The 112,994-nt window shown below is 65.2% G+C and carries 111 protein-coding genes and 3 pseudogenes (2 of these 114 running past the window's edge); 47 read left to right on the top strand and 67 right to left on the bottom strand.

From position 1 onward, the window contains the following. Both ACQP1G_RS39100 and ACQP1G_RS39095 read left to right on the top strand, forming a co-directional pair. Positions 1-732 carry the 3' portion of a M14 family zinc carboxypeptidase gene (locus ACQP1G_RS39100; RefSeq protein ID WP_433194709.1) on the top strand. Its footprint begins 429 nt before the window's first position, so the window shows 732 of its 1,161 coding nt (coding positions 430-1,161); its start codon lies beyond the left edge, outside the window; it ends in the stop codon at positions 730-732. Positions 733-944: 212 nt separating this feature from the next. Next, on the top strand, positions 945-1,241 hold the full coding sequence (locus tag ACQP1G_RS39095) for a hypothetical protein (RefSeq protein ID WP_433194708.1): 297 nt from the start codon (positions 945-947) through the stop codon (positions 1,239-1,241). Here ACQP1G_RS39095 and ACQP1G_RS39090 read toward each other — a convergent pair. The 3 genes from ACQP1G_RS39090 to ACQP1G_RS39080 form a co-directional block, all read right to left on the bottom strand. Next, positions 1,238-1,570 (bottom strand): hypothetical protein, encoded by a 333-nt coding sequence (locus ACQP1G_RS39090; RefSeq protein ID WP_433194707.1) that lies wholly within the window; start codon positions 1,568-1,570, stop codon positions 1,238-1,240. The genes ACQP1G_RS39095 and ACQP1G_RS39090 overlap by 4 nt on opposite strands. Positions 1,571-1,642: 72 nt before the next feature. Beyond that, positions 1,643-1,810, bottom strand: a complete 168-nt coding sequence (locus ACQP1G_RS39085) for a hypothetical protein (protein ID WP_433194706.1) — start codon at positions 1,808-1,810, stop codon at positions 1,643-1,645. 93 nt (positions 1,811-1,903) lie between these two features. Further along, on the bottom strand, positions 1,904-3,337 hold the full coding sequence (locus ACQP1G_RS39080; protein ID WP_433194705.1) for a purine-cytosine permease family protein: 1,434 nt from the start codon (positions 3,335-3,337) through the stop codon (positions 1,904-1,906). Positions 3,338-3,525: 188 nt separating this feature from the next. Here ACQP1G_RS39080 and hutC point away from each other — a divergent pair, with 188 nt between their 5' ends. Further along, positions 3,526-4,281, top strand: coding sequence for a histidine utilization repressor (gene hutC, locus ACQP1G_RS39075; protein ID WP_433194704.1), 756 nt, complete (start codon positions 3,526-3,528; stop codon positions 4,279-4,281). An 11-nt stretch (positions 4,282-4,292) separates the two neighbouring features. Here the strand turns inward: hutC and ACQP1G_RS39070 are convergent, their stop codons facing one another. From ACQP1G_RS39070 to ACQP1G_RS39040, 7 genes are all read right to left on the bottom strand, one after another. Beyond that, positions 4,293-5,015, bottom strand: a complete 723-nt coding sequence (locus ACQP1G_RS39070) for a Mut7-C RNAse domain-containing protein (protein WP_433194703.1) — start codon at positions 5,013-5,015, stop codon at positions 4,293-4,295. A gap of 43 nt (positions 5,016-5,058) precedes the next feature. Next, positions 5,059-5,682 (bottom strand): hypothetical protein, encoded by a 624-nt coding sequence (locus tag ACQP1G_RS39065; RefSeq protein WP_433194702.1) that lies wholly within the window; start codon positions 5,680-5,682, stop codon positions 5,059-5,061. Positions 5,683-5,684: 2 nt separating this feature from the next. Continuing rightward, positions 5,685-6,188 (bottom strand): F0F1 ATP synthase subunit B, encoded by a 504-nt coding sequence (locus ACQP1G_RS39060; RefSeq protein WP_433194701.1) that lies wholly within the window; start codon positions 6,186-6,188, stop codon positions 5,685-5,687. Positions 6,189-6,194: 6 nt separating this feature from the next. After that, positions 6,195-6,452: a F0F1 ATP synthase subunit C gene (locus ACQP1G_RS39055; RefSeq protein ID WP_040687366.1), complete on the bottom strand. Its 258-nt coding sequence runs from the start codon at positions 6,450-6,452 to the stop codon at positions 6,195-6,197. A gap of 86 nt (positions 6,453-6,538) precedes the next feature. Beyond that, positions 6,539-7,327: a F0F1 ATP synthase subunit A gene (gene atpB / locus ACQP1G_RS39050; RefSeq protein ID WP_433194700.1), complete on the bottom strand. Its 789-nt coding sequence runs from the start codon at positions 7,325-7,327 to the stop codon at positions 6,539-6,541. Beyond that, positions 7,324-7,683, bottom strand: coding sequence for a hypothetical protein (locus tag ACQP1G_RS39045; RefSeq protein WP_433194699.1), 360 nt, complete (start codon positions 7,681-7,683; stop codon positions 7,324-7,326). Before ACQP1G_RS39045 ends, atpB begins: the two co-directional genes overlap by 4 nt. Positions 7,684-7,990: 307 nt before the next feature. Next, positions 7,991-9,469 carry an FAD-dependent monooxygenase gene (locus ACQP1G_RS39040; protein ID WP_433194698.1) on the bottom strand — a complete coding sequence of 493 codons (1,479 nt, stop codon included), beginning with the start codon at positions 9,467-9,469 and terminating at the stop codon, positions 7,991-7,993. 92 nt (positions 9,470-9,561) lie between these two features. On the opposite strand from ACQP1G_RS39040, the gene ACQP1G_RS39035 reads away from it, so the two are divergent. After that, on the top strand, positions 9,562-10,215 hold the full coding sequence (locus ACQP1G_RS39035; RefSeq protein ID WP_433194697.1) for a TetR/AcrR family transcriptional regulator C-terminal domain-containing protein: 654 nt from the start codon (positions 9,562-9,564) through the stop codon (positions 10,213-10,215). A 9-nt stretch (positions 10,216-10,224) separates the two neighbouring features. On the opposite strand, the gene ACQP1G_RS39030 is transcribed toward ACQP1G_RS39035, so the two are convergent. The 6 genes from ACQP1G_RS39030 to ACQP1G_RS39005 all read right to left on the bottom strand — a co-directional run bounded on the left by ACQP1G_RS39030 (position 10,225) and on the right by ACQP1G_RS39005 (position 14,761). Further along, positions 10,225-10,677 (bottom strand): hypothetical protein, encoded by a 453-nt coding sequence (locus ACQP1G_RS39030; protein ID WP_433194696.1) that lies wholly within the window; start codon positions 10,675-10,677, stop codon positions 10,225-10,227. Between the two features lie 12 nt (positions 10,678-10,689). Continuing rightward, entirely contained in the window at positions 10,690-11,409 is a 720-nt protein-coding gene (locus ACQP1G_RS39025) for a metallophosphoesterase family protein (protein ID WP_433194695.1), read from the bottom strand. Positions 11,410-11,430: 21 nt separating this feature from the next. Further along, positions 11,431-11,682: a BON domain-containing protein gene (locus ACQP1G_RS39020; protein ID WP_433194694.1), complete on the bottom strand. Its 252-nt coding sequence runs from the start codon at positions 11,680-11,682 to the stop codon at positions 11,431-11,433. After that, the gene (locus ACQP1G_RS39015) at positions 11,683-12,246 is read right to left on the bottom strand and encodes a nucleotidyltransferase family protein (RefSeq protein WP_433194693.1); all 564 of its coding nucleotides are present in this window, start codon (positions 12,244-12,246) and stop codon (positions 11,683-11,685) included. A 68-nt stretch (positions 12,247-12,314) separates the two neighbouring features. Continuing rightward, positions 12,315-13,118 carry an SAM-dependent methyltransferase gene (locus ACQP1G_RS39010; protein ID WP_433194692.1) on the bottom strand — a complete coding sequence of 268 codons (804 nt, stop codon included), beginning with the start codon at positions 13,116-13,118 and terminating at the stop codon, positions 12,315-12,317. 386 nt (positions 13,119-13,504) lie between these two features. Beyond that, the gene (locus ACQP1G_RS39005; protein ID WP_433194691.1) at positions 13,505-14,761 is read right to left on the bottom strand and encodes a serine hydrolase; all 1,257 of its coding nucleotides are present in this window, start codon (positions 14,759-14,761) and stop codon (positions 13,505-13,507) included. Positions 14,762-14,848: 87 nt separating this feature from the next. On the opposite strand from ACQP1G_RS39005, the gene ACQP1G_RS39000 reads away from it, so the two are divergent. The 4 genes from ACQP1G_RS39000 to ACQP1G_RS38985 all read left to right on the top strand — a co-directional run bounded on the left by ACQP1G_RS39000 (position 14,849) and on the right by ACQP1G_RS38985 (position 16,830). After that, the gene (locus ACQP1G_RS39000) at positions 14,849-15,178 is read left to right on the top strand and encodes a plasmid stabilization protein (protein WP_433194690.1); all 330 of its coding nucleotides are present in this window, start codon (positions 14,849-14,851) and stop codon (positions 15,176-15,178) included. A gap of 84 nt (positions 15,179-15,262) precedes the next feature. Beyond that, positions 15,263-15,538, top strand: coding sequence for a DUF2277 domain-containing protein (locus ACQP1G_RS38995; protein WP_433194689.1), 276 nt, complete (start codon positions 15,263-15,265; stop codon positions 15,536-15,538). 96 nt (positions 15,539-15,634) lie between these two features. Continuing rightward, positions 15,635-16,240, top strand: a complete 606-nt coding sequence (locus ACQP1G_RS38990) for a ClpP family protease (RefSeq protein ID WP_433194688.1) — start codon at positions 15,635-15,637, stop codon at positions 16,238-16,240. Then, a complete protein-coding gene (locus tag ACQP1G_RS38985; RefSeq protein ID WP_433194687.1) occupies positions 16,237-16,830 on the top strand; it encodes a ClpP family protease in 594 nt (197 codons plus the stop codon). Before ACQP1G_RS38990 ends, ACQP1G_RS38985 begins: the two co-directional genes overlap by 4 nt. Here ACQP1G_RS38985 and ACQP1G_RS38980 read toward each other — a convergent pair. From ACQP1G_RS38980 to ACQP1G_RS38970, 3 genes are all read right to left on the bottom strand, one after another. Then, positions 16,827-17,378: a phosphatase PAP2 family protein gene (locus tag ACQP1G_RS38980; protein ID WP_433194686.1), complete on the bottom strand. Its 552-nt coding sequence runs from the start codon at positions 17,376-17,378 to the stop codon at positions 16,827-16,829. The two genes, ACQP1G_RS38985 and ACQP1G_RS38980, sit on opposite strands and share 4 nt — an antisense overlap. A gap of 13 nt (positions 17,379-17,391) precedes the next feature. Beyond that, positions 17,392-17,760 (bottom strand): helix-turn-helix domain-containing protein, encoded by a 369-nt coding sequence (locus ACQP1G_RS38975; protein WP_433194685.1) that lies wholly within the window; start codon positions 17,758-17,760, stop codon positions 17,392-17,394. A gap of 112 nt (positions 17,761-17,872) precedes the next feature. Further along, a complete protein-coding gene (locus tag ACQP1G_RS38970; protein ID WP_433194684.1) occupies positions 17,873-18,142 on the bottom strand; it encodes a hypothetical protein in 270 nt (89 codons plus the stop codon). Between the two features lie 341 nt (positions 18,143-18,483). Between ACQP1G_RS38970 and ACQP1G_RS38965 the strand changes: the two genes are divergently transcribed. Then, positions 18,484-19,185, top strand: a complete 702-nt coding sequence (locus tag ACQP1G_RS38965; RefSeq protein WP_433194683.1) for a TetR/AcrR family transcriptional regulator — start codon at positions 18,484-18,486, stop codon at positions 19,183-19,185. After that, positions 19,182-20,036 carry a 3-hydroxyacyl-CoA dehydrogenase gene (locus ACQP1G_RS38960; RefSeq protein WP_433194682.1) on the top strand — a complete coding sequence of 285 codons (855 nt, stop codon included), beginning with the start codon at positions 19,182-19,184 and terminating at the stop codon, positions 20,034-20,036. The genes ACQP1G_RS38965 and ACQP1G_RS38960 overlap by 4 nt, the downstream gene beginning before the upstream one ends. A 78-nt stretch (positions 20,037-20,114) precedes the next feature. On the opposite strand, the gene ACQP1G_RS38955 is transcribed toward ACQP1G_RS38960, so the two are convergent. Continuing rightward, positions 20,115-20,894: a glutamate racemase gene (locus ACQP1G_RS38955; protein ID WP_433194681.1), complete on the bottom strand. Its 780-nt coding sequence runs from the start codon at positions 20,892-20,894 to the stop codon at positions 20,115-20,117. Between the two features lie 282 nt (positions 20,895-21,176). On the opposite strand from ACQP1G_RS38955, the gene ACQP1G_RS38950 reads away from it, so the two are divergent. Beyond that, the gene (locus ACQP1G_RS38950) at positions 21,177-21,704 is read left to right on the top strand and encodes a hypothetical protein (protein ID WP_433194680.1); all 528 of its coding nucleotides are present in this window, start codon (positions 21,177-21,179) and stop codon (positions 21,702-21,704) included. Here the strand turns inward: ACQP1G_RS38950 and ACQP1G_RS38945 are convergent. The 3 genes from ACQP1G_RS38945 to ACQP1G_RS38935 form a co-directional block, all read right to left on the bottom strand. Beyond that, positions 21,701-23,026, bottom strand: coding sequence for a DUF5933 domain-containing protein (locus ACQP1G_RS38945; protein ID WP_433194679.1), 1,326 nt, complete (start codon positions 23,024-23,026; stop codon positions 21,701-21,703). The two genes, ACQP1G_RS38950 and ACQP1G_RS38945, sit on opposite strands and share 4 nt — an antisense overlap. An 81-nt stretch (positions 23,027-23,107) precedes the next feature. Then, on the bottom strand, positions 23,108-23,233 hold the full coding sequence (locus ACQP1G_RS38940; RefSeq protein ID WP_433194678.1) for a hypothetical protein: 126 nt from the start codon (positions 23,231-23,233) through the stop codon (positions 23,108-23,110). Then, on the bottom strand, positions 23,230-23,877 hold the full coding sequence (locus ACQP1G_RS38935; RefSeq protein WP_433194677.1) for a response regulator: 648 nt from the start codon (positions 23,875-23,877) through the stop codon (positions 23,230-23,232). Before ACQP1G_RS38935 ends, ACQP1G_RS38940 begins: the two co-directional genes overlap by 4 nt. Positions 23,878-24,213: 336 nt before the next feature. Here ACQP1G_RS38935 and ACQP1G_RS38930 point away from each other — a divergent pair, with 336 nt between their 5' ends. Further along, on the top strand, positions 24,214-24,654 hold the full coding sequence (locus ACQP1G_RS38930; RefSeq protein ID WP_433194676.1) for a pyridoxamine 5'-phosphate oxidase family protein: 441 nt from the start codon (positions 24,214-24,216) through the stop codon (positions 24,652-24,654). Between the two features lie 24 nt (positions 24,655-24,678). On the opposite strand, the gene ACQP1G_RS38925 is transcribed toward ACQP1G_RS38930, so the two are convergent. Next, on the bottom strand, positions 24,679-25,518 hold the full coding sequence (locus ACQP1G_RS38925) for a DUF1460 domain-containing protein (protein ID WP_433194675.1): 840 nt from the start codon (positions 25,516-25,518) through the stop codon (positions 24,679-24,681). A gap of 716 nt (positions 25,519-26,234) precedes the next feature. Between ACQP1G_RS38925 and ACQP1G_RS38920 the strand changes: the two genes are divergently transcribed. After that, the gene (locus ACQP1G_RS38920) at positions 26,235-26,864 is read left to right on the top strand and encodes a hypothetical protein (RefSeq protein WP_433194674.1); all 630 of its coding nucleotides are present in this window, start codon (positions 26,235-26,237) and stop codon (positions 26,862-26,864) included. A 255-nt stretch (positions 26,865-27,119) separates the two neighbouring features. Here ACQP1G_RS38920 and ACQP1G_RS38915 read toward each other — a convergent pair whose 3' ends face one another. From ACQP1G_RS38915 to ACQP1G_RS38900, 4 genes are read right to left on the bottom strand one after another with little or no spacing between them, the layout of a single operon-like run. Beyond that, a complete protein-coding gene (locus ACQP1G_RS38915) occupies positions 27,120-28,208 on the bottom strand; it encodes an ABC transporter ATP-binding protein (RefSeq protein ID WP_433194673.1) in 1,089 nt (362 codons plus the stop codon). Between the two features lie 13 nt (positions 28,209-28,221). Beyond that, positions 28,222-29,088 (bottom strand): carbohydrate ABC transporter permease, encoded by an 867-nt coding sequence (locus ACQP1G_RS38910; protein WP_433194672.1) that lies wholly within the window; start codon positions 29,086-29,088, stop codon positions 28,222-28,224. Continuing rightward, positions 29,085-29,930, bottom strand: a complete 846-nt coding sequence (locus ACQP1G_RS38905; RefSeq protein WP_433194671.1) for a carbohydrate ABC transporter permease — start codon at positions 29,928-29,930, stop codon at positions 29,085-29,087. The genes ACQP1G_RS38910 and ACQP1G_RS38905 overlap by 4 nt, the downstream gene beginning before the upstream one ends. Before the next feature lie 2 nt (positions 29,931-29,932). Then, entirely contained in the window at positions 29,933-31,282 is a 1,350-nt protein-coding gene (locus ACQP1G_RS38900) for an ABC transporter substrate-binding protein (protein WP_433194670.1), read from the bottom strand. A gap of 246 nt (positions 31,283-31,528) precedes the next feature. On the opposite strand from ACQP1G_RS38900, the gene ACQP1G_RS38895 reads away from it, so the two are divergent. Both ACQP1G_RS38895 and ACQP1G_RS38890 read left to right on the top strand, forming a co-directional pair. Then, on the top strand, positions 31,529-31,750 hold the full coding sequence (locus tag ACQP1G_RS38895; RefSeq protein WP_433194669.1) for a hypothetical protein: 222 nt from the start codon (positions 31,529-31,531) through the stop codon (positions 31,748-31,750). Continuing rightward, complete coding sequence (locus tag ACQP1G_RS38890) at positions 31,750-33,036, top strand: hypothetical protein (RefSeq protein ID WP_433194668.1); 1,287 nt, start codon at positions 31,750-31,752, stop codon at positions 33,034-33,036. The genes ACQP1G_RS38895 and ACQP1G_RS38890 overlap by 1 nt, the downstream gene beginning before the upstream one ends. A gap of 376 nt (positions 33,037-33,412) precedes the next feature. Here the strand turns inward: ACQP1G_RS38890 and ACQP1G_RS38885 are convergent, their stop codons facing one another. Next, positions 33,413-33,916, bottom strand: a complete 504-nt coding sequence (locus ACQP1G_RS38885; RefSeq protein WP_433194667.1) for a hypothetical protein — start codon at positions 33,914-33,916, stop codon at positions 33,413-33,415. Between the two features lie 659 nt (positions 33,917-34,575). Between ACQP1G_RS38885 and ACQP1G_RS38880 the strand changes: the two genes are divergently transcribed. Continuing rightward, positions 34,576-35,454 (top strand): alpha/beta fold hydrolase, encoded by an 879-nt coding sequence (locus ACQP1G_RS38880; RefSeq protein WP_433194666.1) that lies wholly within the window; start codon positions 34,576-34,578, stop codon positions 35,452-35,454. A gap of 53 nt (positions 35,455-35,507) precedes the next feature. Continuing rightward, complete coding sequence (locus ACQP1G_RS38875) at positions 35,508-36,551, top strand: GlxA family transcriptional regulator (protein WP_433194665.1); 1,044 nt, start codon at positions 35,508-35,510, stop codon at positions 36,549-36,551. Here the strand turns inward: ACQP1G_RS38875 and ACQP1G_RS38870 are convergent. Continuing rightward, on the bottom strand, positions 36,505-37,833 hold the full coding sequence (locus ACQP1G_RS38870; protein ID WP_433194664.1) for a lipase family protein: 1,329 nt from the start codon (positions 37,831-37,833) through the stop codon (positions 36,505-36,507). The genes ACQP1G_RS38875 and ACQP1G_RS38870 overlap by 47 nt on opposite strands. 200 nt (positions 37,834-38,033) lie before the next feature. Between ACQP1G_RS38870 and ACQP1G_RS38865 the strand changes: the two genes are divergently transcribed. From ACQP1G_RS38865 to ACQP1G_RS38850, 4 genes and pseudogenes are all read left to right on the top strand, one after another. Continuing rightward, the gene (locus tag ACQP1G_RS38865; protein ID WP_433194663.1) at positions 38,034-38,510 is read left to right on the top strand and encodes a MerR family transcriptional regulator; all 477 of its coding nucleotides are present in this window, start codon (positions 38,034-38,036) and stop codon (positions 38,508-38,510) included. Between the two features lie 177 nt (positions 38,511-38,687). Then, positions 38,688-39,434, top strand: a pseudogene (locus ACQP1G_RS38860) (alpha-hydroxy acid oxidase); the annotation flags it as partial. Between the two features lie 141 nt (positions 39,435-39,575). Then, on the top strand, positions 39,576-41,132 hold the full coding sequence (locus tag ACQP1G_RS38855) for an amino acid permease (protein WP_433194662.1): 1,557 nt from the start codon (positions 39,576-39,578) through the stop codon (positions 41,130-41,132). A gap of 191 nt (positions 41,133-41,323) precedes the next feature. Then, positions 41,324-41,545: a hypothetical protein gene (locus ACQP1G_RS38850; protein ID WP_433194661.1), complete on the top strand. Its 222-nt coding sequence runs from the start codon at positions 41,324-41,326 to the stop codon at positions 41,543-41,545. 36 nt (positions 41,546-41,581) lie between these two features. Here the strand turns inward: ACQP1G_RS38850 and ACQP1G_RS38845 are convergent, their stop codons facing one another. Then, complete coding sequence (locus ACQP1G_RS38845; protein ID WP_433194660.1) at positions 41,582-44,026, bottom strand: hypothetical protein; 2,445 nt, start codon at positions 44,024-44,026, stop codon at positions 41,582-41,584. Between the two features lie 2,859 nt (positions 44,027-46,885). On the opposite strand from ACQP1G_RS38845, the gene ACQP1G_RS38840 reads away from it, so the two are divergent. Next, positions 46,886-47,758 (top strand): hypothetical protein, encoded by an 873-nt coding sequence (locus ACQP1G_RS38840; RefSeq protein ID WP_433194659.1) that lies wholly within the window; start codon positions 46,886-46,888, stop codon positions 47,756-47,758. Positions 47,759-48,124: 366 nt separating this feature from the next. Here ACQP1G_RS38840 and ACQP1G_RS38835 read toward each other — a convergent pair whose 3' ends face one another. Then, the gene (locus ACQP1G_RS38835) at positions 48,125-49,879 is read right to left on the bottom strand and encodes an ABC transporter ATP-binding protein (RefSeq protein WP_433194658.1); all 1,755 of its coding nucleotides are present in this window, start codon (positions 49,877-49,879) and stop codon (positions 48,125-48,127) included. Continuing rightward, positions 49,876-51,471: an ABC transporter ATP-binding protein gene (locus ACQP1G_RS38830; protein ID WP_433194657.1), complete on the bottom strand. Its 1,596-nt coding sequence runs from the start codon at positions 51,469-51,471 to the stop codon at positions 49,876-49,878. The genes ACQP1G_RS38835 and ACQP1G_RS38830 overlap by 4 nt, the downstream gene beginning before the upstream one ends. Positions 51,472-52,361: 890 nt before the next feature. Between ACQP1G_RS38830 and ACQP1G_RS38825 the strand changes: the two genes are divergently transcribed. Further along, positions 52,362-53,126 (top strand): hypothetical protein, encoded by a 765-nt coding sequence (locus tag ACQP1G_RS38825; protein WP_433194656.1) that lies wholly within the window; start codon positions 52,362-52,364, stop codon positions 53,124-53,126. Between the two features lie 316 nt (positions 53,127-53,442). On the opposite strand, the gene ACQP1G_RS38820 is transcribed toward ACQP1G_RS38825, so the two are convergent. Further along, entirely contained in the window at positions 53,443-54,465 is a 1,023-nt protein-coding gene (locus ACQP1G_RS38820) for an NADP-dependent oxidoreductase (protein ID WP_433194655.1), read from the bottom strand. A 385-nt stretch (positions 54,466-54,850) separates the two neighbouring features. Between ACQP1G_RS38820 and ACQP1G_RS38815 the strand changes: the two genes are divergently transcribed. Beyond that, on the top strand, positions 54,851-56,005 hold the full coding sequence (locus tag ACQP1G_RS38815; protein WP_433194654.1) for a serine hydrolase domain-containing protein: 1,155 nt from the start codon (positions 54,851-54,853) through the stop codon (positions 56,003-56,005). Positions 56,006-56,159: 154 nt separating this feature from the next. Here the strand turns inward: ACQP1G_RS38815 and ACQP1G_RS38810 are convergent, their stop codons facing one another. From ACQP1G_RS38810 to ACQP1G_RS38780, 7 genes are all read right to left on the bottom strand, one after another. Then, complete coding sequence (locus ACQP1G_RS38810) at positions 56,160-56,369, bottom strand: TOBE domain-containing protein (RefSeq protein ID WP_433194653.1); 210 nt, start codon at positions 56,367-56,369, stop codon at positions 56,160-56,162. Positions 56,370-56,480: 111 nt separating this feature from the next. Then, entirely contained in the window at positions 56,481-57,530 is a 1,050-nt protein-coding gene (locus ACQP1G_RS38805; protein ID WP_433194652.1) for an ABC transporter ATP-binding protein, read from the bottom strand. Further along, positions 57,527-58,342: a molybdate ABC transporter permease subunit gene (gene modB, locus ACQP1G_RS38800; protein WP_433194651.1), complete on the bottom strand. Its 816-nt coding sequence runs from the start codon at positions 58,340-58,342 to the stop codon at positions 57,527-57,529. Before modB ends, ACQP1G_RS38805 begins: the two co-directional genes overlap by 4 nt. Next, the gene (modA, locus tag ACQP1G_RS38795) at positions 58,339-59,118 is read right to left on the bottom strand and encodes a molybdate ABC transporter substrate-binding protein (RefSeq protein ID WP_433194650.1); all 780 of its coding nucleotides are present in this window, start codon (positions 59,116-59,118) and stop codon (positions 58,339-58,341) included. The genes modB and modA overlap by 4 nt, the downstream gene beginning before the upstream one ends. A gap of 11 nt (positions 59,119-59,129) precedes the next feature. Then, positions 59,130-59,528, bottom strand: a complete 399-nt coding sequence (locus ACQP1G_RS38790; protein ID WP_433194649.1) for a TOBE domain-containing protein — start codon at positions 59,526-59,528, stop codon at positions 59,130-59,132. A 333-nt stretch (positions 59,529-59,861) separates the two neighbouring features. Next, positions 59,862-60,563: an esterase/lipase family protein gene (locus tag ACQP1G_RS38785; RefSeq protein ID WP_433209180.1), complete on the bottom strand. Its 702-nt coding sequence runs from the start codon at positions 60,561-60,563 to the stop codon at positions 59,862-59,864. Positions 60,564-60,613: 50 nt separating this feature from the next. Then, positions 60,614-60,802, bottom strand: a complete 189-nt coding sequence (locus ACQP1G_RS38780; RefSeq protein ID WP_433194648.1) for a hypothetical protein — start codon at positions 60,800-60,802, stop codon at positions 60,614-60,616. A gap of 279 nt (positions 60,803-61,081) precedes the next feature. On the opposite strand from ACQP1G_RS38780, the gene ACQP1G_RS38775 reads away from it, so the two are divergent. Further along, positions 61,082-62,242 carry a cytochrome P450 gene (locus tag ACQP1G_RS38775; protein ID WP_433209177.1) on the top strand — a complete coding sequence of 387 codons (1,161 nt, stop codon included), beginning with the start codon at positions 61,082-61,084 and terminating at the stop codon, positions 62,240-62,242. A 13-nt stretch (positions 62,243-62,255) separates the two neighbouring features. On the opposite strand, the gene ACQP1G_RS38770 is transcribed toward ACQP1G_RS38775, so the two are convergent. Next, entirely contained in the window at positions 62,256-63,455 is a 1,200-nt protein-coding gene (locus ACQP1G_RS38770; RefSeq protein ID WP_433194647.1) for a styrene monooxygenase/indole monooxygenase family protein, read from the bottom strand. A 128-nt stretch (positions 63,456-63,583) separates the two neighbouring features. On the opposite strand from ACQP1G_RS38770, the gene ACQP1G_RS38765 reads away from it, so the two are divergent. Further along, positions 63,584-66,175, top strand: a complete 2,592-nt coding sequence (locus tag ACQP1G_RS38765; RefSeq protein ID WP_433194646.1) for a helix-turn-helix transcriptional regulator — start codon at positions 63,584-63,586, stop codon at positions 66,173-66,175. A gap of 37 nt (positions 66,176-66,212) precedes the next feature. Here ACQP1G_RS38765 and ACQP1G_RS38760 read toward each other — a convergent pair whose 3' ends face one another. Beyond that, entirely contained in the window at positions 66,213-66,773 is a 561-nt protein-coding gene (locus ACQP1G_RS38760; RefSeq protein WP_433194645.1) for an SUKH-4 family immunity protein, read from the bottom strand. A 219-nt stretch (positions 66,774-66,992) separates the two neighbouring features. Between ACQP1G_RS38760 and ACQP1G_RS38755 the strand changes: the two genes are divergently transcribed. Further along, positions 66,993-70,025, top strand: a complete 3,033-nt coding sequence (locus ACQP1G_RS38755) for an alpha-mannosidase (protein ID WP_433194644.1) — start codon at positions 66,993-66,995, stop codon at positions 70,023-70,025. A 13-nt stretch (positions 70,026-70,038) separates the two neighbouring features. On the opposite strand, the gene ACQP1G_RS38750 is transcribed toward ACQP1G_RS38755, so the two are convergent. Further along, the gene (locus tag ACQP1G_RS38750; RefSeq protein WP_433194643.1) at positions 70,039-71,043 is read right to left on the bottom strand and encodes a heme/hemin ABC transporter substrate-binding protein; all 1,005 of its coding nucleotides are present in this window, start codon (positions 71,041-71,043) and stop codon (positions 70,039-70,041) included. Positions 71,044-71,474: 431 nt separating this feature from the next. On the opposite strand from ACQP1G_RS38750, the gene ACQP1G_RS38745 reads away from it, so the two are divergent. The 3 genes from ACQP1G_RS38745 to ACQP1G_RS38735 are packed head-to-tail and all read left to right on the top strand — an operon-like array spanning position 71,475 to position 73,156. Beyond that, positions 71,475-71,870, top strand: a complete 396-nt coding sequence (locus ACQP1G_RS38745) for a hypothetical protein (RefSeq protein ID WP_433194642.1) — start codon at positions 71,475-71,477, stop codon at positions 71,868-71,870. Positions 71,871-71,901: 31 nt separating this feature from the next. Next, positions 71,902-72,420, top strand: coding sequence for a DUF2505 domain-containing protein (locus ACQP1G_RS38740; protein WP_433194641.1), 519 nt, complete (start codon positions 71,902-71,904; stop codon positions 72,418-72,420). Beyond that, a complete protein-coding gene (locus ACQP1G_RS38735) occupies positions 72,410-73,156 on the top strand; it encodes a thioesterase II family protein (RefSeq protein ID WP_433194640.1) in 747 nt (248 codons plus the stop codon). The genes ACQP1G_RS38740 and ACQP1G_RS38735 overlap by 11 nt, the downstream gene beginning before the upstream one ends. A 115-nt stretch (positions 73,157-73,271) precedes the next feature. Here the strand turns inward: ACQP1G_RS38735 and ACQP1G_RS38730 are convergent. Both ACQP1G_RS38730 and ACQP1G_RS38725 read right to left on the bottom strand, forming a co-directional pair. Further along, positions 73,272-73,457: pseudogene (locus ACQP1G_RS38730) on the bottom strand (nitronate monooxygenase); the annotation flags it as partial. Positions 73,458-73,589: 132 nt separating this feature from the next. Then, complete coding sequence (locus ACQP1G_RS38725; protein WP_433194639.1) at positions 73,590-74,327, bottom strand: DJ-1/PfpI family protein; 738 nt, start codon at positions 74,325-74,327, stop codon at positions 73,590-73,592. Between the two features lie 233 nt (positions 74,328-74,560). Between ACQP1G_RS38725 and ACQP1G_RS38720 the strand changes: the two genes are divergently transcribed. The 7 genes from ACQP1G_RS38720 (at position 74,561) to ACQP1G_RS38690 (ending at position 83,424) form a co-directional block, all read left to right on the top strand. Then, a complete protein-coding gene (locus tag ACQP1G_RS38720) occupies positions 74,561-74,848 on the top strand; it encodes a hypothetical protein (RefSeq protein ID WP_433194638.1) in 288 nt (95 codons plus the stop codon). 67 nt (positions 74,849-74,915) lie between these two features. Further along, positions 74,916-75,392 carry a hypothetical protein gene (locus tag ACQP1G_RS38715; RefSeq protein WP_433194637.1) on the top strand — a complete coding sequence of 159 codons (477 nt, stop codon included), beginning with the start codon at positions 74,916-74,918 and terminating at the stop codon, positions 75,390-75,392. A gap of 36 nt (positions 75,393-75,428) precedes the next feature. Next, entirely contained in the window at positions 75,429-78,209 is a 2,781-nt protein-coding gene (locus ACQP1G_RS38710) for an AAA family ATPase (protein WP_433194636.1), read from the top strand. Positions 78,210-78,568: 359 nt separating this feature from the next. Beyond that, the gene (locus tag ACQP1G_RS38705) at positions 78,569-79,762 is read left to right on the top strand and encodes an alpha/beta hydrolase (protein WP_433194635.1); all 1,194 of its coding nucleotides are present in this window, start codon (positions 78,569-78,571) and stop codon (positions 79,760-79,762) included. A gap of 815 nt (positions 79,763-80,577) precedes the next feature. Beyond that, the gene (gene cbiM, locus ACQP1G_RS38700) at positions 80,578-81,675 is read left to right on the top strand and encodes a cobalt transporter CbiM (protein WP_433194634.1); all 1,098 of its coding nucleotides are present in this window, start codon (positions 80,578-80,580) and stop codon (positions 81,673-81,675) included. After that, a complete protein-coding gene (gene cbiQ, locus ACQP1G_RS38695; RefSeq protein WP_433194633.1) occupies positions 81,672-82,619 on the top strand; it encodes a cobalt ECF transporter T component CbiQ in 948 nt (315 codons plus the stop codon). The genes cbiM and cbiQ overlap by 4 nt, the downstream gene beginning before the upstream one ends. After that, positions 82,603-83,424, top strand: coding sequence for an energy-coupling factor ABC transporter ATP-binding protein (locus ACQP1G_RS38690; protein WP_433209174.1), 822 nt, complete (start codon positions 82,603-82,605; stop codon positions 83,422-83,424). Before cbiQ ends, ACQP1G_RS38690 begins: the two co-directional genes overlap by 17 nt. Positions 83,425-83,438: 14 nt before the next feature. Here the strand turns inward: ACQP1G_RS38690 and ACQP1G_RS38685 are convergent, their stop codons facing one another. After that, positions 83,439-83,642 carry a zinc transporter Slc39a7 gene (locus ACQP1G_RS38685; RefSeq protein WP_433194632.1) on the bottom strand — a complete coding sequence of 68 codons (204 nt, stop codon included), beginning with the start codon at positions 83,640-83,642 and terminating at the stop codon, positions 83,439-83,441. Between the two features lie 417 nt (positions 83,643-84,059). Between ACQP1G_RS38685 and ACQP1G_RS38680 the strand changes: the two genes are divergently transcribed. Further along, positions 84,060-84,587: a Fur family transcriptional regulator gene (locus ACQP1G_RS38680; protein ID WP_433194631.1), complete on the top strand. Its 528-nt coding sequence runs from the start codon at positions 84,060-84,062 to the stop codon at positions 84,585-84,587. A 316-nt stretch (positions 84,588-84,903) separates the two neighbouring features. Next, positions 84,904-85,671: a methyltransferase domain-containing protein gene (locus ACQP1G_RS38675; protein ID WP_433194630.1), complete on the top strand. Its 768-nt coding sequence runs from the start codon at positions 84,904-84,906 to the stop codon at positions 85,669-85,671. Positions 85,672-85,750: 79 nt separating this feature from the next. On the opposite strand, the gene ACQP1G_RS38670 is transcribed toward ACQP1G_RS38675, so the two are convergent. The 3 genes from ACQP1G_RS38670 to ACQP1G_RS38660 all read right to left on the bottom strand — a co-directional run bounded on the left by ACQP1G_RS38670 (position 85,751) and on the right by ACQP1G_RS38660 (position 87,159). Continuing rightward, positions 85,751-85,978, bottom strand: a complete 228-nt coding sequence (locus ACQP1G_RS38670) for a DUF6400 family protein (RefSeq protein WP_433194629.1) — start codon at positions 85,976-85,978, stop codon at positions 85,751-85,753. A gap of 274 nt (positions 85,979-86,252) precedes the next feature. Then, entirely contained in the window at positions 86,253-86,672 is a 420-nt protein-coding gene (locus ACQP1G_RS38665) for a hypothetical protein (protein WP_433194628.1), read from the bottom strand. Positions 86,673-86,724: 52 nt separating this feature from the next. Next, positions 86,725-87,159 carry a hypothetical protein gene (locus tag ACQP1G_RS38660; RefSeq protein WP_433194627.1) on the bottom strand — a complete coding sequence of 145 codons (435 nt, stop codon included), beginning with the start codon at positions 87,157-87,159 and terminating at the stop codon, positions 86,725-86,727. A gap of 400 nt (positions 87,160-87,559) precedes the next feature. Between ACQP1G_RS38660 and ACQP1G_RS38655 the strand changes: the two genes are divergently transcribed. Then, positions 87,560-88,465 (top strand): aromatic prenyltransferase, encoded by a 906-nt coding sequence (locus ACQP1G_RS38655; RefSeq protein WP_433194626.1) that lies wholly within the window; start codon positions 87,560-87,562, stop codon positions 88,463-88,465. Here ACQP1G_RS38655 and ACQP1G_RS38650 read toward each other — a convergent pair. Beyond that, positions 88,460-88,636, bottom strand: coding sequence for a hypothetical protein (locus ACQP1G_RS38650; protein WP_433194625.1), 177 nt, complete (start codon positions 88,634-88,636; stop codon positions 88,460-88,462). The two genes, ACQP1G_RS38655 and ACQP1G_RS38650, sit on opposite strands and share 6 nt — an antisense overlap. An 8-nt stretch (positions 88,637-88,644) precedes the next feature. Continuing rightward, entirely contained in the window at positions 88,645-89,703 is a 1,059-nt protein-coding gene (locus ACQP1G_RS38645; protein WP_433194624.1) for a zinc-dependent alcohol dehydrogenase family protein, read from the bottom strand. 264 nt (positions 89,704-89,967) lie between these two features. On the opposite strand from ACQP1G_RS38645, the gene ACQP1G_RS38640 reads away from it, so the two are divergent. Together ACQP1G_RS38640 and ACQP1G_RS38635 are read left to right on the top strand one after the other, a co-directional pair. Next, a complete protein-coding gene (locus ACQP1G_RS38640; RefSeq protein ID WP_433194623.1) occupies positions 89,968-91,209 on the top strand; it encodes a methyltransferase domain-containing protein in 1,242 nt (413 codons plus the stop codon). Then, positions 91,206-91,685 (top strand): thioesterase family protein, encoded by a 480-nt coding sequence (locus ACQP1G_RS38635; RefSeq protein WP_433194622.1) that lies wholly within the window; start codon positions 91,206-91,208, stop codon positions 91,683-91,685. Before ACQP1G_RS38640 ends, ACQP1G_RS38635 begins: the two co-directional genes overlap by 4 nt. 399 nt (positions 91,686-92,084) lie before the next feature. Here ACQP1G_RS38635 and ACQP1G_RS38630 read toward each other — a convergent pair whose 3' ends face one another. The 5 genes from ACQP1G_RS38630 to ACQP1G_RS38610 form a co-directional block, all read right to left on the bottom strand. Further along, positions 92,085-93,752, bottom strand: coding sequence for a tetratricopeptide repeat protein (locus ACQP1G_RS38630; protein ID WP_433194621.1), 1,668 nt, complete (start codon positions 93,750-93,752; stop codon positions 92,085-92,087). A gap of 442 nt (positions 93,753-94,194) precedes the next feature. Further along, complete coding sequence (locus ACQP1G_RS38625) at positions 94,195-94,890, bottom strand: hypothetical protein (protein WP_433209172.1); 696 nt, start codon at positions 94,888-94,890, stop codon at positions 94,195-94,197. Positions 94,891-96,232: 1,342 nt separating this feature from the next. Beyond that, positions 96,233-96,934: an alpha/beta fold hydrolase gene (locus tag ACQP1G_RS38620; protein WP_433194620.1), complete on the bottom strand. Its 702-nt coding sequence runs from the start codon at positions 96,932-96,934 to the stop codon at positions 96,233-96,235. Beyond that, a complete protein-coding gene (locus ACQP1G_RS38615; protein WP_433194619.1) occupies positions 96,931-97,587 on the bottom strand; it encodes an alpha/beta fold hydrolase in 657 nt (218 codons plus the stop codon). Before ACQP1G_RS38615 ends, ACQP1G_RS38620 begins: the two co-directional genes overlap by 4 nt. Further along, the gene (locus tag ACQP1G_RS38610; protein ID WP_433194618.1) at positions 97,544-98,122 is read right to left on the bottom strand and encodes an ester cyclase; all 579 of its coding nucleotides are present in this window, start codon (positions 98,120-98,122) and stop codon (positions 97,544-97,546) included. Before ACQP1G_RS38610 ends, ACQP1G_RS38615 begins: the two co-directional genes overlap by 44 nt. A 141-nt stretch (positions 98,123-98,263) precedes the next feature. On the opposite strand from ACQP1G_RS38610, the gene ACQP1G_RS38605 reads away from it, so the two are divergent. Further along, complete coding sequence (locus ACQP1G_RS38605; RefSeq protein WP_433194617.1) at positions 98,264-98,875, top strand: TetR/AcrR family transcriptional regulator; 612 nt, start codon at positions 98,264-98,266, stop codon at positions 98,873-98,875. Positions 98,876-99,111: 236 nt separating this feature from the next. On the opposite strand, the gene ACQP1G_RS38600 is transcribed toward ACQP1G_RS38605, so the two are convergent. Genes ACQP1G_RS38600 through ACQP1G_RS38575 form a run of 6 tightly spaced genes read right to left on the bottom strand, consistent with a single transcriptional unit; the run spans position 99,112 to position 105,985 of the window. Further along, the gene (locus ACQP1G_RS38600) at positions 99,112-100,008 is read right to left on the bottom strand and encodes a PaaX family transcriptional regulator (RefSeq protein ID WP_433194616.1); all 897 of its coding nucleotides are present in this window, start codon (positions 100,006-100,008) and stop codon (positions 99,112-99,114) included. A 52-nt stretch (positions 100,009-100,060) separates the two neighbouring features. Next, entirely contained in the window at positions 100,061-100,966 is a 906-nt protein-coding gene (locus ACQP1G_RS38595) for an acyl-CoA thioesterase (protein ID WP_433194615.1), read from the bottom strand. A 4-nt stretch (positions 100,967-100,970) separates the two neighbouring features. Then, positions 100,971-103,418: a bifunctional salicylyl-CoA 5-hydroxylase/oxidoreductase gene (locus ACQP1G_RS38590; RefSeq protein ID WP_433194614.1), complete on the bottom strand. Its 2,448-nt coding sequence runs from the start codon at positions 103,416-103,418 to the stop codon at positions 100,971-100,973. 7 nt (positions 103,419-103,425) lie between these two features. Then, positions 103,426-103,911, bottom strand: coding sequence for an acyl-CoA thioesterase (locus ACQP1G_RS38585; RefSeq protein ID WP_433194613.1), 486 nt, complete (start codon positions 103,909-103,911; stop codon positions 103,426-103,428). Further along, complete coding sequence (locus tag ACQP1G_RS38580; RefSeq protein WP_433194612.1) at positions 103,908-105,524, bottom strand: AMP-binding protein; 1,617 nt, start codon at positions 105,522-105,524, stop codon at positions 103,908-103,910. The genes ACQP1G_RS38585 and ACQP1G_RS38580 overlap by 4 nt, the downstream gene beginning before the upstream one ends. Before the next feature lie 56 nt (positions 105,525-105,580). Then, complete coding sequence (locus ACQP1G_RS38575) at positions 105,581-105,985, bottom strand: RidA family protein (protein WP_433194611.1); 405 nt, start codon at positions 105,983-105,985, stop codon at positions 105,581-105,583. A 154-nt stretch (positions 105,986-106,139) separates the two neighbouring features. On the opposite strand from ACQP1G_RS38575, the gene ACQP1G_RS38570 reads away from it, so the two are divergent. Then, the gene (locus tag ACQP1G_RS38570; protein WP_433194610.1) at positions 106,140-107,012 is read left to right on the top strand and encodes a fumarylacetoacetate hydrolase family protein; all 873 of its coding nucleotides are present in this window, start codon (positions 106,140-106,142) and stop codon (positions 107,010-107,012) included. Continuing rightward, entirely contained in the window at positions 107,009-107,449 is a 441-nt protein-coding gene (locus ACQP1G_RS38565) for a cupin domain-containing protein (RefSeq protein ID WP_433194609.1), read from the top strand. The genes ACQP1G_RS38570 and ACQP1G_RS38565 overlap by 4 nt, the downstream gene beginning before the upstream one ends. Positions 107,450-107,658: 209 nt before the next feature. Here ACQP1G_RS38565 and ACQP1G_RS38560 read toward each other — a convergent pair whose 3' ends face one another. Continuing rightward, positions 107,659-109,410 (bottom strand): amidohydrolase, encoded by a 1,752-nt coding sequence (locus tag ACQP1G_RS38560; protein WP_433194608.1) that lies wholly within the window; start codon positions 109,408-109,410, stop codon positions 107,659-107,661. Positions 109,411-109,452: 42 nt separating this feature from the next. On the opposite strand from ACQP1G_RS38560, the gene ACQP1G_RS38555 reads away from it, so the two are divergent. Continuing rightward, positions 109,453-109,824, top strand: coding sequence for a PaaX family transcriptional regulator C-terminal domain-containing protein (locus tag ACQP1G_RS38555; protein ID WP_433194607.1), 372 nt, complete (start codon positions 109,453-109,455; stop codon positions 109,822-109,824). 8 nt (positions 109,825-109,832) lie between these two features. Here the strand turns inward: ACQP1G_RS38555 and ACQP1G_RS38550 are convergent, their stop codons facing one another. Then, positions 109,833-111,131, bottom strand: a complete 1,299-nt coding sequence (locus tag ACQP1G_RS38550) for an MFS transporter (protein ID WP_433194606.1) — start codon at positions 111,129-111,131, stop codon at positions 109,833-109,835. Positions 111,132-111,633: 502 nt separating this feature from the next. Here ACQP1G_RS38550 and ACQP1G_RS38545 point away from each other — a divergent pair. Continuing rightward, positions 111,634-111,890, top strand: a pseudogene (locus ACQP1G_RS38545) (transposase); the annotation flags it as partial. Positions 111,891-112,054: 164 nt separating this feature from the next. Here the strand turns inward: ACQP1G_RS38545 and ACQP1G_RS38540 are convergent. Both ACQP1G_RS38540 and ACQP1G_RS38535 read right to left on the bottom strand, forming a co-directional pair. After that, on the bottom strand, positions 112,055-112,660 hold the full coding sequence (locus tag ACQP1G_RS38540) for a cytochrome b (RefSeq protein WP_433194605.1): 606 nt from the start codon (positions 112,658-112,660) through the stop codon (positions 112,055-112,057). Continuing rightward, positions 112,650-112,994 carry the 3' portion of a catalase family peroxidase gene (locus ACQP1G_RS38535; protein ID WP_433194604.1) on the bottom strand. The gene runs 759 nt beyond the window's last position, so 345 of the gene's 1,104 nt are visible here — the last part of the coding sequence; its start codon lies off the right edge, out of view; the stop codon is at positions 112,650-112,652. Before ACQP1G_RS38535 ends, ACQP1G_RS38540 begins: the two co-directional genes overlap by 11 nt.

Here is a 112,994-nt window from a genome sequence, read left to right as displayed (position 1 = left end):
GGCTACGGTGTCGACCCCGAGGCGACTTCGATACTCGACAGCACCGAAGTCTGGATCGTGCCGGTGGCCAATCCGGATGGTGTGGATATCGTCTCCGCCACCGAGGGTGGTCCGCTATCCCAGCGCAAGAATGTCGATGACGCCGAACCGACCTGCGCGGTAGCGGATTCGCATGGCGGCAATGGCCGTGGTGTCGATCTCGAACGGAATTTTTCCGGGCGGTGGGGCGAAGCGGGCGCCGACGCGGATCCGTGCGCGCAGGACTATCGGGGTGCCGCCGCGGCGTCCGAGCCGGAAACCCGGGCACTCGAGGGTTTGGTATCCGCGATCTTCGCCGACCAGCGCGGCGAGCCGGGCCGGGGCGAGGTGCCAGACAGTGCCACCGGACTTCTCATCGACCTGCACTCCTTCGGGAACTACGTGATCACGCCGTCGGTGACCGCCCCCGAGGACGCCGCGCAACTGCGGAATCTGGCCGCGGCGGTCGCGCCGGCCGGTTTCGCTTCGGGCACCTCTATGGACACCGTCGGCTATCCGACCTCGGGAACCAGCATGGATTACGCCTACGGCGCGCTGGGCGTGGCGGCGCTGGCCATGGAGATCGGGCCGCGCGAGGCCGACTGCGCCGGATTCTTCCCGGAGTACTCGTGTCTGGATCGTTTGCTGTGGCCACAGATCAGGCAGGCGTTCACCGCAGCGGTGCGCGCGGCCGCTGCGCCCTACCGTCAATAGGGCAGAGGCTTTGCATTCTCTTTACCAGCGGATATCCTTCGCTTGTAGCCCGAAATCGGCCTCTTGCCGGGCTCGTCGAGCGGAGCTACCGTAGGCTCTTGCGCCGCGAAGCAATCCGGTCACCCGAAGGTTGCTACACCTACCGCTCGACGGGAGGTATTACTTCGATGTCGCACGAACATAATGCTCGGCCGGGCCGGAGGTATATCGCAATGACGAAGAAGAGGACGCAGCCCGCGCCCATGTTCAAGGTGACCGTGGTCAACGCCATCCACCAGGATGTCGATGGGTACGGCGACAGATGGGTCGCCACCCTCGACCATGAGAATATGCGCGTCGAATGGATTGCCGCCGCGGTCGCCAAGGATGCGCGGACGGTGCGGATCTGGTGCGACGACTGCGGGGCCAGCGTTCACCTGTGCCCCGAAATCCGCGATCACCTGCCGGTGGATGTGCGCAAAGCACTCGCCGCGGCATGGGAGCACTACCACCCGTCCTATCACGTCTAGGCGAATTCGAGTACCTGATCCAACGGACGACGCAGCGAGCGCGCCGTCGGTGGCCGCGCGCAGGCGAGCCGGAACAGCAGCACCTCGGTACTGCCGTCGATAGCGGTGCCGCAACTGCTGAAGTTCGGCCTGCTCATGCCTGGACAGACCGTGGCCCCCGCCGCGCTCGAGTCTGGTGAAAAGGTAGGGCAGCGGATCATCGGTTGCAGCGCAATGCCTTTCGTCGTCGCGGTGAGCCACATCCGCTGCCTGGCGCGCCCGCCACGCAGATAGCTTTCGCGTGACAGACCGAACTCCGTCAGTAGTCCCACCGCGGCGGCGCTCGCCACCGCGCCACGGGAAGGTCTTCCACTGCACGACCGCCGCCGATTTCGGTGCGGCACTGCGCCACCCGCCACTGGCTACAGCAGCCGCGGTGCGGCGCCTTCGGCCGCGGTGGCGGTATCGAGCCCGTAGGGTTCGGCCCGCACCTCCTCTGGCGGCCACCGGTAGCCGCCCATCACGTCGCGGTGCATGGCCCGGTTCAGCAGGCCGATCCGATCGCCCGCGCCGACTTCGGCCAATTCCACTCTCTCGCAGCGGAGTTGCAGATATCCCGGATTCGGCGCGGACCGCGGCGAGCGATTGCGCCACCTCGACGCCGAGCGGCCAGCTGATCGGCCTCAGGACACCCGGGTTGCCGCGATGGCAGCGGGATAGATCATCCGGTCGGGCGGATTGCTGGTGCGACGGGCGAGCGGGTAGTAGATGGCGGCGGTGAAGACGATGCCGACGATCCAGGAAATGTCCGCGCCGCCGAGCATATCGGTGACCGGGCCCGTGTAGAGCTTCTGGGCGAGGAACGGGATCTGGGCGAGAATGCCCACTATGTAACAGGCCAGTGCGGTGACGTTCCAGCGTCCATAACGGCCGTCCGGATCGTAGAGCGCGGGGACGTCGATGCGTTCGCGCGAGATCAGGTAGTAGTCGATCAGGTTGATCGCGCTCCACGGGGTGAACACCATGAGCAGCACCAGCACGAAATTCTTGAAGTTGTTCAGGAAATCGGCGCTGGCACCGACCGCGATCAGCATCGATACCGCGGTGAAGCCGACGATATAGGCCGCTCGCGCGGCCTGCGTGGTGTGCGACCGGCCGTTGAACGCGGTCACCGAGGTCAGGATGGACATGAACCCGCCATAGGCGTTGAGACAGTTCACCGTCAGCTTGCCGACCACGATCACCAGGTAGATCAGCAGCGCGATCGCGGACGGCCCCGCGAGATCGCCGATGAACCCGACTTGATTGCCCAGGAACGCCTTTCCGGCCACCGCGGCCACCAGTGCGCCGAGCGTCATCGCCCACTGCGAGCCGAGCACGCTACCGGCGAAGGTGGACCAGAAGGTGGTCCGCGCACTGGTCGAGCGGGGCAGGTAGCGCGAATAGTCGGCGACGTACGGGCCGAAGGTGAGCTGCCAACCCGCGCCGAGGGAGATCGCGAGGACGAAGGTCACGATGTCGAAGGATTTGGCCCCGACATAGGCGCTGACGTCGTATTCGGCGAACAGGCGAATGGTCAGGTAGGTGAAGCCGATGATGCCGACCACGGTGGCGATCCGGCCGATGACGTGGATCAGCCGGTAGCCGGTCACCGCGACCACCGCGGTGAGCGCACCGAAGACGAGGATGCCGACGGTCGAATTGTCCACGTGCAGGATCTTGTTCACCGCCTGACCGGCCAGCACCGTGCCGGTCGCGGCGAAGCCGAGATACATCACGATCACCAGCAGCAGCGGTATGACGGCGCCGAAGACACCGAATTGGGCTCGGCTGGAGATCATTTGCGGTAGGCCGAGCCGCGGTCCCTGTGCGGAATGCAGGGCCATGACGATGCCGCCGAGGATATTGCCGAGGAGTAAGCCGATGATCGCCCAGAGCGCATCGGCCCCGAAGACCACCGCGAGTGCACCGTCGACAATCGCGGTGATCTGCATATTCGCCCCGAACCACAGGGTGAACTGATTGCGCGGGGTGCCGTGGCGTTCGGCATCCGGAATTACTTCGATGGTGCGGCGCTCGATCTGGAGTCCGGCGTCGAATTCGTCGTTGTGCGGCATGAATCCGCCTTCCGTCAGGAGAAGGGGAGCAGCTGCGACAAGTGCGGCGCGGGGAGGACCCGACGTGCGCCCTCGGTCTGTGCTCTGGGTTACTGAAGCTGCCCAGATGCATAGTCCTGTATATACAAGTGGCTGTCAACCGGAACGGATAAAGTGACGCGGAGATCAGATAGCGAGAGGTGGTGGCGATGAACCGCCCCGTGCACGATGCAGATCTGGCGGTCTTGTTCGCGGCGTCCGGACCGGATTCGGCGCCGGCGTATGAGCGGATCAAGAACCTCATCCGCACGCAGATCGGCGCCGGGCGCTGGGCTGCTGGCGATCTGCTGCCCTCGGAACATCAACTGGTCGACGCACTCGGGATCTCCCGCATGACGGTCAACCGCGCGCTGCGCGAACTGGCCGCGGCGGGTGTGGTCGTCCGAATGATGGGCGTCGGCACCTTCGTCGCACCCGCGAAGGTGGCCTCGCCGCTGTTCGAGGTGCGCAATATCGCCGATGAGATCCAGCGGCGCGGCCACCGGCATCGCACCGAGGTGATCTTCCTGCGCAGCGAACCCGTCGACACCGACAATCCACTGCTCGACGACTGGCCAGCCGATGCGGTATTCCATTCGCTGCTGGTGCATTTCGACGACGACGTACCGATCCAATTGGAGGACCGCTACGTCAACCCGGCTGCGGCTCCCGGCTACCTCGACCAGAACTTCGCCGACAGCACCCCGAACCACTACCTCAGCGAGGTCGCGCCGCTGGTCCGCGGTGAGCATGTGGTCGAAGCGGTGCAGGGCAGCCACGAAGACTGCCGCCTACTTCGAATCCGCCGCACCGAACCCTGCCTGCAGATCCGTCGCCGCACCTGGTCCGCCACCGCCCTGGTCAGCATCGCCCGTCTGCTGCACCCAGGCTCCCGCAGCCGCCTCGAAGGCGCCTTCGGAGCCTGAGGACCCTCGGGTCAGGTGCCGAAGTTCTCGACGGCATGGGTCACGATCGCGTCGAGGCTCGCGTGATGGGCACCCTTCCAATAGGTTCGGCCGCAGTCCAGGCATTGCGCGAAGGCATCGTAGGTGCGTGCGGTGTCGTCGGGGAGTTGTCCGCGCAGGGTCTGCTCATCGGTCACGCGGAGGGTGCCGTTGCAGGCCGTACAGCGGGTCCATGGCGCCAGTGGTGGTGCGAAACGCGACAGCACATCGTCGAGTTGTTCGGGCGGGCGGTGGCTGTAAATGTATGCGCCCGCGAAGATTTCGCGTCGCCGCAGTAGTCCGCGATCGCGAGAGAGCAGTACGCGACGTTCGGTCGCCGAACGCGTGGCCAGCGCCGCGTCCCCGATATCCGGTTTCTCGTAGGCGGCGTCGATGCCGAGCAGCCGCAGCCGCCGCGCGAGGGTTCCGAGGTGGATATCGAGGAGGAATCGCAGCGGTTCGGCGATGTGCTGGGGGCGGTCCACGGCGCGCACCGAGACGGCCTCGCCGTCGGCGGGCAGGTGTGCGGGGTCAACCGGTTGACCGTCGACCAGCAGTGCGCCCACCTCGGTGAGCGGCACGCCGAGCGACTCCACGACATGCCCGAGCGTCGACGCGGCGTCGATTCGCACGGCCGAACGACCCTCGCGCTGTGCGGCGGCGACGAACAGCCGCAGCTCGGGCGCGAAATCGACCGTGATCTCCGCAGTGGTCACGCGGCCAGCATGCCAGGGCATGCGGTCCGGCGACCACCGAGCTTCACAATGCCCAGGGTTGGGCTCGGCGGCGGACCGGCGGTTCCGCGTTGGCCATGGCCTCGAGGTCTTCGAGGAATTTGTCGATGCTGTCGGCAGCCACGTGGGTGGAGCCGATCTCGTAGCGGACCTTCTCCTCGGTGCTGTCCAAGACCGTGGTGATGAGGTCGGCCTTCAGATCGCGAATGAGCTGGGTGCGCATCTGGGCGATCTGGTCGCGGCCCTGGCTGCGGACGCGGGCGACCTCGGCGTCGGCGAATTCGCGCATCTTGGCGACGATGCGCTCGGCATCGATGCGCGCGTCCTCGCGGATGTGCTCCAGCTCGGCCTGGGCGTCGGAGACCGCGTTGTCGTAGGCCCGCTTGGCCTCGACCAAGCGCGCCGCAGCGGCCTCGTTCTCGTCCAGTTGCTTCTGAATATTGTTCTGCGCCTTGGCCATCAGGCGCCCGACCGGCGGTGCGATGTATTTGACCATGATGAAGACAATGACGGCGAAACCGAACAGCTGGCTGAAAAAGATCGGCCAGTCGAAGGTGATGTGGAAGATGCCCGAGTCCTCGGACGCTGCCGCGTTGACGGCTCCTTCGGCGAGGAGGCCGCTGGTGACGATGGCGCTGATGACAGTCATGGCTACGCTCGTTCTGAGTGATGGCCGACGCTGGAGTCGGCGTGCCGATCCTTGATGCCGAGCACACGATCGGCCAATGTCTCGGCGAGCGGTTCGACAGCCTCACGCAGCTCCGCGGCCACTTGGTCCGCCTGGGCCCGCAGTTCGGTCGCGGACTCCGCGACGATCCTGTCGGCCTCTCCCTGCGCCTCACTTCGTAACTGCTCGAGGATAACTCGGCCCTCGGCCCGTGCCTGGTTCCTGATCCCGACCGCCTCACTGCGCGCCTGCGCTACGGCCGCCTGATACTTCGCTTCGGCGTCGGCGAACAAGGTTTTGGCTTCCTTGTTGTCGACCGCGGTCTCCGCGACTCTCGCCTCGCGTTCCGCCAATACCTTCCGTATCGGCGGAACGACGAACAGCCACATGACCCCGAGCACGATCAGGAAGATCAACAGCTCGGCGAAGAATGTGCCGTTGGGAATGAGGAAATTCCCCTCGGCAACAACATCCGTTCGCGGAGTCATATTGTATTACTTACCGGGAGTAGCGAATACGAAGAGCGCCATGAACGCTAGATTGATGAAGTACGCCGCCTCGACCAGACCGACGGTCAGGAAGAAGTTGCCGCGGAGGCGACCCTCCGCTTCGGGCTGACGGGCAACGCCGTTGATCAGCGCGGCACCGGCAAGGCCGTCACCGATACCCGCGCCGATGGCGCCGCCGCCCATAATGATGCCGCCGCCGATAAGGGCGCCCTGGACGATGGCTGCCGTTGTTGCGTCTGCCATTTTTCACTTCCTGTTCTGTTACATGAGCTCGATCGGCGGCGCCGATCAGTTGTTGTTTCGAGCGACCAGCAAACAGTCGCTGGTGGTTAGTGTTCGTCCTCCAGCGACATCGACTGACTGAAGTACAGGATGGTCAGCAGCGAGAAGATGAATGCCTGGATGGCTCCGACGAAGAGGTCGAAGAGTTTCCAGATGGCATTCGGTCCCCAGCTGATCCAGAACGGGAACAGCGCGATCACCGAGACCATCACGCCGCCCGCGAACATGTTGCCGAACAATCGCAGCGACAGCGAGAGCGGTTTGGCGACTTCCTCGATGACATTGATGAAAACCATCGGACCCCAGCCGGTGTGGCCCTTCAGCAACTGTTTGACATGCCCACCGGGACCGCGTCGGTACACACCCGCGCCCTGATACAAGACGAATACGAACAGGGCCAGCGCATAGACGAAATTGACATCCGATGCGGGCGGCGCGATGAATTCGCCGTGTCCGTACTGCACCGGCAGGACCGACAGCCAGTTCGACAGCAGGATATAGATGAACAACGTGACGGCCAACGGCAGCGCGAACGGCGCGACCTTCATGCCGATGGCGCTTTCCACCTGGTTGCGCATCCCGACCGTCACGGTCTCGAAGAACAACTGCACGCCGTTGGGTACGCCCGAGGTCAGCTTGGCCCGCAGGTAGAACGCCAAGGCGAGCACGATCGCCGCCGCGAGGGCGGTCGAGATGATCGTGTCGACATTGAAGTCCAAGCCCCAGAGATGGGCGACCGCGTGTTCGCCGACCTTGATTTTCGGCTCTTCGGCGGGCGCTTCCTGTGCGAGGACCGGAAGCGCCGACTGCGCGATGAAGGCGAGTTGATTCGTCATGATTGCTGGCGAAGCTCCTTCACTTCAGGCAAGACGGTAACCAACACCAGAATCACTTGAAAGGCGGCCATGCCGAAGAAGATTCCGATGCCATGGGGTCTTGCCAGGAAACCCACTGCGAGCGAACCGCCGGTTATCGCGATCAATCGAGTCGCAGAGGAGAGGTACAACCCCTGTTTCCTCGGCTTCTCGGCATCGGCGACCCGGTTGACGGTCACCCGGGTGAGTTGAGCATTCACCCAACCGAGTCCGAGTCCGAGACAGATGAACAGTCCGAGCAGCAACCGATTCAACGGTCCGGTCGCAGCCAGGGTCAGCACACCGACGCCTATTGCGAATACAGTCGCACGGCGCATTCGGAGTGTATTGACATCCACCTCGACACCGTCCTCGGTCATCATCCCACCTCGTAGTGGGGTCGTGATTGATCGATAGCATACACATCAACAACCCCTTTGCGAGGCAACGTTTTTGATCTTTCTCCGGAGAAATTTCGAACCATGTCCGTCTGGCGACAGTGTCACCCCGAAGCCATCAAGATCAACTGAATGCCTCCTTCATAACAAGATCAACAAGACTGGCCGCTCGGCATCCTCGCCATCCGCTAATTGGCAGCATATTCGCCGAATGGGTGCGAGGGCGGAAACGAGCAGGATGGGTGTGTCAGGCCGGTGCGCCGACCCAGACGGTGAGGGCTTCGGGCAATCCCGCGGCGGCGGGTTCCTCGCCCACCCAGGCGACGTAGCCGTCGGGGCGCAGCAGGACGGCGGCCGGGGCCGGGATCTCGCCGACGCCGGGGACGGCCCAGTGCTCGCTGCGGCTTTCGGCGCGGACGATATCGACTCGGTCGTGCCATTGCGGGACCGCCGGGACGTCGTTTCCGTCGAGTACGAGCAGCACCGGGCGGCCCGCGTGCAGGAGTTCGTGGACTCGGGTCGCGCCGGCCGCGGTCGTGAGATCGGCATCGGGGACGCGGCGGCCGATGAGCGGGTGGTCGCCCTTGATGTCGTAGCGGATGTCGAGTGCGGTGATCATCAGGCCGAGGCGATGGCGCACCTGGTCCATATCGATCAGGTCGCTCATGATGTCGCGCAGCGCATCGGTGTGCGGGCCGGAACGGCCGAGCGCGGTCTGGGCGCGGGTGTTGAGCAGGACGCGGGCCGCGATGGGGTGGCGCTCGGTCTCGTAGGTGTCGAGTAGTTCGTCGGATGCGTGGCCACGCAAAGTGGCGGCCAGCTTCCAGCCGAGATTCACCGCGTCCTGGAGGCCGAGGTTCTGTCCCTGGCCGCCCGCCGGGTAGTGGATGTGCGCGGCATCCCCGGCCACGAAGACCCGGCCGACGCGATAGCGGTCGGCTTGGCGGGCGGCGTCACCGTAATGCGAGACCCAGCGCGGGCTGTGCATACCGAAGTCGGTGCCCGCGACCTCGGCGAAGCTGGTGCGGAAGTCTTCGAAGCTCAGTTCGGTGCCGCGGTCGAGGACGCGGTCGTGGCGCTGGACCACGAGTCGGTACCAGCCGGGCTCGAATTGGACGGCGGAGAAATCGCCGACACCGCGTCGGTGTCCGAAGAAGGGCTGCGCCGGCGGATCGGCCAACTCGACATCGGCGAGCATGCCGGTCATGGTCGCATCGGTGCCGACATAGTCGATGCCAGCGAGTTTGCGGACCGCGCTGCGGCCGCCGTCGCAGCCGACCAGGTAGGCGGCGCGGATCCGGCGGGGATTCGGGCCGCCGATCTCGACCTCGACGCCCGCCGCGTCCTGACCGAAGTCGATGACCGGCGAGGCCCACTGCACTGGCGCGCCGAGTTCGGTTGCGTGCCGGTCGAGTTCGCGTTCGATCGCCGCCTGCAGTACGGCGAGTGCGAAGGGGTATCGGGTATCGAAGTCGCTGAAATCCAGGGGCAGGCCGCCGAAGTGCCCGGCCTGCATGGAGCGGCCGCGTGGGAGTAGATCGTCGAGCAGGCCGCGCTGATCGAGAACCTCCATGGTGCGGGCGTGGATGCCGCCCGCCCTGGATTCGCCGGTTCGCGCCGGAAGTCCGTCGACCAGTGCCACATCTACTCCGGCCAGGCGCAGTTCATAGGCCAGCATCAGCCCGGTCGGTCCGGCGCCAGCGATCACTACATCGGTGGTTTCCATGTCGGTCTCCTTAACAACGTTAAGCGATTTAACGTTGTTAAGGAGATCAGAACATTGTTAAACTGTCAAGGGATTCGACAGCGGAGGTGCCAGTGAAGATCGATGCCAAGGTGATCGCCGAGGCCGCATTGGGGCTGCTCGACGAGGTCGGTCTCGATGGGTTGACCATGCGCAAGGTCGCAGCGGCACTGGATGTGCAGGCGCCCGCACTGTATTGGCATGTCAAGAACAAGCGCGAACTGCTCGATGCGATGGCTCGGCGGATCTTCGTCGTTGCGGTCGACGGTGTCGAGGCGCCGCGCCTGGGGGAGGACTGGCAGGACTGGGTGGTTGCGCTGACCGGGCGGTTGCGCCGGTCGATGCTGCACTACCGGGACGGGGCGAAGGTGCTGGCCGGTACCTACGTCAGCGACGAAGCCATGTGGCGCACCGTGGAATTGACATTGCGCACGCTCGAGGATGCGGGATTCTCGACGAGCGACGCCGAACGAGTCTTTCCGCTCCTGCTGCACTACACCGTCGGGTTCGTTATCGAGGAGCAGGCCCAGTCCGGCGCGGAGTACGCCGACGGCAATCCCTACGATCTCGCACGGCTGGCCCACGCGATCGATGCCGACCGCTACCCCAGGACGGCCCGCATGGTCGCCGATCTCTTCGATACCGATACCGATGCCGAATTCGACCACGGGCTACGGGTCATCCTGGCCGGAATCCTGGCCACCCGAACCGCTTCCGAATCTTCCTGACCTGTGTACTCAGCGACCGAGCCCCGCCAGGCCGTCCGCGAGGGTCGTGATCTTCAGTGCGTCGAGAACCTGTAGACGGACGTCCGGGCATTCGGTGGTGGTGATGCGGTCGATGATGGCGCGGTCCTCGATGACGGTGTCGTTGAGGCCGCCGTTGCGGGCGGCCCAGTTTTGCACGGTGCCGTTGAAGCTGATCTTGCCGAGCGGCGTGCCCTCGGTGCGCCACTTGTCGACCTCGGGTTCCATCATGGCGCACAGCTGTTTTGCCGCGGTCGGGGTGATCTCGTCCGGATTCGGCACCTGCGCGGAGCTGCCCGGAGAAGAGAACGTGATGGTGATGTCCGGATGCGAGGTGGGGGTGGCGGGCAGCGGATTGATACCACCGTCGTCGCCGCAGCCGACGAGTAGGACCGCGGCCAGTGCCGCCGCGGCCAGCGTGGCGGTGGATCCGATCGAGGACATCGATACTCCTTACTATTTCGCCTCGGGCGTCAGCTCGTAGACGACATAAGCGGTGCGCACCACCGGCAACGCGACATTGCGCACCCGAATGCCGCCCGGTGTGGTGCCGCGTTCGATGCCCGCATGCGCGTGCCCGTGGATCGCGAGGTCGGCGCCCTGGTCATCGATGGTCTCGCCGAGTAGGTACGAGCCGAGGAACGGGTAGATTTCGCGTGGCTCGCCGTGCAGCGTGTCGCTGATGGGGGAGTAGTGGGTCATGGCCACGGTGACATCGGTGTGCAGGCCTGCCAGTGCTGCTCCCAGAGTCTGCGCGAGGTCGACAGTGTGCGAGGCGAATTCGCGCATCACCCGTTCGCCGAAGACGCTCGCGCACTTACCGGCGAAACCACCGCCGAAGCCTTTTGTCCCGGCGATGCCGAGGGTATGTCCGTCGACCGTGAATTCGGCCGCGGTGCCTTCCAATACGGTGATGCCGTGATCGGTGAGCGTCGCGGTGATCTCGTCCTGTGCGTCGCTGTGGTGATCGTGATTGCCGAGGACCGCGACCACCGGGACGCCGAGATCGGCGAATTCCGCGGCGACGACCCGGCCTTCGGCAACAGTGCCGTGCCGGGTGAGATCACCCGCCAGCAGCAGCACATCGGCGCGATCGGGCAGCTCCGCCAGCGCGGGGCGGAATTCGCCGTGTGATTCGACGCCGAGATGTACGTCGCCGATTGCCGCGATCCGCATGCGCCAGCCTCCTTTCCGGTCTCAGTCCGCCAGCGCCTCGGTGTCCCCGGGGGCCGCGGGCGGCGTGACGTGCACGTCATTGTGGATGCGGGCCTGCGGAACCTGTTCGCGCACCACGTTTTCCATCTGCTGCTTGCGTTCGGCGCTGCTCACCTCGCCACCGAGGACGATCACATCGCCGCGGATCGTCACCTGGACGCCGAGTTCGGCGGTGCGCGGATCCTCGGCGAGTGCCCGGCGCAGGTGTGCGACCAGATATTGCGGCAGCTCCATCTACGCCCCCTCCTTCGGCTCGATCACCCCGAGGTCGCCCAGCAGTCCGAGGAAGGCTCTGGCGTAGGGCGAGCTATGGGTTTCCGAGCGCACACACTGCCAATCCACCTGCTCGCGCAGATCGCGCGCAATATGCAGCAGCGGGCTCAGATCCAGGCGGTGCGCGTCGAAGACCAGCAATTTGTCGATCAGCAGATCGGTCGCGCTGACCACCGGCGCCAGCGCGGGACCGACGCGCATCACGGTGGCGCGATCGAGCAGTTCGTCGGTGACGTCACGGTTGTTCGGCCGGTAGATCAGGTCGATGAGGACTCCGCCGTCATAGGCCTTGGTCAGCCAGTCTTCGGGCGGCTCTGCGACCCGCAGTCCGCCGCGGGCCAGCGCGGCGCGGGCGCGCGCGAGATCGGCGGGCTTGATGAGGATATCCACATCGTGTTCGGTAGCGGGTCCGCCGCGCGCGTACACCGCGCAACCGCCCGCCACCGCGAAGCGGATATCGGTACCCGCCAGCGTGTTCACGGCGCGGGTCAGCGCGTGCAGCAGCTCATCGATGGTCGGGACCATATATGCGCCATACCCGCAGTTCGGCCTGCTAATCGCTGCCGCGGGGGTGCTGTGCGGGTTGCGCGCAATCAGGGTTTGCGCGCTATGGCGCCGACCATCAGGCGCTCGATAACGGTCAGCTTGTCGCGCACGATGCGGGTCGGGCGCCATTGCGGGAGGTAGACCAGGCCGGGCTCGACCAGGTCATAGCCGCGGATCAGATCGAGGATCTCGTCATCGGTACGGAAGCGGCCGGTGCCGAGGAATTCCATGAAGGACTTCTCGGTTCTCCTGGCCTCCTCGCCCGAGTCGCAGAAGTGCGTGATGAACAGGTGGCTGCCCGAGGGCACGGCATTCATATATCCGTCCACGACACCTGCCGGATCCTCGTCGTCGTGCAGATGGTGCAGCATGCCGACGAGCATGACGGCGACGGGTTGTTCGAAATCGATCGTCCGTCGCACATCCGGATGCGCGAGTACCTTATCGGGATGCCGGAGGTCGGCCGAGACGACGACGGTGTGGTCGTTCTGCTTCAGCAGTGCGCGTCCGTGCGCCAGCACGAGCGGATCATTGTCGACGTAGACGACGTGTGCCCCCGGCTGCAGCGATTGGGCGACCTGATGGGTGTTCTCCATGGTGGGCAGGCCGGCTCCGAGGTCGAGGTACTGCTTCAGTCCGGCCTCGCCAGCGAGGTAGCGCACGCCGCGACCCAGGATCTCGCGATTCAGTTTCGCCAGATCATCGATGTTCGGCATGGTCGCACGCAGGTGTTCACAGACTTTTTCGTCGACGGGGTAGTTGTCTTTCCCGCCGAGCAGCGCATCGTAGACGCGCGAAATACTCGGCTTGTTCGGGTCGATCTCAACCGACGTCGACCCGGAACTTGTCATATCCACCCCTTTTGCGCGACGTCCTGCGAATATGTGCTCGAAAAGCCTAGTCACACAAGCGGATGCCGTGCGCACCAATCACCGATCCGACATACGAATTCGGTCGGCTCAGTGAACCGACCCGATACTGGCTCAACGTCCAGCGCAGAAACCAGCCGGTGCCGCCGATAACCTCGCGCTCCTCAACGTTCGCCACCGCTGAGGAGCAGAGTCACGTGACGAATATGGCGGGGGTGGTTTGTCCTCGTGGCGGCCACCGCTGTCTGTGTCACCGTGATCTCGTATACAGCAGGTACCTAGCTCCGGGTCTGGGCACCGCGCACCGGGCGTGCGACTACTCAGTTAGGCGAAATAAACTGTGCACCACTGGTTTTCGTTGCAACCTCTCAGGTGGCGTCGAACAGCCTGTCGGCGGGGCCGAGGTGTCCGATGGTGTTGGAGATCTGGGCGACCAGGGCCCAGGGGCGTTCTGTATCGGTGGTGGCCTTGCCGTTGGTGAGGATGGCTCCGGAGAGGCCGCGGGCTGGGTCGGCCCAGCCGTATTGGGTTGTCAGTCCGCTGCGACCGAAGTGGGACTGGGTGTTTCGGCCGAATTTGGATCGGCGGGCGCCCAGTTCGAAACCGGCGCGGCTTACTCGTCCGGCCAGGCCGGGTATCCGGGGCGCGGGCTGGATCGCTGCGCGCAGGGTGTCCGGCTCGATGATTCGGATTCCGTCGAGTTCGCCACCGCGGGTAAGGATTTCGTAGAAGCGGGACAGTTCGTAGGCCGTGGTGACGAGGTTGCCCGAGGGCAGTTCGGCGGTCAGGAAGGCCTGGTTCGCGGATTTGGCGACCGCGCGGTCCACTCCGCCGCCGAGTGCTTTGCGCGCCAAGAAGGTCGATATTCGGGATGGTGGCGGCCCGGTCTTCACACTTGGCACGACCTTGTCGACATCCTCGGGGCGGACTCCGAAGTTGGTCCAGCGGAAGCCGAATGGCACGAGTACCTGCTCGGCGAGGTGCTCGCGCATCCGCTTGCCGGTAGCCCGCTGCACCAGCAGGCGTTGGATCAGCCCGCTGGTCAATGCGTGGTAGACGCGGAACCGGCCCGGCCGCCAGCTCGGCACCAGATCGGACAACCCCTGAACGGCCAACTCCTCGTCGAGCACCAGATCGACCCCGCGGTACGGCGGCGTGACAAATGGCACCCCGGCCGAATGCGACAGCACATCGCCGATCGTGATCGCATCCTTGCCATTGGCCGCGAACTCCGGAATGTACTCGCACACAGGATCATTCAGCTCGAATGCGCCCTGTTCGATGAGCATGAACATCAGCGCGGCGGACACTCCTTTCGCGGTGGAGAAGCCGCAGAACGGTGTTTCCGGCGTCGCGAGCACCTTCTCCGCATCGGGGCTGTCCCTCGGCGCATTCCCCCAGCCGTGCCCGATGGTCCGGTTCAATACGATCTTCCCGTTGCGCCGCACACACGTCTGAATCGCGGGCGTCGTCCCCAACCGGTACCACGCCTGCACGGATGCCCACAGCGACTCGACCTCGCCGCTGGTCAATCCGGCGTCCGCCGGATCGTCCTCAGGCCCGACCGTCGTCACCGCGGCCAGATCATCGGCGACGGTCACCAACGTGGCAGGAAGTACCTTCACGCGGCCAGCATATCGACGGGCATACACCTGCCGGACGGTGGTTTCGCATCCGACGCGCGGGTATTCGGCGGACAGGAGGTGTGTGACATGCCCAAGGAATGGAGCAATAAACAGGAACGCCAGTACGAACACATCAGGGATTCGGCGCAGGACCGGGGCGAGAGCCAGCAGCGCGCGGAGGAAATCGCCGCACGCACGGTCAACAAGAATCGCGCCCGGGCCGGGCAGACGAAGACCGCCAGCCGCTCCTCGATCCAGGACAAATCGCCCCAGCAGCGCGGGGGGCAGCGCTCGGGCCGTCGCGGGCCGAAGGGCCCGACCCGCGACCAGCTGTACAACGAGGCCAGGCAGCGAAACATCAAGGGTCGTTCGAAGATGACCAAGGGGCAGCTCGCGAGGGCGTTGGGCAAGGCCTGAGGCGGGATGCTCGGCGGACCGGTGCGGCGAGGAGCTGACCCGCGATCCTCGCCTCAGCCCGGCGACCCGAGTTAGCCTCGGGTCATGTGCCGAAATATCACTGCTCTGCGCGGGCTGGAGCCCGCGGCGACACCGGAAGAAGTACATGCGGCTGCCCTGCAGTACGTCCGCAAGGTGGGCGGGCTGTCCAGCATCTCCGCCGCTACCCGTCCGGCGGTCGATGCCGCCGTCGCCGAAATCGCGGCCGCCACGATGCGGCTGCTCGAGCAATTGCCGGATCGCAAGGTCCCGCCGAAGACCGTGCCGCCGCTGCGCCGCCCCGAGGTACAGGCGCGGATCCACGCCCACGCGCACGACTGAGTCCCCGCTGCTCTGATGAGTCCCCGCTGCTCTGAGCAGATCTGCTGAGGGCAGCACGGCGAGATTTTCGCGGTGCGCGCAGGGCACGGTGGAGTCATGGCTCACGATGACAAGACACCGTTGTTCAGTTGGCGCGCCAGGGAGCAGCTGCTCGGCAGGCGGATATTGGTGCTGGACGGCGCCCTCGACGACGATAACGGGACGTTGCTGATGACTCAGCTGCTCACGTTGGCGGCCGAGGACGCCGAGGCGGGGATCTCGTTGTGGATCCACTCACCGGGTGGTTCGGTTCCCGCGATGCTCGCCATTCGCGATGTGATGCGCCTGGTGCCGTGCGAGGTATCGACATTGGCGCTCGGATTGGCTTGCAGCGCAGGACAATTCCTATTGTCCGCGGGTACGCCCGGGCGACGTTTCGCACTGCCGCATGCGCGGGTGCTGATGCATCAGGGGTCGGCCGGAATCGGCGGCAGCGCCGTCGAGGTCGAGGTGCAGGCCGATGATCTGCGCTACACCGTGGAGACCGTGCTCGGCATCATCTCGGGCGATACCGGACAGCCCTATGACCGTATCTACGAAGATTCGCTGCACGACCGCTGGTTCAGCGCGACGCAGGCCAAGGAATACGGCTTCATCGACCATATCGTCGACTCGTTCGGGCAGATCGTGCCCCAGCGCCAGCGGATCGGAATCACGGCATGACCTACACCATTCCCAATGTGATCGCCCAGCATCCACGCGGCGGCGAGCGGATCACCGATATCTACTCGCACCTGCTGGCCGAACGGATCGTCTACCTCGGCACCCCGATCGACTCCGGCGTGGCCAATGCGCTCATCGCGCAGCTGCTGCATCTGGAGTCGGAGAGCCCGGAACAGGACATCAATCTCTACATCAACTGCGAGGGCGGCGATCTGTCCGCGATGCTCGCGATCTACGACACCATGCAGTTCATCAAGGCCCCCGTGCTCACCACCTGCGTCGGCCAGGCCATCGCGGTCGGCGCGGTGTTGCTCGCCGGTGGCGCGCCCGGTCGCCGATCCCTGCTGCCACATGCCCGGGTGGTACTGCATCAGCCGGCCGCCCGCGGTCAGGGGGCGATTCCCGACCTGATCCTGCAGGCCGACGAATTGGTGCGGATGCGCGCCGAAATCGAGTCGATCCTGGCTCGGCACACCGGGCAGTCGGCGGAGCGACTGCGTCACGACACCGACCGCGATCGCGTATTCACCGCCCAATCGGCCGTCGACTACGGCCTGGTCGACACCGTCCTCGGGTCGCGCGCGACCTAGGCTCGCATAGGGCTGGTTCGCGGCCGCACTCGGCGGGTCACCCAGGTGACGGCGGTGCCGACGGCAGTGCCGAGCAGCCAGCCGATAAGGACATCGGTCGGCCAGTGCGCGCCGAGATACACCATGCACCCGCCGATGAACACCACCGCGGCGGCGAGTGCCGCACCCGCCGCGCGGCGCGTACGGGCCGATTCCCAGTCCACGGCCAGGAAGACGGCCAACGCCAGTGCCGAGGTGGCGGCCGCATGGGTCGACGGCATCGCCCACCCCTGGATTTCGGGCCACACCGTCAGGTCTCCGCTCGGGCGCGGCCGCCCGATCGCCTGCTTCAGGTTGTGCGCGATGAAGTCGGCGAGCAGCAGACTTGCCGACGCGGCCGCGCCGACCCGCCAACTCCTGGTCACGACCACGGCCATCACCCCGACGAGCGCGAGCAGCCCCAGCACCTCGATGCCGACCCCGGCATCACCGATCGTCCGGATCGCCCGGGTCACCGCATCCTGGCGCGTCTCGGCGATGACGCGCATGATGCCTTCATCGAATCCCACCAGCGGTGCAGGCCTATGCCGCCAGCGCCATGAGAGTGGGCGTTGCGCTGGCGCGCGGTGCGGACTGCCGGGCGAAGGCGGGACGACGGAGTGCGCGCAAGTCGTCGGCCACCTGTTCGGTGAGACCGAAGAGGGTGGTGCCGAGGGCGCCCGCCAAGGCCGCGATCATCTCGCTCGACGGTTCCTTGCGCCCGCGCTCCACCTCGGACAGGTATTGCGGCGAAATGCCCGCTCGCCCAGCGGTTTCGACGAGCGTCTCGCGCTGCTCCCGGCGCAACGTGCGCAACCGTTCGCCGAGCACCTCACGCCACAGTGGTTCGGCGTCCCTCGGCTGGTCGTCGCGTCCGCCCGGGATCGAGTGCAGTCTCGGATGCTCGGTCATATCCAGAGCGTACGACCGCGCGCGCCGATCCGGTCGGTCATTACGCTCTCAGCGGACAAACGGCGAAGGCCCCATGTCCAACGGACACAGGGCCTTTCGCGCCGAGTCGAGATCAGGGCAGCGGGATCCACTGGCCGAACAGCCAGAACCCGTGTCCAGCTGGCTGCTGATCCGGCCGCTGCTGGTCCTGATGCTGATCCGGCCGCTGCTGATCATCCCGTCGCTGATCCGGCCGCTGCTGATCGTGTCCCTGCTGTTGCTCGACGGCCGGGCGTTGATCGGACCCCGGATCGGCGCTCGCCACACCGGCGCCGACACCGAGCAAACCGACCAGCACTCCGCCTGCGATCGCACCCTTCGCCAGCTTCGACTTGATCTTCATCCACGTTCCTCCTGTTGTCAGGTCTCGATCCGAGACCATCGACCCGTTCGAACCGGACCGACACGACAATCCTCGAAGCTCAACATTTGCGCACTATGGGCCGTGGCTGTGAGTTAGCTGGACGAACGAATTCCGCATTCAAGACGGCCCGCCCACGCCAACTGTGGGACGGCTATCCGTTCGATCACGTTGGTCTACACCGCTCCGATCGGCCGACACTCGGTCCGCACCAACGGCCCTCGACTCGTGCCGATCATCGGCTCATGCTGACCACGAGGTTGCGCGCTAAACTAGGAGTACGCTCATTAATGAGTCCACTCAAAATGAGCTGGAGGCCATTGATGACTACCTCGCCCGAATCGGCGGACGTCGGACGTCGCGTCCGGAATATGCGCGATAAGCAGTCGCGCATCTTCGAGGCCGCGGCCTCGCTATTCGCCGAACGTGGGTTCGAGGGCGTCACGACGCAGGAGATCTCCGATCGCGCGGATATCGCCGCGGGGACGCTGTTCCGGTACGCGTCGTCGAAGGGTGAGCTGCTGTTGATGGTCTACAACGAGGATTTCCGGTCGGCACTCGAGCTCGGCGTCCGGCAGTCGCAATCGCAGCCCAATCCGGCGGAGGCCGTGTTGGGCATGGTGCGGCCGACCGTCGAGGTCGCCGACCGGCACGTCGAGAACGCCATGGCCTACCAGCGCGAGCTCCTGTTCGGCGCGCCGACCGAGCAATACCGATCGGAGGGACTGGCCCTCGTCGAGCGCCTCGAGGCGATGATCGCGCAACGGCTCGCCGCGGCCGCAGCGGAGCGCGGTCTCGACTCGAAAAGCCTGGACAAGCAGGCACTGCTGGCGGGCCGCAGCGTCTTCGCGGTGCTGCATCTGATCATGGCCCGGCCATCGACCGGCGCGCATCCCGGTCGCGATGCGATCGGCGATCTGCGCGACCAGATCACCCAGATCGTCGCCGGATTCTTCGCAGCTCTCGGCGACCCAGATGACGTCACGGGGCGAACTTCGCCCCGTGGAGAAAGGAGAAAGCTATGACCGTCCGGAAGGTGACCGTCCTCGGTACAGGGGTACTCGGTTCGCAGATCGCGTTCCAGACCGCATTCCACGGATTCGACGTCACCGCCTACGACATCAGCGCCGACGCCCTGGCCGGTGCCCGGGACCGCATCGCGAAGCTGGCGCAGACCTATCGCGATGAGGTTCCCGGCGCGGGTGGCGGCAAAGCCGAAGGGACCGCGGCGGGCATCGCGCTGACCACCGATCTCGCGGCCGCGGTGCAGGATGCCGATCTGGTGATCGAGGCGGTGCCGGAGGTCCTCACCATCAAGGAGCAGACCTATCGGCAACTGGGCAAACTCGCACCGGAGAAGACGATCTTCGCCACCAACTCCTCCACTTTGCTGCCGAGCGATATGAAGGACTTCACCGGTCGGCCGGACCGGTTCCTGGCATTGCATTTCGCGAATCAGGTGTGGAAGTACAACACCGGCGAGGTGATGGGCACACCCGAGACCGATCCGCAGGTGTACCGAGCGGTGGTCGATTTCGCCGCGGCTATCGGCATGGTGCCGATCGAATTGCACAAGGAAAAGGCGGGCTACGTCCTCAATTCGCTGCTGGTGCCGCTCCTGAACGCGGCCATGGCCCTGAGTGCGGGCGGCTTCGCCGAACCGGACGCGGTCGATAAGACCTGGCGGATCGGCACCGGCGCCCCATATGGGCCATTCCAGATTCTCGATGTCATCGGCCTCACCACCCCCTACAACATCCTCGTCAACGGCGGCGAGGACGGACAGCGGCTCGCGGCCTGGCTCAAGACCAATTACATCGACAAGGGCAAGCTCGGCATCGCCACCGGCGAGGGCTTCTACAAGTACACCGCGTAGGTCACCGGCAAACTCGACTCGACCGAAATCGATGAACTGCCTACCGAATTCGGGTCGTCGGCCGAGCAGTAGCGGTTCTCACGGCATGACAACGGGGTGCATCTCGAGGTCGATGCCCAGGCGGGCGAGCATCGAACGGAACTCGCTCGCCGGGTAGCGCTCGTTCTCGGTCACCAGACCGAGAACGGCGCCGCCGCCGGATGTGGACAGCGGACGGATCCGGTCGACCACATCCTCGATCGGATCGAACAACCGCAACTCGGGGTGGGCTCGCTCGAAATAGGCACGCAGCCAAGGCAGATGGGTGCTCGACAGCGTCACCGCGTCGATTCTCGGATGCGCCGCCAGCAGATCGTCCAAGAATTCGGAGACCAGCTGCGCGGTGTACTCGCGGCGGAACAGGAAATCGCCGCTCTCGACCAGCTCGACCAGCGGCGAGGCATTCACCGCATGAATACGCTCGGCGGCGGAACCGGCTTGCGCCCGGAGGAATTCGCGCATTTCCGGGCTCTGTACCAGCGAATGGACGCCGAGCACCGCGACCTCGTCGGCGACCGCGAGCGCCGCACGGACCGGCGGCCGGACCCCGAAGATGGGCACTGGGCTCTGCAGGTCGTCCAGGATGGTCACCGAGGGTGCGTTGGAGGCCAGCAGAATTGCGCTCGGCTGATATCCGGCGAGGAATTCTACGGCCCGCGAGACCACCTTCAGCAGTTCCGCACGGTCCTTCGCACCATAGGGAAAGCTGGCGCGATCGGCCAAGTAGACGATGTCGCGGTCGGGCAGGCGCCGGTGTAGCAGCTCCACGGCCGAGTAACTGCCGAGCCCCGCGTCGAACACCGCGATCGGTCGATGCACTGATATCACCAGTCGATCATGCCCGGACCAGCCGTGGATCCTTCCCATCGCCGCCCGACTCGCGGATGCCGGGACCGGACCTGACAGCAAGGAGTCGACATCGTGGCTGATGCGGAGGTGCTTTTACGACACTCACCGACCCGAGGTAGGTGACCTGCTCCCGCCTTCGCGAACGGGGTACCTGCGATGAAACGGATTCCGCCGGGCGCGCAACAAATTTCGGGTTGTCCGCGCTCGCCGAAAACGGGGTTCGGTGTCGAGTGGGCAACTAAAATTGGTTCGGTGGGCCAGGATTCGTCGAGCAAGGGTGATGCGGCGCGGTCGAAGCTGTTGCGCCTCGCGGTGATCGGGGGCGTTGCGGTGGTGGCCGTGCTCGTTGTGATCGTGGCGTTCGTGGTCGCCTCCGATGACGGTGGCTCCACCGGTAGTGTCGCCGCTCCGGTCGACCGCCCGGACGATACGACGCCGGTGGCCGCGGTGTGGGGGGTGCCGAAAGTGTTTCTGGGCGAATGGAAGGGCGTCGTCACCGACGGTCGCGCGGCACATGACATCGTGCTGACCATCAAGTCCGGTAAGAATGCCGAGGAGGTCGCCACCTCGTCGGATATCGATCAGAACTCCGGTAGCCGCTGCGATCGGATCGGACGGATGATCAGCGGCACCGAGACCGAACTCGTCTTCGCCGCGCGACTCACCGGCGGTATCGGGTGTGAAGCAGGCCTGTCGACGGTCGAGCTGCGACCGGATGGCACCGTCACCTACCACGCGGGTCAGGGCGGTGCCATTACCGGCACGCTGCGGAAGAGCTAGCGGCTCAGTACCTTTTCACGGACGTCCGCTTCGGCGAACCAGGTTCGGTAGAAGGTGTACGCCAGCGCGGCGAAGACACCGAGGAGCGCGATGCCGAACGGGAACGGGTAGTTCGCCATCGGCAGTGCGAGGTAGCGCACGCACAGGAGCACGCCCGCGAATGTCGCGATACCGAAGGCCACCACCCACGTGCGCTCGCGGTCCCAGCCCCGGTCGGGATCGCGCAGGACGGATTCGACGGTCAGGCACAGTGCCGCGCCCGCCATGAGATCGACACCGTAGTGCGCGCCGAGGCCGAGTGTCGCGATCAGAGTGCAGACCAGCCAGAACGCGCCACCCCAGCGCAACCACAGCGGTCCGCGCCGGGAATGAATGAACAGCGACAGCGCCCACGCGGTATGCAGTGACGGCATGCAGTTGCGCGGGGTGATCCCGTCGAACGGCATCGATTCGATCGAGGACGGCAGTGCCGGAACGATATTCGGCCAGACATCGGCGAGTTCGAATCCATGTCCCTGCGGCCCGAACGCCAGCACCGGTCCCACCACGGGGAAGACCGCATAGAACAGCGGACCGATCACCCCGAGGGTGAGGAACGTTCGCACCAGGTAGTGCCGCGGCCACACACCGATCGTCACGTTGCGCAGCTGCCAGGCGGCGACCACGATCGCCGCGACCGGCAGCTCGAAATACACCCACTGCACCACACCCAACGGCACCGGCCCCGCCGCGTCCAGCGCCTGCCCGACCAGCCAGGACGGATTCCCGAGCGCGTGATCGGCCAGTTCCGCATACGGATCCAGCACCATCGGACGGGCCCACGCCGTGATGTCCAACCAGATCTCGCCGACCTTCGTCGCCAGGATCAGCAGCGCCCCCAGCGCGATGGTCCGCAGCGCCGTTTCGCGGCGCGCACCCGTCCAGCGCATCGCGACGATCAGGGCCAGCGCGGTCAACACAATGGTCGGACCGTTGCCGACGGTGAACGAGCGCCCCTCGAGCGCCCGAATGATCACAAAGATCACGTCGATGCCGACCGCAGCCGCCAAGGCGCGCGCCCGAACCGGCCCCGGGACCCCGATCAGCGCGAGCAGAAATCCGGCCCACGGCGTGGTCGCTGACTTGGGCCGCCCGACATAGTCCCAGGAAAGGCTGGTCAGTGGCCCGAGCGCAGTGATGTGCACGGCCATGAGCTGACCCGCGATGAGCACCAGAACCGCCCCCGCGATGCTGCCCCAGATCACCCAGGATCGAAACCGACGCGCATTGCCCACGCTCTCGCCAGGTGGACTCGAACTTCTTTGCCCGTCGTAGATCAACATTCCGACATCGTAAACACGATATGAACAGCGCTGTGCGGGACGATTAACGGAGCCTGTGAGCTTCCGTCGAAGTACCTGCGTCTATCCGGAGCTGAACTCACTGTGGGCAATGGTGCCGACCAGCCCAACACCGTGCCGCCGTCCGCGGACGCCGACGATCTGGGCCACGCGGCCGCTCAGCGCCGGATCGCCATACGCTGGGCTCATCCCGATTTCGTTTGCGGATTGAGTTTCGAAGCCAGCACCGCGGCCTGCGTGCGCCGCTCCACCCCCAGCTTGGTCAGCAATCGCGAGACGTAGTTCTTCACGGTCTTCTCCGCCAGGAACATCCGGCCCGCGATCTGCCGATTCGTCAGCCCTTCACCCAGCAGATCGAGCAGGGTCCGTTCCTGTTCGGAGAGCGTGGCCAGTGGCCCGGTCTCGGTCCCGGCCTCCTCGCGCAGTTTCGCCATGAGGGCGGCGGCCGCACGATTGTCGAGCAGCGACTTGCCGGCGCCGACCTCGCGAATGGCCTCGACCAGCTCCAGTGTGCTGATGTCCTTGACCACATAGCCGCTGGCCCCGGCCAGAATCGCGTCGAGCATGGCCTCCTCGTCGGTGAACGAGGTGAGAATCAAACAGCGCAACTCCGGATGCTGGTTCAACAGTTCACGGCACAATTCGATGCCATTACCGTCCGGGAGCCGCACATCGAGCACCACGACCTCTGGATGCAGCGCCGGAATCCGCGCCATCGCCTGCGCGACCGTGCCCGCCTCACCGACCACATCCAGATCGGGCTCCGAGTCGATCAAATCCTTCACGCCTCGTCGCACGATGTGGTGGTCGTCGACCAAGAAGACAGTGATCATCCGAACACCTCCTGCTGATACCACCTCAGCCTACTGAGCAACCAGCCCCGATATATAGGAGATGGTCGCTGACCAATACCCCTTGACCTCCCGCGCGAACATGACGGCGCACAGCCGTGTAATGGTCGGCACGACGGGGCCACCATCGGCGCGGGAGTGTGATCCATCGCCCGGCGCGCAGATAAGGGCATTCGGTCACCGACTGGCGGGGACTTTCGCCCCTGTGCAGCGGTACGTCGCGGTGATGCCATGGGGGACAGGCTGATCCGACGCGACGGGAAGCGGGAGTGCGGTGGAGATTGCGGAACTGGCTGCGGTCGAGGGGGATTCGGAGCCATGATCGAGCCCGCTCCGAACGGTGACCCGGCGCGGTCCACCGTCGAGTTGGGGACGGTGGAGGCGATGCGGCTGCTGGCGAGCGCACCGATCGGTCGGATCGTATTCAGTCGCCAGGCTTTACCGGCCATTCGACCCGTCAACCATCTGGTGGTGGACGGCCGGATCATCGTGCGAGCAAGACTCGACTCGCGGCTCACCTCGGCCGTGCGACCGGTCTCGAGTGTGGTCGTCGCATACGAGGCCGACGAGTTCGATCCGGTTCGGCGGCTCGGCTGGTCGGTGGTGGTCACCGGACTCGCCCGCACCGTCACCGATCCCGAGCGGATCACTGAGTACGAGCGGCTGCTGCGACCGTGGGTCGACTCCGTCACGGATACTGTGATCGAGATCGAACCGAGCATTGTCACTGGTATCAGACTGATCGAAAAGAGAAGGTAGGCAGCACCGCTGACGCCCCGGCGGTCATGCGCGGAGCACCATGATGCCGGGGGTCGAGTGCACGTAGTCGGCGAAGGGGGAGTCGACGACCTTGTTGTTGGCGGCGAGTGAGGAAGCGTTGCGGAAGACCGGGCCGGTCGGGGTCATGACGAAGATGCCGACGTGCGTGACATCAAGGCCGGGTTGGTCGGTGTAGGCACCGATGTAGTCGCCGGTGCGGAGTCCAGCTATGACGGTGTCGTCGACGGCTGAGCTGGGGATATAGGTGATATCGCGCTCGACGACCGGCAGCCCGGGAAGGTAGTTTCCGCCATCGGCTCGCACATTGAGGTGCTTCCCGACCGTCACCGCGGCGGTGCTGAGCGTCGCGGTGATATCGGTGGCCGTGACGCGCGCGGTATGCGACCAATCGCTGAAGAAGTGCTTGCGCTGGCGGAACTCGACGCGTCCTTCGGTGTAGCGGGTCTCGATCAGGTTCGCCACGAACTGGTCGCGATCGGTGGACCGGCTGAGCGCTTCGACATAATCCAGGTAGGTGAAGCAATCCACCTGCCGCATATCGATGACCAGCTGTTCGGGCTGATTCGCCGAGCCGACGAGCATATCCGCGCGGTACGGAGTGCCGAGGAACCGACTCGACAGTAGATCGATCGACTCGCCCTTACTGCCTGCCCCCGGCGTCGCGGCCCGCAATGCCAGCAACTCATCGATTTTGCGCGCGGTGACGTCATCGATGGTTGTGCTCGGTGTGCCGACCGCCGCGGGCAGCGTCGGCATGGCAATGCCGACCAGCGCCGACACGACGAGCAGCGCGCGAGCGATGGTGCGCAAGACGCCTCCAGCAGGGTGAACGGTCACTGTCACTGCTGTCACGGTAGTCCGGATATCGGAGGCAACCGGCGCTGAACTCGAAAATCCCACGGCATCTTGATCATCCCCGCCGTGGCTGCCGGCACGAGTCATCCATTCCGAGTCGAACAGTTTGGTCACGGACACGTCTCGATGTTGCCATTTCGTTATCCGAAAACGGCCTCGGTCGATCGGTCGCACCTGGACAAGCGCCGTGACCACGGTCGTACAGATGCAAGTGCGTGGCCGCGGGCGGTAGGGGCTGCGCTCGACGCGCTGATTCCTGGCAGATGTGGCAGGCTCACTCATCGAGGCCGGGGTGCAGAGATTTCGACTCGCACCACGGTCGGCGCGACCACGGGAGACCCCAGCCACGGCTGGGGTCTTCGTGTGTGCGCGGCCGGGTCTGGTGTGTGCGCCGTCACTCAGATGAGTGCTCGAGCTATTAATTCCGCGCCGATGTGAGCGCGATAACGAGTTCTGTTAAGCATCAGTTACCGACGTAAATGTTCGTTACGGCAGGCCCGCTGGATTTGTGACGCCGGAACCCCCGTGTAACGATATTTTCAATCGCGAACGAACAAAACATCCCGAAGTGTTCACCCAGCGCAACTACGGTCTCCACTGTCGCACCGGAGTTGTTCCCTTCGGTGTGTTCGCATGCGGGTCGAATCGCCGGTTCTGGCTGTCTTGCGCATGTCTGCGTGAAAAATATGTGAGGAATGGGTGCAGTGAGTGAGTTTTGGAGTCCGGGTTCGTCGGCGGCGTATGTGAGCGTCGGCATCTCATTGTATGGTGTCGTCGCATATCTGATCGGAATGCTGGACGGCGGTACGCGACCGCGCATGGCGTCATGGGTGGCGTGGTGCACCGCCAATAGTGTATTCGCGGTAGTTGCATATCTCGAAGGAGCCTATCTCGCCGCCGGTATCAATGCCGCCTCGGCGAGTATGAACGCCGCAGTTATCGCGCTCGGTTTGCGGCGTGGAGCAAGTCTGCGACCGGGGGACGACATCGATTGGGCCTGTCTGCTCTCTTCTATCGCATGTGTGCTGGTCACAGTGGAGATTTCGGATAAGACATTCGGTGCGCTGGTGGCCATCTGTGCCAATCTGATCGCGACCATACCCACGTTGCGACACGCATGGTCGAAACCGCAGGAAGAGACCTGGCAAATGTTCGCGGCGAATGCGTTCGCCGGAGCCCTCGGTGTATTCGGAGTGCTGTCGGCCAGCGGATATCAATTCGCGACGGTTGCGGGTCCGCTGATTACTACCATAGGCAATATCGGTCTGGTGACGCTCACCGTCGGCCGCGGTAGATTCGCGGATGAAGTCGCAGTTCCCGTGAGAGTTGGTTAGTGGACAATGCGGTCGATAATCTCGAATATCGGCGACTGTTTCACCGATCCCGGTGAATTGACCACGGGACAGGCTCGACGTGCCATGGCAATTCACAGTATTTGCTCCCCGAGCTGTCTCATCCTGCGTCAGGCCGAACGTGCCCTCGGTGTCGATGGATCATCGACCCCCCTGATACCGGCGGAGAGCTTCGGAGAAACTCCACGATATCCCTCCGTCGAATTGATCGGTCCCGGCGAAGTCAGTACCGGATATCTACACTGAATGCTCCAGCAATAATCCGGTTTCCGGGTCGTACCAGCGGCAGGCCTGCGGTGGCATCTGCAGATTCAGCGCCTCGCCCTGGTCGGCTCGGAAGCCCGGCTGCGCCTGAATCTTGACCGTCTGTCCGCTGACCTCGGTGGTCAGCAGGGTCGATGAGCCGAGCGGCTCCAGCACTTGGAGTTCGGCGCGCACCGAGTCGGGGCGTTCGTCGCCCACGACGATGGCCTCCGGCCGGATGCCGAGGTTGAGCTTTCTGCCGCTGAACGACGCGAGCGCCGTCGGGACCGGCACCGTCTGCCCACCGAGATCGATGCGCGGTCCGGCCGCGCCCGCCTCGACGATTCCGGTGAGGAAGTTCATCGGCGGGCTGCCGAGGAAGCCCCCGACGAATTCGGTTGCGGGGCCGTCGTATACCGCTGTCGGCGGGCCACATTGGACGATCACTGCGTCGCGCATCACTGCCACACGGTCACCGAGGGACAGCGCCTCCACTTGGTCGTGGGTGACATAGATCGTGGTGGTACCGAGTTCGCCGACCAGCTTCTTCAGCTCGGCGCGGAACGAAAGCCGCAGCAGCGCATCCAGATTGGACAGTGGCTCATCCATGAGCAGCACATCGGCGTCCATCACGATCGCCCGCGCCACCGCGACGCGCTGGCGCTGGCCGCCGGACAACTTCGCCGGATACCGGTCGAGGTAGGGCGTCAGCTGCAGCAGATCCGCCGCCCACGCGACCTTGCGGCGGATCTCATCGGCGGGCACGCCGTGTACGCGCAGGCCGAAGCCGATATTGTCGGCGACTTTCTTATTGGGAAATACCGCATAGGACTGGAACACCATCGACAGGTTGCGCCGCCGCGGTTCCAGATAGGTGACGTCCTTGCCACCGATCACGATCTGTCCGGAATCCGGCATTTCCAACCCGGCGATCATGCGCAGCAGGGTCGTCTTGCCGCAGCCGGACGGCCCGAGCAGCACCATGAACTCGCCATCGGACACGTCGAGTGAGACCTGGTCGGTGGCGCGTGTCGGGCCGCCGGGATAAGTCTTCACCAGATCCCGCAATATCACTTCAGCCATGAGCACACCTCTGTCATCTGAGCGTGGTCCCCCACATATTCACGAGGTAGCGCCGCATCACGAAGATGAAGGCCAGCGCCGGAATGATCAGTGCGAAGCCGCCGGCGAACCGGTACGGGGTCGACGCCTCGCCGAGCGTGGTGAGCACCTGCGCGGGCAGCGTACGATGTCCGAGCGTCACGATGGTCGCACCGAGGATCTCGTTCCACGACAGCACGAAGGTGAAGATCGATGACGCGGCGAGTCCGGGAAGCGCGAGCGGCACAACGACTTTGCGCGCCGCCTGCCAGCGCGTGCAACCGAATACCCGTGCGGCCTCCTCGAGGTCGACCGGTACTGCGACGAAGATGCTCGCCGTAATGAGCACGGTGGTCGGCAGAGCGAGGGTGGTGTGCACCAGCGTTACCGCGAAGACGGTGTCGTAGACATCGAATCGCAGGAACATCGTGGCCAGCGGCACCGACAGCACCACGATCGGCAGGGCGCGCACGAACAGGATGAACACCTGGTAGGTGTCCTTACCGCGGAAGGCGTTGCGGGCCAGCGCATATCCGGCGGGTGCACCGATGACCAGGGACCAGAACACGGTGTAGAGACCGACGAGCAGCGAGTTGCCCAGTGCTGGTACGGTCCCGGTGGCCCGGAAGAACGAATGCAGTGTCTCGGTGGAGAATTCGCTGGGCAGCAATGGCTTCGGGAACTCGTTCAGCGCATCGCGCGAGGACACCGCGGCAAGTCCGATGAGGACGATCGGCAGTGCCATGAACAGCGTCACGGCGATGCACGCCACCTGCACGCCGATGGCGCGCCACCGCTGCCTGCGCAGGGGTGCGCGGTCGATCGGCGGCAACGCGGACGGTGCGACCGTCGGCTCGGTCATCGTGATCCCTCCGGTGCCCGCACCGTCCGCAGATAGAACACCGCGGTACCGAGCGAGATCGCCAGCACGACAAGGGAAACGGCGCTCGCGACGGCGGGGTTGCGCAGATTCGAGTACCACTCGTAGGTCTCACCGACCAGCAGCGGAAAGTCGCGTCCGGTGAGCGCCTGCGCCACGGCGAAGGCCTGTAGCGCCAGGATCGTGCGCAGGATCAGCGCCACTTGCAGACTCGGCCCGAGCTGCGGCAGCGTCACATGCCGCAGCCGCTGCCAGAAATTGGCGCCGAATACCTGCGCGGCCTCGTCGTAGTCGCGCGGAATCATGTGCACTCCCGCCACCACGATGACGAATACCAGCGAGGTCGCGCGCCAGATCTCGGCGATCACCACCGCGAGCAGCATCGTGCCGGTGTGCTGATAGTTGAGCCATGGCACGCCGTCCTGCGATAGGCCGAGCCAGACCAGCAGTGAGTTCAGATAGCCGCGATTGCCGAAGATCGACAGCCACACCAGACCGGCGGCGAGTTCGGAGATCGCCAGCGGCACACACCACAGGTAGAAGTGGCCGCCCGCGAAACGTGGCCGCGCCTGCATCAGCAGTGCCATACCGACCGCGAGCACCAGCTGGATCGGCACCACGATGACGATCAGCAGCAGCGTATTGCGCAGTGCCGTCAGGAAATACGGATCGTCGAACAAGCGCTGCCAGTGCTCGAAGGTGAACCCGTGATCATCGCTGAAGGCGTCGACGACGGCCCGTACCAACGGCCAGCCGAAGAGCGCGGTCAGCAGCACGATCGAAGGGAGCAGCAGGATCCACGGGGAGCCGAGTCGGGAGCGCATACCTACCCCACCCCGCAGTTGTCGGCGGCAGGATCGGGCGCCCAGCACGGTACCTTCAGCTCGTCGAGGATGCCCTGTAGCACTCGCGCCTGTTGGTCGAGCGTGGCTCGAATGTCGGCTCCGTCCAATACGATCGAGCGGAAGCTGTCCTTGAACACCTTGCTCACCTCACCCTCGCGCTGGCCGAGCCCCACCGGCGGCAGCGACAGGATCGCGCCCTGCGCCTGCTGCTGCCGGTGCACGGCATCGGCCTCGAGTTCGACCGCCGGCGGCAGATCGTCCGGGATGACGGTATCGACGGACGGAAAGAAGCCATTGGACCGCAATAGCTCGATCTGTGCTTCCGGCTTGGTGAGCGCGCTGATCGTGCGCTGAGCGAGTTCGGCATCGGTGCCGCCCTTGGGAATTGCCAGTCCGGCGACCACGGCCATATAGCCGAGGCCGTGCTTACCGCGCGGCGCGGGCAGCATATGCCAGTCCTGAGGGTCGCGCTCGGGCGCGTGCACGAGGCGTACCACGTGATCCCATGCCATGCGCACCTCGCCGCTGGCCAGCGGCTCCTGCATGAAGTCGTAGTTCGTACTCGATTGCGCGCAATTGGCCCACAGTTCGCGGAAGTACCGCCATGCCGTCACGGCCTCATCCGAACGAAAGGTGGTGATCTGACCGCCGGTGAACGACGGCAGCAGGTAACCCTGAGTGAAGCGATGCAGCAGACCCTTAGGTCCGGCGGGCAGGCCGAGCATCGGCCGGTTGCCATTGGCGCGGCGTGCGGCGATGGCCCAATCGAGGAACTGGTCGTAGGTCAGCGCCGCGGCATCCACACCCGAGGGCAGATGTTCGAGTGCGTCGGCGTGCGCGGCGAGGACGTAACTGGCTGTGGCCCACGGGATGTACCACGTCCGGTCGGTGCCGGCCTTCGCGAGTTGGAGGTAAGCGGCGGGCCAGCCGCGGTCGCCGAGGTCGGCGAGCAATCCGGTGAGGTCCTGGAGATAGCCATCGGCCAGCGGCGCGATATCGCCGTGCAGACCGCCGAGCAGACCGACCTGCGTGGAACCCGCGCCGACCTGACTGCGCACCTGACTGGCGAACGGGCTTTCCTCGATGGTCACGTAGCTGACGCCGGGCGCGGTCTTGCCGAGCAGGCTGCGGAAACGTTCGGCCTCGTCGGCGGGCCGGAATTGGGTGGACAGGAAGAGCATGCCGCCGCCTCCGGTGGTGGCGAAGCCGGTGCATGCGGCGGTGAGCGCGACCGCACCGAGGCCGGCCGCGCCGAGGAATGATCGACGCGTCAGGCCGGATGTCGGCATGTGTGGCTCGCGGTGCAGAAACGGAGCCAGGTGAGCCGACACCAATCCATCATGCCTCGATACAAACAGATGTCCGCGACGGGCCGAGTCCGCAACTTCCCACCACTGAGAACAAAAATCGAGTTGTGTTGCGGCGCAAATAAAAAGGAAGTCGAACCTCTCAAAGAATTATGAAATTCTTTGGATAACGAATTCTTTACGCGCGGCCACATCGGGTCGTCGGCGCACCTATGCTCGGAGCTTTCACGAGTGATCAACGCTGTGACACAGGAAGAAACGAGTAGCCGTATGACCGCCAGGTCCGACCTCGAACATGAACTACGCGGGCCGTTGGCGGCAGCCGGGTTCCTCACCGAACAAGAGGCCGCCGATCTGCTGGTGATGTTCCGCGCGGCCAAGCAGCTGGAGACGGCCGCACTGATCGAGGCCATCGATGAGATGGTCGGCGCCCTGCCGCGGCCGTTTCGCGCGGTGACGAAAAGGATCATGTTCGGGAGTCGGCTCGGCTGATGAGTGACCTGGTAACCGGTGCCCAGATCGTCCTGCTGTCACGGACGTTGCACGCCCCGGTGGAGCGACTGGCGCATCTGGAGCGGTTGGGCAGCGAGAATCTGCACCAACTCCAGGAACGGCTGGCCGGCCTGATCTTCGATCAGCACAACGAGACCTTCGAGCGGATCAGCAAACTGGTGCCGATCATTCCGCTGCGCATCTCGATGCCGCTGGTGCAGCGCCTCGTGCCACCGATGATGACGGGCCGGGCCGCGGGCGCGGTCGGTGTCGACCACCCGAAGAAGGCGGCCGAGACGGTTGCCATGCTCGCGCCCGGGTATGTGGCGGATTGTGCCCCGTATATGGATCCGCGTACCGTCGGCCAACTCGCCGACGTGGCGCCACCGGAACCCATCGTGCGCATCCTCAACGAAATGCTGGCCCGCAGGGACTACATCACCGCGGGACCATTCCTCGATGCCTTTGCCACACCGGAATTGGTCAAGGCCATCGAACAGGGCGTACTCGATGACGAGGGCTTGATCTTCTCCGCCGCCTACGCCTATTCCGTCGGTGGCGTGAGCGCCATCCTGCGCCAGCTGCTGGCCGGGCCGCGACAGCGGGTGCCGCGAATGCTGCATGCCGTACTCACCGGGTCGACCGGCCTGCAATTGGCCGCGCTGGCGGCGTTCGCGCGCTGCGATCCGGATTTGACCGCCGCGATCGGCGACGTGCTGTTCGGCGTTGGATCGGTCGAATTGATCGGCAATCTGATCGCGAACTATCTGAGGGCTGGCGCGGCACCGGAGTTGTTGACGTTCATCGGGCACCTGAGCCCCTGGGCCCTGGGTACTCTGGCCGCGAATCCGATCATGGCGAACGACGCGGCGCTGGGCGGACTCATCGGCGGTCTCGAGGGGCGCATCGAATCCGAGCTGTGGCGTGGACTGTTCAACCTGATCGAATATGCGGACGCCGGAATCCAGCACCGCGCGGTGGCCCTGCTCGCCCAGCTGAGCGATGCGATGGTCGCCGCATTGCCCGGTATCGCCACCGACGCCCATGTCTGGTTGGTGCTGCTGCGCCTGATCGCGTCCACCGATGTCAACGTCCGTGCGCGATTCGAAACGATGTGGTCCGCACTGCCCCCGGAACGCCGCATCGATCTGGAACACCGCATCAGCGAGCTCGGACTGAACATCCATCTGGCGCCGGTCGCCACGACGACGCTATCGGTCGACGAGGTGTTCTATCGGCGACGTCAGATGCGCCGTCGGTACGACACCGCGCAGAGCTGGGACTGACCGCCGTTCAGCTCGTCATGGGTTGTGCATAGCCGGTCACTGACCAGAAAATCTCGCGGTGTCTGAATAATGGTGGTTTCAGGTGGCGAGTGGGGTCTGATTCGGGGTCTCGATACCCGATCGGAGTCAAGCGCGCGAGGCCCCGTTGGCGGCGGCGGTGACAGGTCTGTGTCGAAGGCACCGTGGACCCCGGTCACGCCACGGATCGGCTCCGCGGCGGGAGTCGTTCGAGATGCGACCCCGGCACGAGTTCCACCCATACCGGGATCGGCACCCCCGGCGCCTCGTTCTACCCTTGCGCCCATCCGCAACGCCTTCGCCGTCCACGCACGTGTCGAGCACACGCACCAGGTACAGCGCGGTACCGGATATCAGGTCAGTCGCAGTGGGACGGCTGGGAGAAAAAAATGTGGTCGAGATCTGGGTTTTGTTGGCCCAGAGGCGCGGCGCTCCCTGCCCACGAGACGCATTTCCCGGGGGCGTGGACGTACTTGGGGCCAGCGTAGTACTTGAACTCGCCCTGATCGACGGTCTTCCCGACTTCCCACGTGGGAGGGGATGTGTCGACGCCAGCACTAATGAAAGTGGGCTTCCCCTCGTACGCCGTTTTCTTCGTGACAACGCAGTTGGTACTGCCGTTGTAGAGCAGGTAAACGGTCGCGAGGCCGGGAAGGTCGTGACTGTCAATCTCCTGGTAGCCGCTGCCGCAGACGCTCTCCGGCGACGCCGCGGCGCTATCCGGCGACGCCGCGGCAGGGCCCGCCGCGGCGAGAGAGCCGCCGAGTACCGTGCCCGCTACGAGCGCCGCCTGCACCATCTGTGTTACACGCACTTGCTGAATATCCTTCTCTGCAAAGAGGATTGGCAGCGTCGGTCGCATGCCAACTGACCCGGCGATGCTAACCGAGGGGTGGACCGACCAGCGCGAGCCGCTTGCCCATCATGGGAAGCACCGGAACGTGAACCGTCGACGTGTCTGATGGTCCATCCCATCTCGATGGCCCCGACGCGCTGGAGCTGGCCGAAATGCTGGGGTTCCTCGAGACTTCCAGCGCACCGCCCCGAGCGCCGGGCATCCAATCGGAGACGGTCAATGGTCAGGAACTAAACCCCATCCATAACCTCGTGACGTAGTAGCGGTTGTGGATGTCGACTTCGAAGTGCTGGATGTTGGCGTAGTCGGCGACGGCCTACTGGTCGAGCTGACGCCGGGTTCATCGCCCACGACCCACGCATTGTGGCCGGAATGAATCGGTATCGACTCGACCTGTGGTGCTGCCGGAAGCAGCAGCAAAATGTGACGTACGTCACGGCATGTTCATGCTGTTTTAGCTGCGCGGTAGCTTCCGTTGCTGGTCAGCCCGGTATGCGCGCACCACAGCGTCTCGTCGGTATGTGCCGATCCGGTCAGTGACTGACGAAATCCGGTGTGTCTCTGACCGATCCCGCCGGGGCTACCGACAGCCGCCGTTTTCCGGCGTTCAATTCGACCATGTCGCGCACATCGCGACGGATCGAAATCGCCTGGAAGGTAAGCAAATGACGGAGTTCGTGACGTTCGAGGAGGGGCGCCTGGCCTGTGATGTTGTCGGTGACGGGCCACTGGTGGTGCTCTCACACGGCATCGGCACTTCGCGGCGGGACTATCGCCATCTCGTTCCGCTGCTGGTCGAGGCGGGCTACCGGGTGGTGAACACGGACCTGCGCGGACACGGCGAATCCAGCCTCGGCTGGCCCTCGGTGACCCGGAAAGCGGCCATCAGCCGGACCGATGTCGCCGGTGACCTGCTCAGTGTGATCCGGTACTTCGGCGGTCCCGCCGTGATCGTCGGGCACTCCCTCTCCGGCGGTGCGGCGACCATCGCCGCGGCCGAGGCGCCGGAACTGGTCGCCGCCATCGTCGAGATCAATCCGTTCACCAAAACCCAGCGCCTCGATATGCGTGCCCTGTTCACAGTCCCGCGGTACCGGCATGGGCTGATGCGGTTGATGGGCACGCTGCTGCTCGGGTCGCCGAGATTGTGGCGCAGATACCTCGATTTCGCCTATCCGACCAAGCCCGCCGATTACACCGATTACCTCGACGACCTGATGCGGACTCTGCGCGCACCCGGCCGGTGGGCCGAATTCATGAAGACCGGTAAGACCACTCCGGCCGACGCCGAGGCGGCGCTGCCCGGCGTCCACCGTCCCGCGCTGGTGATCATGGGTGCCGCGGATCCGGACTATCCGGACCCGAAGGCCGAAGGGATGGCGATCGTATCCGCGATGCCCATGGGTATCGGGAAGGTCGCCGTCGTCGACAACGGCGGGCATTACCCGCACGCCCAGTTCGGCGATCGAGTCGCTGAACTGATCATTCCGTTCCTGCGGCGGCACGGCGCCGGTCAACTCGAGCCGGCCCGGCACGCGGGGTGATCGGCTGGCACATTGCCGTGACAGCCATGGGTAGGTGCGGTGATGATAGGGATGTGTCGCCGCCCCGCACCGTTGTCCTCGTGGTCTACGACGGGATCCAGCTGATCGAATTGGCCGGTCCCATGGACATTTTCGGCGCCGCGAACGCCGTCATCGGATCGCCGGTCTACCGCCTGGTGACGGCGTCGCCGCGGGCTGGCGCCATCTCGGTGGAGGGCGGTATGACGATGAATGTCGAATATGCCCTGCCGGAGCTCGCTGCCGCTGACGACGAGATCGACACGATGATCGTCATCGGGGGCAACGGCGCCTTCTCCCCAGCGGTATCGGCCGAGGTGGTGCGCGACCTTCCGGCCATCGCCCGGCGGTCGCGACGGGTGGCAGCGGTGTGCGCCGGTTCGCTGCTACTGGCCGCGGGCGGGCTGCTCGACGGTTATCACGCGACAACGCATTGGGGTGCGTGCGCCATGATGGCCGAGCGTTACCCCCGGGTGATCGTCGAGCCGGACCGCATCTACGTCAACGACGGCAACCGGTGGACTTCGGCGGGGGTCACCGCCAGTATCGATCTCGCACTGGCCCTGGTCGAGGCGGATCACGGCACCGAAGTGGCGCAGTTGATCGCTCGGTGGTTCGTCGTATTCACCCGAAGGCCAGGTGGCCAAGCGCAATTCAGCGCGCAGCTGCGTGCGCAACCGGCTCGCACCCCAGCGATCCGGGCTGTCCAGCAGTGGTTGCCCGACCATTTGGACGAAGACCTGAGCGTGGCCGCGCTGGCATCGCGGGCGGGGCTGAGCGAGCGCGCCTTCGCGCGCGCGTTCCGCGCCGAAACCGGGAGCACCCCAGCCGCTTTCGTGGAGAACCTGCGCGTGGAGGCGGCCCGCGGCCTACTCGAGACGACCGACCTGACCGTGGCGGCCATTGCCAAAGCGGTCGGCTACAAACACGGTGAAACACTGCACCGGGTCTTCTCCCGGCAGCTGGCCACCACACCGGATCGCTATCGACAGCATTTCGCGATCGTCCATTCGGTCACGGACACAGACGATTTCAGCTCCCGGGAAAGCCCGGCGTCAGCGGCTGGAAATCGGCCTTGAACTTCGGTCCCGGTGCCAGGCCGCGCAGGACGGCACTGGTCCAGGCGACCGCGGGCGGCCAGCCGGTGACGGCGTTGACGATGTGTTCGGGGACGGGAACGGTGTAGAAGCGCAGGTCCGCGCCGCGCTCCCAATAGGTTTGGACTGTCGGCAACACCACCGAGGGTGGGATGAGTTCATCCCACAGGCCGTGCCACCACAGGATCGGCGTATCAGGAATGTATTTGCCCAGACTGTTGTCCCGCAGGACCTGTAGTACGCCCGGGGCGGACGCGAGTGATTTGCCCGGCTGGAAGTAGGCGCTGATGGGTCGGTACACGCCGGTGAGCGCAATGGTTGCGTAGCAACGACTTCGGATATCCTCGACGATTTGCTGCCCCTCGGCAGTCAGCAGATCGGCGGGATCGAAGATATCCGGATATTCGCGGGCCAGGCTCGCGAAGCCGAGCCACATGGTGAAGTTGCTGGTTCCGGTCAGCCCTGGCTGCGGCTCGATCGCATACCCGGCCTCCGCCGCCAAGTCACCTGGTGTGCCGCCGATCGTAGTGCCGAGCAGCCGCACATCGGGCGCATACGAGGCGCGCAGTTCGGCCGCACGAATGGAACCCGAACCGCCGCCGGAATATCCGTACAGCGCGATACCGGAATCGGTGAGTCCCAAGGCGGGATCGTTCTTCAATGCGCGGAGGCTGTCGAGGACCATTTTGCCCTCGGCGTAGGTGTTGAAGGTATTGAACTTTCCATCGAAGTCCGGCACGTTGATCGCGAAACCCTGTGCCAGCCAATAGATCACCAGCGCCGACTCCTTCATGGTGCCGGTCTGCAAGGTGTGCGAGGGATTGCACGCCGAATCGGTGGAGTCGATCGCCTCCTGGAAGGACAGCACCGGCCGCGGGCTGCCCTGCCACGGAATACCCGGTACGACAACGGTTGTCGCGGTGACGATCGGGTTGTCGTGCACATCGTTCGATCGGAACAGCAACTGCTCGGTGTACACCGGGAAGGGGATGCCGAGCACGCGCGTCTGCACCTCCCGGCTGCGCACGATCTGTCCGGGCCGATAGGACGCGAGATCCGCGGGATCGTCGTACCACGGGTCTTGATCCGGTGTCGGGATCGGCAACAGGTCGTAGATCTGCGGCTCGGTCGGCAGCTGTGGCAGCTGATTCTGATCCGGCGGGAAGTTCGGTGGGAATGCCGGATCGGCGGCCGCGACGCCGGTGCTCGATACCATCCATGCCGTCACCGCCAGCACCACCAGTCGGCGCTGAGATCGCCTCATCACATCCTCCGAATCTCCGTTGATCCGCCAGTCGATCATGCGGTTGCGCTTTGCTCGATTCAGCTCACCCCAATCGGCGGCGCGTGACCATTGGCAGGATGCAGAGCCTGGACCTCGGAGTTTGTGCACATGTACAGAACCCGCGGTCGGGTCGCGGTCGCACCACCGGACAGGAGCGTATTGGCGCTAGGATTTAGAGCGTGCTCGAAGTCGAACAGAGTCCGGTCTCCGCGTCCGCACACTCCGAACCCGACGTGGGCGTGAGCATCGCCGAAGCCGCTCGCCGCACCGGGGTCAGCGCGCACACGCTGCGCTACTACGAACGCGCGGGCCTGGTCATCACCTCCGTCGAACGCACCAACGGCGGGCGCAGGCGTTATCGGCCGGTGGATCTGACCTGGATTACCGTGTGCACCAGACTGCGGGCCGCCGGCATGCCCATCAAGACCATCCGGCGCTACGCCCAGCTGGTCGCCGCCGGGCACGGCAATGAGCAAGAACGGCTCGCCCTCATGACGGCCCACCGCGCCGACGTGGCCGCCAAAATCGCTGAGCTGCAGGTCAATCTGGAACTCATCGACCACAAGATCGGCGTCTACCGCGGCCGACTCGACGCCGGTGACGCCGACAAGCTGTGGGCACCGCACAGCCTCGCGTCCGGATCGAGCCGCAGTTGATCCCGCGGATGCGCCCGGCCGCGCCCGCGGCAGGCCCGCGATGACCGCACGCCGGCTGCCGCGCCCGCGCGAGCTCGCGCCGTTGGTCGCGTTCGAGCGACCGTTCGGCGGTAAGCTGCGCAAACTCGAACGTGCCCAGACGATTTGGGATCTGCGCGCGATGGCCCGTAAACGCAAATGTGGACCGATCGCGACCGATCTCTGGCCCTCGTCGAACGTACCGCGGCAGCCGGATTCGACACCCTCGTCGTCACCGTCGACGTCCCGGTCGCTGGCGCCCGGCTGCGCGACGCGCGCAACGGCATGACCGTGCCGCCATCGATCACCCTCGGCGGCGCCATCGATGCCCTGCGTAAACCGGCGTGGTGGTGGGACTTCCTGACCACCGAACCGCTGGCCTTCGCTTCCCTCGACCGCTGGTCGGGCACGGTGGCCGAACTCCTCGACGCCATGTTCGACCCGACCGTCGGATTCGACGATCTGGCCTATCTCCGCCAGCACTGGCCCAGTCGGATCCTGGTCAAGGGCGTGCAAACCGTCGAGGACGCCCAACGCCTGGCCGCGCTCGGCACCGATGGCATCGTGCTGTCGAATCACGGTGGACGCCAACTGGATCGGGCCCCGGTGCCGCTGCACCTACTGCCCTCGGTGGTACGCGAAGTCGGCGCCGATATCGAAATCCACCTCGACACCGGCATCATGCACGGCGCCGATATAGTCGCCGCGCTCGGCGCCCGGTTCACGCTCATCGGCCGTGCCTACCTCTACGGCCTGATGGCGGGCGGCGAACCCGGTGTGGATCGCGCCATCGACATCCTGCGCGCCCAGATCATCCGAACCATGAAACTCCTCGGCGTCGGGAGCGTCGACGAACTCGAACCACGGCACGTTCAGTTACTCGAACGCTATCGACCGGTTGGCTGAGACTCCTTGGATTGCAATCGATTTCGCAGGGGCGGCGGTCTAGAGTACCCAATGAAGTTGAAAACGAAACGTTGTTGAATGTGCCGTTAAATAACGGTACATTGCTTCGCGACATGATATCCCGCACTGGAAGGCTGGGTCATGATCGCAGGTCGGGGACCAGTAGAACTCTCGACGCTCGCCGATGCGCTGCACGCCGAGGATGTCGGCTACCGCAGATCGCTGCGTGCGCGTCAGGTGCAGATGATCGCCATCGGCGGGGTCATCGGTACCGGGCTATTTCTCGGGGCGGGCGGGCGGCTCGCCAGCGCCGGTCCCGGATTGTTCCTGGTGTACGCGGTATGTGGCGTATTCGTATTCTTCATCTTGCGCGCGCTCGGCGAACTGGTGCTGCATCGGCCCTCCTCCGGATCGTTCGTCTCCTACGCCCGCGAGTTCTACGGGGAGAAGTTGGCATTCGCCGTCGGGTGGACCTACTTTTTCCACTGGTGCATGACCGGGATCGTCGATATCACCGCCATCGCCACCTACGTCCGCTACTGGGGAGCGTTCGAAGTCATCCCGCAGTGGGTGATCGCGCTCATCGCCCTGATCGTTGTCGTGTGTACCAACCTGATCTCGGTGCGCTGGTTCGGCGAACTCGAGTTCTGGGTCGCGCTGATCAAAGTCATTGCGCTGGTGGGATTTCTGATTGTCGGTACGGTTTTCCTCGCTGGCCGCTTCACGATTCGGGGCGCACCGACCGGTGTGGGCGTGATCGAGGAGCACGGCGGACTGTTCCCGACCGGTCTGGTGCCGCTGGTCACCGTCATGACTGGTGTCGTATTCGCCTATGCCGCAGTCGAACTGGTGGGCATCGCGGCCGGTGAGGCGGAGCGTCCGGAGACGATCATGCCACGGGCGATCAACTCCGTGATCTCGCGCATTGCGCTCTTCTACGTCGGCTCGCTGGTACTGCTCGGACTGCTGCTGCCCTACACCCTCTTCCGTGGCGGTGAGAGTCCGTTCGTCACGTTCTTCGCGAGAATCGGTGTGCCAGCGGCCGGTTCGGTCATGAACCTGGTCGTGCTCACCGCGGCCTTCTCCAGTCTCAACGCCGGGCTGTACTCGACCGGCCGGATTCTGCGCTCGATGTCGATGAACGGCAGCGCACCGGCCGCGGCTGCGCGGATGTCGCGTTCGGGCGTGCCGTATGTCGGCATTCTTGCCACCGGTGCGATTGCGTTGGTCGGGGTGGGTCTCGATGCGGTGGTGCCGGACAAGGCATTCGAGATCGTGTTGAACGTATCGGCGCTCGGCACCATCGTGTCGTGGACCGCGGTGCTGCTCTGTCACCTGCGCCTGTGGCAGCAGTGGCGGCTGGGACTGGCGTGGCGTCCGGCTTCGCGGTTGCCCGGCACGCCCTATACGACCGTGGCGACGCTGATCTTCCTCGCGGCCGTAGTCATCCTGATGGCTTGCAGCGGCGATATGGTCCAGCGCGCCGCGGTAGTCGCGATGGTGGTGGGATTAGGCCCGGCGCTCGTCGGCGGCTGGTTCCTGGCGCGTCGAAAGGTGTTGAGGATTGCGAATATTCGGCAATTCCACACTGCCCAGTTCCCGGTAGTCGCCGAACGCCCACACCCGGGTCCGGCCACCGAACCGATCGTGATCGTCGAGCAGCCGACGACCCGATATCCGGACGCGGGGAAGTCCTAGCCCTACTCGAAGTGGTCCACCGCCCACGCGGCCGGAGAGCGGACTGCCGACCGTAACCGAAACCGCTCCGCCACAGCATCATTGACTGCCGCTTCAACGGTCGCAATCATGAACTATGGGAAACAACAAGGTGTACAACAATCGAACTCATCGGCGCATGGCGAAGCCAGCGGAGTGACGGGGAGCCGTACGTGCCCGACGAATCCGATATCGCACAGGCACGAGTGTTCTACGATCTGCTCAGCCACGAGGCCGTAGCGCTGGCCGCCACCATCCAACCCCTGACGACCAGGCGCGGCGTCGCCCGCTCGACGGCCGAGGCGCAGCGAACCCAGCGTGAGCTGCGCGAGGTTCGCCGCTGCCTGGACCAGCTCCGAGCCAGATTCCCCGAACTCGCCCACCGCGCCGAATGACCGACCCACATCCGCCGAATAGCAGTGCCCCCAATGCTAATTCAGCACCTGGCCGACGGGAGCCAGTGCCGGAGCCCAGCCGGGCCGCTGCGGACTGTTCTGCGCCGGTGGCGTCGGTGTGTTCGTCGATGTTCGCTTGGCGCCGCTCAATGCTTGGTCGGTGATGGTCGTGTCGGAGATGTGACCACGGGCCACGCGGAGCAACTGTTGGTCCGTCGGATTGGCCAATACGTCATTGACGCTGGTCAGGACCAGGTCCGCCTGCCTACTTCCGATCGCTCCCATCATGCGCTGGGCGGCCAGGTGGTCATTCGCGAAACCCGTACCGGCCAATGGGCCCGTCGCCGCACCGCCAGTGGCCACTCGTTGGAGATCGAGGACCACGTCCGACGTGGGCGCGGCCAGGTAGGCACTGACGAGTTGCTCCTCCGGCCCGCCCGCGACGCCGCCGTCGAGGGTGACGCCCGCGGGGACCGAACGCCTGTACCGGAATGCGGCCGCCTGCAAGGTAGCGAGATCCGCCGCGACTTCTCCGGGGTCACTGTTGCCCGCGATCAGGCGAAGCGACGAGTCCTGGACGCGTTGGACCCCGGCGACCACGTGGCCGAGATGGGAGTTGGCCAGCGTCCAGTCCTTGGTGTTGCCATCGACGATTTCCCACGAGCGAATGGCGTTGTACCTTATTCGCTCGTCGTCGAATCCGACAACGTCCATCGCGACCCATGCATCGGTCGACTTTCCGCCGACATCCGCAATGGCTTGCATCGCTGCGGCCGCGCCGCGGACGGTGTTGATGCCGCCATTCGCCTCGGCGGCCTCCCGTGCGGCCATCTCGAACAACGGCCGATGCATGTACGCCTGGGCGTAGGTGCCTTTGGGTCCACCGACCCCCGGCGACCCCCAGAATCCCCACTGGGCCAGCTGCGCCCGCCGCTCCGTTCTGGAGAAGGGCCGCAACGGTGATCGGGTTCTGCCCCAGAGCCATTCGGTCGCCGGTGAATTGCTGACGGTACTGACTGCACCGAGTGCCGCCAGCATGGACATTTTCGACATGGAGTGCCCCGCACCCATGGTGCCCATACCCAGTGCCGTCGCACTGCCGCTGCCCGACCCGCGCCCGCCGCCGCTGCCCTGGATGGCAAGGGCGAACCGGTTCGCGACCCATTCGTTGCCCTTGTCCAGGCTCTTGCTGAGCTTCTTGAGCTGCAGGATCGCGATGATCATCACGATTGCTCCGACAACGAACACCACCATGACCTGGTCCCCGGCCAGCCGGAACAGATCTCCCAGGATCAAGACGTACACGCCGAGAAATATGGTGAACGCCGTCATCCGTGCGGCCGCGATGACGCCGTCGACAATATTGCGCACCAGGAAGGTCTGCGTCGGCCCGTATACGAAGCCGCCCGCGGCGAAGCCGAAGATCGACATCAGGCCGTGGTAGATGGTGTCGAGCGCCGCCCGGATGACCTTGATCGCGACCACGGCCCCGAAGGCGAGTAATACCGTTCCGGCCAGTAGCAATAACAGCCCGGTCGCGATTTGCTCGAAGTTCGGATTGTCGACCGATTCCTTCGCGACGCGGTCCCCGCAGCTGTTGATACCGTTCTTCACACGGTCTTCGCTGCCTGCCGACATGCCCGCCGACCATGCCGACTTACACGCTGGTTGCTCGTCGACCACATGCCCGTAGTTCCACACCTGGAGCGGGCGCCGCGCGAAGTTATCGGTCAGGGTGGCCTGCATGGTTGCCACCGTGTGGGATGGGTCGGCGTTGCCATTGCCGTTGAGCCCCGCCGCGACGGAGATGCCGAGATCGCGCCCCTGCGCCAGCAAGCCATCCGAGGACAACACATCCGCCAAGGGTTCGGCCAGGAATATCGGACCCAAAATCGCGACCCCCACCATCGTCACCACCTGCATGGTCGCCTTGGCGTAGAAGCCACGGGTGACAAACCAGGCCACGAAGAACGCGCCGATCGTCGCGGCGGTCACCAACATGATCGGTGTCGCGATCTGCCCGCTCAGGCTGTGCGCTACGCCCTCCAACGGTTTCGAGACGATATTCAGCCACTGGAAACTCAGGGCGTACCCGATGAGCCAGATCGCCGTTGTCACAAGGATTTTCCAGCCCGCGAACTCCAGGCCGAGTACGAGTGAGACGGCGGCGTTTCCCGGATGCAGCACACTGCCGTGGTCGGTGGCGAACATATAGCTCGAAAGTTCGACCCCCGACGAATCTTTGACATGTGTCCAGCCGAGCGCACTGCCTACCGACGACCCGGTGGTCCTGGTACCCGTTTCAGCGTTGGCCACCGCACCCAGCAGGGCGGGGCAGACGAACAGCAGGAAGAGACCGAGCAGGATCCGGGTCGCCCAGCGCCGGGGACGTGATGCGAGTAACCGGTCCCGAAAGCGCCGCAGCATCGCGGGCACTTGCCAAAGGACCGGATCGCAGTGTTCCGCTTTCCAGTTGTTCACCGCCACAACCTGATTCGTATGCCGCGGTGCCGCGGATAGACGGCACGACGAGGAGACGAGTATGGGAGCTGGTAGATCCTCAGGGCTGCTCAACAGTCCCCGGCAACGACTTTCGACGTTAGCGTCGCGTCGTGAACGGCCACCATCCGGTCTGTGAACAACACACCGCGAAATAGTAAGAACGCGTTGACAATTCGTCTCAACCTCGACTGCGGGAGTTCACTTTGCGTTTGCAACGATCTGGCATGAGACCCGGACCTCGGTGGGGTAGCGGGTGACTCATCGCCGCCGCCGGTTCGCGGTGATGGTGGCCGGGGCTAGCACGGCTTCGATACAACCGAAGATTTTGCCCATGCATCGGCGCGCGCCCCGCCGAAGGGGATATCTGCATCGCTACGAATCGTGTTGTTGTGCCATTGATTTGAGTTGAGTCGTTCCGATTTCGGGTACAGGTCGTCGCGGTGGTGGATGAGGTAGGGGCGGTAGATGACGGTGGAACCGCTGGGCGACTGGTGCGTGCCGAGTCTGGTTTCGGTGGAGGCTTCCTGGTGAGCAACTACGCGCGTGGATACAGCCGCAGCGATTCGAACGCGTCAACCCGCTGAGGAGATGGTCGACGAGTCCGCGCCGGGAGTGATGGCCGCCGGATCGGCAAGACGTGGACTTCCCAATCTCGGGAGTTTTGCGCCCTGAGTGAAAATTGAGTGTGCCATTGTCCGTTTTCGGGTCGGTGGCATCGGAACGTGGTTACAGGTCAGCACACCCGGCACTACCTGGCCGCGGCATGACGAGCAGGAGAGCGCGGTGAGTCAGCGAGCGCGGATCGACCTCAGTGAACTGCGCGCGATGGTCACAAGCTTGGAACACCTCATCGTCGAAGCCACCCGGGCCGTCACCGACCTGAAGGCCGCCATCGCATCCGCGGAAGCGCATTCCGTGGATGCGCATTCCGACATCTCCGCGAACTCCCTCATCTCCTCGAACTCGGTCATCTCTCCGAACTCGGTCATTTCCTCGAACTCCGTCCCCAGCGAGCCGCCAGCTCCGGCCGCAACCGATATCGCCGCCGAAGCCGCCCCACCTCAGCGCCCTACCCCCGCCCGCAAGCCACAGCCGACCCCATGGTCTCGTCGAAAATCCGAGACCCCATGGACTCAACGCACAGTCCGACTGCGCCCGCAAACGTCCACCGTGTCCGCCCGAGTGCCCGAACCCGTTGCACAGAAAGCCAACCCACTCGTAACTCCACCGCCACCGGTAATCCAACCCCCACCTCCACCACCCACCGTGACCCGCACAGCGGGCGACGTTGCGGCACCGCCAGCGCCTGATGTCGTCATACCGGTAGTGGGTCGTCCGATGGGCGATGTGACGGGATCAGGAGTGGGTCGTCCGCCCCTGGCGCCCGCTTCAGAACCCACTGCAGTTCGCATGGGCGGCGAAGCTATTGGACCGGCAGTGTCTCGTCGCGTAGGCGATGTCGCGGGGCAAGCAGTGTCTCGTCGCGTAGGCGATGTCGCGGCGCCAGCCGTGGCTCGTCCGCCGGGCAATGTCACTGGGCCAGGGTTGGTTCGTCCACCGGCTGATGTACCGGGACCCGGGGCCGTCCATCGCGACCCCGACAGTGCACGGTTAGAGGCGCTACCGCCGCGATCCCTCACCTCCGCTTCGGAACCCACAGTGATCCGCACGGATGGCGACGAGACTGGACCGGCAGCGGCACGTCCGCCGGGTGATGTCGCGGTGCCAGAGGTGGCGCGCGCAAGGGTCGATGTATCGGGAACCGAGTCAGTCCATAGTGACCTCGACTGTGCACCGCGAGAGGTCGAATCACTCACTTCCGCTGCGGATCCCATTGTGATCCGTGCGGGTGATGATGCAACAGGACCCGCAGCGGCTCGTCCGCTGGGCGATATCGCGGAATCGGCAGGTGGTCCCGCGTTGGGCGATGTCGCGGAATCCGAGCCGGTCGGTGCGCACCCGGACAGCGCACGGCGGGAGGCGCGGCAGTCGCAATCCTTTGCCCCCGTTCCCGAGCCCACAGCGATCCACGCGGGTGGCGACGCGACTGGACCCACAGCGGCTCGTCCGCCGGGTGACGTCGCCGGACCCGGGTCGGTTCGTCCGCAGATCGATATATCGGGACCCGCAGTGGTCGGTGCGGACCCCGACCGTTTGCCGCGAGAGGCCGAATTACTCTCTCCCGCTGCGGATCCCACTGTGTTCCGCACGGGTGATGACGCGACTGGACCGCCAGCGAGTCGCCCGCTGGGCGATGTCGCGGGGTCCACAGTGGCTTCTCCGTTAGGCCATGTTGAGGGACCCCGGTCGGTTCGTTCACCGATTGATGCACCGAGACCCGCGGTGGTCGGTCCGAACACTGACGGTGTTGAGCGAGAGGCGCTGCCGTCGCAATCCTTTGTCCCCGTTGCAGAGTCGACTGTGGTCGGTGTGGGTGGTGACGCTACTGGACCAGCAGTGGTTCGTCCGCAGGGCGACGTAGCGGGACCCGAGGCGGTCGGTCGGGGCCCCGACGGCGGCCGGCAAGAGCTGTCCCTTGTCCCCGATGGGGAATCCACTGTGGTTCCTGTGGGCGGCGGCGTTACTGGACCGGAGGTGGTTCGTCCGGTCGGCGATGTCATGGGATCCGGAGCGGTTCGTCCGCCGAGCGAAATGACCGGACCAGGGGTGGTTCTTCCCCAGGTTGATGTATCGGGACCCGAAGCTGTTCGCTGGGACCCCGACCGCGAACCGCGAGCAGCTTTCCGGTCGCCGTCCCTTGCCCCCGCCGGGGAGCGCACCGTGGTCCGTAGGGGTGGCGACGCCGCTGGACCAGCAGCGGCTCGTCCGCTCGACGATGTGACGGGATCAGCAGCGGGTTCTCTGCTGGGGGATGGCACTGAGCCAGAGTTGGTTCGTCCACAGGTCGATACACCGGAACCCGAGGCGGCCCGTCCGAACCTCGACAGTGCGCCGCGGGAGGCGCTGTCGCAGCCCGTTGCCCGCGCTGCGGATATGCCGCGTTCGCGGGCCGACAGTCGGGAGCCAGCGGAGGTACCGCTGGGGGCGACGGCGGCCGATGTGGTGATGCGACCTCGGACGGATGTCGCGAACGAACCTCCGACGCACCCGATCGCCGTGGAGATGGCGGCTCGGCATGATCTGGAGATCACCGGATTCCATGTGGTGAGCGTCGACACCTATGCCGTTCAGGAGATCGCCGCAGCCATCGATGACATGCTCACGAGGTACCCGATTGCCTTGCGCGGCATCGCGATCACTGATCCGGACAATATCGAGCCCCCGCGCGCTGTGCGTGGGCACTCTTCGAATACGTCGCGATCGGGGCCCCGGGCGATCTGGATGGTTCTCCATGGGCCCACTTTGGCGACGCTGGTCCCGCCCACCCGGAATGCGCCACCGCGAAGGTGGCTGCGCAAACGCCGCGCCGCCGACCGGCCGGTTTACGCGGCTGTCGTCCGCGAATTCGGTTGTGCCCTCGAAGTCGCGGGCGACTTCCGCGCGCGCCAGGAAGCACAGCGCACGTTGATCACCGAATCTCTGCGTGGCAGTGCTGATCTCACGTACAGCCCACTGGACCCGGGCCCCGCATTGCTCGATGCGTTCACCGAGGTCGCACTGCACGGCGACCGTGCTGGAAAGTTGGCGAAAGTATTGCACGACATACTGGTGAAGATGGCGGGAGCCGAGACCACCGACATTTCGGCATGACCGCGCCCGTGCCCTGCCCACAGATGTGACTGACCACCATATCTGTCAGGTGATCACGATATTTGTCACCGAACGCGGTGAACGGTCTTGCGGTGGTGTGACTCGCAGCGATAGTTGGCCAGACGCAGCGATAGTTGGCCAGATGTCAACCCCGGCCAGTTGATCCACCCGCTCCCGGCTCAAACGTGACCCATCCAGGCACGAACGTCCCATAATGCGATCATGTGGCGCTCGGTCGTCGTCTGCCGGGGGTGGTCCATAGCCCAGACGAGCGGCGATTGTTGGGCTGCCGCTTGCGATGCCAGCACCGTGATGTCGGAGTTCGATGGAGCCAGAACCTGACTGTCGCGTGTGCTATTGGGTGGCCTATCCGGTCTTTTCACTGTGCCATGAGTGCCATAGGGAGGCGTAAGTGCCCTCGCGTGCGATCAAGTCGTCGTGTGTGCCCAGTTCGATGAGCCGACCGGCTTCCATCACGGCGACCCGATCCGCGTCGTGTGCCGTCTGTAGTCGGTGGGCGATCGCGATGACCGTGCGCCCTTCGAGCGCAACGGCAAGTGCTCGCTCGGTGTTTCGCGCCGATGTCGGGTCCATTTGAGCGGTAGCTTCGTCGAGAATAACGGTGTGCGGGTCGGCGAGAACCACGCGCGCCAGCGACAGCTGTTGCGCCTGTTGAGCATCGAGGCGGCATTCCTTGCCGTCCAGGTGGGTGTCGAGGCCGTCTGCCAGATCGTCGATCCAATCGGCACCGACGGCGGCGAGTGCGGTGCGTACCTGAGCGTCGGTGGCGTCCGGCCTGGCGATGAGTAGATTTCCGCGGACGGTGTCGTGGAATACATGCTGTTCTTGGGTGACCAGGGCTACATGGTGGCGTAGCCGGTCCGGGTCCAGTCCCGAGATCGGTACGCCGCCAAGGTGTATCGCGCCGGTCCGCGGTGTGTCGATCCCCGCGAGGAGCCTGGCGAGGGTGGACTTGCCTGCACCGGATGTGCCGACGACGGCGAGGCGCTCCCCAGGTCTGATTTCGAGCTCGACGCCATCCAGCACATCGTGGCCGCGGTCGTAGGCGTAGCTCACATCGACGATGTGGATCCGATTGTCCGTCGGCTCCGCCGAGGTGGCCGGGCGCGCTGTGGGTGTGGACGAGAGTCCTTCCAATCTTGCGTATGAGGCGATTGCGCTCTGCACCCCGTCGACCCACAGCATGACCGTGTCCAGCGGCCCGGTCAGTTGTCGCACGTACATGGCCGCGGCGATTACGGTGCCGAGGCTGACGGCGTCGTGGTTGTGCAGCACACCGCCGATCAGCAGCACGGCAACCAGCGGTAGCACATACGAAACATCCAAAGCCGGGAACAGTACTGTGCGCAGTCGCAAGGTCGCCAATCGGGTGCTGCGAGCGGTGTCGATCGCGGAAGTGGTTGCCGCATGATGCATTTCGGTCAGGACGAGAGCCTCGATCGTCCGCGCTCCGGCCACGCTGGTCGCCATGATCTCGGCCAGCTGGGAACCGCTGGCCGCTGCGGTCAGATACGCAGCGCGGGATCGGTGTAAATACCATCGCACGGCGACGGTGGCGACGAGCAGACAGCTCAGACTCGATAACCCAAGGACAGGGTTGAGGACCACCACTGCGCTGATAATGAAGGCGGCCTGGATGATAGCGACGAGAACATCTGGCGCCGCAGTCCGCAGAGCGGAGGCGACGGTGGGCGCGTCAGTGGTGCCCCGAGCGATCAGGTCACCGCCGGAGGTACGTTCGGCCACTGCCGCGGGCAACGCGAGGACACGACCGAGGAATCGTTCTCGAATACGAGCTGCGGTGCGCTCGCCGAAACGGTAGCCCACGTATCGGGCGCATCGGGTGAGTGCGATGTGAGCAACCGTACAGACGAGGATGACCAAGGCCAGCCGGTCGACGGTGCCGACCTCCGCGCGCATCGGTGACTTGCCGACAGCGTCCACGATCTTGCCGAGCAACCAGGGACCGACCAGGCCGGCGCCCACTGCGAGCGCGTTGAGCACCAGCACAGCAGCGAATGCCCGTTTGTCCGTGCGGATCTCGTTCATTGCGGCGTGCCGGATCTGGGCAGCGCCTGCGACAGGGAGCAGGGTCGTCATGGGTGTGCGTGCTCCTCGGCGTCGCCACGCGTTACCAGGGTGCGGTAGCCGGGCTCGGTCGCCAGTAGCTCGTGGTGTGTGCCTGTTGCCACGGCGATGCCCTCGACCAGGTAGAACACAGTGTCCGCGTGAGCCAACATGAGCGGGGAGGTCGTGGTTACCGCCGTTGTTCGCCCGCGTCGCGCGGCATGCAACCGGTTCGCAATCGTGGCCTCGGTGTGAGCATCCACGGCCGATGTCGGTTCGACTGCCAGTAATACTTCGGGATCGGCGTAGACAGCGCGAGCAAGCCGGAGCCGTTGGCGTTGCCCACCGGACAGATTGTCACCTCGGGGATCGATCGTCGCGGCCAGACTATCGGGCAGCGCGTCCACGATGTCCAAGGCCACCGCGATGTGCAGTGCTCGGTGTAGTCGATCGTCCTCGGCCTCGTGGCGGCCACAGACAACATCTCGGACGCTGCCGGTGAATAGGTAGGCGTCGTTGTCCGCGACCAGGATTCGCTGTCTGAGCTGGTGGGTGGAAATGACGTCCAAGCCGATGCCATCCCACGTGACGTCCGATGTGGTGAACCCGCCGAGCCGATCGATGATCGCTGCACTCTGCGCCGGGCGGTTGCTGACGATCGCGGTCGATAGACCGGGCAGCAATTCGACGCCGGAGGCAGGATCTCGCAGAATCGACGGCGCCGTAGGAGCGTCCACCGGGTCGCGGTCGGCGGGCTGTTCCGGTGACAGCGACAGCAACTGTGTCACTCGCCCGGCAGCAACCCGAGCGCGGGCAAGATCACCTGCACCCTCGATGAGGGACTCCACCGGAACGACCAGCATCGCGGTGTACCCATACACCGCGACCAGACCGCCGACACTGATCGACCCCTCGGCCACCATTCGGGCACCCAGCCACGTGACGATCGCGAGGAAGGCCGCCGGCAGCCCCTTGGACAGTGCGTCGACCCAGCTCGCGGCCACTCCGACGCGGTATCCCTGTGCCACGAGATCATGCGAATCACGTTGATAGCGAGCGGCATACACAGGTTTGCCGCCGAGGGCGTTCAGTACCCGGAGCCCATTCAGCACATCCACCAGCCGAGTGGTCAATGCGCCCTGCCGCTCGCGATATCCGGCACCGGTCCGCTCGATCCGATGCAGTAACGGCCCAATGGTCAGCGCCAGCAACGGCACGCCCGCCGCCACTACCACCGCGAGCAGCGGTGAGATGGAAAACAGCACCACAGAGACAACGATGTAGGCGACCGCGGCACCGAACCCGGGGCCGGTAACGGTCAGCGCCTGTGCGATCACCTGAACGTCGCCGGTGCCGATCGCCACCACCTCTCCCGCGGTCGTTCGACGAGAAAGACCGGCGCCCAGGCGGACACAATGCTCAACGGTCGCCGATACCGTCCGAAAAGCCGCCTCCATCCGTATTTTCGTCATAGTTCGATGACGTGCGATGCCCAGAGCCGCGTTGACAACCCCGATACCGAACAACGCCACCACCCAACCGGTAAGAGAATCGAGGTCGTTGGTGGCCAGGCCATCATCGATCGCGCGAGACAACAAATACGGCGGCACCGCAAGGGTCACCATCCATACACTCCCCAACGTCGCCCCGAGCGCGACCCGGCGTCGTTGACCGACCACTAACCACAACAGGAATCGACCAGGACTCGACCGCTCACGTGGGCCGGGGGCATCGGGGAAGACCACACGCCCACGATAGTGAAGCCCCCCTTGCGATACACCGACGTTCCCAAGCCGCCACCACAACTACTCCGACACAAGACATTTCATCAATTCGTCAGCTATAGCCGAAATCGTCGCCCGGCGGGATTCTCGGTGTTTCCGCCCTTCGCACTCTGGCCAACTACCGCAGTTCAAAACGCCACCGCCAGCGACACTCGCGCCGGACATGGCCAACTACCGCTGCGAGTCACAGGTGGTGCGACGACCAGCTATAGGTGGCGGTTCCAGTTATTGTTGGCGGCCGGTTCTCGGCTGCTGATGAGCCGATCGTCTGGGCGCTCCCAAACGACTGACATGCGGCATAGAGCTCGATAAGCGGCAGGATGTCTTCCCCAACGCTCGTCAGGAGCGCGGCCTACAGGGTGGCCGGGCACAGGCGAGATCTCAGGAAAATCCTGGGTCAGCCTGCCGAGTCCGACATTCAACGGAAGCGCTAGGCTGGGCGCCGGGGGTTCCAATCGCTTGGCGTCACTAGGGTGTTCGGAGGGGTCGTGATCCATCATCGACGGATCGGGGGGACCATTGGGTCTATCGCCGCATTGCTTTTCCTCGCCTGTCAGGGCGCGGGTTGTGGCACCGATTCCTCGGCATCAGTGCCACCGATCGGAGATATAACGACCTTGGATCCCTGCGGATTCATCGCACCAGACGCCTTCGCCGATCTGAAGACCGTCGATGCCGCAATAACAATCGAACCGGCCGACTTCGTGAGGTGCAACCTCAGCCTGCCCCGGGTGGGCGAGGATCAGGGACGCATAGCTGTCTGGACGATCCTCGGCGCCCACACGGCCGACCTCGCCTCATCGGATGCGGTGTCGACCGACCGCGGGCCGATACACATCACCAAAGGCACATCCCAGAACGGCGCCTGGTGTGACGCGACGGTTCGTCTGGCCGACGGCGAGGGAGTTCTGTTGCACGCGAGCGCCGACCGAAATGGTCAGCGACTCACCGATGTCGATCCGTGCCCGGCACGAGATCATGCGGTCGATGCCATCGTCGCGACCATGAAGAGTGGGGCGTATACGCGCATCGCCTATCCGAGCGACTCACTGCACGGATACGACCTGTGCGGCTCGATATCCCTGCAGCAGGTCGAGACCACATTGAATCTGACCGGCCTCACCAACAAATCCACACCTGCCGAACAAGACTGTCAGTGGCGCGCCAATGACGGTTCCGACACGCCTCCCGGAGCGATGGTGTCGGTCATGATCAACGACCCGAACCTCTTCATGGGTAAACGCTCCACCGTCAACGGATTTCCGGCACGGGTGTGGGACATCAGCAACACGAGCGGGCCCGGCCGATGTGTAATCACCACGCCGACAAAGCACTGGAACACATGGCCCGGCCGACATCGTTCCGATACCGGCGAGGCGTTCAGCGAACTGCTCTACACCCAGGTCATCCTCCCAAACCAGACCGAACCCGGGCAGGCCTGCCAAGCCGCTACGTCGATCGCTACCCAGGCTCTGTCCCATCGGCCTCCGAACTAGCCCCGAGGTCTTCGCGAAGCACGATGCAGGAGTCGCACGACGTCCGGCACGACGTCATCATCCATCCAGGCGTGGAACTTCGTGAAGGCTTCCGGATCTGATACCACACCGCGTATACGGCATTCGGCATTCTGGTGCGACGCCGGAAGGTCGAGGCTGCAGTCCGAGATGACCTCGGAGGGGTCGATCGTCCGCTGGCCCGCGCTGCCCGATCCGCACCGCCCGGGAAGCGGCGTGAGCGAACAGTCAGACCGTGCCATCCGGTTGACCTTTCATACGGCCTGCATCTCCGGCAGCCCTTGGTGGTCGGTGGGTTTCAGGACTCCACGATGTCGACCAACTGCTTACCGAGATTGCCGCCCTCGAAGACAGCGCGCAGTGCACTCGGTGCGGATTCCAAGCCGCTGCTTACGGTTTCGGTGATGGTGAGCTTGCCCCGGTCGTGCCAGTCGCGCAACGCCGCGAACGCCTCCGGAAAACGGCCGAGGTAGTCGAGAAAGATGAACCCTTCCATGCGTGCCCGGCGCATGGCCAGCTGCATGTAGTTCCGCGGCCCGCACTGTGCATCCGCACCCTGATACCCGGAAGAGATTGCACCGGCCAGAACAACACGAGCGCCGGGCGCCAGGTGCGCCAGACCATGCTCTAGAACGCGGCCGCCGACACCGTCGAAGAAGACGTCGACACCGTCCGGGGCCAGGCGGGTCAAACAGGCGTCGATGTCATCACGTTTGTAATCGATGGCGTCATGCAGGCCCGCACGATCAGTGATCCAGGTGCACTTGTCCGGACCGCCTGCGGTGCCGATGACAGTGCAGCCCAAGGTTTTCGCTATCTGTCCCGCAATCGATCCGGTCACACCGGCCGCAGCCGACACCAGCACCGTCTGGCCGGGCTCGGGCCGGCCGATATCCGTCATGCCGAAGTACGCGGTCAAGCCGGGCGCTCCGAACAGGCTCAGCATCATCGTGGGTGCTACCCCGTCGGGCACCACGTTCAGCCCGAACAATCCACCTTCGGACGCGACGGCATAATCCTGCCAGCCGACCATACCGGCGACCCAGCTGCCCACCGGATAGCTCGCAGTGTTCGAGCGCACCACCTGCCCCACCCCGCTACCCCGCATCACCGTGCCGACCGGGACCGCATCGATGTAGTTGTCCGCATCGTTGAGCCAACCACGTTGCGTGGGATCAATACCCAGCCGATGCACCCTGACCAAGGCTTCCCCCGGACCCGGAACCGGAACCGGAACGCTCCTGAGCTCGAAATCCCCATCCCGCAACGCCCCCTCGGGCCGCTTCCGCAAAATCCACTGCCGGTTCACCGTATCCGCCACCCGGCGATGCTAAATCACACACATCGCAGTCTTCGAACCGTTTTCCACCGTGACCGATACGCACGGAAATCGGCTACTATCGCGCGGTCGTGGGCGGCATCGCCATGATCGGTCCGCATATCGGATCTGGAACAAGTTCTCCCTGCTGATCATCTGCTATCCCGTTGGCGGGCCACGACTGGCAACATGGTGGTCCCTGAACGGGGCAGCAAACGACAGCCGACTGTGTACGCAACCGCCGTATCGCGTCTCGTCGTCCACGCCCGGTGTCCTGCGACGCGACTCGAACCCGGGCAGCGGTGGGCCGGAGGTCAGGAAACTCTCGGGGTGCGGATGGGACTTGGGGACGATGTGCGGGGCGGTGGGTGCGTGTGAGCCTGCTGGTATGACTTCGATACGGCAGATTCGGCGGATGATGATCGGCGGGATGGCGGTGGGGATGGCCGCCGCCCTGACCGCTTGCGCCTCGGCTGCGCCGCAGCCGCTTTCGGACAGCGGCCGAACCGAGGTGCGGCAGGCAGTGGATGCGGCGGTCGCCGCGGGGACGCCGGGTGTGCAGGTGGTCGTGACCGAGCGAGGGCAGGATTGGACCGCTACCGCGGGGGTGGGGAATATCGCGACCGCAGCGGGTTTTCCCGAGGATGCCCGGGTTCGGATCGGCAGTAATACCAAGGTTTTCGTCGCGACGGTGCTGATGCAGTTGGTGGCGGCGGGCACAGTGGAGCTGGATGCACCGGTGGAGCGATATCTGCCCGGTGTGGTGCGGGGAGACGGTATCGACGGCAATCGGATCACCGTGCGAAATCTCATGCAGCACACCAGTGGACTGCCGGAGTATCTGGAGCTGCCGGAGCTGGACGGCGACTACGAGGTGATGCGGGATCAGCGGTTCAACCCCGCCGAATTGGTGCGCAGCGCGCTGGCCTCCGGGCCCGGGCACTTCACACCAGGGGAGAAGGCCGAATACAGCAATACCAACTATCTGATCGTCGGGATGCTGGTGGAGCGGGTTACCGGCCACCCTTTCGCGGAGGAGGTCCAACGCCGGATCATCGAACCGCTCGGGCTGTCGGCCACCTACGTTCCCGCAGCGGGCGAGATCGACCTGCGCGACCCACACCCGCTGAGCTACGAGGTCGTCGACGGTCAGCGCGCCGAGGTCACGCGCTTCGACACTTCATGGGCGGGCGCGGCCGGTGCGATGGTCTCCACCGGCCGTGAGCTGAACCGCTTCTTCACCGCTCTGCTTTCCGGAAAGCTGTTGCAGCCCGCCCAATTGGCGCAGATGCAGCGCGATCCGATGCCGCTCACCAACCGCGCGGCCGGGATCGACTACGCACTCGGTCTGGCCCGACTCTCGGTACCGTGCGGCAAACAGGTATGGGGCCACGGCGGCTCGATCCCCGGCTTCAGGACCTACGCCGGTGTCACCGCCGACGGACGCGCGGTGACGGTCCTGGCCAACCAACGCCCCGCCGACTCGGCCTCCGACGCCGCCCTGCAGCATGTGTTCGACACGGCGGTCTGCGCGACATCCTGATCACGGTGCGCGTTCCCGGATGCGAGCTTCGATGCCACCATGACGAACCCTCGGTGTGCATCAGTGAATGGATCTGAAGGCCGGGCTGCATGCGATGCGCTGCGTCACAGGAGGTCCCCGAGTCCCGTGCCTGGGCTGCGCCGCCGGACACGGCCTATTCGATACCGAGGGTGACTTCGGTTGCTTTGATGAGGACTTTGACGCGGACACCATCGGCGAGGTCGAGGTCGTCGACCGCGTCGCGGGTGATCGAGGAGGTGATTTCATCACCGCCGGTCAGTCGGATTCGTACGACGGCCATCGCTTCACCGCGGGTGACCGAGATGACGGTGCCGTCGAGTTGATTGCGGGTGCTCAGTCGCATGGCGGCCAGTCTATGCAGCGGTGCGCCGAATGGGTGGGATGCCCGGCGGATGCCGGGACCTGCGGCGATTCCGTGACGGGGCGCCTGACACGACGCGGCAGCCGCACCGCATCACGCCGGGTAGGTATGGATTTCGGTGGCCTTGACCGCGGCCCATAACGGCGCGCCGGTCTGCAGAGGTAAATCGGCGACGGTTGCGGGGGTGACGTCGGCGAGGACGGTCGGGCTGCCGTCGAGGCGGACTCGGGTGGTGTGGGCGTGCTGTTCGAGCCCGACTATGGTGACCGGCCAGGTGTTTCGTGGGCTGCCCGTCGGTTGTTCGGGGTGCAGGCTCACTGCGTTGGGCGGGAATGCGACGTGGACCGCACCCTGGGCCGGTTCGGCAATGGTGAGTGATCCGCCGTCGTCGAGGTCGACGGCATTGCCGTGGGCTGTGCCGCGATAGAGGTTGAGACCCACCAGGTTTGCGACGTAGTCGGAACGTGGTCTGCGGGCGACCTCGCTGGGGGGTCCTTGTTGGATGATGACGCCGTTTTCGAGGATGACGAGGCGGTCGGCGAGCACCATGGCGTCGAGCGGGTCGTGGGTGACCAGCACGGTGTGCCCGGCGTAGTCGGCGAGGTGGTGGGCGAGGTCGGAGCGAACCTGCAGACGGGTGCTGGCGTCGAGTGCGGCGAGCGGTTCGTCGAGCAGCAGCAGTTGCGGGTCGGTCGCCAGTGCGCGGGCCAGGGCGACGCGTTGAGCTTGGCCGCCGGACAGCGCGCGCGGTTTCGCGTGTCGGTGCTCGGCGAGGCCGACCCGGTCGAGCCAGTATGCGGCGCGGTCGCGGGCCGAGCGGCGGTGCTGTCCGCGAGCGCGCAGTCCGAAGGCGACGTTGTCCTGGGCGGACATATGCGCGAACAGCAGGTAGTCCTGGAATACCACGCCGACAGCCCGACGCTCGGCCGGGGTGAACAACTTCGGCGGTGCGTCCCAGGTGTTTTCGTCGAGCCGGATGCTGCCACCGGTGAGCGGTGTCAGCCCGGCCAGCGCCCGCAACGCGGTGGTTTTACCTGCCCCGTTGGGGCCGAGTAGTGCGACAACTTCCCCGGCTGCCACGGTGACAGTCACATCGAGGTCGAATGTTCCTCGGGTAACGCGTATTTCGGCATTCAGGGTCATATCGCACCGCGCGTCCACCGGTCCCGCAGCGCCGCGAGTACGACCACCGACACGGTGAGCAAAACCAGGCTGAGCACGATCGCGTCCTCGGGATCGGTTTCCAATGCGAGGTATACCGCCAGCGGCATGGTCGTCGTCTTGCCGGGGAAGTTGCCGGCAAAGGTGATGGTGGCACCGAACTCGCCGAGCGCGCGGGCCCAGCACAGCACCGCGCCCGCGATTACGCCCGGCATCACCGAGGGCAGGATGACGCGGCGGAAGGTCAGCCAGCGCGATGCGCCGAGGGTGGCGGCGGCCTCTTCGTAGCGTGGGTCGGCTCCGCGCAGTGCACCTTCGACAGAGATGACCAGGAACGGCATCGCCACGAATGCCTCGGCGACGACGACCCCGGCGGTGGTGAAAGGCAGTGAGACGCCGAACCATTCATACAGATAACGGCCGATGATTCCGCGCCTGCCCAAGACCAGCAGCAGTGCGACACCGCCGACGACCGGCGGCAGCACCAGCGGGACGGTTACCAGCGCTCGCACGAATCCGAGTCCGGGTATCTCGCCGCGGGCGAGCAGCCATGCCAGGGGAATGCCGAGGACCAGGCAGACGACGGTTGCCGAGCTGGCGCACACCAGCGACAGCCGCAGTGCCCGACCGACTTCGGCGCTGAACAACCGGTCGGGCATGCCGCGCCACGGCGCACGCAGCAGGAGTCCGGCCAGCGGCAATAACAGGAACGCCAAACCGCAGACGGCGGGCAGCACGAGAACGAGCGGTCGCCGCCCGCGTGCTGTCCGCCGTCGCGCCGACGTCGAGGTCACGGGTTGTCGAATCCCGCCTCGGTGAACACGGTGTGGGCTCGGTCGGACCGGATGAACTCGACGAACGCCGCGGCGGCCGCGGAGTTGGGGGCCTTGGCCAGCGGCGCGACCGGGTAGTCGTTGATCGCCTTGTCCGCCTCGGGGAAGTCGATGCCCTCTACCTTGGCACCCGCGGCCTTCACATCGGTGCGGTAGACCAGCGCGGCATCCACCTCGCCGAGGGTGACCTTCGTCAGCACCGCTTTCACGTCGGCTTCCCGGGTATCGGGCTGCGGGCTGACACCGGCGACCTCGAATACCGTCTTGGCAGCCGCACCACACGGCACCTGCTCGGCGCACAGCGCGATCTTCGGTTCGGTCTTGCCGAAATCGGCGAGTCCGGTGATGTGACCGGGGTTGCCCTTGGGGACCGCGATCTCGAGCCGGTTGCGCACGAATGTCACCGGCTTGGCGGTGATATCACCTGCGTCGACGACCTGCTGCATATTCTTCGGAGCCGCCGAGGCGAACACGTCGACCGGTGCGCCCTGCTTGATCTGCTCGGCCAGCGCCGAACTCGCGCCGAAGCTGTAGACGACCTTTGTGCCGGGGTGCGCCGCTTCGAACTGCTTGCCGAGTTCGGTGAACGTCTCGGTCAGCGATGCCGCCGCGAACACCGTCACTGTGCCGGAGATCTTGTCAGTGGGGGCTGGATCGGACGATTTGTCCGATCCACAGCCGACCAGCGTCAACGCGACGGCCCCGGTCAGGGCGAGCGCACTCAGCGAACGAATCATCCTCATCCTCATCAACTTTCCGGGACTTCTACAACAACGTGGGTGGACTTCACCGACGCGACCGCGACGCTGCCGACCTCGAGGCCGAGCTCGTCGACCGATTCCCGGCTCAGTAGCGACACCAGCTTGAAGGGCCCGGCCTGCATCTCGACCTGGGCCATCACCGTGTCTTTCACGATTCGCGTCACGATCCCGCGCATTCGATTCCGCGCCGATACCGCCACCGCGGTACCCGGCTCCGGCGCCTCCGCGTTCGCCCGCAGGAACTCCGCCAGCTCGCGGCCGCTCACGCCCTTTCGGCCGCTGTCCAGCTGGATGGCGTTCAGTCGGCCCTGATCGATATACCGCCGCACGGTGTCATCGCTGACACCCATCAGAGCGGCAACTTCACTGATCCGCAGATTCGACACGAGTCGCAGCATATTGCCGTATCCACGGAATGTATAGCCGGATGCGCACGCTTCAGCGGATCGCTACTGCATCCTGATGCGCCGGTGAGCCGGGAGAGTGGCCATCGCGGTTACGCACCGCTGGGCTCGGTCACCGCGTTCTGGTCGGCCTACGTGGCTCGGCGCACCGATCACAGACGGGCTGGCGTTCACGCGATCCGACGGCCTCGGTCCGGGCGCCGAATGGCTGCGCGACGGTCGCCACTGTGGTCCGGCTCGCGGTGCGGGCCGGACGTGGCGAAGACGAATAGTAGGACCGGCGTCCCTGCCGGGAACTGCGATCTACCGCTTCCGTCAGGGGCAGGTTGCGGTGAGCGGGGTGCCGCGCAAAGCGGCGTCGACCAGTTGCTGAAGTACGGCATCGACGGGCTCGTTGCCGTGGGAGACCTCGCGGCCGGGGCAGAACGACTGGATGCTGGCGTTGATCGCGCCGGATAACGGAAGTTTCTCTGCGCCTGCGCTTTCGGAGAAGAGATGATAGGCGGGCAGGCCCGGCGGTACTGCTGGGTCGGCGTTGAGTGCGGTCAGGAAGGGCGAGCCCGGCGACATATCACGGCATCCTGGATAGGTGGAGCACAGTGCTCCGAGCAGTTCGCCCTGCTCGGGCGTGCCGAAATCGACGTAGGTGCCGACCAGATCGCGCCCGTTGAGGAACTTCACGAAGTGACGCTGAGCGAGCCCGCCCATGGAATGACCTACCAGGTCGACCCGGGCGGATCCGGTCGTGCGCCGGATCTCCGCGACCTTGTCGGCCACAGCCCGCGCCGACTCCGCAATGGGCGCGGTCGCCGTGGGGTCGCCGGGCAGCACCATCGAATAGGCGGTGTAGCCGCGGGAATCCAGCCACGCTCGCAGGGTGTCGAGTTTCGTGACATCGGCATCGAATCCGCCGATCACCAGAACCGGATTCGGTCCGCCCGGGGAACCGGATTCAGCGGTGGCGGGACATGCCGTCCATCCGGCCCCTAGACAGAGCGTGAGGACTGCCAACAACATACGCACGCTCACCATCCTGCCTGATCCAGTTGGCTCTCAGGCGGTTCCGGTCATGGCTGATTCGGTGATATACCCAACGCCACCATTTCCTTCGTGATCGTATCGGCCGCGAAATTCATTCCCGTGGAACGCAATTCGTCGATACGTCGATGCAGTGCACGGATGCCGCCCGACTGGGCCGCGATATCGGCGACGCTGATCGGTCTCGTGCCGTGAGCCGTCGTCGACCGAGAGGTCATATCATCTCACCTTCCCCAGATCTGTCCGTCTCCTTCTGAGACGCCCCGGCCTGAGGATGCCGCGATAGGTAGGCGCAGGACATCGGTAGTTGCCCGGTGTTACCGATGTCCGGCACCTACCTATTGCGTGACCCTTACAGCGACCCGCCTCGTGCCTATGCGATACAGCCAGCGTTTGGAGTTCCGCAGTTGACCACGCCGCAGTCCTCATCCCAACACGCAAAATGTCCCGTTCCACATCACTATTCGCCCGTAGACACCGACGACGCCGCAGTGCCGATGTACTCGCCGGAGTTCGCGGCCGATCCGCACCGGGCCTATCGGGAGATGCGCCGCCGTTACGGCGCGATGGCACCGGTCGAACTTGCGCCCGGAGTGCCCGCGACCCTGGTGATCGACTACCGCAGCGCGGTGCGAATCCTCAACGACCCCGAGCATTTTCCCGCCGACCCGCGCACCTGGCAGCAGACCGTCCCCGCGGATTGTCCGGTGTTGCCGATCCTCGAGTGGCGTCCGAATGCGCTGCGCAGCGCCGGTGCGGAACATGCGCGCTATCGGCAGGTCATCGGCGACAGCATCGGCGCCGTCGATCTGCATACCCTGCACACCACCGTGGAGGAGATCGCGGTTCCGCTGATCGATGGTTTTCGTGCGTCCGGTGCGGCCGACCTGGTCCGCCAATACGCATTTCCGCTCGCATTCGACGCGGTCAACGCGATGCTCGGCTGTCCGCCGGAGATCGGCCGGCAGGTGGCCACCGCCACCGCGGCGGTATTCGAGGGCAGTGATGCCGAGGAGGGCAATCGGTTGCTGTCGGAGGCGCTGGGGGAGTTGGTCGCACTCAAACGAGCCGAACCCGGTGACGACATCACCACCCGACTGCTGGCGCATCCGACCCGACTCGACGAGTCGGAATTGATCCATCAGCTGGTCATCCTGTACGGCGCGGGGATCGAGCCGCAGCAGAATCTGATCGTCAACACCCTGTTGCTGATGCTTGCCGATGCCCGGTTCGCGGGCAACGTCCTCGGCGGGAGTCTGTCTACTCGCGATGCCCTCGACGAGGTCTTGTTCACCGATCCACCCATGGCGAACTTCTGCGTCACCTATCCCCGCCAGCCGATTCTGCTCGACGAGAGCTGGCTACCCGCCAACGAGCCGGTGGTGATCAGCATGGCCGCCTGTAACAACGACCCGGCGGTCAGCGCCGGTGACCTCACCGGCAACCGTTCGCATCTGGCGTGGAGCGCGGGACCGCACGCTTGCCCCGCCAGATCCGCGGCCTACCTGATCGCCCAGGATGCCATCGACCAACTCCTCGACGTCCTGCCCGATGTGGAGCTGGCCGTGCCGGTCGAGGAACTGGTGTGGCGTCCCGGTCCATTCCATCGGGCGCTCACCGCGCTGCCTGTCGTCTTTCCCGCGCTGCCGACCGCATGACGCGGTCGACACATCAGTGCGTAGCGGCGGCGAATCGGGACATATTCGCTGGTCGGGCGAAGGTGTCGGCCAAGGCGTCGGCGAGGGCCGGGTCCTGCTGTGCGGCCTGTATCAATGCCTGCATCTCGGGGGGCGGCGCGAGCATCGCCATCGTCCAGCGTGCCGCGGGGTGGGCGATATCGGTCAGCCAGGGCTGTGCAGTCGCATTCATCCAGGCCCGGTCGTAGGGGCCGTCGGGATTGCCGAGAATCGCTGCGCTGTAGCGGAATGCGCAGTGGACGGCATTGTTGGCGCCCTGCGCGCCGCCGGGGTCCATCCGGCATACGACATCGCCGCCGCCGAGCACCGGTGCGCCGGATGGCAGGGTGCCGACCGGCTGCCGCATGGTCGGCGTCACCGCACCGACCAAAGTCGCTCCGCCATCGGTCAGTTCGGCATAGCGGTACCGATCGGCCAGTGCCGGGGGCAGATAGCGATTCAGCAGCAGTTCGGCCTGCCGCAACCGTTCGCCAGCGCTGTCGAGCGGGCCGAACATATCCAGTCCACCCTGCGGCAGCGCCTCGAAAAGCAATATCTCGCAGGGCCTTTCCTGTCCCGGAGGGCCGGTGAGTCCCGGATAGGAGATCACCTCACCGTATCCGGGCAGCGATACGTAGGTTCCCAAGCCGTCCGGGTCGGTCGACACCCCGTCGAGATACAGCACCGCCAGGCTGCGCAGTGGGCCGGGTGTCGGCGGCCACGTCGGGTCGGCCGGGAAGCAGTCGGCGAGTTCCCGCGATGCTCGGGTGACGACTGTCAGGTCGAAATCGCCGGCCCGCCGATCGATCTCCGGCAGCGACAGGTCGGTGATCTCGAGATCGCCACCCGCGGCGACGTAGTCGGTGAGCAGGCGAGCGAATACCGTCCGCTGGTCGACGCTGCGGGCGGGGCGGCTGAAGCGTCCGGCCCAGCCCGCCACCGGATTGCAGTCGATGGCCATGGTGAATCGGATGCCCTGGATCTGCGGCGCCGTCGCGTCCCAGAACCCGAGACCGGCTTGCGATTCGAGATCCAAGGTCGCGGGAAACTTCACTTGCGTGCTCGTCACGGAGCCGGACAGGACGGCTTCGGCGCTGCGATCGGTCACCAGGGTGACCGATGTGTCGCTTTGTCCGAGTTGGTGAGCCAGGGGCAGACCGCACTCGCCCGCTCCGAGTATCTGTACTCGTCGCACCTTGGATCCTTCCGGGTCGTGGATTCGCCTATGACGCTGGGGCAATCGTCTACGGATAGGTAGGGTGCGCACATCGGTAGTAGGGATGCCCGCGCGCGCACGGTCGTCGGCGACTACGCTTCCTTGATGTGTCTGGGCGGCGGTCCTCGAATACTGGTGCTCTGCCAGCGGCCAACAGTGATTTCGTCGGCCGAGAACGCGAGCTGGAAAAGATCGTCACGCTGCTGCTGGATTCGGCACGGCTGATCACCCTGATCGGTGCGGGTGGTATCGGCAAGACACGCCTGGCCACCGAGGCCGTTCACCGGTATCAGAAGGCCCGGCGGGTGCCGGTGTATTGGGTCCGGCTGGCCCGCCTGTCCAAGGGATCCGACGCGACGGCGATCGAGGACGAGGTCGCGCAGGCGATCGTCGATGCCGACTTCTCCGGCCGTTCGGCGTGGGCCGCGTTGGTCGACACGCTCACCCGCTCCGATGCGGTCGGCCGCATGTTGCAGACGGTGCTGGTGATGGACAACTGCGAGCATGTGCTGGACGGCACGGGTCGACTGATTGCCGAACTACTCGACGAGGTGCCGGGTCTGACCGTGCTGGCGACGAGTCGCGAGGCGATCGGATGGGTCGACGAACAATTGCTGCCCGTCGGGTCGCTGCCCCAGGACCAGGCACTGACACTGTTCCGCAAACGAGCCGAGCTGACCGGGCACACCGTCGCGGAAGACCAACTCGCGCTGGCGGATTCGATCTGCCGCCATCTGCACAACCATCCGCTGTATATCCGGCTGGCGGCGGCCCGGCTGTCACGCCAGCCGCTGCCGTTGATCCTGCGCGATCTCAACGGGGGCGCGACCGATCGACGGCTGGGGTGGTCGCACGGACCGCGTGTCGGCGCCGATGAACGGCATCAAGGCATTCGCGATGTCATCGCTTGGTCGTTCGATTTGTGCCGGGATAAGGAACAGCTGCTCTTCGAGCGGATGTCGGTGTTCGCCGCGGGCTACGACGCCGATCCAGACGACGAGCGCGCACCCGCGGGTGACGTCGGAGTTGAGCTCGCGGCGATCGAAGAGGTGTGCGCCGACCTCGACGCGGTTGCGGGCGACGCCGAAGTGCGTATCGCCAGAGCGGAAGTCGAGGGTCTACTCGAGCGCCTGGTGGATCAGTCACTCCTTTCGCTGCACCTGAGCGCGACCTCGGTGCGTTATTCGCTGCTCGAGAGTTTCCGAGTCTTCGCGCAGCAGCGACTGCGCGAGCGCTCGGGCGACGCGGAATGGACGCGGCTGACCCGCGCGCATCGTCGCTACTACCGAGATAAGGTCGCGCAAGCGCGCGCTGAGTGGTTCGGGTCGTCGGAACAGGATCTGCTGAACTGGGCGCGTGCGGAATGGGACAACCTGCTCTGCGCGATCGACGGAAGTCTCGACACGCCAGGGGAAGCGGCGATCGGTCTGGATATCGCGATCGGTCTGATCGCGCTGCGCGTTCCGTTCTTCAAGGGCTCGTTGCGTGAATCCCGGCGCTGGGCCGAGCGGACATTGGCGGCCACTCGTGAGCTGGAATCGCCGCCGGTCGAGCTCCAGATATCGGCGATGGCATTGATCGGCTGGATCAGCATGTGCCAGGGCATGCAGAAGGATGCCGAGCGGATGCTCGACGAATGTGTCGCGGCCTGTGTCAGCGACCCGGAAGTACGGGCGAACTGGCGTAGGGATCCCGAGACCGATCTCGGTCTGCCCGCACCGGTGGAATACACCCGAGGTTGTGAGCTGCTGCTGGTGCAGTGCGACGCGCGCGCGATCACAGTGCTGGGCGACGCGCGTGAGAAGTTCACCGCCCATGGTGATCTCGGTGCGGCGGCCATGAGCGAGTTGTTCGAGGCGCTGGCCGCCGGGTTCGTCGGCACCGCGGCGCAGGCGCTGGATATCGCGCGTCGACATCTCGACAATGTCACCGCCGCGGGCGCGGGGTGGGCCAAGTCATGGGCCGAATTGGCCTGGGCGATAGCGCTCACCAAACACGGTGATCCGAAAGAGGCACTCGCGGTGGGACGTACGGCCCTTGCCGATCAACTCGCGATGCGTGACCAGTGGGGTCTCATCTGGGCGGTGCATATTCGGGCGTGGACGTTGGCGCGAATGGTCGACGATGCGCGGGCGGCGAATAGCGTCCCGGCGGAGAGGGTGCGGGCATGGGCTGTGGAGATTGCGCAGCTCAGCGGTGGCGCATCCACGGTGCGGCAGCGTTTGGGCGTGGATATCGCGAATTTGGGGCCCTTCGGTGTCGAAACCTCCGAGGCCATCGAATCGGCACGAGATGTGCTCGGGCACAAGGACTTCGTCGCAGCCGAGCGCGAGGGCGCGATGCTGCGGCCCGAACACTACGAGGTCGCTCGGCTGGCACTGGGCACCTTGTCCATGGACCGGCTGGCCGTCGATCATCCGGTCCGGCAGCACCGTCCGTCGCGGTGGTACGAGCTGACCAATGCCGAGCAGGAGGTGGCCACGCTGGCCGCGGCCGGCTGGACCAACACCGCGATCGCCGCCCGCCGCGGCAGCTCGTTCAAAACCGTTGACGCACAGATGGCCACGATCTTCCAGAAGCTGATGATCACCACCCGAGCCGATCTCACCCGGCTCGTTCCCACGGACCGGCGCGACGAGGTGGCGCGAGCAGTCGCGGCCCGGCCACGGAGTCCACAGCACCGCAAGCCTCGGCCGTAGAGCCCCTGAGCGAATCAGCAGATCGAGGAGTCCGCTGCTACGGAGTGCCACCCACGAAATCGTCGGCGAGGTTGTCCCACATCCCAACCCAGTAGTTGCGGTCGTCCCTCATCGCCACGGGGTCGCGGCTGGTCGACTGGTGCCACCGGTCCGCCAGGAGGTCCTCGCCGATGCGATGGTCAACCTCGGCCAGCTCCAGCACGGTGGTCTGGAAAACTCCCAGGAACCACACGAACAGGGCAATGTCGGAATTGACCGGCAGACGGTCGGACGGATCCCGCTCCCATAGGAAGAACACCCGATCGGTGGCCACCTCTACAGCTACGCCGCATCCAGGGTCGATATCCTCGGCCACCACGATGTACTCGCGGTCTTCCCGTTGAAAGGAAAGCCGCAGGTCCCGGACGGGGATGAGGCCCGCCGACTCGACCGTCTCGACGGCCGGTAGGCCCACGGTCGAGAGGAATTCGCGGGTCGGCACCGACAGCCGTGGGCTGACCAGTTCTGCTGGAAGCGGCTGGAGTTGATCGCCCCAGATGCGACGGACCTCCTCCGCGGTGACGTTGCCGACACCGCTCTGGCCGTTATCCCTTGTCATCCTCGTCAATTCTCTCCATGTGAACTGCCGGATCCCCCTCGAGCGCGACCTTACTTCGATCGCTACTGACAAAACCCGAGTCACGGACCACCGCCGAAAGCCGAACATGCCGAGTCATCGGGGACATTACCGAGGGCGGTGTGCCGCGGAATTCACCGCGCTGTCAGAGAATGGAGGCGGTCCTTTGATCACGCGCCTGGTCCGATGGGAGCCGCCGCTATGCACGATGACCGTCGGTTGGTCGAGAACCGCCTCGGGCGGGTCCTCACAGAGCGGATCGCTCCCGCGATCTACCCCGAGTCGGTGCCGCTGACGGCGTCCATCTGGGTTGCGCCGGATGAGCCGGTGCCGGTCGCCGAGGGCTTGGCCGCGCCACGGACGCCAGTCGAATCCGGCGCCAAGTGGGGCGCACCGTGGGGAACCAGCTGGCTGACCGTCGAGGGGACGGTGCCTGCCGCGTGGGCGGGTAAGACCGTCGAGGCGCTCATCGACCTCGGCTTCGACCAGAACATGACGGGGTTCCAGTGTGAGGGGCTGGTCTATCGGCCGGACGGATCGCCGGTCAAGGGTCTGCATCCGCGTAACCAGTGGGTGCGTGTGGCGTCATCGGCGGTCGGCGGCGAGCATGTGGTGTTGCACGTCGAGGCGGCTTCGAATCCGATCATTCCCTTCTTCGCCCCGACCGCCCTCGGCGACAAGTCCACCGCCGGTGCCGAGCCGCAGTACCGGTTGGGCCGACTGGATCTGGCGGTCTTCGACGAAGAGGTCTGGCAACTGGTGCTGGATCTGGAGGTGCTCGGCGAGCTGATGCACGAGATGCCCGAGGATCCCGCCCGCCGCTACGACATCGTGCGTGCGATCGAGCGCGCGCTGGACGCCGTCGATCCGCAGCACGTGAACGACACCGCCGCGGCGGCGCGCGCGTGTTTGGTCGATGTGCTCGCCGAGCCAGCGGTGCCGTCCGCGCACAAGATTTCCGCGGTTGGGCACGCGCACATCGACTCGGCATGGCTGTGGCCGCTGCGCGAGACGGTGCGCAAGGTCGCGCGCACCACCGCGAATATGACGGCGCTGCTGGCCGAGGAGCCCGAGTTCATCTATGCGATGTCCCAGGCCGCGCAATACGACTTCATCAAGCGGCACCGCCCCGAGGTCTACGCGCGGGTCGAGCAGGCGGTGTCGGAGGGACGGTTCGTGCCGACCGGCGGCATGTGGGTGGAGTCGGATACGAATATGCCGGGCTCCGAGGCGATGGCGCGGCAGTTCGTGCACGGCAAGCGGTTCTTCCTGGAGGAGTTCGGTATCGAGAACCAGGAGGCATGGCTGCCCGACACGTTCGGATTCGCCGCCGGGATGCCGCAGATCATCAAGGCCGCCGGGTCCAAATGGCTACTGACACAAAAGCTCTCCTGGAGCCAGCTCAACCAGTTTCCGCACCACACCTTCCTGTGGGAGGGCATCGACGGAACCCGGATCTTCACCCACTTTCCGCCGATCGACACCTACAACTGCTCGATGCACGGCCGTGAGATCGCGCACGCCGCAAGGAATTTCAAGGACAAGGGCCGCGCGTCGATGTCCCTGGCGCCGACCGGCTGGGGCGACGGCGGCGGTGGGACGACGCGGGAGATGATCGCGAAGGCCGCCAGGATGAAGAACCTCGAGGGGTCGCCGAAGGTGGTGTGGGACACCCCTGCCGACTTCTTCGCCAAGGCCGAGGCCGAATATCAGGACCCGCCGGTGTGGGTGGGGGAGCTGTACCTCGAATTGCATCGCGCCACGCTGACCAGTCAGTCGAAGACCAAGCAGGGCAACCGGCGCAGCGAGCACCTACTGCGAGAAGCCGAGCTGTGGTGCGCTACCGCGACGGTGCGGAAGAACCGCGAGTACCCCTACGCGGCGCTGGACCGGATCTGGAAGACGGTGCTGCTGCACCAGTTTCACGACATCCTGCCCGGCTCGTCGATCGCATGGGTGCACCGCGAAGCGCAGCAGACGTACGCGGCGGTGGCCGAGGAGCTGACCACGATCATCGAAGGCGCCCAATGGGTGCTCGGCGGTGAGCGGGTGGGGCCGAATGTGTTCAACTCGGCACCGCATATGTGGCAGTCGGTTCCGGCTGGTGCGGCGGCTCCCGCGGAGGCGGGTCACTCGTGCTCGGTGGCCGAGCGTGCGGGTGACGGATTTGTCCTCGACAACGGTCTGCTGCGGGTCGAAGTGGATGCACGCGGCCTCGTGGTGTCGGTATTCGACCTCGAGCATCAGCGCGAGACACTGCCGCCGGATTCGGCCGCGAACCTGCTGCAACTGCACCCGGATTACCCGAACGCTTGGGATGCTTGGGATGTCGACCTCTTCTACCGGAACCGGGTCACCAACCTCGTCGAAGCGGACTTCGTTGCGGCGGAATCGGATCCGTCGGTCGCGTCGGTGGTGCGGGTCGGCCGGTCGTTCGGGTCTTCCACGGTTGAGCAGACCCTGGTGCTGCGGGCGGGCGCACGAGCCCTGGACATCGATACCAGCGTCGACTGGTACGAGACCGAGAAGTTCCTCAAACTGGCCTTCCCCCTGGACATCCACGCCGACCGCTATGCCTCCGAGACCCAATTCGGGCATATGTTCCGGCCTACTCACACCAACACCAGTTGGGAGTATGCGAAGTTCGAAGCCTGCAACCATCGGTTCGTCCACTTCGCCGAGCCGGGCTGGGGTGTGGCGCTCGTCAACGATTCCACTTACGGCCACGACGTCACCCGCACGGTCCGGGCCGACGGCGGGACAACGACGACACTGCGGGTTTCGCTATTGCGGGCACCGCGATTTCCCGATCCGGACACCGACCACGGTGCACATCACTTCCGGCACTCGCTGATCCCGAGCGCCTCGATCGGGGATGCGGTGCGTGCGGGTTACCGCATCAACCTCCCGCAGTCGACCCCCGGTGTCGCCGAACCCGTCGAGCCACTGTTCACCATCGATAACGACGCCGTGGTGACCAGCTCTGTCAAGCTCGCGGACGACGGCAGCGGCGACGTCGTGCTGCGAGTCTACGAAGCGCACGGCGGCCGGGCCTCGGCGCTGGTAGCCGTCGACTTCGACAGCGCCGGATTTCAGGAGTGCGATCTGCTGGAACGGCCGCTGCAGGGGGACACCTCCGCCATCGCGGAGGGCGCGGGAGTTCGTTTGCGGCTGCGGCCTTTCCAGCTCGTCACGCTCCGGTTCGCCCGTTCCTCTGAATCCGGTGCCGGGTGAGTTCGGGATCTCGTCAGCGATAGACGACCGCACGCAGCGCGGCCAGTACGCGTCCGGTATTGGGGCCGAAGCCGAGCAGGACGCTGTCGGACATATCGATGATCCGTCCGGTGCGCCCGGCCGGAGTCTGTGCGATCCCGGGGAGTCGGAGCAGGCCGTCCGTGCCGCCGATCGAGGCGAGTCCGTCGGTCATGACCAGCAGGATGTCGGGGCGGGCCGCAATCAGGGCTTCGCTGGTGATGGTCACGAATGGCTCGGTGAGCCCGGCCGCTGTTCCGGCGTCTTCCCCACCGAGACCCGTGATCAGCGCATCCGCGCCGGAGCCCGGGCCAGCCAGCATGGTCAGCGCGGTTCCACGCAGGTACACGAATGCGATGCGTACCTTCGGGTTCGCGGTCGGGACCGCCGCTGTGGCGGCGGCGATCTCGGAGGTCGTGCGCTGGGCGAGTGCGACACCTTGGTCGTGGATGCCCAGCGCGTCCGCGATCGCCTGAATTTGCGGCCCGGTGCTGTTCAACGTCCGTGTCGGATCGAAGAAGACGATCGGCACGCCCGCAGCGCGCAGCTGTTCGAATTGCGCTGGCGTACCGGTGGTGGTGTCGGTCAGCAGCACGGTGGGTCGTAGTGCCAGCACGGCCTCGATGCTCATGGATTCACCGCTCGGGGTGACATCGGGTCGGTCGATGATCGCCGGGAGCTTTGCCGAGGTGCTGCGTCCGATGAGATGGCTGCCGAGGCCCAGTGCGTAGACGGTCTGCGCCAGTGTGCCGAACCGGTCCACCGCGATGATGCGACCGGCGTCGGACACCGTCACGTCCGTGCCGTCGAAACTGCGAACGGTGACCGGCAGCGTCGGGTGCGGGTCCGATGTAACCGGTTGCGGATCGAGGTCGGTGAGCTTTGCTGTGATATTGCCATGGCTGACAACGTCATTGGGGGCGGTGGCTGAACAAGCACCTAGCCCGAGGGTGACAGCGAGTCCGAGTATCAGGATTCCAACCCTGCCGCAGTTGAACACGATTTTCATCGTATCGGGCGGTCGCTCATACCCCGCTACTCAATTTTGGCGGTTGTTGAGCCGTATATTCTTTTCCCGCAAAGGTTTTCCGGTATTCATGCCCCGTTCACGAATGCACCCGGGCTCTCGTCGAGGTGTTTCAGTTCGTTCCTGCTGGAACAAGTTCGACGTATCGAAAGATGAATCCGAGGCGTCCTCGGTGAACCCGTGTTGAACGGCACGGAAATAGGTTAACTGGCAAGGTATTTCGCCGGAGTTCCGATGCTCTGTTTGCGACCGCTACGGTAACCACGAGTTGGACGGTGACATCGAGAAAGTGCAGCCGATGCGCAGCGGGCTGGCTCCGGCACGCCGTCCCGAGGACGAGCTGATTCACCTGTCACCAACATCAACCGAGTCCGACCCCTGCTACAGAAGCAACGGAGACCGCCATGCCCGCCCTGCCATGGACCCCCGGAACACACCAGCCTGCCGATGGCGACGAGCTGCACGTGCTCACGTCCCGGCTGCCGTTGCGCAACTATGCCGACGTGCCCCGGTTTCTGTACTGGACGCTGCGGATCCGCAGCCAGCTGCAGTCCGCACCCGGATGCGTCGGGTTCGCGCTGGACGCGAAGCTGATCACCAAAACCTTCTGGACCCTGTCCGCATGGTCGGATAAGGCGGCCATGGACCACTTCGCCCACAGTGGCACCCACGCGAACATGCTCGCCGATATGAAAGGCCGGATCGGCGACCCGAATTTCGTCGAATCGGCGGCGGCCGCGGGGGATATACCGCTGTCCTGGGCCGACGCTCGGGCTCGGATCACCGAACACCGGCCCTGATGAATACCGAGCAGCAGATCCAGGAGTGATTATGGCTCAGACGATTCGTTTGGTCAGCGAGTTCTCCTTTCCCGCAGCACTTTTCCACAATGCGCAGGTCAGTACCGAGTACTGGCAGGCGCGGGTGGCCGAGTTGGATGGTCCGCACGCCGAGCTGTCGATCCACCGTGATGCGACCGGGGTGCTGGCGACGGTGTCCAAACCCGTCGCCCCGGAGCGCATTCCATCGCGACTGTCGAAGGTCTGGCCATCAGGGCTGCGACTGGACTACTCCGAGCACTGGTCGCCGCTGGTGGACGGGTTGGCCCGGGCGGAGGTTCGCGCCGATATCGCGGCGGTGAGCACGATGTCGGGTGCCTGCGAACTGCGCGATACGGCGGACGGCTGCGTCTGCGAATACGTGGTGACCGTCGACTCCGGAATCCCGATGGCGGGGCGGCTGATCGCCGGGGCCGTCGCCAAGAGCATCATCGAGGATTCCGGTGCGGTGGACGCCTTCACCGAGCGCTGGCTGACGGCGCGCGGGGAGGAGTTCCCCGATGGCCGGTGACTCGTTCGCGATGTGGACGAGACGGATGCGTCCTGGAGCGCCCGCCGAGCCCGTCCTGGTGTGCTTTCCGCCGGGTGGTGGCGCCGCCGGCGGCTACCGTGCGCTCGCGAACCACATCACCGATGGCGTCGCGGTCTACGCCGTCCAATATCCAGGCCGTCGTGACCGCATCGGCGAGGAGCCGATCGTCTCGCTGACCGAAATGGCCGACCACGTCGCCGCGGCGCTGGACCCACTACTGGGCTGTGAGTTGGCCTTCTTCGGTCACAGCATGGGCGCCACCATCGCCTTCGAGACTGCTCGCCGTCTCGAAGCACAGGGGCGTGGCCCGACCACATTGTTCGTATCGGGTCGGACCGCTCCATCCGAACCGCGCACCGACCAGGTGATCGACACCGACGATGCCACCTTGATCGCGGAATTGGAGCGCTTGGCCAACGATCCCGGGTCGGTGGCCATCCTGCGCACCAATTCGGCCCTCGCCGCCGCCGTCCTCCCGGCAGTCCGCAACGACTACCGCGCGATCGAGAACTACGTCTATATCCCCGGCGAACCATTGCACTGCCCGGTGGTCGGCCTGACCGGTATCGATGACCCGGTGGTCACACCGGCCCAGCTCGACCGTTGGCGCATCCACAGCACTGGGCCGTTCGATCTACACACCTTCCCCGGCGGCCATTTCTATCTCGACACCCAGCCCGCCGAAATAGCGCGCGTAGTGAACAGCCACATCTGAGAGCCGTTGTCGGGCATCCGTATTCGCAACTGCTCGCCCCAGGTTGCCGATCACCCACACCACAGCCGCGACCAATGTCCAACCGGCTGCTCCGGGAAGGGATTTCGGGCCGGGCCGATCCTGCCTCGACGGTCGAGAGGAATGCCGAACCGACATATGCGAGGTCAGCGCCTGCGGCCTGGGCGGCGAGGATGGAACGACCGTGGGCGATCGCGCCGGACAGCAGCACCGGCCCGTCGAACCACTCACGGATCTCCTGAACGAGCGCCAGCGGCGACGGGGTGCCGCCGTGGCCGTCGGCGGTGAAGGTCTCGCCTACTTCGGGGATCGTGACGGGCACTTCTATGAGTTCATGGTGGCGACCTCGCTTATCTCCGAGGCTGAAACCGCATAAGTAAACTAACGCCGGATTTCTCCGCGATGCTGCCCGTTGCTATGCCTCCTGAAGGCTATCGAAGGCCTTCACGACCCTTTCGGCAGCGCTACGAGCACTTGCCGGATTGGCTCCAGTAATTACCCCGCCGGCAGTAATGGAGTAGTCGTCGAACGGGTGCATGGGAGAGCTGTAGTCGGCCCCCACGTCGCTCACTGCTTCGACGACGGGGATCACCTTATCGGATGTGAGTTTCTCGAGGACATTCAAAGCAACCTCACCCTCGACTGTAAATCCCGTCACGGTTTTCCCTTCGATAACCGAATTGCCGGTCTCGGAGTCGATTATCTTGGGCAGGATCACCGGTCCATGACATATAGCGGCGACGATACCTCCCCGAGTCCAGACGTCTTCGCCGACAGCCTGAAGCCCTCGAGCGCTCGGATAATCATAGAGCGCCGCATGCCCCGCAGAAGCGAAGAACAACCCGTATTCCTCTTTTCTCAGGTCGGATGCCTTCCGCAACTGCGAATTCAACTTTACATTGAACGGATGCTCCGGGTTATCGAAGACTACCTTATCGTCACCCGTCAAAAATCGATCGGTCAGCGAGAGATCGTCTAAACCGAATGTGCCTGTTTCTGTGGCAAGATCCACTTCGAAACCGACCTGCGTGAACACTTCGAATGGATGTAGAGCTTCGGTATAGAAGAGGCCGGTTTTTGTGCCATCCGGATAGATTACGCCGTGGTAGCTACTAATGGCGATCAGTGCCTTGCGTGGAATATTCTCAGGCATGGTTCACCTCTTCGCTAGATTTTTGTACCGGCGGCCCCTTGGCCGGCCGGTATCGCGCAGAGCGTCACTGGATGCGGACATCATGAGTAATTCCTGACTTATGCCTACCACCGACGTCGGCGCGGCACCAGCAAAGCCGCACGTGGCAGACCAGGGATCACCACTGGTGCGACGCGGTGGCCGCAGCGCGAGGCTGGAACTCGACAGCGATACACCGATCCGAGGAGGAAACCGTGACCAGTGCGGACATCCGCAGTGACCAGACCACCCGGGACGCGAGCGTCGGTCGGGTCGACGTGACGCTCGGCGCTCGAGGTGCCGACGCCGGTCGGCCGCGCAGCAACGATCCCGCAGCAACGTCGTTCGCGTCGGTGAGCGACCTGGTGCAGGCGTTGAAGCGTGCGGCGATCGCCCATGGCGAGCACGAGAAGCGCACCGGTGGTGAGTACGACAAGGACTGGCCGGGCTGGTACGCCGCCTACATGGTGGCCGAGCAAACCGGTGCAGAGCTGCCGGTATGACCCGAAACATCAAGCCATTCGAATACTGACCCGAGACGTCAACCACTCGACTGAGGAGCATCACAACATGTCCACGATCCACATCACGAAGACCACCACCGCGACGGCGGAGCAGTTCGTCGCCGGGCTCACCGACTTCGGGCCGGGGCGCTCGAAGCTGTTCGGCAACAGCGCCGACGAGTACCTCCAGGTGCACAACCGGGGCCCCGACCACGCCGACGTGACAGAAGGTTCCGGTGGGATCTGGGAGCGCCTGGACTACGACTGGTCCGACCTCAACCACGTCGTTCTCGAGACGATCGTCTCCAATGTATGGGGCGGCCGGTCCGGTTACACCTACACCTTCACCCGGCAGCCGGACGGGATGACCGCGGTGGACGTGGTCATCGTGCGCGAAGGCCGGAATCTCCGGGGACGGCTGCTCGGCCTTGTGCTCGGCACCGTCGGCAGGGGCGTGCTGGTGAAGGCGTTCGAGAAGAGCCTGCGGGCCATCGAATCCCGCAATGAGCAGGTCGACGCGGCCGGATTGTCGCCGACGACTTGATGGTCACGGCGGTCGATCCGGTCGTATCGTTGGAGGATGGCCGCCCGCCAGAAACCGGCCTTGACGGGGCGCGCTCGGGAGCGACAGGAACTCGATCGCCTGCTGGGCAGGCTTCGGGGTGGCCAGAGCGGTGTGCTCGTCATCCGGGGTCAGGCGGGGGTGGGCAAGACTGCGCTCCTGCACTACTGCGCAAGTCGGGCGACCGGCTGCCGCGTGATCGAGATCGCTGGCGTGGAGTCCGAGCTGGAGCTGCCGTTCGCGGCGCTGCATCAGCTCTGCGGGCCGGTGATCGGTCGAGCAGTCAGGCTGCCGGAGCCGCAGCAGCGAGCCTTGGCGGTTGCCTTCGGGTTGACGGCCGGATCGGCGCCAGACCGATTGGTGCTGGGTTTGGGCGTGTTGGGCCTGCTGGCCGGGTCGGCCAGCGAGCGTCCGCTGGTGTGTCTCGTCGATGACGCCCAGTGGTTGGACGACGCATCTGCTCAGGTTCTCGGGTTCGTCGGGCGACGTCTGCTGGCCGAGTCGGTGCTGCTGCTGTGCGCGATTCGAGAGCCTGCCGACGATCGGTTGCTCGCCGACATACCGGCCATGACTCTCGAGGGCCTCTCCGACGCGGACGCCCGGGCTCTGCTCGCGGCCACGATCCCCGGTCGGCTCGACGAGCAGGTTCGTGACCGGCTGATCGGGGAGACCCGCGGCAATCCCCTCGCCCTGCTGGAGCTGCCCAGGGAGATGAGCCGGGCAGAGCTGGCCGGTGGCTTCGCCGCGCAGACTTCGGGCCCCCGATCGGACCCCCTCGACAGACAGCTCGAGGACCACTACGTGCGCCGAATACAGGCACTCCCCGAACAGACACGGCGGCTGATGGTGTTGGCCGCGGCAGATCCCACGGGAGATGCCGCACGGCTGTGGCGCGCCGCGGAGACGCTGGATGTCCACCCCGACGCGATAGCAGCGGCGGACCTCGAACAGCTACTCGACGTCGGCTCCCGGGTGTGGTTCCGGCATCCGCTCGTGCGCTCGGCGGCATCCGCGGCGGCGACGCCGGAGGCACGCCGTGCCGCGCATCTGGCGCTGGCCGCTGCGACGGATCCCGACGGCGATCCCGAGCGCCGGGTGTGGCATCTGGCTGCGGCGGCCACTGGCCGGGACGAAGATATCGCCGCCGAGCTCGAGCACACCGCGGACAGGGCTCAGGCCAGAGGAGGATTGCCTGCTGCTGCGGCATTCCTGCAGCGCGCGGCAGCTCTGACGCCCGATCCCGGGCGACGCGCCGAGCGAGCCCTCGCGGCCGCGCATGCCAGCCTGCATGCGGGTGCCTTCGACGCCGCGCTGGGAGCGCTTGCTACGGCCGCGGCCTTCGCCGTGGACGATCTCCAGCGTGCCCGAGTGGACCTGCTCAGCGGACAGATCAACCGGGCGGCCAGCTCCGGACGCGCAGCGCCCGTTCTGCTGCGCCGCGCCGCCGAGCAGCTCGAGCCGTTGGATGCCGGGCTCGCGCGAGAGACCTACATCGAGGCTTGGGGCGCGGCGCACGTCGCCGATCGTCTTGCCCAACCCGGCGGCCGGCTACTCGACGTCTCGCTCGCGGCGAGGTCGGCACCACAACGGCCGCAAGGCGCACAGTTGCCCCGCGACCTGCTCCTCGACGGTCTGGCGACGCTGTTTATCGATGGACATGTGGCGGCTGCGCCGACGCTGCGGCGAGCAGTGGACGCCTTCCTCGGCGACCAGCCGTCCGCCGAGCAGTGGCTGCACTGGGGAGTTCTGGCCGCGGTGGCGGCGCTTGCGCTGTGGGACTCCGACAGCTGGGCGAAGGTGAGCGCTCGCCACGTCCAACTCGCTCGTGCCTCGGGTGCGCTGGCCCCGTTGGCCAGCGCGCTGAACATGTACCGAGTGACTGCCGTCAGGTGCGGTGACCTCGAGGCGGCCACGTCGCTCGGTGTCGAGGAGGACATCGTCAAAGACGTGACCGGGACGCGGAGGGCCTCGTACGGCGCACTGTTCCACGCCGCCTATCGGGGCCGCGCGGAGGAAGCATCATCGCTGTTCGCCGCCATAGTCAGGGATTCCATGGATCGTGGAGAGGGACTCGGCTCGCTCATGGCCAATTGGGCGACCGCGGTCCTGCACAACGGCCTCGGGCACTACGGACAGGCATTGGCTGCGGCGAAGCATGCGGTCGAGGAGAGCGACGGGCCCTTCACCGCGCTGGTACTTCCCGAGTTGGTCGAGGCCGCCGTCCGAAGCGGCGAGACAGCGGCGGCGAGTGATGCGCTGGAGGCAATAGCGGCGACATCGGTCGAGGGCGGCGACTGGGGGTCGGGCACCGTGGCAATGTGCCGTGCGTTGCTCGGTGGTGGACCGGTGGCCGAAGGTCATTATGCCGAGGCGATCGGGCGGCTCGGCCGCACTCGGTTGCGACCGGACATCGCTCGTGCCCGGTTGCTCTACGGTGAGTGGCTGCGCCGCGAGGGCAGGCGGGTGGACGCACGGCACGAACTGCGCGCCGCCCACGATATGTTCGTCCAGATGGGTGCCGACGGATTCGCCGAGCGAGCCCGCAGAGAGCTGCTCGCGACCGGGGAGAAGGTCCGCAAGCGCAGGGCCGATACCAAAGACGAGCTGACCCCACAGGAGGAGTACATCGCTCGGCTGGCGCGGGACGGACGCACCAACAACGAGATCGGTGCGGAGCTGTTCATCAGCGACCGCACCGTCGAATGGCACCTCCGCAAGGTTTTCGGCAAACTCGGGATCACCTCGCGCAAGGGCCTTCGGGATGCCTTGCCGCGGGGCCGAAACATGGTCGCGTTGTAGCCGTCGCAGACCTGATCCAGCTGATCGCTGCCCAGCCGAGGCCCGCTGCCATCGTCGATGTGCCGACGGAGGCCGAGCGGCGGATCGGCCGAGATTTTCCACTTTCGGACCCGACGGCCATCCGCTGCCCCTGGCTGCTTCCTTTTCCTTATCTTCGGGGCGGCTGTCGCCGTCCGCGTGCTCCGGCGCAGAATATGGCCGACGCGTATCCCCCGAGCGGCTCGCCTGACAGTGAGGGGCGGGGAGCTGGCGATGATCCTGCTGCGCCGCTACATGGGGGCTATCGGCGCTGCTGTTATCGGCCGCGGCGACATGCCCCTATTCAACGGTACGATATCCAGTGGGACGTTAGGAGGCTCATGCGGTTCAGGGTGGGTGGTTACCACGGTGTTCGTGGTCGTGGTGTTGATGTTCGGCGTGCGCGAGGTGACGCCGAACTACCGAGCAAGTCGGACGAAAGCGCCACCCGTGCGGCGGGGCCGTGGGTGCGGCAGCCGATGAGGCTACGTGCGTGGGTGTTGCGGGTCGCAGGCGAGGTTGCGTCGGCGGCGATGGCGTTGATGATGGCGGCCGGGGCGGCTGCCGCGGCGCCGCCGACGTCTGGTCCGGATCTCGGCCCGCCGGGCGGATACCACGCTCCCGCCGAGGACGCCGGTTTCGCGGTCCGGCCGGTCGTCACTCGGATCGAGCCGATCACCGACCGTTGGCTGCGGGTCTTCGTACAGTCACCGGCGATGAACCGGGCCGTGCAGGTGCAGGTGCTGGTACCGGCCGACCGCAGCCGGCCGCGACCTACCCTGTACATGCTCGACGGACGCGGTGCTCCCGAAGATGCCAGCAGTTGGACCGAGCACGGCCGTGCCGTGGAGTTCTTCGCCGACAAGAACATCAACGTCGTGCTGACGACCGGAGGGCCGGCCAACCTCTACGCCGACTGGCAACGCCAGGACCCCGTCCTGGGTACCAACAAGTGGGAGACCTTCCTCACTCGCGAACTGCCCCCGCTGATCGACGCACAGTTCGAGGGCAACGGACGCAACGCGATCGAGGGAGTCTCCATGGGCGCCGAGGCCGCGATGATGCTCACCGTCCGCAATCCGGGCCTGTATCGGGCGGTGGCCGCGCACAGCGGCTGCTACACCGTCGCCTCTGAACCAGGCCAGGCCCAAGCCCGCGGGATTGTGAAAACCTACGGCGGCAACCCGGACAACATGTTCGGGCCCCCGGGCGATCCGGACTGGCTCGCACATGACGTCATGGCCCACGCGGCAGCCTTGCGCGGCAGCGCGGTCTATCTGTCCAGCGGCAGCGGGATTCCCGGCGAACACGACACTCCCGACCAGGCCGACCTCTCCGACACCCTCACCATCGGCGGACCACTGGAAGCCGGCGCCTACGCCTGCGCCCTGGCTCTCGCCGACCAGCTCACACGACTGCAGATTCCCGCGACAGTCAACCTGCGGCCCACCGGCACCCATTCCTGGCCGTACTGGGCCGACGAACTGGCCCGGTCCTGGCCGACCATCGCCCACACACTCGACATCAACAGCTGACTTTCGATCGTCGGCAACGGCAACCCGGGGTTCCGGTAGAGAGCCGACGAGCCGGACCGCCCGGCGCGGCGGTGAAGTCGCGCCGCGCGAGATCCGGTAGTTCGGCGGCATCACCGGCGATCGTGGTGATCGGCCGCCACGGGCGCGGCTGGCGCCGCACCGGGTCGAGCTCACGCATGACCGTGCCGGGGTCCACGGTCGTGCCGGCCGGCCGTGGATGCGCGGATACCCGGAGGTGCCGTCGGAATGCTCGAAGCGGAACCGGATTTCGGCTTCGACATCTGGGACTCACCGGCACATGGACCCGAACTGACTGCGCCACTGGAGGTTTCAACAGCGGACAGGCGTTCTCGGCCGGGCCGGTGATGTCCAGTACACCTTCGAGCGGGCGAGTCACCGGGTCAATAGTCGGATGGCCGTAACAGCTGCACGCTTTGAACGGCTCCAGATAGTGCGCCACACCGTGCACGCCGAAGCCGCGGCCAATTCATGGGCGGTGGCAATGTATTCGGTAGGAGATCTCTGCGGACCCACCTACCATGAGCCGGACTGTGCTGTCGGTGCCGCCCCGTTCGGGGCCGCGGTGAACAGGCGGCACGCTACTGCGGGTGCTCCTCGAATCCGGTTGTCAGCGGATGTGTTTCGCCGGTCATGGCTGAAAGGGCTGGACTTCGCCCGTCGGGACGTCATCGATTGGTCGTTCGTGTCGAGTGTTTCTGCTGAGTGTCGATTGCTTCGATGTTCTGGTCTGCGATGCCCACGGGGTTTACCGTTGATGCCAGTTACTTGCAGATAGATCTCCCGGAGGAGTTTCGATGCACATTCCTGACGGGTATCTATCGCCGGCGACTTGCGCAGTGGGTTACGTGGTGGCCGTTCCGATGGCTGCGGTGGCGGCGCAGCGGGTCGAGAAGGTCGTCAAGACCCGGCAGGTCCCCACGCTGGCGATGCTGTCAGCGGTGTCGTTTCTGGTGATGATGTTCAACATCCCGATTCCGGACGGCACTACCGCACACGCGGTGGGCGGTGCGTTGATCGCGGTGCTATTGGGGCCGTGGGCCGCATTGATAGCCGTGGCCGTCGCGCTGGCCTTCCAAGCACTGTTGTTCGGTGACGGCGGTGTACTTGCCTTCGGGGTCAACGTGTTCAACATGGGCGTGGTGTTGCCGTTCGTCGCCTACGGGATCTATCGACTGCTCACCAGGGGGAGCACCCTGACCTCGTGGCGCCGGGTAGCCGCTGCCGCGGTCGGCGGCTACGTCGGCCTCAACGCCGCAGCGATCTGTGTCGGCATCGAACTCGGCATACAGCCCGATCTGTTCCATGATGCCTCGGGCACACCGCTGTATTCGCCCTACCATCTTTCGCAAACGTTGCCCGCGATGCTGCTTGCCCACCTGCTGATCGCGGGGATCGCCGAGGCCGCGCTGGCCGGTGGCGTCGTGGCGTACTTGCAACGGGCCAATATCCCGCTGCTGCAGGTCAACAATCCGGGAGTGCCGGTCGATGCGGCAGACAACACGGCGCCGAAACCGAAACTGCTCCCTGGCGCGGTAGCGCTGTCGGTGATGGCGGTGCTGGTGCTTTTGACGCCGCTGGGTCTGCTGGCGCCGGGCGGCGCCTTCGGCGAAGATTCGCCAGAAGACCTGGATCTGGGCGAGCTCGGTCTCAGCGCGGTGCCGACGGGGCTGGCGAAGTACGCCGGGTTCTGGAACCACACATTGCTGGGCGACTACGGATTCGCCCATGGTTCCCATCCCAATATCGGCTACCTGGTGTCGGCCGCAGTCGGGATCATCGTCGTCGGAGCGGCGGTCTACCTCATCGCTTTCGGTCTGCGTGCGCTCGGCTCGCGGGGTTCGACCCAGGCACGGACCGAACCGGCGCGCAGCTCGGCCGAGACCGGCTCATGACCGCGACGGCGTCCACCGATCCGCGTCCGGTATCCGCCCCGGACTGGTTGCTCACTCGTGATGTCGCGTTGTGCCCGTGCGGGTGTATCGGTAAGCGCCGCAAGGGGTCCTATATCGAGAAGACGCTCACTGGCGGTGCGGATCTGTTGCGGCAGGTGATGTTCAGCGATGACACTTCCGCCCAGAACGGTTTGCTGCAACGCATCGATGCCCGGGTCAAAATCGTCACACTGTTCGGGTTGCTGCTGGTCGGGGCGTTCCTGCACACCATCGCAGCGCTGATGGTGTTGTACGTCGCGACGCTGATCCTGGCCGCGTGTAGTGCGCTGCCGGTCGGCTTCTTCATCAAGCGGGTGTGGCTGTTCGTCCCGATTTTCACCGGGATCGTGCTGATTCCCGCGACGCTGAGTGTGGTCACCGACGGCGAGGTGATCGTGACTCTGTGGCATTGGCACGGCCGAGCCGAGGGCATCACCCGGCAAGGTCTGATGTCGGCGCTGCTGGTCGTGGCTCGGGTGGCGTCCTCGATCAGTTCGGTCGTGCTGTTGACGCTGACCACGCCATGGACGCGGCTGCTGGCGTCACTGCGCACTCTTGGTGCCCCGCGCATGTTCATCCTGATCATCGGGATGGCCTATCGCTACTTGTTCCTGTTGCTCGCCACGGTCACCGACATGTACGAGGCGCGCAAAGCCCGCACAGTCGGTGCCGAGAAGCACGATAAGCACGCGCGTCGGTTCGTATTCGCCACCGCTGGCGCGATGATCGGTAAGTCGATGGCGATGTCGGAAGAGGTGCATCAGGCGATGGTCGCGCGCGGCTATCGTGGTGATGCGAAAGTCCTTGCCCCGCCGCGGCCGTCGCGGATCGACCTGTTCTACGCCGTCGCTGTCGCGGTGTTCGGCGCGGCACTGTTGGTGGGTGAGCATGTCATCACCCGGTGAGAAGTCCGAGTCCTGTCATCTGCCCGCCGGCGGGGGGCCCGTCCTCGAGTGCGCGGACCTGCGATATCGCTATCTCGGGAAGTTCGAAGCTCTCTCCGGTGTATCACTGAAGGTTTCAGCGGGGGAGAAGGTCGCGCTGATCGGTGCGAATGGTTGTGGCAAGTCGACGCTGCTGAAGATATTGGACGGCTTGGTATTTCCCGAGAGCGGGACCTATATCGCGTTCGGCGAGCCCGTCACCGAGGACGCTTTGGAAGACGAGCAGATGAACATGGGCTTCCGGTCGCGGATGGGCTTCGTGTTTCAGAACAGCGACGCGCAGGTGTTCTCGCCGACGGTGCGTGACGAGCTGGCATTCGGTCCGCTGCAACTCGGTCTGGACCGCGGCGAAGCCGCGGCCCGGGTCGAGGATGTCCTTGCCCTGCTCGGCATTGCCGATATCGCCGACCGTGCGCCGTTCCAACTCTCGGGAGGACAGAAGAAGCGTGTCGCGATCGGCACTGTCCTGGTGATGAACCCGGAAGTGTTGCTGTTCGACGAGCCGACCGCCGCGCTCGATCCACGTACGAGCGAGTGGTTGACCGAGCTGATCGAGGACCTCGCCGGAGCGGGTAAAACGATTGTGCTGGCCACCCATGACCTCGACAGCTTGGATCGACTCGCCGATCGGTGCATCGTTTTCGGCGAGGACCACACGATTCTTGCCGAGGCGACGCCGGCCGCCGCCCTCGCCGACCGCGAGCTATTGCTCGAAGCCAATCTCATACACGCGCGCACCGGACTGCCGGTTCAGGAGCCCGGATGACCGCCCGGTCCGGCTCAGTCGTGGATGTGTGAGTGATCGTCGAGTAGATCGCTTTGATGCACATGGCGATGCGAATGTTGGGTTCCGTCGTCATGTGTATGGGTGTGTTCGTGTTCGAGATGGTCGTGCTCGTGTGCGCTGTGGGCGTGGGTATGGGTCAGCGTGCCGTGACTGTGTGCGTGGGCATGGGGCTCGACGTGGGAGTGTTCGTCGGTCATATCCCAGTTCCTTTTCTGTATCGAGTGAGTTCTACGGCAATGCATGCATACCAGCACGTCGCGGTGCTGTCCGGGATGCCCGGACCGGCATGTTCGGCGCTGTAGACCGCGTCGGCGGGTACCAGTCGACGCACGTGGTCGATTCCGAGCCGCTGGATCACCCGAGTGCCCTCGTGGCAGGTCCACACGAGTTGCGACAACCGCGGTTTCGCCAGATGTCGAGACATCGACGGTGCTGGCTCACCGACAGTTCGGCATCGACCAGAGCCCGCAGGATCTGAACTCGCGTCGAATCGTCGAGCAACCCGAACACCACCGGGGTTGATCAGCAGGCAACCGCCTTGCCCGATTATCTGCATTCATACGCAGATAGTAGCGTTATGAGGGGTATGTGTTCCGTGGCGAACGAGGTGCACCATGAACGAGGTCGACTATTCGGCGACAACTGCCTCGCAGTTCGTGGGCGACATCGACACCGGGCCGATGTCCACCGCGGATACGTCCAGCGACCCAGCGGTCGAGCATGCACGATCGATCCTGCGTAGTCACGGGTTGCGATGCACCGCACCGCGTTTGGCGGTGATGTCGGTGTTGACCGGTGATCCCTCCGGAGGACACCTCAACGCACAGGAGATCGTCACACGACTCACCGAGCGACGGGAAATCGTCGACCTGACCACGGTGTATCGCACGCTCGCGCGGATGGTCGAGATCGGCGCCCTGCACGTGCTCACCGTCGGGGAAAGGGCCGCGAGCTATGGGCTGACTGTGCGACCCCACCATCATGCCGTCTGCACGCGGTGCGCGGCGGTGATCGAAGTCCCCGCCGAACGACTGGCAACCGCGCTGGACCACGCCAGTCGTGGCAGCCGGTTCGAACTCGCTACTACCGCTGGACTGACCCTGCACGGACTGTGTCCAGCCTGCCAACAGGCTGTGCGATAGCCGAACCGGCGGGCCGATATCGCTGGTCGGGGCTACGCGAGGGCTGCGCGTGGTCGTGGGACTGCGGCCCACGACTGGTTGGTGCGTGACAGCGGCGGTTGCCGATTCTGGGCGAATATCCGTGCTCATGGCGCGACCGACGGATGTGCCGGGTCGCCAAGCGGTCGGGGAAGTCTTTTCGCTCCGAACCGGACCAAATGGTTTGGTCTCGGGGTCGTCGCGTTTATGCTGGGGCCTCGAACCGCGTCGACCGGGGAGGATTCGGCGGCGATTATCGCAGGATGCGCGAAATACCTTACATTCGAGGAGGATTCGTGTGACGCCCAGCAAGCTTGATGCGTCGCGGGCGCGGTACTGGATCGGCCGGTGGGATCGCCAGCAGGAGCACTACATACCCGATCGCGAACAGCGGTTCGAGGTCATCGGTGACGTCCTGACCGAACTTGTCGACCGGATGGACCCGTTGATCGTCGACCTCGGTGTCGGGCCGGGAACGCTGTCGGACCGGCTGCTCACCCGCATGCCGGCCGCCACTATCGTCGGCGTGGACGCGGATCCACTCCTGCTGACGTTGGCCGAGATAACCCTTGGGTCACCGAGATTCCGTACGGTGAACGTCGATCTGCGCGAGTGCGATTGGTTCGACAGACTCCGATTGCCTCGAGCGCCCGATGCGTTCGTGAGCACCACCGCTCTGCATTGGATGAATCGCGAACCGGTCCGCGCGCTGATCCGGACTTGCGCGGGGACGCTCGCACCCGGCGGTCTGTTCATCGACGGGGACCATCTCTACGAGGGGGCGACGGGCCCGCGACTGGACGCATTGGGCAAAGCCATGACCGCCCGCCGGGCTCAGCGGATGGGAACCGCGAGCATGGAGGATTGGGAGGCGTGGTGGGCCGCGGTCGACCGTGCTCCCGAACTCGCCGACCTTGTGCGCCTGCGGGACGGGGGATCGGCCGACTACGTTCACGACCGGCCCACCGTCCACGATTACATCGCCTTCGCGTACGAGGCGGGCTTCGCCGAAGCCGGAATCGTGTGGCAGTACGGCGACGACCGCGTGGTGGTCGGGATACGATGACCGACCGGGGGCAGCCAGGTCACGACTCGCCGGAGGCAACAAGCCGAACGCCGGTCATGGTCAGTGCTCGGCGGTGAGATCAGTCGGTAATGCGCGTCGCCCGATCCGGCAGGATCCCGGCCCGGACGAGTTCCTCGTAGATCCGCTGCTGCTCATCGTCGAGATTCGAGTACAGCATGTCGTACGCCAGATCTTCCTCGGCGAGCACCGCGACCGGATCCCAGTCGTCACCGAGCGCCGCGACGACGGCGCTGCGCCGTCGTGCCTCGTCCAGCGTGAGGTCGTAAGCAAAATTGTGGTCGGCCATTTCGGCATCTCCAACCGGGTTCTTCCAAAGACGAATTGACGACAATGCCCAACCACGCCTTCTCGGGCAATGACCTGCATCACGTTCTGTGGTTGGACTTCGTCACATTCGATGCCCGTGCGCGGACTGGACCGCGGAGCACATGCACTGCTCGGGGCAGGCGGGGCCGACGCGTCGAGTGCTTTCCTCGACTCCTGGCAGCACCGCCTGACCACGCGCAGCCGCAACCTGTCTCCGGCGCGGGTTGCGATAAATCGCCAGGGGTAGTGGCGAATTAGATGGCGACGCAGGCGGATCCGGAATTGATGCCGATGCCGACATCAACGGGCTGCCTGATCTGAGCCGACGCGTTCGGCTGGACGGCGTAGATGTAGGTGATCTTCGTCGAGGACGGAATCCATGTCGCCTTCGCGACGCCGCCGGAAGGCTTCGCCTCGGCGAATCCGCTGGGCCCCTGCCCCTCCTCGAAGAAGTAGACCGTCTGGCTGTCGTCGTCCACCGCCACGGTCACGGTGTACGAACAGGTCGTTCCGTACCGGTGTGTGCCGAGGGTGAACGCGGGCGCGATCGCGATGCTGGTGACGGTCGCTGCGGCCGGCGGCGCGGTCAATGCGGTCATGCTCGCGACGACGCCGAGTGCGGCCGCACCCGCAACGATGCGTTTCGCCTTGGGCGACTGGGGAATTCGTGTCATGGTGTATCGATCTCCTGTCTGTCCGGAATCGGTTGGGCGGGCCGGGCTGCCGTCAGCCGAGGGTGAAAGCCGCAGTGCCCGCGAGGTGCTCCATCTCCCGGCCGTCCTCATAGGTGGTGACGATCGACGCCTCCACCCGCCCGGCCCCCGGCGCCGTGCCCATGCCGACGATCACCCCGTCCGTGGCATTGATGACGCCGTTCTCGTCGACGCGATGCGACTGTCCGTCGCTGTACCCCGAATCGAGATTGCGCCAGCGAACTGCCACCCGGTAGGCCCCGCAGAACTGTCCGGTCTGCGTGATCTTCACCCGGACACCGAACTGACCGGACTGTGCCTGAGGCACGGTCTCACCATTGATGATCGCGGCGCAATTGCCACCCGGGACCCGGGTCAGAGTCGGACTGAACTGAACCACCGGATCGGTCGGAATGGCGGCAGCGGGCCCACCGATCCCGACCAGCGTGGCCACCGCAACCGCGGTCATGACACCGGCTCGCGCCGAGAACTGTTGAACCTTCCGCCTTTTCGATCTCATGGTCCATTCTTCGGATGATCCTCAGAGACCGTTAGCAACACCAGCGGCCCCCAAAACTAGGGGCAGGCAGCGTGTGTCGTCCGATGTGAATCTCAGCCTCGAACGTACGGCGACAACCGCCGCAGATCCCGATCGCTCACGCACCCTCAACGGGCAAGGCAATCAAGAAGTTTCAGTTCGATATGACTTCCACGCGCCACGTCGGTCGACTGAAAGCCAACCGCTACATCGCAGCGTAAAGTGCTGTCTGCGTTCCGCATTCGACTCTGCTGGACATGACTTGCTGTCTGGCCGACCGGGATTGGCGAGACCGCGACGTTATTGGTAGCACTCATCTCTGGAAGGACGCATGTTCACCACCACCGAATCCGAGCTGGACGATCTGTATGCGGCCATTGAGAAATCCGCGCGGGTAGTGGACGTTCCCTGCGCGCGAGACACTGTCTGGCCCAGCCTAACCGCATACGGCACGATGCTCACGCATTCCGTGATCTCTTTCAGAGTGGTCACCGACGCCCGCCGCTCGGGAGACCTCGACTACCGTTTTTTGACGCTGCCGAGGGATATCGACCCTTACAACATCGCCCTTTCCAACAAACTGATTCCCGAGACCGATCATCCGGTTGGCGCTCTGCTGGACCAGGTCCGGAAACAGTGCCCCATCGACAGCTACGGGATCGACATCGGAGTAGTCGGTGGCTTCAAAAAAATCTGGCCGTTCTTTCCTGCCGATGGTGTGCAAAAGGTGTCGGAGCTTGCCGCACTCCCGTCCATGCCGCCCGGTCTCGGCGACCACGCCCGCATGTTCGCACGTCACGGCTTGGAGGACAAAGTCGGCTTGCTCGGCATCGACTACCACGACAAGACGATGAACGTGTATTTCCCCGGACTGCCGGCCGACTGTTTCGAACCCCGCGCCATCGTGTCGCTGCACCGAGAAGCCGGATTTCCGGACCCGAGCGATCAATTCCTCTCGCTCACCGAGAAGGCATTCGATATATACGCCACCTTCAGCTGGGAATCTCCTCGGATCGAGCGCCTCTGCTTCCCCGTGATAACACCGGACCCGACAACCCTGCCAGTGCGGATCGACCCGCGCTTCGAGCAACTCGTCGACAAAGTTCCGTTCAGCACGAACGACCGTCGATTCACCTATGCCGCCACCTCGTCGCCGCAGGGAGAGTCCTACAAATTCAGTTGGTTCTACCAATGGCAACCCAGAATACTGGACAAGATGAAGACGTCCGATTCATAGAATTGCCAATAGGGCGTTCTCCGTGCCAACAGAAGCAATCCCGCCACTGCTCTCCTGCAGCCCGTCGATGGCGGTGTGATCGGAAAAGCTGGACGGCCTGCGTCGAACGACGCCAATGCTGATCCTGGCGGCGATGTCGTCGGCGATCCGGTAGATCGCATGCACCGGCATGCCGCTTCCTACCTGTCGTCTTTGTCCCGGCCGTCTTCGAAGACGAAGAGTGGTTTGGTGCCATGTGCGGGTGTTTCGGCGAGCGAGATGGCTTCGGCGAAGCGTTCGAGCGGGAACGGCTGGCCTTGGGGGATGCTCAGCACTTCATCAGCGACGAGACTGCGAACCTGGGATAGCGCGTGCAGCGCATCTTCCGGTGAGGTAGTGCCGAACCAGCGGTTCAGCCAGAAGCCGCGGACTGCTTTGGTCTCGTAGATAACCGAGCGTGCCTGCAGCGGGATCGTCAGCGCTGCCGGGTCGGTCTGCCGATGGGTAGAGAGCGCGCCGTAGACCACGACCTGTCCTCCCGGAGCCAATGCCTGGGATACCTGGGCACCCACGCGGCCCGCGACACAGTCGATGGCCTTGCGCACGCCGGCCGGTCCTGCTGTCTCGGCCACACGCTGCAACAGGTCCTCGTCCTCAGTGCAAATGACCTCGTCACCACCGAGCGCCTTGATCTCCGCAACGGCATCGCGCCGCCGCACGACATTGATCGTGCGAATACCCAGATGCCTGGACAGCTGAATGACGAGCCGCCCGACGGTGGAACCCGCGGCCGTCTGCAACAACCATTCACCCGGCTGTACGTCGAGTTCGCGAGTCACGAGGAGTAGCGCGGTCAACGGGTTGACGGCGAGTTGACAGGCGGTGGAGTCGCTCAGATGGTCGGGGACCGGCAGGAGCCTTCGTATATCGGCAACGAGGTATTCCTGCCAAGTGCCGGCCACGTGGGGCCCGGGTACCGCCGGGACTGCAACGGTCACCACGCGCTCGCCGATCTTTGGTCCCTCGGTATCCGGGCCCAGGGCCTCGATACGGCCCACGCACTCCATATGCCCCCCAACAGTGGGAAACTCGGGGGAGAAACCATAGCGGCCACGCAGCACGTGCAGATCACTGGCGTGAATCGGAGTCGCCTTCACGCGGATCAATGCCTGACCGGCTTTTGGCGTGGGAACAGGTCGGGATTCCAGCCGCAGGACATCGGTGGGCTCGCCGATCCTGCCAGCTACGAGCGCGCGCATGGATTGAGGCATGAGTGACCTCTCGTCTCTCAGCGCCCGACGAACTCGGCGGGCGTTCTGGACAAGAACGATGCTGGTGCCGGCATCCTCGTCGGCGCCCAGGCTCCGGACCCTTCCTTCTCAATGGAAACCGGCCCGCGCGCAGAGTGTCATCGGCGTCGGGCCCCTCTAGGCTTTTATCCACTCGCTCAATATGACCATGTCATGGCTGCTCTGTAGTTGACCGCCGGACCGAGTCAGTCCATTAGCGCTAATGTATTGGTCATGATGGTACGGCCGGCACCCGGGCTCGGTGAACTCCTCCGTTACGTCGGCGAGTTGGTCGATCGGGGAGCTGGGGAGGTGTACGACTCCTTGGGGATGTCGTATCGACCGCGGTACACGCCCGTCCTGCGGGCGATGAGCCTCGGCGCCACGACCGTCACCGACATCACGGCCCTGACCCACGTCACGCAGGGTGCCATCAGTCAGTCCGTCGGGTTGATGGTTGCCGACGGTCTGGTCGTGCGGGAGCAGCTGCCGGACGGCCGCAAGAGCGGTATACGTCTGACGGGCAGGGGCCGTGAGCTCGTCGAGCTGCTGAAGCCGCACTGGGAGGTCACCTTCGCGGCGATCGTCGGTCTGGAACAGGAGGTCGGGTTCCCGCTGCGGCGAGTCCTCGGCGATGTCGCGACCGCGCTGGAGAGCAAGGGCTTCGCTGCGAGGATCCAGGAGGCGCGGCAGTGGCGAGATGAGCAGGGCACACCGCTGTCAGCGGACGCGACGCCGGTGCAGAACTGGTTCGATCGCGGAGGGCAGGCATACGCGCGTTTTCGTCCCGAGTATCCGGCTCGACTCTCGATGTTCCTCGCGTCGCTGGCTCCGTCCGCGGATCTCGCGGTCGACATCGGGTGCGGCAGTGGGCAACTGACCGCGCAGCTCGCTGCGTATTTCGATACCACGATCGGGGTCGATCCCAGCGGCGAACAGATCGAGAACGCGCGGCCGCGGGAGCGGATCCGTTACCTGCGGGCATCCGCCGAGGATCTGCCGGTCCCGGATCGCAGTGCGTCGCTGGTCACCGCGGCCCAGGCAGCGCACTGGTTCGACCGACCGGCGTTCTACTCCGAGGTCCGCCGGATCGCGGTCGACAACGCGGTGATCGCGTTGATCAGCTACGGGGTGATGCAACTCGAACCCGACCTCGACGAACGGTTCGAACGCTTCTACCGCAGCGAGATCGGACCGTACTGGCCACCGGAACGCAAGCTCGTCGAGAGCGGGTATGCCGATATCGACTTCCCATTCGACGAGTATCCGGCGCCGCCGATGCAGATCAGGAAAGACTGGGATCTGCACGAGCTCCTGGGCTACCTGTCGACTTGGTCGGCGGTTCGCCGGGTCGAGGAAGCCGGCAAAACCGAAGTCCTGCAAGCATTTGCGGCGGACCTGACCGACCTGTGGGGCGATCCCACGACAACACGGCAGGTCAGCTGGCCTGTCAACATGCGATTGGGGATCACATGACAACGCCGCAACGAGCACCCGCGCTACCGTCGGGTTTGACACACCGCGAGACCATGATCGTCGCCGCAGGCCACACCGTCCCTCGGGTGGCGCCGCAGTGGCCGGGCTTCGTGGACATGCCGCCCGTGTTCGCGACCGCGATGATGATCGGATTCATCGAGCAGACCTGCATCACCGCGTTGCGGCCGTACCTGTCCGATGGCCAGCGGACAGTCGGTACCCATGTCGATGTCGGTCACGTCGCCGCGACGCCGGAAGGCATGGCCGTCACCGCGACCGTCACACTGGTCGAGGTCGACGGTCGAAACCTGCGCTTCGATGTGTCCTGCCATGACGAATCGGGTCTGATCGGCGCGGGAACTCACCGTCGAGCTGTTGTCGACTTCGATACCTTCATGAGGCGCGTGGCCGACAAGACGGCACATTCACGCGCACCCGCGGTGCGCATCGTCCGCGACGGGACCGACCAGTCCTGAGAACTGGCCGTTCACGCAATCTGCTGCGGCGAAAGTAGGAACCGTTCGCGAATTCGACGGCATCCGGCTATCCGGTGCTCGGCGCCGACGCGGAACGACTGTCGCCGTTCATCCGCACCCAGATCGGCATCGACGTCCACTACAACCTTCCACCGCCCGACCTCGGTGGCACCCATCGGAAGTTACGCGATCCCGACCCGGGATCTACCAGCACCGCAACACCGTCGAGGGCGGCTTCGGTCGCCTCGAACAATGGCGCTGCGTGGCCACGAGGTAGGACAACGCCACACCTTCCTCGGCGGCGCCCGCCTCGACAGCTCGATAATGCTGGTAGGCAACGCAATCCGAGAACCTGAGCTAGGGCGACCAGAAGCGAGCGGTCGCTACTTCGTCGTGCACTCAGGCTCGTTGCGCGCGGGCCAAGGCCTCTCTGGTGACTGCGGTGTACTGATGATCTTCGCCGAAAACGCGGACTCGGTCGGCCAAGGCCCGGGTCAGCGTTGCGACCGCGGCGTCGCGGCGACCGGCCTTGTGATAGGCGCGACCCAACAAGTGCCTGGTCGACAAGGCGCCGGGGTGATCCGGGCCGAGTACACGCTCTCGGTCGTCGACGGTGCGCTCGGCGAGCGTGATCGCCTCGTCGAGACGGCCCGCCTCGCTCAAGGCGAAAGCGAGGTTGTGCGAGGAGGTCAGCGTGTTCGGGTGTTCTGGTCCGAGAACATGTCCACGCCCCGCGAGGGCGAGCCGATGCTGCTCGATTGCCTCGTCGAGGCGCCCCACCGCGCAGTACGCTGCGCCGAGATTGTCGCGGGTGAACAGTGTCTTCGGATCATCCGGGCCGAGCACGCGTTTGCGGGCGGCGAGAATCTGTTCGTAGCAGTCGACGCCATGATCGTGGCGTCCGAACTGCTGAAAGATCGCGGCCATATTGTGCAGAGTGGTCAGCGTGTCGGGGTGATCGGATCCCAAGGTGTCGGTGCGTATGGCGAGGACGCGTTGGTGAAGGTCGATCGCCTCTTGGATGCGACCGGTTTTGTGGTAGGCGTGAGCGAGGTTGTTGCATACGACGAGCGTCTCGTCGCGCTGTGGACCGAACTTCCGCTCGTAATGGGCGAGCAGATGCTCGCACTGGTCAGTCGCCTTGTCGAACAGCTCGAATCCGGCGTAGAGGTGAGACAGGATCCGGCGCACGGGAATGGTGTCATCGTGCCCCGGGCCGCGCAGCCGCTCATGGTCGTCGAGCACGTGCTCGAACAGCGGCAGTGCGTCGTGTGCGCGGCCGGATTGCCATGAACTCCAGGCGAGTTGGAACCTGGCTTCGATGGTGTCGTCGTGGTCGGGACCGAGCTCTCGCTCGCACACGACCAGATCGTAGGCCAGCAAGGGAATCTCGGAGGCGTATCGTTCGGTCGCCCGATACAGTGCAGCCAATCCCTTTCTGGTCCGGACCGTCTCGGTGTGGTCTTTTCCGTGGACGCGTTCGGCGGTGTCGAGGTCGCGTTCCAGCAGCGGGATCGCCAGTTCGTCACGTTCGGCTTGCAGGTAATACGTCAGCAGCCGGTCACGCAGCGCGAGGGCGACCGCATCGTCGAGACCGACGATGCGCTCCCGATCGAGAAGCGCCTGTCCCATCACGGCGATCGCGTCCTCGAGCCGGTCCGGGAGGTTCAGCAAGGCCAACGCCAGATGCTCGCGTGCTTCCAGGGTCGAGCGACTGTCCGCGCCTCGGACTCGCTCGTTGTCGGCCAGGCTGCCTTCGAGCAGCGTGGTCGCCTCGTCGTGTCGGCCGAGCTGATCGAGGCAGACTGCGAGCGCAGTGCGTACATCGATCGTCTTCTCATCGTCTGCGTCGTAGAACCGTTCGCAGTAAGTGAGCACCCCGGTGAACACCGGGACCGCTTCGGCGTACTTCTCCGCGTGCAGCAACGCTGCCAAGGTCTGGGGTTGACCCGAACCGAGCTCTTGCGCGACGGTGCGCAGTGAGTCTTCGTACAGTCGAACCGTACCGTCGTGCCATCCGGCGAGTTGATGCGCGAGGTGATCGTGTTCGTGGGGGGAGATCGACATCTCGAGCGGACCTCTCAGCCTTCGTCTTCGGTATCGATGGCCTTGCCGATGACGAAACTGGAGCTGCCGCTGAAGAAGTCGTGATTCTCGTCCTGCACGAACTCAGGATAGGCGGCAAGCGATCCGAGCGGTATGCGGATTGGTCGGCGGTGTCTGTGTCGAGGACACGGGCCCCAGTCGCCGACTGTGCAGATCCCGTAGACGACATCGCCGTCGGCAGGCCGCACCGTCCGAACCGTCGGGAGGGCTTTCGTGTGTTCGATAGCATCGAATATCAGGTGACCCTCGTATTGTGATCAAGCGGATCGGTGGCGGTTCGGACCGAACGAAAGTTACTGCCCGCCTTATCGATCGAGCGAGCACTCTGGCTGTGGCGGCCAGAGTGCTCGCTGTCGGGATGCGGGCGTTGCTGTCTATCCGCTGACAGGTCTTCGCCTTTCGGTCACTTCGCCGGTGTCGGCGTCGGCGAGTTGATCGTGGCGAAGTATTGGATGGCGGCGCCGATCGCCACCGGGGCGGTGACCAAGATCTGGCCGGCAATAGTACCGAGGGCGCCGACAGCGATGATGCCGCCGAGGCAGCCGATCACCGCGGCCGGAATGAACGCGCCGAACAGGCCGACGATCGTCGCTGCGGCGACGGTCGCGCCGGCGATGCCGCCGAGCACACAGCCCAGGGCCCCGCCGCCGATACCGCCGACCAGGGTACCGAGGGTGGCGCCCATGGAGATGGTGCTGGTCAGCCGGGACCAGGCGGCCTGCTCACGGTCGTAGTCGTTCTTCCACGGCGCCTTGTCCTCGAACGGCAGAGCCACCGGCTTGTAGGCCGCGTGCGCCATATCGAGCTGCGGCGTCAACGTCGCGCTGCGACCGGCGATATCGGCCGCGATCGGGAACTCGAAGTCATCGACCCTGAACTTCAGCGGCGTCCCGGCGAGCACCGTGCCGTTGGCGGCTTTGATTTCGAAGACTCCGTCTTCGACGACCAGGGAGCCGGCATCGGTCGTGATGATGGACTGAGTGTCGGTGGCATGGGCGGTGAACTCGACCGCACCGTCCGACGGTTGCGCACCGGCCGCGCCGGAGGCGATGCCGACTGCGGTGACCAGACCAGCGGCCACCCCAACGAACTTGCTCATCATTTCTCTTTTACCTCACAGATTTCTTCAATCGAGAGCCTGGCGCGTGGTACGCGCTGGCCGTGTGCCGCGAAGCGGCGAACAATCGGAGGGGAGGGGATCGGTGAAACCCTGCCCCGAAGGCACAGAATCCGCACAGCGCACCCGTCCACCGAAGTGATCTACGAATGCCCAGCATGAACGGAAACCAGTTCTGTCACTCGGGTATATGGCCTACCGAATGGATCCGCCCAGGATTGAACCAACCGGACGCAGCTTTCCGATCGGCTGCGGTCATTTCCAGGCCGGAGCGACCTCTCGACGACGCGTAAGGCATATCCAATGCCCCGTGAGGACACTTTCTGCCTGTCGCTGTGTGTCAGATATCAAACAATAAATGTCAGCCATTCTGTATACCGATCTCTTATTGTCTGGCGTGATTGTCGAATCAATTTCACAAATTTCCATCCCCGGTTACGCGACCGCCTGGTGCGTACCCCGGCTCAATGTCGCGCGGCTGGCCGCGGTATTGCGGGGCCTCGAACATTCTCGATCCGAAATGACGGGAAGAGTGGAGCGCGGATCTGGTGCGGGAACTCTCCAGCGGCCACGGTGGTCGGCAAATCGCCGTCCGTGCAGTGGGGTCTGTTGGATTGATACCCAGAGCGTCTCAGCTACCAGGCTTCGGGCTACTTCTCGATCGAGTTGCTGTTTGATAACGGTTCGCTCACGGTAGCTTGACAAATCATGAATGGGATCCAATGTGAGATAGATCACTATTCTCGGTTGCCTCTGCTGCGCTGATCAGGAGCGGATTCGCGTTCGGGACATCGGCCATATGCGCGGAGCATGAATCGGGACCGCCGCCCGCTGGTTGGTAGGCCAACACGCACCCATCGCACCAATGTTCGACAGCGACCAGGCCGATCCTCGACACTCACCGCCGCCTACGGATTCGAGCTCCAGCGAGGGAGATTCGAGATCTGCACGACCCGCGAATCTTGACTACAGCGTTCATCACACGAGAGGTTGCCTTGCGCTGACCGCCGCATGCGCTGCTGTGCGCTGCGGCGGTCAGGTGGCTCGATGACGCCCCAGGCGACACTGTCGTACACCATGATCCACGCCGCCAGCCGTGCCACGGTCAGCTCTGACGACGCGATCAGCTGACTGCGGTGACTCAGAGGATCAGGACGGGATGATCATCGTGTGGGTCGTTCAGCCGTCCCGATGCCCTGCGCTGCGGTGTATCCGGATGCCAGAACATCCCGGCCGGCTGGCCGTCATCGTCATGGACGGGGCATTCGGTCGAGCCGTTGTCGTCATCCCTGGCCAGAAACTGCTCACTTGCTATTGCTGCTGGTCAGGAGACGGAATTGACGGCGTTGGCGATGACCTTCGCTACGGCGTCGGGCTGAGAGACCGTGAGCGCGTGTGAGGCTCCGGCGATTTCGACGGTGTCGCGGGCCCCGGCGCGCTGGGCCATGAACCGATGCGCGGCGACCGGAATGTTGTAGTCCGAGTCGGGGAAGATGAACCACGACGGCAGGTTCTTCCAGTTGGGTGCCCCGGACTTGCCATTGAGAGCGCGGTCGTTGAGCGGGCGCTGGGTGACGGCGTCGAGTTCGGCTTGGGCGGTCGGGAGATCCGCGGCGAACTGACGGTGGTATTTGTCCTGCTGGATGTAGAGATCGGTGCTGCCGTCGATGAGAGGGACCGGGTTCAGGGTCTCGCCGAGGGTGCTGCCCGGGTACTTGGCGGACAGTTCGCCGATGGTTTCGCCTGATTCCGGGGCGAACGCGGCGACATACACCAGTGCCTTGATCTTCGGATCGTGGATCTGGGAGATGACCTGGCCGCCGTAGGAGTGCCCGACGAGGACGACGGGTCCGTCGATGGAGGACACGACGCCGCGGATCGTGTCGGCGTCGCCTTGGACGCTGCGCAGCGGGTTGGCGGCGGTGATCACGGTCGGGTCGTGGTCGCGGAGACGGCTGATCACCCCGTTCCAGCTGGCGGATTCGGCGAAGGCGCCGTGGACGAGGATGACTGTGGCGGTGTTCATGGCAGTGCTCCTTGCAACGTGTCGTGCGGGGGAATGGGAATGGATTGCGTGACAGGTGAACTCAGTGCTTCAGGAATGCGAGCAGGTCGGCTTCGAATGCGGTGCGGAACTTGCCGTACAGCCCGTGCGGTGCGCCGGGGTAGACGCGAAGGGTCGAACTTCTTGATCAGCTCAGCCGATTTCACCGCCGAGTCATGAAGCGGGACGATCTGGTCGTCATCGCCGTGGGCGACGAGCACGGGGACGTCGATGCGCTTCAGATCCTCGGTGAAGTCGGTTTCCGAGAACTGGCTGATGCATTCGTACGCGGCCCGGATCCCGGCCTGCATGCTCAGCCGCCAGAACGCGCGGCGGGCGCCCTCCGACGTCGTCGCGTCGGGCCGGTTGAAGCCGTAGAAGGTCTCGCTCAGATCCCAATAGAGCTGAGAGCGGTCCTTATCTACGCTGGAGCGGATCGCGTCGAAGACCTCGATCGGGGTGCCCTCGGGATTGGTGTCGGACTTGACCATGACTGGGGGTACGGCGCCGAGCAGGACAGCCTTCGCGACGTGGGAACTGCCGTGCCGGCTGAGGTAGCGAGCGACCTCGCCGCCGCCGGCGACCCAGCGCTCAGCGGTTGTCGAGCGGTCCGTCGTGCAGGAGGGCGGCCGCATCGGCCGCTTGCTTCGTGACGTGGCCGGCTGCGCGAGTGGCTCGTCCGGTCAGCCGCCAGGAGAGCATGCGCACGGCGGTGGCCGGGGCCGGGGGAAAGACGCCGAGCTGACCGAGCATGGTGATGTCGTCGCGCACCGCCTCGTGTCTGATCACCTTGCCGTCGCGGAGGTCGAGGACGTGGATCTGTTCGAAGTCGATCTCGCGTCCGGTGGGAGGTACGGCCTGGTCGAGGGCGCCGTCACGAAAGCGGACGAAGGGGCCGGTGTGGCGGCCCTGCATGCGCAGCCGCACCCAGACCTGTCCCTCGTTGCGGGCGATGCCGAGTACGGGGAAGCGCAGGTCGCTGAAGGCGGACCGCATCCATGCGCCCGAGGCCAGGACTCCCGCAGGTCCGGGTATCGCGCAGGCCGGGGGCGAGACGACGGCATCGCGGTTGCGGAAGTCCGCGGCCACAACATCAGCGGCCAGCGCCGGATCTCCCGTCTCGAGGATCCGGAAGAGCCCGTGGGTCAGCTCCGTGGTGTCCATTCCCATGACGCCCATTCCTTTCGCCGGTCTGCGATCCGGTGCTGTGTGCGGGTGCTGGTCGGTCCGCCGGGCAGGGCGGACGAATTGACCTTATATAGCACCTAATGAATAGAGCAACTATGTGATCATCTTGGATAGGATGGCGCCATGTCCTCGAAGCGCACGTACATCTCCCCGTTGCGGGAGCAGGCCGCTGCGCAGACGCGCTCACTGATCCTCGTCCGGGCGGCCGAGCTGTTCGCCGACCGCGGTTACGGGCGAGTGACCGTCGCGGACATCGCCTCCGCGGCCGGCGTCGCGTCGAAGACCGTCTTCGCGAGCGTCGGGAGCAAGGGCGACATCCTGGACCAGATCGTCGAGCAGGGCGTGGCGGCGTCCGGCTACGAACAGGCCATGCAGGGGGTGCTCGCCTTGCGGACACCGGAGTCGGTCCTCGAGGCGCTGGCCCATGGCACGCGCATCGGCAACGAGAGCCAGTTCACGGTGCACGAGGCGATTCGCAAGGCGCTACCCGTTCACGAGAACGGTGAGGCGCTGTGGGAGCTCGCCACCGCGGCCTACCGTGACGCGCTCCATGCCACCGCCCGCCATCTGCACGACTTGAATCCGCCGCCGCCCTATCCGGTGACGGAAACGGCGGACCTCCTGTGGTTCTGGTTCGGTCCGACGGGCTGGCGCACTCTGGTCATGGAGAACGGTTGGTCGTGGGATCGGGCCGAGGCCGTCCTCTACCGTACGGCCGTCGCCGGTCTTTGCTGAGTCATCGGGCTCTACCGGATATGGACTCGGGCGCCCCGCGCTGGGCACGGGCCCTCGGAAGAAGAACAGACGAAACCCGTTGACGTACTTCATATCCTGACCGGGTGGAGAATTGGACAATCCCACGAGCCGACCACGGCGAAGGACCGCGACTGGACTCGCTCCGGCTCCGAGCCGTCGTCTCCGACAGCTCGCACGAGCTGGTGGACAGTGCCGAGGCAGTCCTGACCCGTCGTTCAGGTTCGATCGCGACGGTCGGGTTTCGGTGCAACCCGCTCGGCGCGCTGGCCATGGATCACCGCGAGGGCGTGCTTGTCGGCCAGCGGGCGCAGCATGTTGTTCAACTCGTCGAACAGCATGCCCGCCGCTTCTCCGTTCCAAGCCGGTGGCAGCAGCGAGAGCGGGAGGCCCGGATCGCGATAGGGCAACCGGCGCCACTCGGTGAGCATCGGTATGTAAAGCTGAAACGCTTCTTGCGGGGTCGGCCGCTCGGCTGCCGTCCGATAGAGGATGGGCCGGTAGCGCTGCAGGAAGTCCGCGTACAACTGGGTGAGTTCGTCCAGATCCCACCACTGGGGGATCTTCGAGCGCAGATCCCCGAAAGCGAAGTGGTGTCCGGTGAACATGTCCAGGTATGCCGACAATCCACGGCGTTCCAGGGCCTGCCGAGCCTCTCGGGCCAGGTTCCCCGGTGCGACCCAAACCCCCGGCGCGGCGGTGCCGAAGCCCAGACGGGTGAGGCTCGAACGCAGCGCGTGCCGCTTGTCGCGCTCGGATTCGGGGACGGAAAACACCACCACAACCCAGCCGTCGTCCTCCGATGCCCGGCTGCGCTCGAAAATCCGCACGTCACCCTCGGCGAGCGCCTCTAACGTCGGCTCGGCGAGGGAGTACCCGACAGCGCCGCCGTTACGTTCGCTGAGTAGTACGCCACGGCGTTTCAGACGAGAGATCGATGATCGGACCGCTTGGGATTCCGCGCCGACATCGGACATCAGCGCCACGACCGACGCGGTCGACAGCCAGTTGCCTTCCGCCCGCGCGCACAGGCCGAAGATCGTGATGATCAGCTGAGCGAGTCGGGAGTCTCGGCCGCCGCCGGAACCATGGGTCGATTGCGGCTCTGCCGTCATATGTGCACCATACGTGACTCCACGCCGGCTTCGGTAAGCCGAACGCTGCGATTCATGCGGTCCGAATCATTCCTTCCTGCACCACAGTTGCCACGTGACGGTGGTCGCGGGTGAAGAAGCGGCCCGAGCCCAGACCTCGGCCCGCATCGGCGGCTACCGCGTCCTGGAGATAGAGCAGCCAGCCGTCGACCGATGCCGGGCGGTGAAACCACATCGCATGATCGAGACTTGCGGTGACCAGACCAGGCGCGGCCCACGGCAGGTCGAGCACCCGCAGGACCGGCTCGAGGATGGTGTAGTCGCAGACGTACGCGAGCGCGGCCAGATCCCGCTGGTCGTCGGTCAGCCCTGCGACGGTCCGGAGTGGGTCGAACGGCTTCACCCATACCGCTTGGTGCGGCAGCCGTTCTCCTTCGATCGAGAGGTAAACCGGGCCAGGCACGTGCCGGGTGTCGAAGCTGCGGCCGCCTGACCAGTAGATCCTGGATTCCTCGGTCATCGTCCCGCCGCTGCGTTCCGCAAGGTATTCCGCTGAACTCGGTAGGTCCTCCGGATCGGGCACGGCTTCGGTGAGCGCGGCGGAAAACGTACCGCCGGGTTCACCTACGGCAAAGTTCGCCAGACACACATACACCGGCTTGCCGTTCTGATAGCCACGCACTTGACGGGTGCTGTAACCACGTCCGTCGCGCAGTACTTCCACCTCGTACCGCACCGTCGCCCCGATGTCGGCCGGTCGCAGAAAGTAGCTGTGCATCGAATGCAACGTCTTGCCGTCGATCACCGACCGCATCGCCGCCACCGCAGCCTGAGCGACGAGATCACCGCCGTACGCCTTGGGCCACGGGCACGGCTGGGTGGTGGCTTCGAAGGCAAGGTCGAAGAGCTGGGGCTCGACGGGTGTGAGGGCGACAGCCGCGGTGAAGATCGCGGAGGTTGCCAGGGTGTCGGTCGTCATCGGTTCATCCTTCATACAGGACGGTGTCCGCCCGATCGGCAGGACCACAATTCATCGAGGTGTTCACTGTCTGACCTGCCGGAACGCGAGCCGGTTGCCAACGCTGACTCCCCGCGGCCGGGCGCGCACGCACCAACTCCAGGCGCGGCGGCGGACCGTCGGTACGACCGCTCGGCGGCTTCCGGTTGCCGGCCTGGAAGGGAGCCGGCCATTCCGCGGCCTCGCCGCGGTAGCCCTGTTCCACCGCCGCATGCAGTGTCCAGTGCGGATCCCACAGATGCGCACGGCCGATGGCGACCAGGTCGGCGCGGCCTGCGAGCAGTAGGGAATTGACGTCGTCATACGTGGAGATGGCGCCTACCGCCACCACCGCGACATCGTGCGGCACACCGACTTCCTGCCGGATCCGATCGGCGAACGGCGTCTGATAGCTGCGGCCGTACGCGGGCTTCTCATGGGCGACCACCTGTCCGGAGGACACGTGCAGCACGTCCACTCCGTGTTCGGCGAAGGCGCGCGCGATCTCGACGGCGTCGTCGATCGCATTGCCACCGTCGGTCCAATCGGTCGCCGAGATGCGCACTGACAGCGGGCGCTCCGCGGGCCAGACCTTCCGAATCGCGTCGAAGACCCGAAGTGGAAAACGCAGCCGGTTCTCCAGCGGCCCACCGAATTCGTCGTTACGGCGGTTCGCCAGGGGCGACAGGAACGACGAGAGTAGATAGCCGTGCGCACAGTGCAACTCGAGCAGATCGAACCCCGCCCGCGCCGCCGCACATGCGGCATCGACGAACTGCTCGGTGATGTCGTCCATGTCGGCGATGGTGACCTCGCGGGGCGTGCGGCTGCGCGGACCATACGGAACGGCCGACGGGCCGACGGTCTCCCAGCCGCCGGTCTCCAGCGGATCGTCGATCCCTTCCCACATGACCTTGGTGGCGCCCTTGCGCCCCGAATGTCCGAGCTGCACACCGATCTTCGACCGGGTGTTCGTATGGACGAAGTCGACGATCCGCGCCCACGCCGCCTCCTGCTCGTCGGTATAGAGACCGGCGCAGCCCGGGGTGATCCGGCCTTCGGGTGATACGCAGACCATCTCGGTCATCACCAGGCCCGCACCACCGAGCGCCTTGCTACCGAGGTGAACCAGGTGGAAATCGGCCGGCAGTCCGTCGACCGCGGAATACATGTCCATCGGCGAGACCAGGATGCGGTTGGCCAGCTCCATCCCCCTGATCCGCAGTGGGTAGAACATCGGTGGGCGGGTGGACTCGACACCGTGCGTCTCGGCCCGCGCCGACAGATACCAGCCGTCGATCGCGTCGACGAAGCCGTCGTCACGCAGTCGCAAGTTGTCGTAGGTGATCCGGCGGCTGCGGGTGAGCAGGTTGAAGGCGAACTGGTCTGGATCCTGGTCGGTGTACTGCGCGATCGATTCGAACCATTCGAGGCTGGCCTGGGCGGCTCGCTGAACTGATTCGACAACTGGTCGCCGCTCCGATTCGTAGGCCGCCAGGCTGCTTGCGACGGAATCATTTTCGTGCAGGCAGGCGGCCAGGGCCAGGGCGTCTTCCATGGCCAGTTTGGTGCCCGAGCCAATAGAGAAGTGCGCGGTGTGCGCGGCGTCTCCGATGAGGACGATGTTCCGGTTTCGCCATGTCCGGTTGCGGACGGTGGTGAAAGTGATCCACCGGGAATTGTTGGCCAGCAGCGTATGCTCGCCCAATTCGTCAACGAAGATCTCCTGCAGCACCGCGATGGACTTCTCATCGTTCTCACCGAGGGCGAATTCCCGGTCGGCGAAAGCGGGGAAACCCGCTGCGTGCCACACCGACTCGTGCATCTCGACGATGAAGGTGCTCTGGTCGGCGCTAAAAGGGTAGGCGTGGACCTGCATGATCCCGTAAGGCGTGTGCTTGATGAAGAATTCGAATGCCTCGAAGACGCGGTCGGTGCCCAGCCACATGTATTTGTTGTGCCGGCGATCGAGGCTGGGCGCGAAGACGTCACTGAATCGGGTGCGCACAGCAGAGTTGATGCCGTCTGCGGCGAGGACGAGATCGTATGTGGCGGCGAGCTCTTCGACATCCGGCGCCGACGTCCGGAAATGAATGGTGACGCCCAGGTCGATGCACCGCTGCTGCAGGATATGCAGCAGTTCCTTGCGACTCATCGCCGCGAAACCCTGGCCGCCGGAGGTGCGAGTCTCGCCGCGGTAGTGGATGTCGATGTCACTCCAACGGGCGAACTGCTCGCTCATTGTCCGATAGACATGCTCGTCGGCGTGTTCGATGCCGCCGAGCGTCTCGTCGGAGAACACGACACCGAAGCCGAAGGTGTCGTCCGGGGCGTTGCGCTCCCAGATGGTGATCTCGTGGGTCGGATCGAGTTGCCTCATCAATGCGGAGAAATACAGGCCCGCAGGTCCTGCGCCGATCACTGCAATACGCATGAAAGCCTCACACTTCTCGGGTCGATAACGTTGGAAATTCGGGCGGGTGCTCGCGGGCGCCAGTCGGCTCGAGTTGCGATGTCGGTGTATCACCGAGTGCCGCAGCAATATCCGCAGGCCAAGGCTGCGCACCCGCGTCGGGCGTATGCACGGCGGTCAGTGCGCCACGGACCGCGACGGTCGGTGGAGTCTGCGCCGCCGGTGGCGCCGAGGCGGGAATCCTGGTGATGACGAAGTCGTATCGGATCGACGATGTGCCGACCTTGCCCACCGACAGTTCAATCGAAGCGGTATCACCGAACCACAGCCGGTCCGCGTAATCGACTTCGTATCGAACCCGTGGGATCCGGCCGAAGAGCCAGCGCAACCCCAACTCCGCGAGCAAGGCGGCCTCGGCAGCCTCCACCCAGCGGATGACCGCGCTGTGGTGATAGTGCCCGGCCGCGTCGGTATCCTGCCAATCGACCGGACGCTGGATCACGATGCCGGTCATCGCGTCGCGCTCCAGCGCTCTCGGAGCTTGAAGCGCAGTAGCTTGCCGCTCGGATTGCGTGGCAGGCTGTCGACGAACTCGATGCTGCGCGGGTACTTGTAGGGTGCTGCGGTCCGCTTGACGAAATCCTGCAGCTCACGGACCTTGTCCGCGTCGGCGGGCACACCGGGCCGCAGCACGACCGCGGCATGCACGAGCATGCCGCGATCGGCGTCTGGTACGCCGATCACCGCGCTCTCGACCACGTCCGGGTGCTGGTCGAGGACGGCCTCGACCTCGGGTGTCGCGATGTTGTAGCCGGCGGAGACGATCATGTCGTCGTTGCGGGCCTGGTACCAGAAGTACCCGTCGGCGTCGCGAGTGTAGGTGTCCCCGGTCCTGTTCCAGCCGTTGCGGACGCAGTCGCGCTGGCGCGAATCGGCGAGATACCGGCATCCGGTCGGACCCTTGACCGCGAGGAACCCCGGCGTGCCGTCCTGAACCGGATGCCCCGCCTCGTCCTGGATCTCCGCGTAGTAGCCGGGTACGGCAAGGCCGGTAGAGCCGGGTCGGATGTCGTCGTCGGCGGCGGAGATGAAGATGTGCAGCATTTCGGTGCCACCGATGCCGTTGATGATCTTCACCCCGGTCTTCTCGTGGAATCCGTTGAACACGGCCACCGGCAAATGCTCACCAGCAGAGACACAACGCCGCAGCGACTTCAGTCGACGCAGGTCATCCCGTTTCAGCAATGCCTTGTATGCCGTCGGCGCGGTGAACAGTACTGTGACCGCGAACTTCTCGATCGCTTCGACAAGGTTGGCCGGATCTATCTTGTCGAGCAACACCACCGACGCTCCGACTCGGAACGGGAAAACCACGAGCCCGCCGAGCCCGAAGGTGAACGCCAGGGGTGGTGTACCGGTGAATACGTCGTCCGGCCGCGGTGCCAGTATGTGGGCCGCGAATGTGTCGGCATTGGCGAGCACGTCACGGTGGAAATGCATCGTCACCTTCGGCACGCCCGTCGTCCCGGAGGTCGGCGCCAGCAGCACGACGTCATCGGCCGCGGTCGCCACGTCGTCGAATGCCGTCGGCATCGCCGCGGCACGGCGGGTGAGGTCGTCGGGGGTGGTTCCACCGACTTGGACGATCAGCACCGACGGGTCCACGGCGGACAGCTCGTCGAGCAACCGGGCATCACACAGCGCGAGCACGGGGCGGGTCAGCTCGATCAGCTTGGACAGCTCCGGCGCTCGCAGCAGCGGCATAGTCGTGACCACCACACCGCCTGCTTTGACGACCCCGAACCAGCAGGCGACCAGCCAGAGGGTGTTGGGCGCGCGCAACAGCACGCGGTTACCGGCAACCAGGCCATAGTCGTCGGTCAGCACATGTGCGATCTGGTTCGCGCGGTCGAGGAGGTCACCGTATGTCCACGACTCCGCGCTGGTGAGCAGGCATGGCTGGGCGCGCCCATGACCGGCCACCGCCGCGTCGAGCAGGGCGGTCGCGCAATTGAGCCGATCGGGGTAGCGCAGCGCGGGCAGATCGAAGACAAATTCGGGCCACTCGGTTTCGGGCGGGAGGTGGTCCCGGCAGAAGGTGTCCGTATGGGCTGAGGGGGTGAGCATCGGGTCTCTGCCTTTTCGGGAGGCGGGTATAGGAGCGAACTGCTGTCGATGTCAGCTCAGGCTGCGCCGGAGTCCAGCACCGCCACGGCCTGGATCTCGATCAGCGCCTCCGGCTGCCACAGCGAAGTGACGCCGATGCCCGCCATCGCCGGATACTCGGTGCCGGCCAGCTCGCGCCAGATGCGGCCGATCTCTTTGCCGTTGGCCTGATAGTCAGCGATGTCGAGCAGATAGATGGTGACACTGAGCAGGTCTTCCGGTCGCCCCCCGGCGGCGTCCAGCGCGGCGAGCACATTGGACAGCGCCTGCTGGAACTGGACGACAATCCCGCCCTCGACGATTTTTCCGTCCGGTGTGAGAGCCGTCTGACCGGCGAGGTGAACGATGTCGCCGCAGCGAGTGGCGTGCGCGAAACCGGACGGCTTCGCCAGCGTGGGCGGGTTGATACGGGTGACGGACATAACGCCCCTTTCTCGATCGCGCCGGTCCCGGGAACGGGTGGCCCACACCACAATATGGTGTTATCGTCATCATCGTCAATAGAACGCGATACGAAGATCGGTCTCATGACGTTTGCCGTCCGGCCGATCCGCCGAGTCCTGGAGAGTTCCAACGATGCGTCTACGCACAGTTCTGTCCGATGACGGCAGCAGCCACGCCGAAGTCCACCTCGACGGGCAGTGGTATGCGAGCACCGCGCGGGACGTCGCAGCCCTGCTCGCCGCCCCGGACTGGCGATCGGTACCCCTCGGCGCAGACCCACAACCCACAGCCGCGGCACGACCGGCGCCGGTGGTGACCACACCGGGCAAGATCGTGTGCTGCGGCCACAACTACCGCGCGCACATCGCCGAACTGGGCCGGCCGGAACCCGAATTCCCCACGCTCTTCGCGAAATTCGCCGACACCCTCACCGCATGGAATGCCGACATCGCGCTCCCAGGTGCCGCCGAGTCCGTCGGCCTCGACTGGGAGGCCGAACTCGCGATTGTGGTCGGCGCCGTCCTCGCACGCGCCGACCGCGACACGGCACGAGCCGGTATCGCCGGATACACCGTCGCCAACGACTTCTCCGTTCGCACCTGGCAGCACCGGACCTCACAGTGGTTGCAGGGCAAGGCCTTCGACGCCACCACCCCGTTGGGACCAGAACTGATCACCCCTGACGAGCTCCCCGCCGATGGCCTGCGCATCGTCTGCCGGGTCAACGGCGTCGAAGAACAGGTCGGCTCCACCGACGACCTGGTCTTCGATCCGGCGACACTGCTGTCCTACATCTCCACGTTCACCACGCTTCGGCCCGGCGATGTCGTGTTGACCGGCACACCGGGCGGCGTCGGAGTCGCTGCCGACCCGCCGCGCTACCTGCGCGCCGGGGACATCGTGGAGACGGAGATCGAAGGAATCGGAGTGCTACGCAACCGAATCACCCCTGCTCACCACACTGAGATCGACTCCGCACCGCGGAACAGAAAGGAAGCACGATGACCAGCGAGATCACCAACACTCGGATCGCACCCATTGTCACCCGAGCCGGACAGGAATACGCCGAAACCGCCCAGTCCGGCGGCGCCGTGAGGGTGTCGGGGGTCAGCCCGCAACATACGCCGGCGACCAGGATCTGGTACGGCAAGGTGAGCAACGAGCCCGGCTACCGGTCCCTGCCCCACCACCACGGCGAGGCGGAAACCGGCGGTTACGTACTTACCGGTGTCGCGCGGATCTACTACGGCGACGACTACCAGGAATACCTCGATATGAGTGAAGGCGACTTCGTGTTCGTGCCACCGTACATGCCGCATATCGAGGTGAACATGAGCACCACCGAGGAGTTGGTGTGGCTGACCTGCCGCACCCCCGACAACATTGTCGTCAACCTCCCGGACGTCGACGACTCGATCCTCGAGGGCTACCGGCGGACATGACGGTGTGTCCTGGAGACTGAACAGCAGCTCCGAGTCCGGTTGGTCCCGGTCGACGGCGACGTCGGCCGGGACCAACCGCCGCACCAACCTCCAGCGATCGTGGTGGGTGCTGAAGGACGTATCCGCCGTAGTCAAGCGATGCGAGAGTGCTTCCCCCCCGAAGCTCGGTCCGCATCGGGTAATTCTCTTGTCGGCCGAGCCCTTCCGCGTCAGCGCTCGTAGACGGTCTTGCCATCGACCATGGTGAGCATGACCTGGATGTCGCGGATCTCGTCGGCCTGTACGGTCAGCGGATTCCCGTCCAGCACGACGAGGTCGGCCAGTTTTCCAGGCGCGAGGCTGCCGATGCAGTCCTCGGCGAACTGCGTGTAGGCGCTACCGATGGTGTACAGATGCAGTGCCTCGGCGGGGGTGATGGCCTGTCCGGGTCCGAGTACATTGCCGCGCAATGTCTTTCGGGTGGTCATCCACCCCATCGACCACAGCGGGCTCGGCGGGCAGACGGGTGCGTCGGTCCCGCCGCCCGTGGTGATGCCCGCGTCCAAAATGGTCCGGATCGGAATCGCGCGAGCCGCCCGATCTGCACCCCACCAGCGCAGCTGGTTGTTCCCCAGGAGCACCGGATGGTCCTGCACGGTGGCGATGATGCCCATGCGCTTCATCGACGCCAGCCCGGCCCCGCTGGGGAGGAACAGATGCATGATCGCGAAACGATGAGGTGCCAAGGCGATTTCGCCGTCAGCGAGTTCGAGGGCGCGCACCACGTGGTCGAAGGCGGCATCGCCGACGGCGTGGGTCTGGAACTGGAAACCGCGGCGGGCGGCCGCGACGTACATGCCCGCCAGCTCGGCCTCACCGCCCGATGGCAGGTTCAGCGTGCCAACGTAATCGGAGTTCGGCTGCTCGCCGGGCACGATCTGATAGGGCTGGTGCAGATAGGCGCCCTCCACGCCACCGTCGGCGGCGGTCTTGAAGCCGTCGAGGCGCAGCATGTCGTCGCCTGACCGAGGCAGCATCGAGGCGGTGAGGGTTTCGACGTCGGTCATCGAACGAGCCCACAGCAGGATGTGGGCGCGCACTTCGAGCCGCCCGGCTTGCCGCAGTGCTACGTACTGCTCGTATTGCGCCGTGGTCAGGCCCGGTTCGGTGACCGAGGTGATGCCGAGGGCGGCATGCTCGGCGATCTTCTGGCGCAGCAGTCGCTGCTGCTCGGCGGTGTCCGGCGGCGCGGGCAGCCGCTTGCGGACCAGCTGTGCCGCGCTCTCCAGCAGCACGCCGGTGGGTTCGCCGTTCGCGTCGCGGACGATCACGCCGCCGTCCGGGTCGGGGGTGTCGCGGGTGATGCCCGCGATCCGTAGTGCCTCGCTGTTGACCGTCACCACGTGTCCGCCGCGGGGAATGAACACCGGGTTGTTCGGTGACACCGGATCGAGCTCGGCGCGGGTTGGCAGCCTGGCCTCGGCGAGCAGACTCTCGTGCCAGCCGCCGCGTGCGCAAACCCATTGCCCCGCTGGGGTTCTCGTGACGCGAGCGCCGATGGCGGCCACGACGTCGGCCAGATCGCGTGCCTCGAGCAGCGAGGTGTTCGCCTGCTCCATGGCACCCATGTACTGGTGCAGATGGGAGTCGATGAGGCCCGCGGTGACGGTGCGGCCCTGCAGATCTCGCTGCTCGGTGTCTCGACCGGCTTGGCGCACGACCTCGGCCCGGTCGCCGACGGCAACGATGCGGTTGCCGCGAATCGCGATGGCCTCGGCTGTCTTTCCGCTCAGCGGATCCTGGATGATCGTGCCGTTGTACAGGACGAGATCGGCGTCCGGTGACGGGGCCGGCGCCGGTCCGGCGCAGGCGGCTACCTGCAGTTTCGCCGTGGCCGCTGCCGCAGTGCGAGCGGCGTGGCGGGTGACGCCTGCGCGTTCGGCCGCGGACCCGAGATTCGGGACGCCACATGATTCACACATTTCACAGACCCTTTCCGGTGTTCTTCGGTATTCGGTATCGGCATGGCGGCGGCCGCTCGCGGTGCGGCTATCGTGCAGGCACGAGTCGAACAATGTCCGACCCACCGATCTGCACGCGGCGAGCCCGCAGCCGCGCCAGCTCATCGTCACGCTTTGCGGCAGGTGCGAGACGGGCAACTGGCTTTCGGCGTCGGCATTGGTCAGGCTGACGGCGCATCACGACGCGCGCCGCATTCGCCACCTACGTGCGAGCGCTCACGCAAGCTGCCCTGCCTGGACCCCGGTCTGCCGATCGAGTTGTTGCCCGATGACCGCAGCGGGGTGCGCGCTGCCGACCTTTTCAGCGAATTGCGACGTGATCTCGTCGGTCCCGCACATGATTTCGCCGCCTCGGTGAGCGGGAGTAAAAACTGATCGTCGCGCTACTCGACTACACGCGGGACCGCGAACGCGATCAGCGCGCCGAGGATCGCGAAGGCGCTGAACGCGTAGAAGTTGATCTGCCAGCCCAAGGCCAGGTTCGCCAGGAAGCCACCGATGAGCGGGCCCGTGATGGCGCCGAGCCTGCCGAAGCCGAGTGAGCAGCTCACTGCCGCCGCGGTGAGGGACTGCGGATAGTGCGTCGAGCAGTAGCCGCTGACCAGGATCTGGGTTCCGATGGACCCGAGGCCCGCGACGGCGACCAGGCCGAGCATCACGCCGTACGGCAGCCGCACACTCAGCAGCAGCACGGTTAGACACGCCAGCAGGAAACAGGCGACGACGACCTTCTTCGCGCCGACCCGGTCCGCGATCCACGACGCGCCGAGCGCGCCGACGATGGCGCCGACATTGAGCACAAGCAGGAAGGTCAGCGCGGCGCCGAGCGCGAAGCCCGCCTCGCGCATGATCTGCGGCAGCCAGGTGTTGAGGCCGTACACCAGCAGCAGACCGCAGAAACTCATGAGGGCGAACAGGATCGTGGACAGGATCCATTTGCGGCTCAGCAGGGTGGACAGGCTCGACTGCGATCGTTCGCGGACCTCGTCCTCCTCGGTGACGATATCCGCATAGACCAGGCCATATTTCGCGGCCGTCAGGCGAGCCTCATCGAGGCGCCCGACGCGGGCGAGGTAGGACACCGATTCCGGCATGAACTTCCATACGACCGGCAACAGCGTCACCAGGGATACCGCGGCGATGGCATACATCAACCGGAAGTCGAAGTGCCGCAGGACAACTATGGCCAGGGCCGCCGCACCGACGCCACCGACGGAATAGCCGCTGAACATGATGGCGTTCGCCATCTGCCGATGCCGCTTCGGCGCGAACTCGACCGTCATGGCGACGCACGTCGGAACGATGCCGCCCAGCCCGATTCCGGTCAGGAACCGCAGCAGGGCGAAGACCTCCAACGAGGGAGCCGCGGCCGTCAGCAACATGAAGGTGGAGAACCAGGCGATGCTCAGCAGCATGATGCGGCGGCGGCCGAGCCGATCGGTGAGCAGGCTTACGGCCAGCGTGCCGATCAGCATGCCCGCCAACGCGAGCGACCCGATCATGCCGCCGGTGGATTTGGTCATTCCCCACGGCTCGTACTTGAGCAGCGACGGCATGGTCGCCCCGAAGACCACCAGGTCGTAGCCGTCGAAAACGATTGAGACGAAACAGAGTAGGAGGACCGTGCGGCCTTTCCAGGTCGCTGGTGCGGTGGTCGTGTCGATGGAACTGAGTGAGGCCATGACATATCCCCTAACGGAGCCGAGAGTGAAGCAGGCCACAGTATTGCATTTCCGTTGCTGTCGTCACAAGAGCGACATATCTCGAGTTCGGCTTACCCGCTCGCGAGCGGTCCGAAGAACCCGATGATGCGGCTGATTCGACCGTCCGCGGCGAGCTCGACGAGGTGGAGGCCGCCGGGCAGTACCGCGCCGTCCGCCTGGACGGCATGCCAGGCGAAACGGGCCAGAGCCTCGATTCCACCTCCACGCCCCCATGTCCCGCCCGCGCCACAGCACGATCAACAGCGTCCTCTGTCGGACATCTCGATCACCAATGCCGCGCTCGAAGTCATCGTCACGGAGGCGCTATAGTCGCTCGACGGTCACGAAACTGGCGGAATACTCCTCGGAATCGACACGACCGCCCACCTCGCTACCGACACATGTGGGCGGGCCGACATCGAAGACGGGCACCGGCCAGGGACGGCCCGGGACGAGTCGGCCGAGTTGCGGGAGGCGCGCAAGCGGATTCGGCAGCTCGGATGTGAAATCAGCTGGGGTACAACGGCAGTAATCCAGTACTGCAGACTGTGTGGAGAACAGTCAACTCGGGGTATTCCTCACCTATGCCGGCCGATCGGGCCGGGCGCTGATCGACCGAGAGCTCCACCTGCCCGAGTCGTGGATCAGTGACCAGGAACGCTGCGTCGAGGCCGGAACCATGAAAGCCGTTGCAGCCAAGGGCTTCTGACAAAACCGAGGCTGGCCGAGGCGATGATCACCGCCACCGACCCAAAAGCCCACGCGGACTGGGCCCACTCACGGTCGCCGAAATCCGCCGTATCCTGGCGGTAGACACCGCTGGCCACCCGATTCACAATCCTGGGCGCATCCAGCGAGTGCGTGCAGCGCGGTGTCGATGCCGTCTGCAGGTGTGCTCCCAGTTATCGCGGAACGTCGTCGGCATGCTCGTCGTGTTCCGCTGACACCGGCCGCGCCGACCGGACGGGCAGCGGCGTCATCCGGTCGAGGAGCCGGTCGCGGAGCACGAGGGTGTGGAACAGGACCGCGCACATGTGGGCCGTGAACGTCAGGAACAGCAGGTTCGCCAGAATCGTGTGGGCCTGCCGCAGCGTCGCGTAGATGCTCGGGTCGTGGGGCGCGATGGCCGGCAGGCGCAGGTGCTCGTAGATCACGATCGGGGTCCCGGTGCTCGAGAGCATGGCCCATCCGATCAACGGCTGCGCCAGCAGCAGCGCGTAGAGCAGGTACTCGGTTCCCTTCGCCACCAGGCGCTCCAGCGGTCGCATGGTGGACGGGAACGGCGGCGGCCGGTGCCGCAGACGGTTCCCGATCCGGATCACCACCAGGATGAGGATCGCGATCCCCAGCGGTTCGTGGATGACCCGCAGGCGGTGGTAGTCGGTCAGCGAGGCCATCATGGTGGCGCCGACGAAGAGTTGGGCGATGACCAGGACCGCCATGATCCAGTGCAGTAGACGCGAAGGAAGGGCGTACCGGGTGGGGCGGTGGGTCGGCTCAGCGGGCATCGAGCACTTCCTCGACGGAGATGGCACTTGGCTGTGCGGGTTCGCCGGATCGGCGGGTGAAGGACCGGGCATAGACCGCCGAGCGTGCGTTGAGCAGGGGATCGTCCGACGGCGTGATGCCGACGGGCAGCACGAGCGGGTCGAAGTTGATGTCTCGGGCGTTGCCCGGCCCCTCGGTCTGCACCGAGTCGATCGTCACGGTGCCGACGTCGATGGTGCGCCTGCCCGCGGGCCAGGCCTTGGTGGCGTCGTTGGTTTGGTCGCCGGGTTCGCCGATGGTGAGCATCAGGCGCCACCGCAGCGGTGCGGTGGCGACCGCGCGGATCAGCGCGTC

It is taken from the genome of Nocardia sp. CA-107356 (assembly GCF_050946365.1).
Taxonomy (GTDB): Bacteria; Actinomycetota; Actinomycetes; order Mycobacteriales; family Mycobacteriaceae; genus Nocardia.
The sequence above is the reverse complement of the archived record's forward strand: the minus strand, read 5'-3'. Positions and strand labels throughout refer to the sequence as shown.

Bases quoted from the DNA above. Each gene is read 5' to 3' on its own strand.
- ACQP1G_RS39095 (WP_433194708.1), top strand. From the start codon at position 945: ATGACGAAGAAGAGGACGCAGCCCGCGCCCATGTTCAAGGTGACCGTG.
- ACQP1G_RS39080 (WP_433194705.1), bottom strand. From the start codon at position 3,337: ATGCCGCACAACGACGAATTCGACGCCGGACTCCAGATCGAGCGCCGC.
- hutC (WP_433194704.1), top strand. From the start codon at position 3,526: ATGAACCGCCCCGTGCACGATGCAGATCTGGCGGTCTTGTTCGCGGCG.
- ACQP1G_RS39065 (WP_433194702.1), bottom strand. From the start codon at position 5,682: ATGACTGTCATCAGCGCCATCGTCACCAGCGGCCTCCTCGCCGAAGGA.
- ACQP1G_RS39060 (WP_433194701.1), bottom strand. From the start codon at position 6,188: ATGACTCCGCGAACGGATGTTGTTGCCGAGGGGAATTTCCTCATTCCC.
- ACQP1G_RS39055 (WP_040687366.1), bottom strand. From the start codon at position 6,452: ATGGCAGACGCAACAACGGCAGCCATCGTCCAGGGCGCCCTTATCGGC.
- atpB (WP_433194700.1), bottom strand. From the start codon at position 7,327: ATGACGAATCAACTCGCCTTCATCGCGCAGTCGGCGCTTCCGGTCCTC.
- ACQP1G_RS39045 (WP_433194699.1), bottom strand. From the start codon at position 7,683: ATGCGCCGTGCGACTGTATTCGCAATAGGCGTCGGTGTGCTGACCCTG.
- ACQP1G_RS39040 (WP_433194698.1), bottom strand. From the start codon at position 9,469: ATGGAAACCACCGATGTAGTGATCGCTGGCGCCGGACCGACCGGGCTG.
- ACQP1G_RS39030 (WP_433194696.1), bottom strand. From the start codon at position 10,677: ATGTCCTCGATCGGATCCACCGCCACGCTGGCCGCGGCGGCACTGGCC.
- ACQP1G_RS39025 (WP_433194695.1), bottom strand. From the start codon at position 11,409: ATGCGGATCGCGGCAATCGGCGACGTACATCTCGGCGTCGAATCACAC.
- ACQP1G_RS39020 (WP_433194694.1), bottom strand. From the start codon at position 11,682: ATGGAGCTGCCGCAATATCTGGTCGCACACCTGCGCCGGGCACTCGCC.
- ACQP1G_RS39015 (WP_433194693.1), bottom strand. From the start codon at position 12,246: ATGGTCCCGACCATCGATGAGCTGCTGCACGCGCTGACCCGCGCCGTG.
- ACQP1G_RS39010 (WP_433194692.1), bottom strand. From the start codon at position 13,118: ATGACAAGTTCCGGGTCGACGTCGGTTGAGATCGACCCGAACAAGCCG.
- ACQP1G_RS39000 (WP_433194690.1), top strand. From the start codon at position 14,849: ATGCCCAAGGAATGGAGCAATAAACAGGAACGCCAGTACGAACACATC.
- ACQP1G_RS38995 (WP_433194689.1), top strand. From the start codon at position 15,263: ATGTGCCGAAATATCACTGCTCTGCGCGGGCTGGAGCCCGCGGCGACA.
- ACQP1G_RS38990 (WP_433194688.1), top strand. From the start codon at position 15,635: ATGGCTCACGATGACAAGACACCGTTGTTCAGTTGGCGCGCCAGGGAG.
- ACQP1G_RS38985 (WP_433194687.1), top strand. From the start codon at position 16,237: ATGACCTACACCATTCCCAATGTGATCGCCCAGCATCCACGCGGCGGC.
- ACQP1G_RS38975 (WP_433194685.1), bottom strand. From the start codon at position 17,760: ATGACCGAGCATCCGAGACTGCACTCGATCCCGGGCGGACGCGACGAC.
- ACQP1G_RS38970 (WP_433194684.1), bottom strand. From the start codon at position 18,142: ATGAAGATCAAGTCGAAGCTGGCGAAGGGTGCGATCGCAGGCGGAGTG.
- ACQP1G_RS38965 (WP_433194683.1), top strand. From the start codon at position 18,484: ATGACTACCTCGCCCGAATCGGCGGACGTCGGACGTCGCGTCCGGAAT.
- ACQP1G_RS38960 (WP_433194682.1), top strand. From the start codon at position 19,182: ATGACCGTCCGGAAGGTGACCGTCCTCGGTACAGGGGTACTCGGTTCG.
- ACQP1G_RS38945 (WP_433194679.1), bottom strand. From the start codon at position 23,026: ATGTTGATCTACGACGGGCAAAGAAGTTCGAGTCCACCTGGCGAGAGC.
- ACQP1G_RS38940 (WP_433194678.1), bottom strand. From the start codon at position 23,233: ATGAGCCCAGCGTATGGCGATCCGGCGCTGAGCGGCCGCGTGGCCCAG.
- ACQP1G_RS38935 (WP_433194677.1), bottom strand. From the start codon at position 23,877: ATGATCACTGTCTTCTTGGTCGACGACCACCACATCGTGCGACGAGGC.
- ACQP1G_RS38930 (WP_433194676.1), top strand. From the start codon at position 24,214: ATGATCGAGCCCGCTCCGAACGGTGACCCGGCGCGGTCCACCGTCGAG.
- ACQP1G_RS38915 (WP_433194673.1), bottom strand. From the start codon at position 28,208: ATGGCTGAAGTGATATTGCGGGATCTGGTGAAGACTTATCCCGGCGGC.
- ACQP1G_RS38910 (WP_433194672.1), bottom strand. From the start codon at position 29,088: ATGACCGAGCCGACGGTCGCACCGTCCGCGTTGCCGCCGATCGACCGC.
- ACQP1G_RS38905 (WP_433194671.1), bottom strand. From the start codon at position 29,930: ATGCGCTCCCGACTCGGCTCCCCGTGGATCCTGCTGCTCCCTTCGATC.
- ACQP1G_RS38895 (WP_433194669.1), top strand. From the start codon at position 31,529: ATGACCGCCAGGTCCGACCTCGAACATGAACTACGCGGGCCGTTGGCG.
- ACQP1G_RS38890 (WP_433194668.1), top strand. From the start codon at position 31,750: ATGAGTGACCTGGTAACCGGTGCCCAGATCGTCCTGCTGTCACGGACG.
- ACQP1G_RS38885 (WP_433194667.1), bottom strand. From the start codon at position 33,916: ATGCGACCGACGCTGCCAATCCTCTTTGCAGAGAAGGATATTCAGCAA.
- ACQP1G_RS38880 (WP_433194666.1), top strand. From the start codon at position 34,576: ATGACGGAGTTCGTGACGTTCGAGGAGGGGCGCCTGGCCTGTGATGTT.
- ACQP1G_RS38870 (WP_433194664.1), bottom strand. From the start codon at position 37,833: ATGAGGCGATCTCAGCGCCGACTGGTGGTGCTGGCGGTGACGGCATGG.
- ACQP1G_RS38855 (WP_433194662.1), top strand. From the start codon at position 39,576: ATGATCGCAGGTCGGGGACCAGTAGAACTCTCGACGCTCGCCGATGCG.
- ACQP1G_RS38835 (WP_433194658.1), bottom strand. From the start codon at position 49,879: ATGACGACCCTGCTCCCTGTCGCAGGCGCTGCCCAGATCCGGCACGCC.
- ACQP1G_RS38830 (WP_433194657.1), bottom strand. From the start codon at position 51,471: ATGGTGACCCTTGCGGTGCCGCCGTATTTGTTGTCTCGCGCGATCGAT.
- ACQP1G_RS38815 (WP_433194654.1), top strand. From the start codon at position 54,851: ATGACTTCGATACGGCAGATTCGGCGGATGATGATCGGCGGGATGGCG.
- ACQP1G_RS38810 (WP_433194653.1), bottom strand. From the start codon at position 56,369: ATGCGACTGAGCACCCGCAATCAACTCGACGGCACCGTCATCTCGGTC.
- ACQP1G_RS38805 (WP_433194652.1), bottom strand. From the start codon at position 57,530: ATGACCCTGAATGCCGAAATACGCGTTACCCGAGGAACATTCGACCTC.
- modA (WP_433194650.1), bottom strand. From the start codon at position 59,118: ATGATTCGTTCGCTGAGTGCGCTCGCCCTGACCGGGGCCGTCGCGTTG.
- ACQP1G_RS38785 (WP_433209180.1), bottom strand. From the start codon at position 60,563: ATGTTGTTGGCAGTCCTCACGCTCTGTCTAGGGGCCGGATGGACGGCA.
- ACQP1G_RS38780 (WP_433194648.1), bottom strand. From the start codon at position 60,802: ATGACCTCTCGGTCGACGACGGCTCACGGCACGAGACCGATCAGCGTC.
- ACQP1G_RS38775 (WP_433209177.1), top strand. From the start codon at position 61,082: ATGTACTCGCCGGAGTTCGCGGCCGATCCGCACCGGGCCTATCGGGAG.
- ACQP1G_RS38760 (WP_433194645.1), bottom strand. From the start codon at position 66,773: ATGACAAGGGATAACGGCCAGAGCGGTGTCGGCAACGTCACCGCGGAG.
- ACQP1G_RS38755 (WP_433194644.1), top strand. From the start codon at position 66,993: ATGCACGATGACCGTCGGTTGGTCGAGAACCGCCTCGGGCGGGTCCTC.
- ACQP1G_RS38745 (WP_433194642.1), top strand. From the start codon at position 71,475: ATGCCCGCCCTGCCATGGACCCCCGGAACACACCAGCCTGCCGATGGC.
- ACQP1G_RS38740 (WP_433194641.1), top strand. From the start codon at position 71,902: ATGGCTCAGACGATTCGTTTGGTCAGCGAGTTCTCCTTTCCCGCAGCA.
- ACQP1G_RS38735 (WP_433194640.1), top strand. From the start codon at position 72,410: ATGGCCGGTGACTCGTTCGCGATGTGGACGAGACGGATGCGTCCTGGA.
- ACQP1G_RS38725 (WP_433194639.1), bottom strand. From the start codon at position 74,327: ATGCCTGAGAATATTCCACGCAAGGCACTGATCGCCATTAGTAGCTAC.
- ACQP1G_RS38715 (WP_433194637.1), top strand. From the start codon at position 74,916: ATGTCCACGATCCACATCACGAAGACCACCACCGCGACGGCGGAGCAG.
- ACQP1G_RS38710 (WP_433194636.1), top strand. From the start codon at position 75,429: ATGGCCGCCCGCCAGAAACCGGCCTTGACGGGGCGCGCTCGGGAGCGA.
- ACQP1G_RS38705 (WP_433194635.1), top strand. From the start codon at position 78,569: ATGCGGTTCAGGGTGGGTGGTTACCACGGTGTTCGTGGTCGTGGTGTT.
- cbiM (WP_433194634.1), top strand. From the start codon at position 80,578: ATGCACATTCCTGACGGGTATCTATCGCCGGCGACTTGCGCAGTGGGT.
- cbiQ (WP_433194633.1), top strand. From the start codon at position 81,672: ATGACCGCGACGGCGTCCACCGATCCGCGTCCGGTATCCGCCCCGGAC.
- ACQP1G_RS38690 (WP_433209174.1), top strand. From the start codon at position 82,603: ATGTCATCACCCGGTGAGAAGTCCGAGTCCTGTCATCTGCCCGCCGGC.
- ACQP1G_RS38685 (WP_433194632.1), bottom strand. From the start codon at position 83,642: ATGACCGACGAACACTCCCACGTCGAGCCCCATGCCCACGCACACAGT.
- ACQP1G_RS38680 (WP_433194631.1), top strand. From the start codon at position 84,060: ATGAACGAGGTCGACTATTCGGCGACAACTGCCTCGCAGTTCGTGGGC.
- ACQP1G_RS38670 (WP_433194629.1), bottom strand. From the start codon at position 85,978: ATGGCCGACCACAATTTTGCTTACGACCTCACGCTGGACGAGGCACGA.
- ACQP1G_RS38665 (WP_433194628.1), bottom strand. From the start codon at position 86,672: ATGACACGAATTCCCCAGTCGCCCAAGGCGAAACGCATCGTTGCGGGT.
- ACQP1G_RS38660 (WP_433194627.1), bottom strand. From the start codon at position 87,159: ATGACCGCGGTTGCGGTGGCCACGCTGGTCGGGATCGGTGGGCCCGCT.
- ACQP1G_RS38655 (WP_433194626.1), top strand. From the start codon at position 87,560: ATGTTCACCACCACCGAATCCGAGCTGGACGATCTGTATGCGGCCATT.
- ACQP1G_RS38650 (WP_433194625.1), bottom strand. From the start codon at position 88,636: ATGCCGGTGCATGCGATCTACCGGATCGCCGACGACATCGCCGCCAGG.
- ACQP1G_RS38645 (WP_433194624.1), bottom strand. From the start codon at position 89,703: ATGCGCGCGCTCGTAGCTGGCAGGATCGGCGAGCCCACCGATGTCCTG.
- ACQP1G_RS38640 (WP_433194623.1), top strand. From the start codon at position 89,968: ATGATGGTACGGCCGGCACCCGGGCTCGGTGAACTCCTCCGTTACGTC.
- ACQP1G_RS38635 (WP_433194622.1), top strand. From the start codon at position 91,206: ATGACAACGCCGCAACGAGCACCCGCGCTACCGTCGGGTTTGACACAC.
- ACQP1G_RS38630 (WP_433194621.1), bottom strand. From the start codon at position 93,752: ATGTCGATCTCCCCCCACGAACACGATCACCTCGCGCATCAACTCGCC.
- ACQP1G_RS38625 (WP_433209172.1), bottom strand. From the start codon at position 94,890: ATGAGCAAGTTCGTTGGGGTGGCCGCTGGTCTGGTCACCGCAGTCGGC.
- ACQP1G_RS38620 (WP_433194620.1), bottom strand. From the start codon at position 96,934: ATGAACACCGCCACAGTCATCCTCGTCCACGGCGCCTTCGCCGAATCC.
- ACQP1G_RS38615 (WP_433194619.1), bottom strand. From the start codon at position 97,587: ATGCGGCCGCCCTCCTGCACGACGGACCGCTCGACAACCGCTGAGCGC.
- ACQP1G_RS38610 (WP_433194618.1), bottom strand. From the start codon at position 98,122: ATGGGAATGGACACCACGGAGCTGACCCACGGGCTCTTCCGGATCCTC.
- ACQP1G_RS38605 (WP_433194617.1), top strand. From the start codon at position 98,264: ATGTCCTCGAAGCGCACGTACATCTCCCCGTTGCGGGAGCAGGCCGCT.
- ACQP1G_RS38600 (WP_433194616.1), bottom strand. From the start codon at position 100,008: ATGACGGCAGAGCCGCAATCGACCCATGGTTCCGGCGGCGGCCGAGAC.
- ACQP1G_RS38595 (WP_433194615.1), bottom strand. From the start codon at position 100,966: ATGACGACCGACACCCTGGCAACCTCCGCGATCTTCACCGCGGCTGTC.
- ACQP1G_RS38590 (WP_433194614.1), bottom strand. From the start codon at position 103,418: ATGCGTATTGCAGTGATCGGCGCAGGACCTGCGGGCCTGTATTTCTCC.
- ACQP1G_RS38585 (WP_433194613.1), bottom strand. From the start codon at position 103,911: ATGACCGGCATCGTGATCCAGCGTCCGGTCGATTGGCAGGATACCGAC.
- ACQP1G_RS38580 (WP_433194612.1), bottom strand. From the start codon at position 105,524: ATGCTCACCCCCTCAGCCCATACGGACACCTTCTGCCGGGACCACCTC.
- ACQP1G_RS38575 (WP_433194611.1), bottom strand. From the start codon at position 105,985: ATGTCCGTCACCCGTATCAACCCGCCCACGCTGGCGAAGCCGTCCGGT.
- ACQP1G_RS38570 (WP_433194610.1), top strand. From the start codon at position 106,140: ATGCGTCTACGCACAGTTCTGTCCGATGACGGCAGCAGCCACGCCGAA.
- ACQP1G_RS38565 (WP_433194609.1), top strand. From the start codon at position 107,009: ATGACCAGCGAGATCACCAACACTCGGATCGCACCCATTGTCACCCGA.
- ACQP1G_RS38560 (WP_433194608.1), bottom strand. From the start codon at position 109,410: ATGTGTGAATCATGTGGCGTCCCGAATCTCGGGTCCGCGGCCGAACGC.
- ACQP1G_RS38555 (WP_433194607.1), top strand. From the start codon at position 109,453: ATGGCGGCGGCCGCTCGCGGTGCGGCTATCGTGCAGGCACGAGTCGAA.
- ACQP1G_RS38550 (WP_433194606.1), bottom strand. From the start codon at position 111,131: ATGGCCTCACTCAGTTCCATCGACACGACCACCGCACCAGCGACCTGG.
- ACQP1G_RS38540 (WP_433194605.1), bottom strand. From the start codon at position 112,660: ATGCCCGCTGAGCCGACCCACCGCCCCACCCGGTACGCCCTTCCTTCG.